Origin of the sequence: Mycolicibacter virginiensis, from assembly GCF_022374935.2 — a bacterium.
In the GTDB taxonomy this organism is placed as follows: Bacteria; Actinomycetota; Actinomycetes; order Mycobacteriales; family Mycobacteriaceae; genus Mycobacterium; species Mycobacterium virginiense.
The window spans coordinates 1-113,247 of the sequence record NZ_CP092430.2; the positions used below are offsets into that span (position 1 = coordinate 1).

The following is a 113,247-nucleotide window of genomic DNA, read 5'->3' on the forward strand; positions in this document are numbered from 1 at the left end:
GTGCCAGGCCAGACGGCGTCGAACCAGGGGGATGGGGCTTTGAGTGAGGACCCCGGCACTGCGTTCCTCAGTCTCTGGGACGAGGTAGTAGCCGAACTCAACGGTGAAGCCCCGCCAACCAACGGTGCGGCACCGACATTGACTCCCCAGCAGAAGGCCTGGCTCAAGCTGGTCCACCCGCTTGCCATTGTCGAGGGTTTTGCTCTGCTGGCGGTTCCGAGCAGCTTCGTCCAAAACGAAATAGAACGGCATCTGCGGACCCAGATCACCGACGCACTCAGCCGACGCCTCGGTCACGCCATCGAGCTCGGGGTTCGGATCGCGCCGCAACCCGTAGAGGACCAACCCAGCGCATCCAGCACCGACAGCGGTGTAGAGGTACGCGCCGACGACGAAGACGACGACACCACCGACGTCGAGTACGACTGGCCCAACTACTTCACCGAACGGCCCAGTGAGGACTCGCCTACCGCCGACGGCGCGAGCCTCAACCGGCGCTATACCTTCGACACCTTCGTCATCGGCACGTCCAACCGGTTCGCCCACGCCGCCGCGCTGGCCATCGCCGAAGCACCGGCACGCGCCTACAACCCCCTGTTCATCTGGGGTGAATCCGGTCTGGGTAAGACTCACCTGCTGCACGCGGCCGGCAACTACACCCAGCGGCTGTTTCCCGGGATGCGCGTCAAGTACGTCTCCACCGAAGAGTTCACCAACGACTTCATCAACTCACTTCGCGACGACCGCAAGGTGGCGTTTAAGCGCAGCTACCGCGACATCGATGTCCTGCTGGTCGATGACATCCAGTTCATCGAGGGCAAAGAAGGTATCCAGGAAGAGTTCTTCCATACCTTCAACACGCTGCACAACGCCAACAAGCAGATCGTGATCACTTCCGACCGCGCACCGAAACAGCTTGCCACCCTTGAGGATCGGCTTCGCACCCGTTTCGAGTGGGGATTGATCACCGACGTCCAGCCGCCGGATCTGGAGACCCGGATCGCCATTTTGCGTAAGAAGGCGCAGATGGATCGTCTGGACGTGCCCGGCGACGTGCTCGAACTCATCGCCACCAGCATCGAACGCAACATCCGCGAACTCGAGGGTGCGCTGATCCGCGTCACCGCATTCGCCTCGCTCAACAAGACCCCGATCGACCGGGCGTTGGCCGAGATTGTGTTGCGTGACCTGATCGCCGACGCCAGCACCATGCAGATCAGCGCCGCGATCATCATGGCTGTCATCGCCGAATACTTCGACACCAGCGTCGAGGAGTTGCGCGGCCCGGGCAAGACCCGCCCGCTGGCCCAGTCCCGCCAGATCGCCATGTATCTGTGCCGCGAACTCACGGATCTGTCACTACCCAAGATCGGGCAGGCCTTCGGGCGTGATCACACCACGGTGATGTACGCCGAACGCAAGATCCGCGGGGAGATGGCCGAGCGACGCGAGGTCTTCGATCAAGTCAAAGAGCTCACTACCCGGATCCGGCAGCGCGCCAAGCGCTGATTCGCGGCTTTGTAGTCCGTCCTTCTTACAAAAAACTTTGGACCCACTCGTACCACCCGTCACGGTCAACGCCTGTGGATACCGCTGCGGAGAACCTGTCCACGATCCGATAACGAACCGTCAGTCGATCCACACCGGCTCAGTCATACACAGCCGTGTCGGCCGACCCGGGCGTGTCATTCACTGGTGCTCCCCAGCCCGGTGCCCCCGCTCAGCAGCGACGATGCCACGCTGTGCCCAGCATCCACAGGACTTACTACTAATACTGGGAGTTATCCCTCGATTCTTTTTAAAAACAGGTCGTTGGGGATTCGGGTCAACCCGGGCTGTTCACAACCGGCCAAGCTCGTCGGTGGCCAAGGCCATGCTGAGCCGCTCGGTGTCGAGGTTTAACTTTCAAGAAGGCCGTCCAGGCTCTACGGTTGGTGACCTACCGCTCTTACACTTCGGCGTGGGGCGTTGCACGGCCGCGGGTGGGGGTGTTCACCAGTCGCCGCAGGGTAGAGCTCGATATCGGGGTGACGAGAGGACGTTATGGACGCGGCGACCACGAACGCGGGTCTGACCGACTTGAAGTTCCGCCTGGACCGGGATGACTTCGCTGACGCGGTGGCGTGGGTGGCGAAGTCTCTGCCGGCCCGGCCCACGGTGCCACTGTTGGCCGGGGTACTGCTGACCGGTTCCGACAACGGTCTGACCGTGTCCGGATTCGATTACGAAGTCTCCGCCGAAGTTCAGCTTGCTGCTGAGATCGCTTCTCCTGGAAGCGTTTTGGTATCAGGACGACTGCTCTCGGATATCACCAGGGCGCTGCCGGCCAAGCCGGTCGAAGTCCAGGTCGAGTCCACTCGGGTCTCCTTGACCTGTGGGAATGCACGATTCTCGCTGCCCACCATGACGGTCGAGGACTACCCCACGTTGCCGACGTTGCCCGACGAAACGGGTGTGCTGTCCTCCGATGTGTTCGCCGAGGCGATCAGCCAGGTAGCCGTGGCCGCCGGCCGCGATGACACGCTGCCCATGTTGACCGGTATACGTGTCGAAATCTCCGGCAACACAGTGGTTTTGGCTGCCACCGACCGTTTCCGCCTGGCCGTTCGCGAGTTGAGTTGGACTGCCGCACCCGGTACCGAAGCGGCGGTCTTGGTCCCGGCGAAGACCCTCGCCGAAGCGGCCAAGGCCAGCAGCGACGGTAACGAGGTGCATCTGGCTTTGGGCGCTGGTGCTTCGGTCGGCAATGAGGGCCTGCTGGGTATCACCAGCGCTGGAAAGCGCAGCACGACTCGACTGTTAGATGCCGAATTCCCGAAATTCCGGCAGCTGCTGCCCAGCGAGCACCTTGCTGTCGCCACCATCGGTGTCGCTGAGCTCACCGAGGCGATCAAGCGTGTGGCTTTGGTGGCCGACCGGGGCGCCCAGGTGCGCATGGAGCTGTCCGACGGAACTCTGCGACTGTCGGCCGGCGCGGAAGACGTCGGTCGTGCCGAGGAAGATCTGCCGATCGACTTCGTCGGCGAGCCGTTGACGATCGCATTCAACCCGACCTACCTCACCGACGGGTTGGGATCGCTGCACAGCGAGAAAGTGTCGATGGGTTTCACGGATCCGAAGAAGCCGGCGGTGCTGCGCCCAGCCAGTGCCGAGGATCCTGCGCTGATCGGTGAGGGTCCGTTCCCGGCGGTGCCGTCGGATTACGTCTACCTGTTGATGCCGGTTCGCCTGCCTGGCTAATCGCCGCGGCAGCGACGACGGGAGGGGTTGGTTTCTCGGTGTATGTCCGCCACGTGGGCCTGCGGGATTTCCGGTCCTGGGCGCACGTTGATCTGGAACTGGAACCGGGCGCGACGGTGCTGGTCGGACCGAATGGCTTTGGGAAGACCAATCTCGTTGAAGCACTGTGGTATTCGTCCACTTTAGGATCCCACCGGGTGGCCACGGACGCGCCACTGATTCGATCGGGCGCCACCCGCGCAGTGGTGTCCACCATCGTGGTGAACGAGGGGCGCGAACTCGCTGTCGATTTGGAGATCGCCGCAGGTCGGGCCAACAAGGTGCGGCTCAACCGTGCGCCGGTGCGCCACGCCCGCGAAGTCGTGGGGGTGCTGCGTGCGGTGTTGTTCGCCCCCGAAGATTTGGCGCTGGTGCGCGGGGATCCCGGTGAGCGCCGCCGCTACCTGGACGAACTGGCCAGCGTGCGCCGTCCGCGGATCGCCGGGGTACGCGCCGACTACGACAAGGTGCTACGACAGCGCACCGCGCTGCTCAAAAGTGCCCCGGGCGCACTGCACCGCGGTGATCGAGCGGTGCTCGACACCCTTGACGTCTGGGACTCCCAATTGGCGTTGCACGGCGCTGAGCTGATGGCCGCCCGCATTGATCTGGTCAACCAGTTGGCGCCGGAAGTCGAGAAGGCCTATCAACTCCTGGCGCCCGGCACCAGAACCGCCGCCGTGGCCTATCGGCCGAAACTCGAGCTCCCCGTCGGTGCCGAGAACCCGAGCGCGGTCGAACTGCAAGAAGCCCTGCTCGCGGAGCTGGCGCGTCGCCGCAGTGCGGAATTGGAACGCGGCGTGTGCCTGGTCGGCCCGCACCGCGACGAGCTGGAGTTGCGGCTCGGCGACCGACCGGTGAAAGGTTTTGCCAGCCATGGTGAGTCATGGTCAATGGCTCTGGCGCTGCGACTGGCTTCCTATGAATTACTCCGCAGCGAAGGCGCCGAGCCCGTGCTGTTGCTCGACGATGTCTTCGCCGAACTAGACGCCGCGCGGCGCCGGGCGCTGGCCGGCGTCGCTGCGTCGGCAGAGCAGGTCTTGATCACCGCCGCCGTCCCCGACGATGTCCCCGCCGACTGGCACGCCCGCCGTATTCGTATCGCGGTCACTGAAGGCGACGAGGGCAGGGTGTCGGGATTGATGGACGAAGCTTCGTGACCGACTTCGACGAATCTCACGACGAACCGGCTCTGCAGCCACCGGCGCACCTGGCCGGCCTGACCGGCATGGATCTTGTCCGCCGGACGCTGGCCGAAGCACGCGAAGCGGCCCGCAGCCAGGGCAAAGACGTCGGGCAAGGCCGCCGGGCTCCGCTGCGCCGCCGTACCCCGGGCACCGGCGGTGGCCGCCGCAGTTGGTCGGGGCCGGGACCGGATCGCCGGGATCCCCAGAGCCTGGGCGCCGCCACCCGAGATTTGGCGCAATCCCGGGGCTGGTCTGCTCAGGTGGCCGAAGGCACGGTGCTGGGTCAATGGCGCTCCGTGGTCGGTGACGACATCGCTTCGCACGCAACTCCCACCCGGCTCTCCGACGGGGTGCTCAGCGTCGCGGCCGAATCGACGGCCTGGGCCACCCAGTTACGCCTGGTCCAGGCCCAATTGCTGGCCAAGATCGCCGCGGCCGTCGGCGACGGCGTGGTGAAGACGCTCAAGATCACCGGCCCGACGGCTCCTTCCTGGCGCAAAGGGCCGCTCCACGTCTCGGGTCGGGGCCCACGCGACACCTACGGCTGAGCTACCTCTGGAATCTGGCGCCTGTGTGGCGCTACGAGCAAAAAAATCGCTCCGGCCACCGGCGGGACACGAGGCAAACCGCGATATCGACGCCACGGCGCAATCAGGTAGGTAGAAACAGCCGAAGAAAATGCTCGCCGTCGGGGCCCCAAGGTAGACTGGCTCAGTATCCCGCGCATGCACCCGAGTGATGCGTCGAATGCTGACTTGCGAACCTGAGGAGAGCTCCCCGACCGTGGCTGCCCAAAACAAATATGGTGCCGATTCGATCAAGGTTCTCGAAGGCCTCGAAGCAGTCCGTAAAAGACCCGGTATGTACATCGGCTCCACCGGTGAACGCGGTCTCCACCACCTGATCTGGGAGGTTGTCGACAACGCCGTCGACGAGGCCATGGCCGGCTACGCCTCGAAGGTGACCGTCCGCATCCTCGAAGACGGTGGCGTCGAGGTCACCGATGACGGTCGAGGCATCCCGGTGGCCATGCACGCCACCGGCGTACCCACCGTGGACGTCGTCATGACCGTGCTGCACGCCGGCGGAAAGTTCGAAGAAGGCGCCTACAGCGTCTCCGGTGGTCTGCACGGCGTCGGTGTCTCGGTGGTCAACGCCCTGTCGACGCGCCTGGAAGCCGACATCTTCCGAGACGGCTACGAGTGGTTCCAGACCTACGACAAGTCGGTTCCGGGAACCCTGCGCAAGGGTGAGAAGAGCAAGAAGAGCGGCACCACGATCCGGTTCTGGGCGGATCCGGACATCTTCGAGACCACTACTTATGACTTCGAGACCGTCGCACGTCGGTTGCAGGAGATGGCGTTCCTCAACAAGGGCCTGACCATCGACCTGACCGACGAGCGGGTGCGCGTCGAAGAGGTCGTTGACGAAGTGGTCAGCGATACCGCCGAAGCACCGAAGACCGCCGAGGAACAGGCCGCCGAGGCAGTCGCCCCGCACAAGGTCAAGCACCGGGTCTTCCATTACCCGGGCGGGCTGCGCGATTTCGTTCAACACATCAACCGCAGCAAGACCGCGATCCACCCGACCATCGTCGACTTCGACGGCAAGGGAACCGGACACGAAGTCGAGATCGCTTTGCAGTGGAACGGTGGTTACTCGGAGTCGGTGCACACCTTCGCCAACACCATCAACACCGCCGAAGGCGGCACCCACGAGGAGGGCTTCCGGTCGGCGTTGACCAGCGTGGTCAACAAGTACGCCAAAGACAAGAAGCTGCTCAAAGACAAGGATCCCAACCTCACCGGTGACGACATCCGCGAGGGCTTGGCCGCGGTCATCTCGGTGAAGGTGTCCCAGCCGCAGTTCGAGGGGCAGACCAAGACCAAACTGGGCAACACCGAGGTCAAGTCGTTCGTGCAGAAGGTCTGCAATGAGCAGCTCGGCCACTGGTTCGAGGCCAACCCCGCCGAAGCCAAGACCATCATCAACAAAGCGGTCTCTTCGGCGCAGGCTCGGATGGCCGCCCGCAAAGCCCGAGAATTGGTGCGGCGCAAGAGCGCAACGGATCTCGGCGGTCTGCCCGGAAAGCTGGCCGACTGCCGCTCTAATGACCCGAGTAAGTCCGAACTGTATGTGGTGGAGGGTGATTCAGCCGGCGGCTCGGCCAAGAGTGGCCGCGACTCGATGTTCCAGGCGATCCTGCCGCTGCGCGGCAAGATCATCAACGTCGAGAAGGCGCGTATCGACCGTGTGCTGAAGAACAACGAGGTTCAGGCGATTATCACCGCTCTGGGCACCGGTATTCACGACGAGTTCGACATCTCCAAGCTGCGCTATCACAAGATCGTGCTGATGGCCGACGCCGACGTCGACGGCCAGCACATCTCCACGCTGCTGCTCACCCTGCTGTTCCGTTTCATGCGGCCGCTGGTGGAGCACGGCCACGTGTTCTTGGCGCAGCCGCCGCTGTACAAGCTCAAGTGGCAGCGCGGCAACGACGCCGAATTCGCCTACTCCGACCGCGAACGCGACGGTCTGCTCGAAGCCGGCAAAGCCGCCGGCAAGAAGATCAACATGGATGACGGCATTCAGCGCTACAAGGGTCTCGGTGAGATGGACGCCAAGGAGTTGTGGGAGACCACGATGGACCCGAGCGTGCGGGTGCTGCGTCAGATCACCCTCGACGACGCTGCTGCCGCGGACGAGCTGTTCTCGATCCTGATGGGCGAGGACGTTGAGGCCCGCCGCAGCTTCATCACGCGGAACGCGAAAGACGTTCGCTTCTTGGACGTTTAGAGATGGACCGCGATGTCGGGCGACGCCGAGCGACGTTGACGAGATATCGCGACATCTGACCTGACTGACTTCTTCACAGAACGAGGAATAGATGACAGACACCACGCTGCCACCCGGAGACGACTCGGTAGACCGGATCGAACCGGTCGACATCCAGCAGGAGATGCAGCGCAGCTACATCGACTACGCCATGAGCGTGATCGTGGGCCGTGCACTGCCCGAGGTGCGTGACGGTCTCAAGCCGGTGCACCGCCGCGTGCTCTACGCGATGTATGACTCCGGATTCCGTCCCGACCGCAGCCACGCGAAATCCGCACGGTCGGTTGCCGAGACGATGGGTAACTACCACCCGCACGGCGACGCCTCGATCTACGACACCCTGGTCCGGATGGCCCAGCCGTGGTCGCTGCGTTACCCGCTGGTCGACGGCCAGGGCAACTTCGGTTCGCCGGGCAATGACCCCGCGGCCGCCATGCGTTACACCGAGGCCCGGCTGACCCCGCTGGCCATGGAGATGCTGCGCGAAATCGACGAGGAAACGGTCGATTTCGTCCCGAACTACGACGGCCGGGTGCAAGAGCCGACGGTGTTGCCGAGCCGGTTCCCGAACCTGCTGGCCAACGGTTCCGGCGGTATCGCAGTCGGTATGGCAACCAACATCCCGCCGCACAACCTGCGCGAACTCGCCGAAGCGGTGTTCTGGTGCCTGGACAACCACGAGGCCGACGAAGAGACCACCCTGGAAGCGGTGATGGAGCGGGTCAAGGGCCCCGACTTCCCCACCTCCGGCCTGATCGTCGGTTCGCAGGGCATCAATGACGCCTACCGAACCGGGCGCGGCTCCATCCGGATGCGCGGCGTCGTTGAGATCGAGGAGGACTCGCGTGGGCGGGCCCTGCTGGTCATCACCGAGCTGCCGTACCAGGTCAACCACGACAACTTCATCACGTCGATCGCCGAGCAGGTGCGCGACGGAAAGTTGGTGGGAATCGCCAACATTGAAGACCAGAGCAGTGACCGCGTGGGCCTGCGCATCGTCGTCGAGATCAAGCGCGACGCGGTGGCCAAGGTGGTGCTGAACAACCTCTACAAGCACACCCAGTTGCAGACCAGCTTCGGCGCCAACATGCTCTCGATCGTCGACGGGGTGCCGCGCACCCTGCGGCTGGATCAGATGATCCGCTACTACGTGGCGCATCAGCTGGATGTCATCGTTCGGCGTACCCGCTACCGGCTCCGTAAAGCCGAAGAGCGCGCCCACATCCTGCGCGGTCTGGTCAAGGCTCTCGATGCGCTCGACGAGGTGATCGCCCTCATCCGGGCATCGCAGACCGTCGACATCGCTCGCCAGGGCCTGATCGAGCTGCTCGACATCGATGACATTCAGGCACAAGCGATCCTGGACATGCAGCTGCGCCGGCTGGCGGCGCTGGAACGCCAGAAGATCATCGATGAATTGGCCAAGATCGAGGCCGAGATCGCCGATCTCAAGGACATCCTGGACAAGCCGGAACGACAGCGCGCGATCGTGCACGACGAGTTGGCGGAGCTCGTCGAGAAGCACGGCGACGACCGGCGCACCCGGATCATCGCCGCCGACGGGGACGTCGCCGACGAAGATCTGATCGCCCGTGAGGACGTGGTGGTCACCATCACCGAGACCGGCTACGCCAAGCGCACCAAGACCGATCTGTACCGCAGCCAGAAGCGCGGCGGTAAGGGTGTACAGGGCGCCGGCCTCAAGCAGGACGACATCGTCGCGCACTTCTTCGTCTGCTCCACGCACGACTGGATCCTGTTTTTCACCACGCAGGGCCGGGTGTACCGAGCCAAGGCCTACGACTTGCCGGAGGCGTTGCGCACCGCACGCGGCCAGCACGTCGCCAACCTGCTGGCCTTCCAGCCCGAAGAGCGCATCGCTCAGGTCATCCAGATCAAGAGCTACGAAGACGCGCCGTATCTGGTGTTGGCCACCCGCAACGGTCTGGTCAAGAAGTCCAAGCTGACCGACTTCGACTCCAACCGGTCCGGTGGCATTGTCGCGATCAACCTGCGCGACGGGGACGAACTGGTGGGCGCGGTGCTGTGCTCCGCCGAGGAGGACCTGCTGCTGGTGTCGGCGAACGGTCAGTCCATCCGGTTCTCGGCGACCGACGACGCGCTGCGGCCGATGGGGCGCGCCACCTCCGGTGTGCAGGGCATGCGGTTCAACGCCGATGACCGGCTGCTGTCGCTCAACGTGGTCCGCGAGGACACTTATCTGCTGGTGGCCACGGCGGGCGGGTACGCCAAGCGCACGGCGATCGAGGAGTACACCGCGCAGGGTCGCGGCGGCAAGGGCATCCTGACCATTCAGTATGACCCGAAGCGCGGTTCGCTGGTTGGGGCCCTGATCGTCGACGACGAGAGCGAGCTCTACGCGATCACCTCCGGTGGCGGCGTGATTCGCACCGCGGCACGGCAGGTTCGCAAGGCCGGACGGCAGACTAAGGGCGTTCGGTTGATGAACTTGGGTGAGGGCGACACACTGATAGCGATTGCGCGGAACGCTGACGAAGAGGCGGCCGACGAGGACTCGGGTAGCTAAACCCGACGTCAGACCCGGCCGCGGCGCGGTGGGGATACGCAGGTAAGGAGTCGTGGGTGAGCGCACCGAACGAGCCGGGGCACCCGGGCAATGGGGGCAAGGCGGAGTCGGCCGGAAACGGTCCGGCCGAGCCAGGTCAACGGCCCCCGGGCCGTCCCGGCCGGATCACCGAGACCGGGGAAGCCCCGCCGTGGCAGCGCGGCGGCCAGGCCCGCCCGCCCGCACCGGCTCGACCCGGCGACGGCGGGGCGCACTCCGCCGGCGTTGACGAGCGGATCCGCCGGTTCGTGTCCGGTACGGCTGCCCCGACGGCGCCTCCCGCCCCCGGCGCACCGCAGCAGGCTGCGGCCAAGCCGCCGGCCCAGCCCGCCAAGCCGCCGGCTCCACCGGCCAAGCCGGCCGCCAAGGCCGCGCCACCGGTGAAGCCCGCCCAGCCCGACGACGCCTACGCCAGCGAGTTGCCGGATCTGTCCGAACCGGCGCAGCGGCGGTCTCCGGCCCGCCGCCCGCAGGTATCGGCGGGCACGCGCGGGCCGCTGCGCGCCAGCATGCAGATCCGCCGAATCGACCCCTGGAGCGCGCTCAAGGTGTCGTTGCTGCTGTCGACGGCGCTGTTCTTCGTCTGGATGATCGCGGTGGCAGTGCTGTACGTCGCTTTGGGCGCCATGGGCGTCTGGAGCAAGCTGAACAGCAATGTGGGCGACCTGTTGACCAACAACAGTGCCGCCGAACTGGTTTCCGCCGGTTCGATTTTCGGCGGCGCCGCGCTGATCGGGCTGGTGAATGTCGTGGTGCTGACCGCGATGGCCACCCTCGGCGTGGTGATCTACAACCTCAGTACCGACGTGGTCGGCGGTGTGGAGGTAACCCTGGCCGACCGGGACTGACCGCCCGCCTGCGCTGGCCTTTTAGTCGCATTTTGGTCGGCGGGCGTTTGGTGCGGTAATCTCGCTCGGTCGTTAGACGACTACGGGCCTATAGCTCAGGCGGTTAGAGCGCTTCGCTGATAACGAAGAGGTCGGAGGTTCGAGTCCTCCTAGGCCCACGAGTCCCACCAGGGGCCTTAGCTCAGTTGGTAGAGCGCTGCCTTTGCAAGGCAGATGTCAGGAGTTCGAATCTCCTAGGCTCCACAATGCGACCGCGAAAGCGTCGCCCTGCGTACTAAATCTTGTGCTGTGCGTCCACGCTCGGTGGGCGCGGCGACGACTCCTGAGGCCGGTTCGAGCGGCGGATCAACACCGCCACCACCCCGCCCGCCAGCAGTGCCGCGCCGGCGGCCGCCACGATCACCCAGGATCGGCGAACATGACGGCGAGGGGGACGTCCCTCCAGCAGCTCCGGGAAGCCGGCAACGGCCTCTTGGGCGGCGGCCAATTCCCGGGCCGCGGCTTCGGCGGCCTCGGCGACGCGGTCGGACAGTTGGCTCTCCCGATAGCGCCGGCGTAGTTCCACCGCCCCGCGCCGCACAGCGGCGCCACTGAGACCCGCGGCGCCAAGCGCCACATCCACCGGCCCGGCAGCGGTATGGGCGAGCCCCCGTGTCAGGCGCTCTCGGTGGGTCAGCGGGGTCTCGGTCGCCAGGCGCATGGCACAACGCTACCCGTGACGCAGCCCACCACGCCGCGAATGGCAGACTGTGATCCCATGACCTCCAGCTCCATTGCCACCGCAACTGCCACGCTGCACACCAACCGCGGCGACATCAAGATCGCGCTGTTCGGCAACCACGCCCCCAAGACCGTGGCCAACTTCGTCGGCCTGGCCCAGGGCACCAAGGAGTACTCGACCACCAACGCCTCCGGCGGCTCGTCGGGTCCGTTCTACGACGGCGCGGTGTTCCACCGGGTGATCGGCGGATTCATGATCCAGGGCGGCGACCCGACCGGTACCGGCCGCGGCGGCCCCGGTTACAAGTTCGAGGACGAGTTCCACCCCGAGCTGGTGTTCGACAAGCCCTACCTGCTGGCGATGGCCAACGCCGGACCGGGCACCAACGGCTCGCAGTTCTTCATCACCGTGGGCCAGACCCCGCACTTGAACCGCAAGCACACCATTTTCGGTGAGGTCGTGGACGCGGACTCACAGGCCGTCGTGGACGCCATCGCCACCACCGCGACCGACCGTGCCGACCGGCCTACGGAGCCTGTCGTCATCGAGTCGATCACCGTCGCCTAACAGCGACGCGCAGCTTGTTGTCAGCGGCCGGTGTAGCCGGCCGCTGACAGTGTTTCGAACACATCGCGTGGGTCGGTTCCTAAATCCCACCGCGACAAGATCAGCAACTCGTCATCGAGAGTCTCGATCTCCAGTAGCCGATGCTTGCGCCCGATGCGCTGATACTCCGTGACCCGAAGCCGAGTGAGGCTGTCCGGGGTGAGCACTCGGGTGCGCCACCAACCGCGCAGCTCGAGGCCGTCGAAAGTCAGCGCCAGCTTGGGCCGGGCCCGCCACGACAGCCCGGCAAACACCATCAGACCCACTCCGGCAACGCTGGCCAAAACGCGTCCCGGCGTATCGGTGGCGACCGTCGCAGCGCCGATGGCTAGTACCGCCCCGACCAGCGCGCAACCGGCGATTCCACCCGCCGGTGGCGACCACTCCGTCTGCTCATGCCCGTCCTGAGTCATCTCGACCTGCGGGTTTCAAAGTTATCTACAGGAGTTGTCCACAGTGGGGATAAATCACATCGATGTGATTGGGCAGGTGGTTGGTTGCCCAGCTGGCATCGGCGGCGGCCCGACATAACCGAAATACCGCGTCTGCGCAGCTCAGTGCCAGCGCATGGTGAGCAACAGCCCGGTGATCATGAAGGCAAACGCGATGGCATAGTTCCACGGGCCCAGCTCAGCCATCCAGTTGAGCGCCGCGGGGGCGTCCAGCCCGGTGGCCCCCAGCTGATACACCATCAGCCACACCAGTCCGAGGAGCATCAGCCCCAAGAACAGTGCGACGAACCATGTGCTCGATGGGCCGCCTTTGACCTTGACCGGGGTACGGCTCACCGACGAGGGGGCGAAACTGGTGGTCTTCTTGCGAACCTTGGACTTGGGCATCGGTACCTCGGGAAAGTGCGGCGTGAAGCTGCGAGTATGGGTCGGTACGAGATTAGCCCAGCAGGATAACCCAGCCGAGAACGGGAGAGCCGATGGAGCGCAACGGGCTGCCGTCTTCCGGCCGCCGCTCCCCGTGGCGGCTCGGAGTCCCGCTGGTCTGCCTACTGGCCGGCCTGCTGTTGGCGGCCACGCACGGGGTCTCCGGCGGCAAAGAGATCCGGCGCGGCGACGCCCCCCGGCTGGTTGACCTGGTCCGCGCAACCCAGGCCACGGTGGAAGAACTCACCGCGCAACGTGACACGTTGGCAGCCGGCGTGGGGTCCGTGCACGGCCGAGGCTCCGGGGTTGCCCTGTCTGCGATGCGCAAACGCAGCGAGCAGCTCGCCGAGGCCGCCGGCCTGGAGGCGATGCACGGCCCGGGCCTGGTGGTGACCCTGACCGACGCCCAGCGCGACGCCAACGGCCGGTTTCCCCGGGACGCCTCCCCCGACGACCTGGTGGTGCACCAACAGGACATCTCCGCCGTGCTCAACGCGTTGTGGAGCGCCGGCGCCGAAGCGGTGCAGATGCAGGACCAGCGGATCACCGCGGCGTCGGCGCCGCGGTGCGTGGGCAACACCCTGCTCTTGGACGGCCGAACCTACAGCCCCCCGTACGTGGTGACCGCAATCGGTGACCCGGCCGCGATGCAGGCCGCCTTGGCCGCCGATCCCCTGATCACGCTGTACAAGCAGTACGTGATCCGGTTCGGCCTGGGCTACAGCGAACAGGTGGGGACGGATCTCGCGGTTGCCGAGACGCCGGCCGTCGCCCGGATGCGCTATGCCGTGCCGGCCGGGCCGGTGGACTATTGATTGGTGCGCCGCCGCCCGCCATCAACACGGCGGTAGCCTGTTGGTCGTGCGGATCCTCGTCGTCGACAATTACGACAGCTTTGTGTTCAACCTGGTCCAGTATCTGGGCCAGTTGGGTGTAGAGGCTGCCGTCTGGCGTAACGACGACGCCCGCCTCGCCGACCCTGCCACTGCGGTGGCCGACTTCGACGGGGTGCTGCTCAGCCCCGGACCGGGCACGCCCGAACGGGCCGGCGCCTCGATCGCCCTGGTCGGTGCGTGCGCAGCCGCGGGGATCCCCGTGCTGGGAGTTTGTCTGGGGCACCAAGCGATCGGCGTGGCCTTCGGTGGCACCGTGGGCCGGGCGCCGGAGCTGCTGCACGGCAAGACCAGCACGGTCTTTCACTCCGATGCCGGGGTCCTCAAGGGTCTGCCGGACCCATTCACGGCCACCCGCTACCACTCGTTGACGATCCTGCCCGAGACGCTGCCCCCCGTTCTGGAGGCGACGGCGCGCACCCGCGGCGGCGTGATCATGGCGGTCCGGCACACCGAGCTGCCCATCCACGGGGTGCAGTTCCACCCGGAGTCCATCCTCACCGAGGGCGGTCACCGGATGCTGGCCAACTGGCTGGGTTACTGCGGGTATGCCTGCGACGACGCTTTGGTGCGTCGGCTCGAGGACGAGATCGCCGCGACTGTGCAGACCGCTCGCCCGCCCGCCCCTGTTCCGTAGCCGATCGCTGACGACGAACTACTGGCCGAAGCGCAGTGTGATGTTGCCGTCGGTGTTCACACCCTGTCCGGCCGCGGGGCTCTGGTAGAGCACCCGGTTGTGCCCGGACCCCCCGGCGTCGACGTCGGCGCCCTTGACCAGCATGCCGGTCCAGCCCAGTGCCCGTAGCTGCGGCTCGGCGTCGGTCCAGAACATGCCGGCCAGATCCGGCATCACAAACTGGTTGCCCCGCGACACCCGCAGCTCGATCACCGCGTCCACCGGAACCGTCTCACCACTGGGCGGGCTGGTGGCGATCACCTCGCCGGCCGGCCGCGGACTGTCCACCGTCACCTCGGTGATCTTGGTGAAGCCGTAGACGGTCAGGTTCTTCTGCGCCAGATCCAGCGTCTGGCCGGTGACGTCGGGAACGGGTTTGGTGGCCGGGCCGCTGCCGATCACGATGATGATCTCGTTGGTGACCGCCGTGGTCTGATTCGCCGGCGGGTTGGTGCCGACCACCTTGTCCTTGAGTTCCGGGGTCGACGGCGAGTTGACCTGCTTGAACTTGCCGAACCCGGCGGCGGTCAGCTTCTTGACCGCGTCGGCGTAGCTCAACGTCGCCACATCGGGAAGCTGGCGCTGCTCCGGCCCGTAGGACACGTCGACGGTGATCTTGTCGCCCTTGTTCGCCGGGGCGCCGGCGGGCGGGTCGGTGCCGATCACATGGTCGGGCGGGACGGTCGAGTCGGCGCGCTGCTCGGTGCGGGTCTTGAAGCCCTTGTTCTGTAGTTCGGCGATCGCGTCGACCGACGCACGGCCGCTGACGTCGGGAACCTGAATCTGGTGGGTGCGGCCGCCGAACGTGTTGATCGACACCGTGACGATGACGGTCAGCACGGCGAGCACGATCGCGGCGATCAGCCAGCGGCCCACCGAGCCCGGCCGCTCGTGGCCGAAGTCGAGCTCCTGGCGGGGCAGCGGGTCGGTCTGCGCGCCGATACCGTCGCCGGCGCGCGGCGTCATGATCGAGGCACGGTCAGCCGCGGTGAGCACCCGGGGGGCTTCGGGCGTCTCCCCGTTGTGGACCCGCACCAGATCGGCGCGCATCTCAGCGGCGGTCTGGTAGCGATTGTCTGGATTCTTCGCCAGTGCCTTGAGCACCACGGCGTCCAGATCGGCGGGCAGGCTCGGGAGCCGCTGCGACGGTGGCACCGGGTCTTCGCGGACGTGCTGGTAGGCCACCGCCACCGGTGAATCGCCGACGAAAGGTGGGTCACCGGTGAGGATTTCGTACAACACGCAGCCCAGCGAGTACACGTCGGAGCGGGCGTCGACGGTGTCGCCGCGAGCCTGTTCTGGCGAGAGATACTGGGCGGTGCCGATCACGGCGGCGGTCTGGGTGACGCTGTTGCCGGCGTCGGCGACGGCCCGGGCGATGCCGAAGTCCATCACCTTCACCGCGTTGTGCATGTCGATCATGATGTTGGCCGGCTTGACGTCGCGGTGGATGATGCCGTGCTGGTGGCTGAAGTTCAGCGCTTGGCAGGCGTCCGCGATCACCTCGATGGCGCGGATCGGCGGCATTGGCCCGTCGCTGTGCACGATGTCTCGCAGGGTGACGCCCTCGACGAGCTCCATCACGATGTAGGGCAGCGGACCGGCCGGGGTCTCGGCTTCACCGGTGTCGTAGACGGCGACGATCGCCGGGTGGTTCAAGGCAGCGGCGTTCTGCGCCTCCCGCCGGAAGCGCAGGTAGAAACTGGGGTCGCGGGCCAGGTCGGCGCGCAGCACCTTCACGGCGACCTCGCGGTGCAGGCGGGTGTCGACGGCGCGGTGCACCTCCGACATCCCGCCGAATCCAAGGATCTCGCCGAGCTCGTAGCGGTCCGACAGCCGCTGCGGCGTGGTCATCGCGACGTCCCGTGCCAGGTCCAACCCGACGAGTGCGCGGGCGGTGACGCCGAGGACGATTCAGAGCTCGACGAGCTGGTCAGCGGCGCCCCGGTGTCGGTGACGGTGGCCGGCGCCAGGGAACCGCCCGGGCTCTTCGCGTTGACCACGATCAGCACCGCGATGATGATCGCCAGCGTGCCGAGCACCCCGGCCGCCCACAGCAGCGCGCGCTGCCCGGCGGTGAACGTGCGTCGCGGCGGGGGCGTGCGATGGGTCCCGGTGCTGGGCCGGGCCCGGCGCGCCGCGGTGGCCCGGGCCGACACCGGTGGAGCGGCCCGGGTGACGACACCCGATGGGATGGCCGACGGGGCGGCACGCCCGGCCGGCAGTGCCTGACTGGGTCGGGTGGGACGGCGCCCGGACCGCACCGCGGCCACCGCGTCGGCGAACGGGCCGCCGCTGCGGTAGCGCATCCCCGGGTTCTTGGCCAGCGTGATCTCGATCAGTTCGCGCACGTTGGGCGGCAACTCGGCCGGCAGCGGCGGCGGCGGCTCCTTGATGTGCTTCATCGCGACGGTCAGCGCACCGTCGCCGGTGAACGGTCGACGGCCCGAGAGCACCTCGTAGCCGACCACACCCAGCGAATACACGTCACTGGCGGCGGTGGCGTCCTGGCCCAGCGCCTGCTCCGGGGCGATGTACTGGGCAGTGCCCATCACCATGCCGGTCTGGGTAACCGGGGCGGCGTCGACGGCCTTGGCGATGCCGAAGTCGGTGATCTTCACCTGGCCGGTGGGCGTGATCATGATGTTGCCGGGCTTGACGTCGCGGTGCACCAGCCCGGTGCTGTGCGCCACCTGCAGTGCGCGCCCGGTCTGCTCCAGCATGTCCAGGGCGTGCCGAAGCGACAATCGCCCGGTCCGCTTGAGCACCGAGTTCAGCGGCTCACCGTTGACCAATTCCATCACCAGGAACGCGGTGCGGCCTTCGCCGTCCAGCTCGGTCTCGCCGTAGTCGTGCACGCTGGCGATACCCGGGTGGTTGAGCATCGCGGTGTTGCGGGCCTCGGCGCGGAACCGCTCGATGAACTCCGGGTCCGAGGAGAACTCCGGCTTGAGCACCTTGACCGCGACGCGCCGGCCCAGCCGGTTGTCGACGGCCTCCCACACCTGGCCCATTCCGCCGGTGGCGATGAGCCGCTGCAACCGATAGCGCCCGGCCAGTGCCGCGCCGACCTGCGGACTCATGAGCGCCCCTGCAGCGCGGCCTGGATCACGGCGCGGCCGATCGGGGCGGCCAAGGCACCGCCGGTGGCGGCCAAGCGGTCGCCACCGTCTTCAACCAGGACGGCAACGGCCACTTTCGGGGCGCTGGCCGGGGCAAAGGCGATGTACCACGCGTGCGGCGGGGTGTTCCGCGGATCGGCACCGTGTTCGGCGGTGCCGGTCTTCGACGCGATCTGTACGCCCGGGATGGCCCCCTCCTGCTGGGTCATTCTTTCGGCGTCGATCATTAGTTCAGTTAGCTTAGCCGCGACCTGCGAGGACACTGCACGGCGCTGCTCGCGCGGTTGGGTGGTGGCGATGCCCGCGAGGTCCGGACCCTCGAGGCCGTCGACCAGATACGGCTGCATGGTCAGCCCGCCGTTGGCGATGGTTGCCGCGATGACCGCGTTCTTCAGCGGGGTGATGGCGACATCCTTCTGTCCGATGCTGGTCATGCCGAGAGCGGCGGCGTCGCCGATTCGGCCGACGGTGGACTCCGCGACCTGCAGCGGCATCGGTTCGGGGGTGATATCCAGCCCGAACCCCTGGGCAGTGCTGCGCAGAGCGTCCACGCCGGTACGAATACCCAACTGGACGAAGGCGGTGTTGCAGGAACGTGCGAACGCCATCCGCAGCGGAACGGTCTGCTCGTTGCCGCCCTCGCAGGTGGTACCGCCGTAGTTCTCCAGCGCGACCGTGCTGTCGGGTAGCGCGATGCGCGCCGCGTTGGTCAGCGGCTCGTTCTCACTGACGCCGGCCTGCAGCGCCGCTGCGGTCGTGATCACCTTGAACGTCGAACCCGGCGGGTAGGTCTCGCTGATGGCGCGGTTGGTCAGCGGCGAGGCGGGGTCGTCGCGCAGCTGTTGCCAGGCCTGACCCTGCTTGGCCGAATCGTGCGAGGACAGCAGGTTGGGGTCATATGACGGCGCGGACACCATCGCCAGGACCTTGCCGGTGGACGGCTCCAGGGCCACCACCGCACCGCGACAGCCGCCGGTGCAACCCTTCTGCATCGCCTCCCAGCCGGCTTGCTGCACCCGGGGCCGGATGGTGGTCTCCACGGTGCCGCCGCGCGGGCTGCGGCCGGTGAAGAAGTCGGCTAACCGCAGCCCGAACAGGCGCGGGTCCGACCCGTTGAGCACGGTGTCCTCGGCGCGCTCGAGGCCGCTGCTGGAGTACCGCAGCGAGTAGAACCCGGTGACCGGCGCGTACACCGCCGGTTCGGGGTAGATGCGCTGGTATTTGATCCGGCCGTCGGTGGCGACCGAGTAGGCCAGCAGTTGGCCGGCGGCGGTGATCTGGCCGCGTTGCCGGGAGTATTCGTCGAGCAGCACCCGCTGGTTTCGCGGGTCGGCGCGCAGCCCATCGGCGGCGAAGACCTGGGTCAGGGTGGCGTTGCCCAACAGCAGCACGATCAGCGCCATCAGGGTCATCGTGACGCGGCGCAGGGAGGTATTCATACGCGCTCGATCACCGCCGTGCCGGTGTCGCCGATCGGAGTCGGACGCACGGGATGGGTGCTCAGCGGCCGGCGGGCGGCGTGCGAGACGCGCAGCACGATCGCCAGCAGCACATAGTTGGCCAGTAACGATGATCCGCCATAGGACAGCCACGGGGTGGTGAGCCCGGTCAGCGGAATCAGTTTCGTCACCCCGCCGACCACGATGAACAGCTGAATGCCCAAGGTGGCGGCCAAGCCGGCGGCCAACAGCTTGCCGAAGCTGTCACGCACCGCGATCGCTGTCCGCATCCCGCGCACGATCACGATGGTGTAGAGGATCAGCACGCCCGCGAGCCCGACCAGGCCCAGCTCCTCGCCGAATGCGGCGATGATGAAGTCGGTCGACGCCGCGGGCACATAACCGGGCTGTCCGTTGCCCAATCCGGTGCCGAAGATGCCGCCGGTGGCGAAGCTGAACAGCGACTGCACCATCTGATAGCCGACGCCTTCCGGGTCGGCGAAGGGGTCCAGCCAAGTCTGCACCCGCACCCGGACGTGGCTGAACAGGAAGTAGGCGGCCACGCTGCCGGCGGCGAACAGCAGCATGCCGATCACCATCCAGCTGAACCGGCGGGTGGCCAGGTACACCACCACCAAAAACGATGCGTACAGCAGCAGCGACGTACCGAGGTCCTTCTCGAACGCCATGACTCCGACCGAGATCACCCAGGCAGCCAGCAGCGGCGCCAAGTCGCGGGGCCGGGGCAGGTTCATGCCCAGCACGTGCTTGCCGGCGCTGGTGAACAGCCGGCGCTTGGACACCAGCACCGCGGCAAAGAAGATCAGCAATAAGATCTTGGAGAACTCGGCGGGCTGAATTGTGAAGCCCGGCAACCGAATCCAGATCTTGGCACCCTGGCGCTCGGACAGCGAGGCCGGCAGCAGGGCGGGAATCACCAGCAGCACCAGGCCGGCCAGGCCGCAGACGTAGCCGCTGCCGGAGAGTTGGCGATGGTCTTTGAGGGCCACCAGCACCAGGGCGAAGACGCCTACGCCGACCAGTGTCCACAGCATCTGCGCGCTGGCGCCGGGCCGCGCGTCGGCGCCGTCGATCCCGACGCCGAGATCGATGCGGTGGATCATCACCAGCCCAAGGCCGTTGAGCAGCGCCACCACTGGCAGCAGCAGCGGGTCGGCATAACGCGCCGACCGCCGGATCACCAGGTGCGCGAAGCCGAAAAGCACCAGAAACGCCACCCCGTACCCGACCAGGTCGGGGCGCAGGCCCTGCTCGTGACCGGCCTCGACGATCAGCATCGCCACCGCGATGATGATGGTGGCGAAGCACAGCAGCAGCAGTTCGGCGTTACGTCGATCCGGCAGCGCCGGGGTCAGCGTCACCGGCGGCTGCGGCGCCGTGCTCACTTCCTCATCGCTCCGCACTGCGTCGTCGCCGGCGGTGTTCAAGGCGCGCCGCTTCTCCGCATCGCTCCGCACGCTCCGCTCTGCGTCGTCGCCGGCGCGGGTCATGAGGCCGCCCGGCAGTCGGTCCCCGGTTCTGGAGGTGCCGGCGGCAGGTTGGTCAGGGTGGGCAGACGCGACTTTCCGGACGGGGGCGGTGGGCCGGGCCGCGGACCGGTCGGGACCAGACCAGGGGCCGGCGTGCGCGACGGCGTCGAGTTGCTGCCGGTGGTGGTGCCGTGCGGGCACGGCGGCAGCAGGGAATCGCGGGCCAGATTGCGCAGTTGGGTGATCGCGTCGTCGAGGGTGCCGGCGGGCAGCCCGTTGCTGACCTGTTGGCGGGCCGGCGGGCGGAGGTCCTGCAGCGTCATCAGTCGGCAGGCCAATTTGTCGCCGGACTGCTTGAAGCTGATCTGCACCAACTCGCCCTTGCTGTCCAGACAGCCGAGCAAGTAGGGCTCCTGCAGCGGCACGCCCAGGATGGATCCCTGCACACCGCGCATGATCGCCACCGTGCCGCCATAGGCGGTGACGTAGTAGTTGGTGCGCACCACCGCGCGCCCGACCAGCAGCCCGGCACCCAGCAGTGCCAGCAGCAGCGCTGCGACGATGAACTTGCGCCGCCGGGAGCGAGGTGGGCGGTCGGGCGTTTCGATACGCGGCAGCACGCGCTTGGCGACCGTTTTGCGCGGGGAGATCGCCGACGCCCGCCCGGCGGCGGTGTTGAGGGCGATCACATGGTCGTCGTCGCTGTCGGAGACCGCCCCGGCCAGGATCGGCTGGGTCTGGCCGTAGTCGACGTCGACGACGTCGGCCACCACCACCGTGACGTTGTCCGGCCCGCCGCCGCGCAGCGCCAACTCGATGAGCCGCAGCGCGCAGTCGTTGACGTCGGGGATCTCCAGCGCCTCGTGGATGGTCTCGGTGCTCACCGGGTCCGACAGACCGTCGGAGCACAGCAGATAGCGATCGCCGGCCTGCGCTTCGCGCATGATCAGCGTCGGCTCCACCTCATGGCCGGTCAGGGCGCGCATGATCAGCGAGCGCTGCGGATGGCTGTGTGCCTCCTCCAAGGTGATGCGGCCTTCGTCGACCAGGGTCTGTACGAAGGTGTCGTCCTTGGTGATCTGGGTGAGCTCGCCGTCGCGCAGCAGGTAGCCGCGGGAGTCGCCGATGTGGGCCAGCCCCAGCCGGGGGCCGGCGAACAGGATCGTGGTCAGCGTGGTGCCCATGCCTTCGAGCTCGGGGTGCTCTTCGACATAGGCCGCGATGGCCGCGTTGCCCTCTTGCACGGCGTTTTCCAGCTTCGCCAGCAGATCGCCGCCGGGCTCGTCATCGTCGAGGTGCGCCAGTGCGGCGATCACCAGTTGCGACGCGACTTCACCGGCCGCGTGCCCGCCCATGCCGTCGGCCAACGCCAACAGCCGGGCACCGGCGTAGACGGAGTCCTCGTTGTTGGAGCGCACCAGACCGCGGTCGCTACGGGCGGCGTACCGCAGAACCAGGCTCACCGGCGGAGCTCGATCGCGGTCTTGCCGATTCGTATCGGCGTGCCGACTGGAACCCGTACCGCAGTGGTCACCTTCACCCTGTCAAGGTAGGTCCCGTTGGTCGAACCCAGATCTTCGACATACCATTCCGTGCCCCGCTGAGACAGCCGCGCGTGCCGGGTGGAGGCGTAATCGTCGGTGAGTACCAGCGTGGAGTCGTCGGCGCGGCCCACCAGAACCGGCTGGTCGCTGAGCGCGATGCGCGCCCCGGTCAGCGGTCCTTCGGTCACCACCAGATGCCGTGCGGTGGTGCGTTGCTGGCGCGGCGGGAGCAGCACGCCACGGATCGACAGCCCACGGCGGACCATCACCGCGCCGGTGGGTGCGTAGATGTCGGTCCGCAATATCCGCAGCACGGACCAGATGAACAGCCACAACAACGTCAAAAAACCGGCTCGCGTCAGCTGCAGCACCAGTCCCTGCATCCGGCGTCCTCTCCGTTGTCGCGCAGCCCATGGCGTGCTCCTGACGGCGGAGCACTTCGGCAAAGTCACGATACTTGGGCGCGGGGGGCCGTAGGGCAAAGCGGCAGCGCTTTGCTGGATGGGATTGTCGCCTCGAGTGGACGCTGCCGCCGCGCCTAGTGGACCCGGACGATGATCTCGGAGTGACCCAGCCGGATGACGTCGCCGTCGGCCAGCTGCCACTCCTGGACGGGGGCGTTGTTCACCGTGGTGCCGTTGGTCGAGTTCAGATCCGACAGCAGGGCCACCCGGCCGTCCCAGCGGATCTCAAGGTGACGGCGCGACACCCCGGTGTCGGGCAACCGGAACTGGGCGTCCTGGCCGCGGCCGACCACGTTGGCGCCTTCGTGCAGCTGGTAGGTCCGGCCGCTGCCGTCGTCGAGCTGCAGGGTGACCGAGGCGGGTGCGGAGTAGGCGCGCTGGCCGTAGCCGCCTCCTGGAGCCTCCCCGTAACCGCCCTGAGCCTGCTGACCGTAGTCGTAGCCGCCCTGGGTGCCTTGACCCTCGCCGTAGCCGCCGGGTGCGGGCTGGCCGTAGTCGTAACCGGCGGGAGCCGGAGCTGCCTCGCCGTAGCCGTACCCGGGCTGGCCGTAGTCCTGGCGGCCGTAGGACTGGCCTCCCTGGTCATACCCACCCTGGTCGGGGTAGGCGGGGCGCTGCTCGTACTGGCCCTCGGGGTAGGAGTAGTCGTCCTGGCGGGCCGGAGGGGCTTCGCCGTAGCCGTAGCCGGGCTGGCCGCCGGCCGGGTAGGCCGGTGCCGGAGGTTGGTGCTGGGGGTAGCCCTGCTCGTAGCCGGCGGGAGCGCCGTAGCCGCTGGGCGGACGCTGCTCGTAGGGCTGGGCCGGCGGGGCGGGAGGGGCGGGAGGGGCGTAGCCGCCGCCTTGGCCGGGGTAGCCACCCTGCTCCGGGTAGCCGCCTTGCTCGGGGTAGCCGCCCTGCTCGGGCCGACGCGGCGGAGCGTAGCCGCCGCCCTGGCCCTGATCGGGGTAGCCGCCGCGCTGCTCCTGCTGGTAGTGGTCGGGTTCGGGAGCGTAGGGGCCACGGGGGTCCTGACCGCCGCGAGCATCGTCGCCGGGCCGCCCGTAGCGGGGGTCGTAGTACTCGTCGCCGGGACGATCCTGCCCGTGGGCGCCGCGGTAGCTCGGGTTATCGGTCATCGGTGGCACTCCTGATTCTGCGGTAAACGCATGAACTGATTGTGGCGGGCGGGATTCGTTGAGCGTCTCGTGGGGGCTGGCGTCAGGGTTGACGCCGCCGCGTGCGCGGACCTGGCCGGTTCGCAGGCTCGGCGAATGCTGGAACCGGACAACCACATCACCATACGTTTGCCACCCCTGTTCGCCGATGTAGCCGGCCAGATGGCGGGCGAATGCCGTCGACGTCAGATCCCGGTCGGCGCCCACCTTCTCGTAGTCGTCCCTACCGAGGGTAATGACGTATTCGTTGGGCGCCAAAAGTTGATTTCCGGCCAGGGAGCGCACCCCGGCGGCGGCCTCGCGGCGCAGCGCAGCCTCGACTTCCTCGGGGAGGACTTCCCCTCCGAAGACCCGGGCCATCGCATCCTCCACAGCGGATTCGAGTTTGCGCTCGATGCGATGAACCAGCCCGCGCTGGCTGTCCAAGCTGCTACCCGCCTTACTCTCCGCCGTCACTAGCCCTATCGGGAACGCTGCTGCGGCGTGTCGCTCAGCTGCATCCGCCCTGGACATGGTATCGACCCGGGGTGCCAGGGCGGCACCCTTCTACGGCGGAGAATCGGATAAGACCAGGTCACGAAGGGGTCACGGCGGCTCGGGTGGAGGCCAGGCGGTCGGCGCTGCAGGTCCGGAGCCGATTTTTAAGGGGGCGGGGGGCCCGTGATACGCTCCCCCGGTTGCTCGGGCGAGTGGCGGAATGGCAGACGCGCTGGCTTCAGGTGCCAGTGTCCTTCGGGACGTGGGGGTTCAAGTCCCCCTTCGCCCACAGTGTGATGAGTCGGGTCATGGGTTACACATGAGTCGCGTCATTGGTTACAGATTGCCCCGGCTTTTGCCGGGGTTTTTCTGTTTGTTGGGCCAGTAGTTGTGGTCGGGGTCGATGTGGTGGCTGGCGATGACGTGGTGGCCGGTTTTGCTGATGACGGTGACGGTGGTGGCGGCGATCAGGATCAGCACGGGGGTGCCGGCGTGGGCGCGCCCGATGCCGAGGTGATGTAGGCGGCTGCCGTGGCGCAGGGTGAGTTTGCCGAACTGGTCGACGACGTCGGCGCGCAGCCGGACGGCGGCGCTGGGTTGGTTGCCGGGGGTGGCTTTGGGACGGGCGAGGTAGGCCTGTTCGGGGGTGAGGTGCTGTGGGTGGGCACGGTGGCCGCGTTCGGTGTTGTAGATGACCCGGAAGACATCGAGGAGTTTTTGGAGTTCGGCCAGGGTGGCGGGGCGGGGGCGTGCGCCCAGCCAGCGTTTGAGGGTTTGGTGGAAGCGCTCGATTTTTCCCTGGGTCTGGGGGTGGCCGGGGTGCCCGTTCTTTTGGGTGATGCCTAGGGCGGCCAGGAGTCGTTCGAAGTCGTTGTGGCCGCCGGTGAATCGAGAGGTATAAACACTGCCGTTGTCGGTCAGTGTGGCTGCGGGCAACCCGAATTCGAGGCTGGTGGCGGTGAAGCTGGCGACGACGTCGGGGCCGCTGACGCGGCGGTGGGCGGTGCACGCCAGTAGGTAGCGGGAGTGGTCGTCGAGCCAGTTGAGGATTTCGGTGTCGGTGCCATCAGCGAGGCTCCAGTGGGTGAAGTCCGATTGCCAGCATTGGTTGGGTTGGTCGGCGGCGAAGCGGTGGTAGGAGCTGCGGGGGCGTTTGCGGGGTTGGGGGGTGATCAGGCCGTGGTGGTGCAGGATGCGCCGGATCGTGGAGGTCGACGGCACTGGCAGGCCTTGGCGGGCCAAGTGGTTTTGCAGGGTGAGGGGGCCGGCGTCGAGGCCTTCGGCGGTGAGTTCTTCGCGGCGTAGCACGATGGCGGCGATGACCTCATCGGAGATCCTGCGGGGTTTGCTAGCGGGGCGCCGAGAGCGGGGTTCGAGCGCATCGAGGCCACCGGTTCGGTAGCGGGTCAGCAGGCGGTAGAGGTGTTGGCGGGATAGCCCGTAGATGCGGGCTGCAGCAGTCACCGACAGGTTTCCGCTGAGGACTTCTAGGACGGCCACGCGCGCTTTGGACATGACCCATGACTGTCACCTATGACGCGACTCAGCAGCCATCACTGCAGGTGTCACCCATGTCACGACTCATCTGTCACCTATGTCGTGAATCCACACACCCCTTCGCCCACAGTGTGAGGAAAACCCCGGCCGCTATGGCCGGGGTTTTCTGTTTCGTTGAGCCGAATGGCGGCGGCGATGAGGAGCCCTCTCTTGTCGCTGCCCGTCAGCATTCCCTCCGCATCACCAGAGCGGATCGCGGCCGTTCCAGGCGATGAGCCGGTCAATGGCGGGGGCGTCGTCGGGAACGGGGACAGCTTCGGCGAACGGCATGGCCACCTCTTCCAGGCCCATCGCGGCCGAGATCTGCGCGTAGAGCGCCCGTCGGTTCTCGGCCGGCAGGATCCGGTGCGCCGAGTGCAACGCGGCGGCGACCACTGTGTCGTCCCAGTCGGGCTGCTGGCCGGTCGCCGCTGCGAGGTCCCAGGTGTGGACCGTGATCTCGGAGAGATAGGACGCCAAGACGTCGGCGCCGCTGCCCTGGATCCACGGCAGCGCCATGGGTTGGTGGAGGACGGCGTCATCGCTCCAGGCGTCGGCGGCGCGTCTGCCGGACTCCTGCCACGCGTCGGCCCAACGGTCGTCGGACACCTGTGGTTCGGCGACGGCGAAGGGGTCCTCGCCGTTGCCGAGCGCGGCAATGCGGTCAAGAACGGCGACCAGGTGAGCCAGCATGGTCTGCACGTCCATCTCGGTGCAGGGCGTCAGGTGAGCGAACTGGTCAGAGCGGACGCCGGCGATAACGGCGCCAGCGGTGGCAACGGCGCGGTCGAGAAGGGGCCGGGGGTCGGTGGGAGGGGCTGCGGGGGAACTGGTCGGTGTGGTCATGGCGCCATTGTTGTGGCCATAACCGGACACCTAGTGGCCGGTTTGTGTGCCAGTCTGCTGGGGTGCGAGCTGATCGGCTGGTGGCCACCCTCCTGCTGCTGCAACAACGCAAGCAGGTCACCGCGCTGGAGGTCGCCCGGGAACTGGAGGTGTCCGAGCGCACCGCCCGCCGCGACCTCGAAGCGCTCAGCGTCGCCGGGGTCCCGGTCTACTCCATGCAGGGGCGAGGGGGCGGGTGGCGCCTGCTGGGCGGCGCCCGAACTGACCTCTCAGGGCTGACTGCGAGCGAGGCCCGCGCCCTGTTTCTCGTCGCCGGACCCGCGTCGACGGCAACCCCGGAAGTCAAGGCCGCCCTGCGCAAGCTCGTCCGCGCGCTGCCCGAGCCCTTCCGGGAGCAAGCCGAGGCCGCCGCGACATCACTGGTGGTGGATCCACGGCACTGGGGGGCCAGTGAGGTGGTGCCGAGGCCGCCGCAGTTTCTCGACGACCTACAAGAGGCGGTGATCCGCGGCGTCCAGATACGGCTCGGCTACGTCGACCGCCAAGGCTCCGAGACCGAGCGAACCGTTCACCCCTTGGGCATCGTCGCCAAGGGCCCGACCTGGTATCTGGTCTCCCACACGGAGGCCGGTCGACGGACCTTCCGGATCGACCGGGTCTCGTCGGTCCAGTTCACCGACGACCCCGTGCAGCGGCCCCAGGGATTCGACCTTGCGCAGAGCTGGCGCGAGATCGCCGACGAGGTCGACCGCAAGCGCACGCCGATCGAAATCCAGGCCCTGTGCGTTTCCGACGGGCTCGGCCTGCTCCGGATGATGCTCGGGGGCCGCCTTGAGGTGGGCGGTTCCACGCCCGATGGCCGGATCGAGGTCGTGATTCGCGGCCACAATGAATACGCCCTCGCCGGTCAACTCGCCGGGCTCGTCGAATGGCTCGAGGTGACCGGCCCGCAGGGCGTGCGTGATCATTTGGCCGCCATCGGTACCGCGCTGGCGGCGCGGTACCGATGAGCGCCCGCCTCAGTACGTCGACACGACGTTCTCCTTGGCCCAGCGCTTCTCGGCATCCGATCCGCCCGGCGGTGGAACGAGCCCGTTGATCATCCACAGTTCCTCGCTGGTCTCGTCGACGTGGAATTCCGAGTGCACGCCCGGGTGCCGCTCGAGCGTGGGAGTAAGGATCTGATTGATCCATTCAGCAATCCGCCGCCGGCCTTCGGTGTCGTGGGCGTGCCGGGCGATGTGGTCGATGACCACGCGAATGCCCACTGGCGTCGGCTCACCCCCGACGTAGAAGTCCTCCGGCGCGGTCTCCTGGAAGAGGGTGACCACATAGAAGCGCGGCAGCCCGGCACTCTCGTAGTGCTCGGTGATGCGGGCGGCCAGCGCGCGCTTGGTCTCGGCGTTGAAGATGCCCGGGGTGTGGTGAATTGTCCACAGCGGCATGGCGGTACTCCTTGGTTGATTGAGTGCGCTCAGTGCGTCAGGTCGCCCGACAGGTTCTCGACCGGACCGGACAGCGCGGCCTTGACGCTCCCGCTGATGTCGTCGGCCAGCACCTCGACGGCACCGGACTCGACGCCATCGAGGATGCGCCGCGCCACCTCGCCCGGCGTCACCTTGGGGGCGTCCAGAGCGGAGACCATGTCGGTGTCGATCAAGCCGGCGTGGATGCCGACCACCTGCGTGTGCTGCGCCGCCAGTTCGATGCGCAGGGAGTTGGTCACCGACCAGGCGGCGGCTTTGGACGCACCGTAGGCGCCGTAGCCGGCCATCCAGGACAGCACCGAGTGCATGTTGACCAGCGCCCCTCCCCCGTTGGCCGCCAGGATCGGCGCGAACGCCCGCGCCAGGCGCAGCGGCCCGAAGACGTTGACGTCAAAGGTTTCGGTGATCCGCTCGAAGGAGCCGGTCAGCAGTGGGTCCGGCAGCAGCACGCCCGCGTTGTTGAACACCAGCTCCGCATCGCCGGCCGTCTCGGCCAGGGCCGCAACCGACTCGGGGGACCCGACCTCCAGTGCCAGTGGCACCACCTTCGGCCGCTCATCGGTGAATGCGGTGCGTGCGGTCGAGTAGACCTTGCGGGCTCCGCGCGCCAAGAGTTCGTCGACCAGGGCTGCGCCCAGTCCGCGCCGTCCGCCGGTGACCACCGCGACCTTTCCCTGTACTGCAACCATTTCCGGATCCTCTCTTGCTGACTAACGCCCTCGTTAGTAAGAGCAAAGCACGCCGCGCTGGATAACGCAAGTGTTAGTCACGTAGGCTGGCTGACATGGAGTTCGAGCCTCGGTTGCGCGACCGCACACGGTGGTCGGCCGGCGATGCGTGTTCGGTGGCCCGGCTGCTCGATGTGCTGAGCACCAAGACGGCGTTCCTGGTGGTGCGCGAATGTTTCTACGGAACCAGTCGCTTCGAGGACTTCACCGCGCGTTTGGGCGCCTCGGCGCCGGCGGTGTCGCGCGCACTCAAGCAGCTCGAGGCCGCCGGGATCATCCGCCGGGTGCCCTACCAGGAATCCGGGCAGCGGGTCCGCGACGAGTATCGGCTGACGCCCGCCGGCGAAGATCTGTTGCCGGTCTTCCTGTCGCTGATGCAGTGGGGTGACAAGTATCTCCAGGACGGGACGCCGCCACTGAGCTTCGTCGACGCGAACACCAAGAGGCGGGTGGGCGTTCGCGTCACCGACGATCTGGAGGGGCCGGTAACCGACGCCGGCGACATCGAGATCCGCTGGAACGCACCGCGCCGATCACGCTGACGAACTCAGTGACTCGCCCGGATCACCGTCTCGGCGAACTCGGCGATCGACTCTGGTGGCGCGAAATCAGCGAACCACACGTAGAACCGTTGTGCCCCTTGGCTTTCAAGCTTCCGGAAGTGGTCGATCAGCGTCGCCGCGTCACCGCACACCAGACCCGAGCCCAGCCGGCCGAACCGCCGCTGCGCCGTCTCCGACACCGCCGCCACGTCCTGGCCGCGTCGGGCGAAACCGACCATCTGTTGGACCGAGGCGCGGGCAGAGCCGATCAAGGGCAGCAGCTCGGGCAACTTGTGCACATGCGTCGCCGGCAGGTTCCACCAGTCGGCGTACCGACGGGTCAGCTCGAGCATCCGCGGGCCAACACCCCCGAGCACCAGCGGGATCGGCTGGGTCGGCGCGGGAGTCTGCGCCCGCTCCCCCGCGGTGTTCCAGTACTGACCCAACAGCGCAAGCGTCTCCCCCAGCGCATCGACGCGTTGCCGGGGGCCGGCGGTGGTGATGCCGTACTTGACCAGCTCGTCGGGCATCGAGCCGGAACCCAGCCCCAGTTCGAACCGTCCGCCGGTGGCCTCGGCCAAGGTGGTCGCCTGTTTGGCCAGCACCGCCGGGTGCCGGAACCCGTCGCACAACACCACGTGGCCGACCTTGATCCGTTCGGTGTGGGCGGCCACCCAGGTGGCCACTGTCATCGCCTCCCATAGCGGCGAAGCGGGGTCCATCGGGGTGTCCAGGTGATCGAGGAACGCGACACCGTCGAAGCCGGACGCCTCCGCCGCCTGGGCCCGCGACACCAGGTCGGCGAGGCCGATTCTGGTTTGCGGCAGGTACAAGAACCATTCCGTCATCGCTGTCCCTTCGGTGTTGCAGCCGTCGGCGCCTGACGCAGCGCCGGCAGCACATAGCGGCGTAGATGCTGCCGCACGGCCGCCGGATCGTCGGGGTCCATGTGGTTTCCCGGGACACTGCCGAAACTGATCATCACCCGAGCGATCCATTCACTGGCCTCGGGCAGATCGGTGTCGGGGTGAATGTCGCCGCTCGCGGCCGCGGCCGCCAGGAACGGAAGCCAGAACCCCGCGAGATCGGGAACTAAACCGCGAACCCCGGTTCCGGCACACGCGGTGAACTCCTCCGGTTCGGCGGTGCGCAGCCGCATCAGCAGCGTGCCGGGATCGTCGTAGGCGCGGCGGCCGATCTGGACGCCGGCCACCAGCTGGTCCTCGAAGTCGGTGAGTGTCGACAGCTCGGCGCGGGTCTGCGCCCAGCTGGTCTCGATGAGCCGAATGATCGCCGCGCCGACCAGTGTCGGCTTATCCGGAAAATTCCGGTACAGCCAGGCCCGGGACACCCCCGCTGCCTGGGCGACATCGATCATCGTCGTCGCCCGAATCCCCTTGTCGGCCAGGAGTTTCTCGGTCGCATCGAGAAGCCGATCCGTTGTCGACGGGGACGCGGGCGACGCTGACGTTGCGTTCACGGCCACCTCCTGGTCGGTAATCCTAACAACGGGGTAGACACATCTGAAGATCTGTGTACTATAGCGACGCGTCACGTAGACACTTCTGCAAACCTGTCTACCTCGGATCTCGGAAGGTTCCCCATGCCCTCACCCCGCACCGCGATCATCGGTGCCGGCATCAGCGGCCTGACCGCAGGAAAGATGCTGAGCGACTACGCGATTGACTACATCTGCTTCGAATCCTCCGACCGAATCGGTGGCAACTGGGCCTTCGGCAACCCGAACGGACATTCCAGCGCCTACCGGTCGCTGCACATCGACACCTCCAAGCACCAGCTGTCGTTCCGCGACTTCCCCATGCCGGATCACTACCCCGACTTTCTGCACCACACGCTGGTCAAGGAGTACCTCGAGTCCTACGCCGCGGCGTTCGAGCTCAAACGCAACATCGAGTTCGAAACCGAGGTCACCCACGCCCAGCGGCTGCCCGGCGGTGGCTGGGAGCTGCAACTGGCCGGCGGCGGGCGCCGTCGCTTCGACCTGTTGGTCGTCGCCAACGGGCACCACTGGGATCCGCGCCTGCCGGACTTTCCCGGCGAATTCAGCGGGGAGACGTTGCACGCGCACCACTACATCGACCCCAAGACGCCGCTGGACTTCAGCGGAAAGCGGATCCTCGTGGTCGGCCTGGGTAACAGTGCCGCCGACATCGCCGTCGAACTGTCGTCGAAGGCGCTGGACAACGAGCTGACCTTGTCTACTCGCTCGGGCGCCTGGATCGTGCCGAAGTATCTGGCCGGCAAGCCCGCCGACAAGTACTTCCGGACCAGCCCGTATCTACCGTTCTCCTGGCAGCGCAAAGTCGCTCAATGGGCACAGCCGATCATCGCCGGGCGCCCCGAGGACCTCGGGCTGCCCACCCCCAACCACAAGTTCTTCGAAGCGCATCCCACCCAATCGGTGGAACTGCCGCTGCGTCTGGGGTCTGGCGACGTCATCCCCAAACCCAACATCAGCCGGCTCGACGGCGATACCGTCCACTTCACCGACGGCACCAGCGGCCAATTCGACGTCATCATCTACGCCACCGGCTACAACATCACCTTCCCGTTCTTCGACCCGGAGTTCATCAGCGCACCAGGCAATCGAATCGACCTGTACAAGCGGATGTTCTATCCGGGCATCGACGACTTGGTGTTCGCCGGATTCGCCCAAGCCACCCCGACGCTGTTCCCGTTCGTCGAATCCCAGGCCCGCCTCATCGGCGCCTACGCGGCCGGTCGCTATCGGCTGCCGTCGGTCGCCGAAATGCGCCGGGTGATCGAGGCGGACCGGCGCAAGTACACCGGCCACATGCTCGACACCCCGCGCCACACCCAGCAACTCGACTACTTCCTTTACGAACACGACATGCGCACCGCGGAGATCCCGCGCGGCACCCGACGCGCCGCCGAACTCGGCGTGCCCGGCTGGGCCGGCGTGCGGGAGATGGAGGCATCCGCATGAGCGCGACCATCCGATTCGGCAGTGGCGGCGCCACGTGTGTCGGGCAGTTCTTCCCGGCCGCGCAATACGACGGCGACGGCGCCCCGGTCGTGGTGCTCGGCCACGGGTTGGGCGGCACCGTCGACTCCGGTCTGATCCCGTTCGCCGAACGACTCAGCGAAGCCGGTTTCGCCGCCTTTGCTTTCGACTACCGATATTTCGGTGCCTCCGAAGCGCAACCGCGCCAACGGATCTCCATGCAAGAGCAGGTCGACGACTTCCGCTCGGCATGCTCGGCCGCGGCTGAGCAGCCCGGCGTCGATCCTCGCCGGATCGTGGTGTGGGGAGTGTCGCTGGGCGGCGGGCATGTTTTCGAGGTGGCCGCCACCACGCCCGGTGTCGCCGCCGCCATCGCGCTGACACCACTGGTCAGCGGGCCGGCCGCCGCGGTGGCGGCCCTGCCCCACCATCGCCCGGCAGCGATGCTGCGCTCAACGGCAACGGGCTGGCGCAGTGCGCTGGCCCAACGGTTCGGCGGCCCGCCGGCGACCATCCCCCTGGTGGGCCTCCCCGGGGAGCTGGCCACCCTGACCGCCGACGGCTACCACGCGGCCTACACCGCGATGGCCGGCCCGACCTGGCGTAACGAGATCGATGCCCAGGTCGGCGTGCAGCTCGGCGGCTACCGTCCGGCGGCCAAGCACGCCGAGGCCATCGCCTGCCCGCTCCTGGTGCAGATAGCCGATTTCGACCGGGGCGCTCCCCCGCAGGCAGCCGCCAAGGCGGCGTTCGCCGCCCGCGCCGAAGTGCGGCATTACCCCTGCGATCACTTCGACGTCTTCGCGGGTGGCGACTGGTTCGATCACGTCGTCGAGCACCAGATCGCGTTTCTGGCCCGGCACCTGGCCGGCGCGACCGCTACGGTCACGGGTTAGGAGGTCTGATGGCGGAAACCATGCAGCAGCTGCTTGCCGAACGCATCGGTGACACCGGTCTGGCGGTGCTTTACAACGACGCCGAAGGCGAGCAGATCCGCTGGTCCTGGCGGGAATACCTCGTCCGCGCGGCCCGCCACGGGGCCGCGGTGCTCGCCCGCGCCGACGCCGACCGGCCGATGCACGTCGGCGCCCTGCTGGGCAACACCCCCGCGATGCTCACCGCGCTCGCCGCCGCCGGGCTGGGCGGCTACGTCCTGTGCGGGGTCAACGACACCCGCCGCGGCTCGGCACTCGCCGGGGATCTGCGCACCGCCGATGTACAGCTCCTGCTCGTCGATGCCGAACATCGCGCGTTGCTGCAGGGACTCGAGCTGCCCGGCGTTACGGTCATCGACGTCGACGACCCGGCCTGGGCCAGCGAGTGCGCGGATGCCGGGGTACTGCAGCCGCATCGGCAGGTCGGGCCGCTGGACCCATTCATGCTGATCTTCACCTCGGGCACCAGTGGGGACCCGAAAGCCGTTCTGGTCAGCCACTTCATGGTGCTGGTCGCCGGGCAGAGCCTCACCGAGCGATTCGAGTTGGGCGCCGACGACGTCGTCTACCTGTCCATGCCGTTGTTCCATTCGAATGCGATCGCGGCCGGCTTCGGTCCGGCGGTGGCCGCCGGTGCGGCGATGGCGCCGGCGAAATTCTCGGCTTCGCGGTTCTTGGCCGACATCCGCGCCTACGGTGGCACGTATATGAACTACGTCGGTAAACCGTTCGCCTACCTACTGGCGCATCCCGAGCGGCCCGATGACGCCGAGAATCCGCTTCGGGTCGCCTTCGGTAATGAGGCCTCCGAACGTGACATCGGCGAGTTCTCCCGCCGGTTCGGTGTCCACGTGGTCGACGCCTTCGGCTCCACCGAGAACGCCGTCACCATCACCCGTGACGAAGGCACCCCGCCCGGTTCGGTGGGACGCGGATTCCCCGGCGTCGCCATCTACAAGAGCGATCCCGTCAGCGAGTGCCCCCCCGCGGTCTTCGACGAGCACGGTGCGTTGATCAACGCCGACGAGGCGATCGGCGAACTGGTCAACACCGCCGGGTCGGGCTTCTTCTCGGGCTACTACAACAACGAACAGGCCACCGCGGACCGTATGCGCGACGGCATGTACTGGTCAGGCGACCTCGCCTACGCCGACGCCGACGGCTGGATCTACCTGGCCGGGCGCACCGCCGACTGGATGCGGGTCGACGGCGAGAACCTGGCGGCGGCGCCGATCGAGCGGATCCTGATGCGCCACCCCGATATCAACCAGGCCGCGGTGTACGCCGTGCCGGACGGTAACGTCGGCGATCAGGTGATGGCCGCCCTGGTGTTGCGCGACGGCGCCCGGCTGACCGAGGGCGAGTTCGCCGATTTCCTTGTCTCTCAAGAGGACCTCTCCCCCAAGGCCTGGCCACGTTATGTCCGGCTGACCGAGGAACTGCCCTCGACGGCAACCAACAAGATCCTCAAACGTGTGTTGGTCGCCGACGGTACCGACGTCGGTGCAGACAACCTGTGGGAGCGTCCCGAACGAGAGCGCACCTACCGAACCACCACGACGACGGGAGCGCGACGATGACGGCTCAAAGGCCCGTGGCCCTGATCGTGGGCGGCGCTTCCGGGATCGGGTTGGCCACCGCGCACGCCCTGGTCGCCCGCGGCGACCATGTGGTGATCGCCGACATCAACGAGGAAGCCGCCCGTGCCCGCGCCGCCGAGCTCGCCGGTATGGCCACCGCCGTCGTCGCGGATGTGACCGACGAGGCCAGTGTCGCAGCGGCTTTCGCGGTCGCCCGCGAGGCCGGACCGCTCCGCACGGTGGTCAGTTGCGCCGGCCTGTCGATCATCGGCCCGATCGCCGACATCGAGCTGTCCGGTTGGCAGACCACCATCGATGTCTGCCTCACCGGCACCATGCTGGTGATCAAACATGCGGCCCGCAATCTCGAAGACGGCGGCAGCGTGGTCGCGATCTCCTCGCTGAACGGGCGTCAGCCCGGCACCACGATGGCCGCGTACTGCAGCGCCAAGGCCGGAGTGCTGATGCTGGTCCAAGTGGCCGCCCTGGAGCTGGGCCCGCGCGGCATCCGGGTCAACGCGGTCTCTCCCGGCCTGGTGGACACTCCCCTGGTCGCCGGCCTGGCGATGGTGCCCGGGCTCACCGACGAGTACATCGAAAACACCCCGCTCGGGCGCTCCGGCATCCCCGACGACATCGCCCAGACCGTGGAGTTCTTGACCTCGGAACGCGCCGGCTGGATCACCGGGTCGGCCTTCGACGTCAACGGCGGCGCACATCTGAAGCGCTACCCCGACGTGCTCGGCAAAGTACAAGCGTTAGCAACAGGATTAGAAGGATGAAGCGATGCGCAGTGTCGTAATCGATGGGCCCGGATCGATCCGAGTCGACACCCGCCCCGACCCCGAGCTGCCCGGAGCCGACGGCGCCGTCGTCGAGGTGACCGCCACCGCGATCTGCGGTTCCGATCTGCACTTCTACGAAGGCGACTACCCGATCGCCGACCCGGTTCCGTTGGGCCACGAGGCGATCGGCACCGTCGTCGAGGTCGGCTCGCAGGTGAACTCCGTACGGGTCGGTGACCGGGTCATGGTCTCCTCGGTCGCGGGCTGCGGGCACTGCGCCGGGTGCGGCACCCTCGACCCCATCCGGTGTCATTCGGGCCCGCAGATCTTCGGATCGGGTCTGCTGGGCGGTGCTCAGTCGGAGCTGCTTGCCGTGCCGGGCGCCGACTTTCAGTTGGCCCGGATTCCCGAGGGGATTCTTGACGCCGAAGCCCTGTTGCTCACCGACAACCTCGCCACCGGTTGGGCGGCCGCGCTGCGCGCCGACATCCCGGTCGGCGGCACGGTAGCGGTGATCGGGTTGGGTGCGGTCGGTCTGTGTGCGGCACGTAGTGCGCTGTTCCTGGGCGCAGCAACGGTTCTCGGCATCGATCCGGTACGTGAGCGCCGGGAACGGGCTGCCCTGATGGGTGTGACTCCGGCGGAGCCGCCGGCCACGGCCGCGGCCATGGAGCTCAGCGGTGGACGCGGTGTGGACGCGGTGATCGACGCCGTCGGCTCGGACACCACGATGTCCGACGCCCTGAACGCGATACGACCCGGCGGGACGGTATCGGTGGTCGGCGTGCATGACCTGCAGCCCTTCCCGTTCCCGGCGTTGCCGGCTCTGCTGCGCAGTGCAACGCTGCGGATGACCACCGCGCCCGTGCAACAGACGTGGCCCCAGCTGGTGCCGCTGCTGCAATCCGGGCGGCTGTCGGTGGACGGGATCTTCACCACCGAGATGGCCCTGGACGACGCGGCCGACGCCTATCGTGCGGTGGCGGCGCGGTCCGGAGACGTGGTGAAGGTGCTGCTCACGCCGTAGCCTGAAGCGACGCCGGGGGACGAGAGGATGTCAGATGGTCAAGCGGATCGTCGTCTGGGGCACCGGGTTTGTCGGCAAGTTGGTCATCCCCGAGATCGTCAGACACCCGCTGTTCGAGCTGGTCGGTGTCGGCGTCAGTGATCCCGCCAAGGTGGGACGCGACGTCGGTGAGATCTGCGGGATCCCCGAGATCGGCGTCACCGCCACCGATGACGTCGACGCTTTGATCGCCCTGGCGCCCGACGCACTGGTGCACTACGGCCCGACCGCCGCGCACGCGGGCGACAACATCGCGTTGATGTCGCGGTTCCTACGTGCCGGGATCGACGTCTGCTCCACCGCGATGACCCCGTGGGTCTGGCCCGGTCTCAAGCTCAACACGCCGGACCTGCTGACGCCGATCACCCAAGCGTGCGAGGACGGCGGAGCGTCGTGTTTCACAACGGGCATTGACCCCGGCTTCGCCAACGACCTGTTCCCGATGACCCTGATGGGGGTCTGCGCCGAGGTGCGCAAGGTGCGGGCCTCCGAGCTGTTGGATTACACCAACTACACCGGTGACTACGAGAACGAGATGGGGATCGGCCGCGACCCCGACTTCCAGCCCGTGCTCAAGATCCCCGAGGTACTGATCTTCGCCTGGGGTGGCACCGTGCCGATGATCGCGCATGCCGCCGGGATCGAACTGGACGAGATCACCACCACCTGGGACACCTGGGTGACGCCGAACGAACGCACCACCGCTAAAGGCGTGATCGCCCCCGGCCAGGTCGCGGCGGTGCGGTTCACCATCAACGGCATCTACCGCGGCGAGACCCGGATCCAACTCGAACACGTCAACCGGATCGGTCGAGACGCCGCACCCGACTGGCCGGCGGGCACCCAGGACGACGTGTACCGCGTCGATATCGAAGGGACGCCGAGCATTTCGCAGGAGACGGCGTTCCACTTCACCGATGGCTCGGGTCGTGACGCGGCGACGGCCGGCTGCCTGGCCACCGGGATGCGCGCGCTGAATGCGGTGCCCGCGGTCAATGATCTTCCGCCGGGCTGGGTCACGGCCCTGGACCTGCCGCTGATTCCGGGAGCGGGCACCATTCGGTGAGAGCGGGATCGGCTAGCGGCCGCGGGGCCGCCGCGGCCGTAGCCGCAGCGGCGGCATCGGCGGGGCGGGCAGCCGTTGCAGGCGGCCCTGATAGCCGCTGACCCGGCCGAACTGCTCGTCCTCGTCTTGCCAGCGTCGGCGGAACTCAACGATCTCGTCGTGGCTGCGACCGATGAAGTTCCACCACAGCACCAACTCCTCGCGAAACGGCACCCCGCCCAGCACCAGGATTCGGGCGGGGGAGTCGCCGGTGTTGCGCAGCGGCAGCACCGTGCGACCGGGGCCTTGATAGCCGAGCTCACCGAAACCCAGGCCCGTGCCGCCTAGGCTGACCGCGCCCTGGTCGCACAGCACGCCGTGTTCGAATGCGGGGTCGACGTCGAGTGCCAGCTCGGTGCGCGGATCCAGGTCCAGTTGGGCGCCCAGCAGGGGAGTGAAGGTCGCGACGGGGGAGCGGTACCCAACCAGATCGCCGAGGAACACCAGCGCAGATGCGCCGGGTAGCGAAACCGGTTCGGGCGCAAAATGGTTGAAGTCGCGGGCACTGTTGCGAGCTGTGTCGGGCAGGGCGACCCAGAGCTGCACACCCCGCAGGACAGGAGCCGACTCCGGGTCGACTGAGACCTCGGAGTGGCAGATTCCCGCGCCGGCCGTCATCAAGTTCAACTCACCGGGGCGCACCAGCGCGTGCACGCCGCCGCTGTCGCGGTGCTCGACTCGCCCGCTGAACAGCCAGGTCGCCGTCTGTAGTCCGGTGTGTGGGTGCGGGGGTACGTCCATGCCGCCGTCGGCGACGTCGTGAGGTCCGTAATGGTCGACGAAGCACCAGGCGCCGATCAGTGACCGGTTGCGCTGCGGCAAGGTGCGCCGGACTTCAATGGCACGCGCTCCGCCCAGCGGCACCTCACGGGGTTGCAGTACCTCGATATGATCTTCGGGCGTTGCCGCACAGGCGAATTCAGTCGAGGTGGCCTCCAGGTTGCTCAACTGTCCACCTCCGCGCCGTGCGCCATGCCGCTGTGGCGATCCTACCGACCGGTGCCGTGGGCGGTCGTGGTCACGCCGCTGATCGAGGGTCGAGCCGCCCGGCGGGCAGGTGAAAAACCGTCGCTGTCACCGGCAGCTGTTCGCGTTCGTGGTTGGTCAGCAGCGTCTGGTTGTCGGGCAACTCGCGGGTGTTGACTTCGCCGGCGGCGATGGCGCGCAACAGCGCGTGTGCCTGGGCGAGTTCGGCCCGCTTGCGGTACTGGCCGCCGGGTAGCTTCACGCCGGCCCACACGCCGTACTCCTCGCCGCGCTCCACGGCGAGCGCCGCGCACCGGCGTTGCTGTGCGAGTGGGCAGCGTCGCAGGCACTGCAGCCGCGCCTCGGTGGAGGACTGTTCGTAGGCCCGGGCCTTCGCGGCCCCATCGGCACTGTCGGCGTCGGGGTAGCCGAACCACAGTTCGGGATTGGCGGAGCAGGGGGGTGCCATCGGAAGGGCCTCCTCGCGAACAGATCGAATAACGTAGAAGAAAACGTATACGATCGAATACGGCGAGCGCAACAGAAGTTGATAAAAACATATATGTAAGTAGTGAAGGGCCAGGCTGTGTACGATCCGTCCATGGCCGGGGCGCAACAATGAGCCGCGAAGCGGCGGGCGCGGCCATTCGGGCACTGCGGGAGGCGCGCGACTGGTCGTTGGCCGACCTGGCCGCGGCCACCGGGGTCAGCATCATGGGATTGAGCTACCTCGAGCGTGGCGCCCGCAAGCCGCACAAAGGCACAGTTCAGAAGGTTGAAAATGGGCTCGGCCTGCCGCCGGGCACCTATTCTCGGCTCCTGGTCGCCGACGACGCCGACGCTGAACTTGCCCAGTTGATCTCCGCGACCGGGCCGCAGGCACCCGCCGCGCGTCCCGCCGGAGCCATCGTCGTCGACCGGCACAGCGACACCGAAGTGCTGGAGGGATACGCCGAGGCACAGCTCGATGCGCTGCGTTCAGTGATTGCAAGACTGCCATCGGAAGCATCAGACGAATACGAGACATATATTCTTTCCGTGATCACGCAGTGCGTGAAGGCGGAGATGCTCGCGGCCAGTTCGTGGCGGGTGGCGGTGAACGCGGGCGCCGATCACGCTGCCCGACTGATGGCGCACCTGCAGGCCCTGGAGGCGACGCGCACTGATCTGCTGCAACGGATGCCTGGCAGTTTGACCGCTCGCTTCGACCGGGCGTGTGCGCAGTCGTCGCTGCCCGAACCGGTGATCGCGGCGTTGATCGGCGTCGGCCCCGAAGAGATGTGGGACATCCGCAACAGGGGCGTGATCCCGCCCGGCGCGCTGGCCCGAGTCCGTGCCTTCGCGGACGGATCCGTGGACGCGACAGATGGTGGCGACGAAGGGGGATAACAGTGAGCAACGGTGAGTTGGAGCTACTGACACGCGCCAATGAGCTGTTCGCGGGCAAACCACGGCCCGCGTCACTGGAATCCGCGCTGGATCACTACGCCGAGTTGTTGCAGCGCAACGCCAACACCGACACGGGCACCGGGCATGACCGGTACCGGATGGCGGTGCTTGCCCAGCGAGATCGGTTATTGGCCAGCGCGCGCACCGATGCGCTGGCCACCACGGTGCTGGCCGCCGCGGTCGCCGACCACGCCCGGGCACGCCAGCAGACCGACGGTGTCGTCGCCGCCGCCCGCGCCGACTCGGTGCTCACCCCGAACACGCCGTTGGCGCATCGGGAGGCGATGCGCCGGCGGGTGGCCCGGCTACGCGCCCAACACGCCCACGTGGTGTCGGCCCAGCATCGCGCGCGGGCCCACCGCGCAAGGTTGCGGCGGCTGCGATACCGGGGAGCGCGGCGCGGACCCGTGGGCGTGGACCGGTTGCGGCTGCCCAACACTCGGGGCGGGCTGGCGGTCCGCGCCGCACTGTCGCGACTCGGCAGACCCTATGTCTGGGGTGCGACCGGGCCCGACCGATTCGATTGCTCGGGGCTGACTCAGTGGGCGTATCGCCAGGCCGGCGTGCCGCTGTCGCGTACCACCTACACGCAGATCTACGAAGGAATCCCGGTGCCGCGCCCCCAGATTCGACCCGGCGACCTGGTCTTCCCCAGCACCGGGCATGTTCAGCTGGCGATCGGCGGCAACCGGGTGATCGAAGCCCCGCACGCCGGCGCAACCGTGCAGATCAGCCCGCTGGGCGCGCATGTGGCGATCCGACGGCCGGTGCCGTGATCGGAGGCATCCCCACCTGATGCTCGGGTGAATTGTCGGCATCGGTGGGCCTCGGTACAGTCACCGGCCATGAAGCGGTCAGCTCCCGAGCGTCGGCCCACCGCAGCGATGTTGGGCTGAGCAGATGGCAACCCGCGACGACGTGCTCGATGCGATCGACCGCATTGAACGGGCCGGCGGCGCGGGCGAGGCCACCCGCGTGGCCCAGGCGGCCCTGACCCTGCCGTTGCCGCCCTCGGGTTACGACAGGGTTCTAAGCCATCTGGGCTCGACCGGTGACCAACAGCAGGGCCGGGCGGCGCAATCTATCAAGCTGGCCGAAGCGGCTCTGGCGCAGCAACTGTCAGCCGCCGCGGATTTCGACCGGCAGATCATCGAAGCGCTGCGCCACGCGCACAAGACCACGTTGGAAGGCCGGCGCCGCCTCGACGACCTCGAGGTCGAGATTGCCGGCACCGCAGGGTCCTGGGATCTGAGTACCGCCGCGGGCGCACGCGAATTCCAGAGGTTCTTGGTCGACAGACTCGGGCAGATCATCAAGGTGGTCGAAGAGACCAACGACGATGACGCCTCCAAGGAGGCGCTCGCCACCGCGTTGACGGGGCTGTACCGCGGCGCGCCGTCGGATCGTCACCAGCCGCCGCCAGCCGCGGACGACCAGGCGTTCCCGGTGGACCCGGTGGACCCGGACACCGAGCCCTACCCGGACTTATTGGCCGATGACCAGCCAGAGACCGATGACCAGGAGGCGCCGCAACGGCTGCCGCAGTGGGCGCCGCCGATGTTCCCGGGCATGGGTTCCGACGGCTCGGGCTTCGGGGCCATGCCGGCCGCCATGCCGTCCGGATTTCCGATCACCGGGCCGACGCCTGGATGGGGCCGTGACGACTTACCGGCTGAGGATGATGACCTGCCTGAAGAATCGGCTGCGGCCGATCCTCTTGATGGCGCCGACGCCGACGCCGACGACGAAACATCGGAGCAGGAGCCGGGGGAGCGCGGGCCGGTCACGGTGCAGCTCCCCGACGGCGAGACCACGACCGTGGCCAACCCACAACTGGCTGCGGCAATGCAGGCCGTCGCCGACGGACAGTCGGTCGTGGAGGCGTTCCGCAGCCAAGGCATGCACGTCCCGCCGCCCGGAACACCGGTGGTGGCAGCGGTCGACGTGGCCAGCCTGCGTCCCGGAGACATCGCCGTGTTCACCGATCGCCATGCCCTCGCTGTCGGTGCCGGCAAGGCGCTACTCGACGGGCAGGTCCACCTGGTGGAGAACCTGCGTGGTCCAGGATTTCTGGGTTGGCAGCATCCGCCGGCCCTGGCCCAGGAGCCCGCGCCGCCCACTGAGCCGGTCGCGACCAGGCCGGCGAGGGCGCTCGGTGGCCTTATGCGCTTGAAAAACGCGGCTCCAACCGTCATCGTCGATTAGCCAGGAAGGTGCAATATGCCCGAGAAGATCCACGTCAACCAGGACGTTCTGACCAACGCGGCTGGCAACCATCAAGAGGCGTCGGACTACCTGTCCACCGTCACGTCCTCACACGAGGGGATCCAGGCGACCCTGAATTCGCTCGGTCCGATATACGGCGATTTTCGCCAGGCGGCCGGTTCGCTGCTCGACGCACGCAAGGACTGCTACGACGACCAGTCGACGGAACATTCGACTGTCTCGAACAATCTGCACCGCGCGGTGGCGACATGGAACAAGAATGAAGACGATGCCGCCAACGCCTTCGGGCACCTCACCGATGGGCACCGATGACTGAGCCGAATCCGGCTTTCGACGCGATCCACCCCAGTGGTGATGTGCTGTTCCGGTCATGCCGCGGCGGCTATCTGCACAGTGTGGTGCTCACCGAGGCGGTGATGGACACCGATGTGAACCGCCTTGCGGAGGCGATCGTGCTGGCCGCGGACGTCTCGTTTCTCAAGGCGGCGTTGGAGATCCGGGGAGAGATCGTCATGACCGGGCACGTGCCCTCGGCCGCGGTCCCCACCACTGACGATCTGCGGGTGGCTACCGAGCGGCTGCTGGCTCACAAATTGCACCCGGGCACGGACTCCCGCGGCTAAAGCACCCATCTTCCGGCAGCATCTGCATTGGGCGCGATGTCGGCCGGGGGATCAACCACCATGTCGCCGAACAGCTTTCGGGCCCGCTCCAGCAACGCGAGAACTTCGCTCAACTGCGCTGCACAACCCGTGCCCGGGGACCCGACATCAGCCACGATTTGCACGCTACCGACCGCCCCAGGGGCTGACAATTCACCGCGCGCAGTGGCTGTGGAAGATTGCCCGAATGCCTTCGGCGACGCAGCCCGCTGAGAACGAATTCGGACAAGAGTGCCGGGACGGCAACGGTACGCTTGCGCGGTGGCACTCTTCGGTCGACGGTCGGCGCGCCAGCGCCTCCGGAACGCGGCCCGGGAATCACTGACGATCCCGGCCTTCAGCGCTCCTGTCGACTGTAGTTCCTGGGTACTCGGCGGCCTGTGGCCCGCCGAGCTGGCGACACTCACCCCGGAGACCGCCCCGCTGGCCGACTACCTCAATGCCGATCTGCAGCGCATCGCGCAATCGGCCAACGAGAAGCTCCACGCCATCAGTCGCTCCGATCTGGCCGGCCCGGCACGCCAGGCCGCGGAAACCCGGGTTATCAACGTCGCCAGAGCTTTCGCCGTCCTGCGGGTTGAGTCGACGGTGCGCCAACTCCACAAGGAAGCTCTGGACTTCGGCGGGGAGTACGTCAGCCTCAACGCGGCCCCGGCCCCGGCTCCGGTGGTGCGCCCCGCCGAGGCCCCGGTCGAGCCCGTGGCAGCGCCTCGCTCGCCCGAACCGCCCGAACCGCCTTCGGAGAAACCTGCCCAGCGAGCCCGGCATCGGCTGCCGAAGTCCGACGCCGCCGTCGTTCCTGAGGTAGCACCACTCGATCCGCCCCCGGTGACTGTGCCGCCGGCTGCGGTGACGTCTGAGCCCTCCGAGACGCCACCGCAGGCACCGGAGATCGTCGAAGTGCCCGCGACGCCGGAGGTATTGGAACCGGAACGCTTCTCGGAGCCATACGCCCCGCCGACGGCCGTGATCGACAGCGCCCAGGACCAGCAGCCGCCGACGGCCGCATTCCCGACCGAAGCCATCGACGTCTCGCCGGTCGAGCCGGTCGAGCCGGTCGTTGCCCCACCGGTCGAGCCGATTGTTGTCCCGCCGGTCGAGCCGGCTCCCACCGCCCCGCATCCACCCGCGGCGGCCCAACCCGAACCCGAACCCGTCGCGCCGACGGTCGCGGAGTCCGGCGAACAACGACTCCAGCGCCTACTGGCCTTCGTCGCCCGTCAGGAACCCGGACTGCGCTGGGCCATCGGAGCCTTTGCCGACGGCACCACCCGCCTGGTCACCGACATCGCCTACGGATGGGTCCCGTCCGGGATCGAGCTGCCCGATGGGGTGCAACTGCTCGAACCCGGCCGCCGCAATGGCACCGCCACCGAGATGCTGGGCAACCCGACGGAGTCGGCCAGCTACAGTCCCGGCGACCGTCTCGGTTGGGCCAGTGATTTCGCCGTCACCGAGACCTCGGTAGCGCCCCGCAAGCTGGAGCCCATCGACGATCTCGGCTGGCGACTCAGCGAGGCCACGCACTGGCGCGAAGGACTGCCGCGGATGGCCAATACCCTGGTGAAGGCAGGCGCCGCCGGTACCGGGGTGGTCGACGCCGAAATCGACTTGCTACGTGTGCATCTGGACACCATGCGTTACCAGCTGTTGGCGCAGTATCCCGACTCCGACTCCGCCTTGGTGCTGAATTGCATGCTGTTGGCCGCCTCCGAAGGCATGGCGACCGGAGACACCGTTTCGGCCAACTACCACTACAGCTGGTTTCAGACGCTCACGGCCCCGCCCACGGGCCCGTGGGATTCACAGATTTAACGGGCATCGATGAATTGACGCTGTTCATGCCGGCTGGACATACTTAGCCAATGTCGGGGGCGGAGAGCCGCGCGGAACTCAGCGACAAGGACCTCGTGGAGTCCGTGTTGCGGGATCTGCGTGAGGCCGCCGAGAAATGGGAAGCGCTGGTCGCCGAGGCCGAGAACACAACCTACAGTGTTGATCTCGGCGACGTCCGTGCTGTGGCCAACGCCGACGGCCGGCTGCTCGAGCTGACGCTGCACCCGTGTGTGGTCAGCGATTACACCCACAGCGAGTTGGCGGATCGGCTCAATCACGTCTTCACCGCACTGCGTGAGGAAGCCCAGTCCGACTTCGAGACCCGCTACGGCACCAGCCCGGTCTGAGCGGCCCGCAGTCCTACCAGTTCAGCGCGGCCATCTCGCGTTTGGTGTCGCACACGGCGCGCACCGCGGAGTCGATGTCGACGGCGGTGATGGTCTTGAGGTCGTCGATCGTCACCGGCTGCCCGGCACGTTTCTGGGCGGCCACCCGAGTGTCGCGGGCCAGTTCCGCTTCCTCGATCACGTTGCGGGCGAACCGGCCGTTGTGCATGACGTTGATGCCGTGCTCGCCGCGTGGGCTGACGTAGCCGCGGATCGTGGTGACCATCGCCAGGAAGCGTTGGCGTGCTTCGGGATTGAGCACGGTGGCCCGACTGGAACCGTAGCGCTCACCGATCTCGACGATCTCTTCGGGGGTGTAGGACTCGAACCGGATCTTGCGGTTGAACCGGCTGGCCAGACCCGGGTTGACGGTCAGGAATTCATCGACCTGGTCTTCGTAGCCGGCGGCGAGGAAGCAGAAGTCGAAGCGGTGCTTCTCCAGCGCGATCAGCAGCTGGTTGACGGCCTCCATGCCGATCATGTCCGGAGTCCCGTCCTGGTGACGTTCCACCAGCGAATAGAACTCATCCATGAAAAGGATTCCGCCCAACGCCTTTTCGATCAGCTCATTGGTCTTGGGCCCGGACGATCCGATGTGCTCGCCGCAGAAGTCCGAACGGCGGACTTCGGTGATCTCGGGGTTGCGCACGATACCCATGCCGGCGTAGATCTTGCCCAACGCCTCGGCGGTGGTGGTTTTGCCGGTGCCGGGCGGGCCGACCAGCAGCATGTGGTTGGTCTGGCCTTCCACGGGCAGGCCGTGCTCGAGTCGCATGGCACGGATTTCGAGCTGGTCCTCCAACGCCTTGACCGCACGCTTGACCTCGGCCAGACCGACCTGCTTCTCCAGCTCGGCACGGCCCTGCTCCAAGAGCTCAGCGCGGCGGTCCAGCGCGTTGTGTTCGTCGAGTTCCGCGCGGCTCTTCGCCGAACCCGCATCCCAGCGGTCGGTGCGACTGTCGATGATCTGTTCTTCGGTGACCACCAGGCGCAGATTCGGTTCGGCCAGCGCGGCCTTGGCCGGCTCGGTCAGCACACCGTTGATGGCGGCCTTGGACAGCCAGACCTGCGCCTTGTCCTCCTCGCCGAGCTGGCGGTGCACCATGCCGCGCAGATAGGCGAGATCTGCGGCCAGCAACGGGATCTCGCTGGGGTTGAGCGACGCGGTGAGCACACCTGCCGGGAATCGTTCCGAGGAACGCGTCTGCCCGGTGATGTCGACGCGGTCCAGCCAATCCAGTGCCACCCGGCCCTGGCCCAGGTGCGCGGCCGCATAGCCGGCCAGTGCGCACACCGATGCGGTGACCGCGGGCATGACGATCGCCCGGTCGGGGAGTTCTTCGGCGGCGACGGTCAGCAGATCCGGCCAGCGCTGGGTGACGAACATCAGGTAGGCGCGGCCGAGCTGATGCCACTGGTGGTTGATCCAACTGTCGAGCAGGGCTTTGTCGGCCAGCAGGGCGTCGGCACCTTCGTATTCACCGGCCACGGTCAGCGCCGATGCCAGGGCTAGACCCACGTGCGAGGCGTCGGTCACCGTGATCGACAGATACGGTCCCAGCGGGATCTGGGCGGCCAGGTGCCGGCCCAGCCGGGTGGTCTCCTTGTGCAGCCAGTCGCTGTTGGCGTAGAGACGCTTGAGCGTGTCCAGCTCGGTGTCGCCGCAGGCGATACGGCCCAGCCAGGCGTCGGCCATGGAGGGGTCGGCCTCGGTTGCGGCGACGAAGTCGGCTAACGCGTCGGGGGTGCCGTAGCGCCCGTCCATGCTCACCATGGCCCGATCGAAGTGTCGACGGGCCGCCAGCAAGTCACTCAATGTCTGTCGTCCTCTGTCGCGCGTCCAGGGTCTCCGGCTGACAACCGATGCGATGCGGTGTCATCGCGACGACATCGGGGCCAGCGCCTCCGGGCTGCAGTACCGGTTTTCCGCCCGGAACAACTCCACCGTAGCCAGCCACGATTTCCCGGCGGCCGCAACCCGTACCGCGTTCCGGTCGATCTGCTCGATACTCACCTCGACCGCGTCCGGTGGCGGCGGCGGTGTCCCGGGGGGTGCCACGGTGATCACGGTGGCCGGCCGCGGCGACGGCGCTATCGGCCCGTCCACCACGCTGACGGTGGTGCGCGGCGTGGGCCGGGATTCGCCGACCACAGCCACTTCGGGCATTCGGACGCTGGCCCAGCGGGCCTTGTCCCGGGTGTGCACGCAGACCCGTTCGCCGGCGCCCGCGGCCCGGATGACGATGCGCTTGGCGATCAGGTCCTCGGCGGCGATGAAGACGCGGCTCAACTCGCCGGAGTCGGTCAGCGGCACCATCAGCCGGTCGCCGTTGGCCAGCTTGCCGATCAGGACGCCCGACGGACCGATCTCGATGGGCAGGCTGGCCGGTAAGCGGCCGGGCCGCAGACCGCGCAGCTGTGGGCGAGGGGCGCACATGTTGGCCTCCAGCGCAGCGGCCTGCTCCCCGTTGAGCCGGTGCAGCACCACTGACGGGGGAGTCGGGGCCGGCTGCGGTGTCTGCAGGGTCACGGTGGCCGTACACGTCCCGTCCGGGAACACCGTGACGTTCTGGATCACCTCATCGACCGGCAGGGTCCACGCCTGCGCCAGCAGCTGGGCACTGATGTCGCGGGCCGGATAGGCATAGGTCGTCACCCAGCCGCCCTCGGTGCGCAGCGTCTTCCAGCGCTCGGCGCCGGCCAGCAGCGAACCACCGCCGAGGCGCCGATCCAGTTCGACCAGGTCGCTGGCGGTGGCCACCCGGGTGCGCAGGCCCTCGCAACGCAGCAGGCCGGCAATCCGTTGCGCGACGGCGACCGCGGTGGCACCTAGCGTCGTGCGCCACCGCAGCGCCGCGGTGTTGTCGATGACCCGCAGTCTCAGCAGCAGCCAGGTCTCCCGCTGACCGGCGTAGGGCGGGGTGCCGATCTCGGTGTCGTAGACCCGGGGGTAGTCGCCGGTGGTGGCCCGGCGGGCTCCGATGCTGATCACGCTCATGGACTCCAGGACCAACCCGAGGGCGTGCCGCAGCATCGGCAGCAGCTCGGCGACGTCCACGACGTTGTCGGTCTCCACGTTCACCGATCCGGTGGCCACGGTGGCCGCATGCGCCCGGCCCAGCAGGTGGACTGCCACCACCGCCACACCGTCCTGGATACGGACCCCGCCGCCGGCGCGGTTGTTGGCCACCGTGATCGGCTCGCTCCAGGCCGCCTTTGCGGGGCGTCGCAACCACAGCAGTGCCCACGACCACGCCGGCTGCCCCCACCAGGGCACCAGCACCACCAGCACCGCCAGCACGACCGCCACGGCGACACCGATCAGCCCGCCCAGCGCCCAGCCCGCCAGACCGCACAGGGCGATCGTCGTCGCGCAGAGCAGCCGCCGGTTGCTCGACGGCGGGAACCCGGTCAGCCCGACCCGGTTCTGACTCACTTGGTGGCCCTCCGGATCCGCGCGGTGATCGCGGCCGCCAGAACGGTCGCGGCGATCACGCCGAGAAATGCCAGGGCAACGGTGCGGGCCCGATGGTCCGGCGGCGGTGGCGGCGGGGCCGGGGTGATCACCCGCTGCTGCGAGCCTGGTGCCAGCGGGTCACCCGCCGGCACGTTGAAGGTCAGCGCCGCGACCGGGTCGACCAGCCCGTAGCCGACCCGGTTGTCGACGCCGGCGGGCGGATTGTGTGCGGTCTGCATGATCCGGTTGATGACCTGATGTGCGGTGAGCTGCGGGTATTTCGCCCGCACCAGGGCGGCGACGCCGCTGATGTACGCGGCCGAGAAGCTGGTGCCCCAGAACGGCATGTTCTTCTCGCCCACCCGGATCGGTGGGTAGGCGTTGACCGGGACACCGCCCTGCGGGGATAGGCCCATCACGTGGGTGGCCGGGGCGGCCACCCCCACCCAGGGGCCGGCCATGCTCTTGTCGATCGGCGCCCCGGTGGCGTCCACGCCGCCCACGGACAAGACGTAGTCGGAGAACCACGACGGGCTCGAGATCACCTTGACCTGGTTCCAGTCCCGGGGGTCGCTCGGGTTCAGCGGGTCGAACATCGGGTTGTCGGCGCAGCCGGCTTCGCCGACATTGCCGGCGGCCGCGACGATCACCGCGTCCTTGACCGTCGCCGCATACCAGAGGGCTGCGCCCAGCACCTGCTGGTCGAGCCCGGCCGCCACCTGAACGCAGGACGTCACCGAGATGTTGATGACCTTGGCGCCCATGTCGGCCGCGTGGACGACGGCCTTGGCCAGCGTGGCCAGCGTGCCCGCCTTGACCCGCTCGTCGTCGTAGCTGAACCGCTGCGGGTTGACCGGCTCAAAAGCCCGCGACGACTGGCGAATCGAGATGACGGTGGCGTGCGGGGCCACCCCGACCACACCGTCGGGAGCGCCGGGCGGCGGCGGCGGGACCGCCGGCTCGTCCTCGGTCTGGGGATCGGCCGGCCCCGATGCCGGTGCCACGGCACCCTCCGGCGGTGGGGGCGGCGGCGGTGGGGGTGGCGGTGCCACCTGGGTGATGGTCACCGGAGCTGGGAGCGGCGGCGGGGCCGGTGGGCCGGGCACATCAGCCGGCGGCAGGGGTTCGCCGATACTTGGCGGAGGACCGGCCGGCGGGGGGAACGCCGGTACTTCCGGCATCGGGCGGGGCATCGGCAGCACGCCGAGCGGGGCCGCGGCGATGATCGACGCGGCGATGGTGCCGTGCGCATCGCAGTCCTGCAGACCGCCCAGGCCCTCAGGGCCGCCCATGATGTAGTCGCCGCCGGCAATCGCCGGCAGCCGAGGGTTCGGTGTGACGCCGGTGTCGATGACGGCCACCGGCACGCCGTTGCCGGTGGAGTACTGCCACGCCGCGGCGATCCCCAGCATGTCGAAGCCCGGTGCCAGCTGGGCCACATCGGGATTGCTGACGGTGATCGGCACACTGCACGAGTTCGAGCGGCGCATCGGCTGGTCCGGCCCGGGCACCCCGTCCGCCGGCACCAGGGCCGGATCGACGGACGGCGGCTCGATGGCCTGCGCCAGTGGGGGGCTGCTCGACAGGCTCACCAACAGCATCACCGCGGCGACCGCTGCCCCGCGGGCGCGCACGGGGTTCAGTTGCGCACCCACACGAACAGTCCTCCCAGCCAAGCGCCAAGCACCCCCACCACGATGAACGCCAGTACTTCGAGCCATTCGACGGCCAGCCGGATCCAGGGCACGAACTTGGTCTCGGGGACCAGCAGGCCGGCGGCCACCCCGAGCCCGGTGAAGGCCGCGATGGCGGCGGCCGGCCACAAGAACCCCCCGGCGGTGTCGCCCGGGTTCGCCAGCGCGTACTTGACGATTCCGGTGAGTACGGCCGCGCACGCCCCGCCCACCAGGGCGATCGCTTGGACGCGGCCGGCGAAACCGCGGCCCTGGGTGATGAACAGGCCCGCCACCAGACCGCACAGCGCCAGCGCACCACGCGGCCGGGCCCCGCCCGGTTCCAACACCATCCAGACCGCGATCGGCAGCGCCGCGGCGATCGCGACACACATCCCGACCTGCACCGCGTTGATCAACCGTGCCGAGGCCGCGATCGCGGCGCCGCGTGCCGAGATGTCGACCAGATCGTCCTCGTCGTCCTCACCGTCCTCCGGACTGACCGGGGAGACCGTGTCGATCGGCATGTTGGCGCGCCGGGCGAACAGATCCCGCCCGGTGATCGAACCGAAGTACGGCGGCCGCACCCGGGCAACCCACAGCGCGATCGTCGGCGACATGCGCAACAGGATCAGCAGGCCCAACAGCATGCAGATACCGATCACCTGCGGCGATACCGGATGCCACATCCGCGCTGCCGCCACCGCCCCGCCGACCCCCGCCGCGGTGACGATCGCGGTGGCCACCGCGGTCTGCGAACGCAACAGCACGCTCAGCCCGATCGCGCCCAACGCCAGGACCGTCACCCCGATCAACAGGTGAGGCGCACCCAGGGCACCGGGTGCCGCGCACAATGCGGCGCAGGACAGCGCGAGCACGGCCAGCCAGCCGAATCCACTGAACAAGTCGTCGCGTGCCGGCCAGTTCCGCCGGATCACCGTGGCACCCAGTGCCAACAGTGCGCCGAGGCCGGCCAGGACCGCCGCCGGCGGCCAACTGTCGCTGAACATCCGGGCCCGAACCGCCAGCGTCGACAGCACGACCACCGCCATGGCCATCAGCCCGATCGCGGTGTGTGCGGCGGTCAACGCGGTGACCGGGGCGAACATCCGATCGACCTTGACGTTGAGCAGCCGCGTCACGGTCTGCTCGTCGGCTTTGTGCCCACACTCCTGGCACTTGATCTCGGGTTGCGCGCCCAATCGGCGGGCCGTCGCGGCCAGCGCGCTCGACAGCGACTCGTACTGCGGCTCGAACGAGTCGCCACCCACCGCGGGGACCAGAACCAGGGTGTCGCCGTCCTGTACGCCCAGGTCGTCGAGGCTGCGAGTGATGTCCAGCCGGACCCCGTTGACCTTGTGCAGTTCGTAACTGCCCGGGGGGAGAGCCACCCCGTCGAAACCGTGGTGCCGCAGATCCTCGTCGAGCAGCTCGACCATTCCCTCGAAGAATTCCTCCACCGGAATACCGGCCGGGAAGACCTGGGACACGAGGTGTTTGTCGTAGGCGAGACTTACCGCACAGCGTGCCGGAAACGCGACTTTAGCTGGTGTCGGAGAAGTCACCGTGCTTACCTTTCGGTGTCGGGCACGAACTTGTCGGCCAGACCGGCGGTTATTTCAAATAACCGCAGCCGGGTCTTCTTCTTCACCTCGTTGTGGACGTCGATGATTCCGCCCTTTGCCAGATGGGCGTCATGCGGCATGACCTCCACGGTGGCTCCGGTTTTGCTGAACCGTTCGGTCAGATAGGCCACCGCGGCGCTGTCCTCACCCGGCGCGGAGTGGTTCAGAATCACCGTGGACCGTGACACCAGCTCGTGGTAGCCCTGCGAAGCCAGGTAGTCCACCGCCCGCAGCACCGGGCGGGACTGGTCCGCGGTGATCCCGGAGACGAAGACCAGCGTGTCGGTGTTCTCCAACACCGGCTTCATGACCGGGTGCTCCAGGTCTGACGAGGTGTCGACCAGGATCACGTTGTGGGTTCGCCGCAGCCGCGACAACACCCCGCTGAACATGGCCGGGACGAGCGGGCGCAGCTGATCAGATGTGCGGTTGCCGGCCAGGACATCCAGGCCGACGGCGTTTTGCCCCAGGTGTTCGCGGATATCGGAATATCCCTGCACGTCGGTGTCGCTCAAAACGGCCGAGTAGTCGCCGGGCGGGTGCTCGTCGATGCGATCGGACAGGGTCCCGAAGCCCGGAACAGCGTCAATCGCGATCACATTTTCCGGTCGGCATTCCCGGAACACGCTGCCGATAGCGGCGGTCATCGTCGTCACACCGGTGCCGCCTTTTCCGGACACCAACGTGATCACGTACTGACGCCGGATGTGCCGACGAATTCTATTGCGCAAATCACGGTAATGACGTTCGCGCGGAGATTCGCCGGGATTAATAACTTTCGCCGATGCGACATAGATCAGTTTGCGCCAGCCAGAGCCGGGCGGAATCTTGCGCGGTGTCGCCAGGTCGGAAATGCGCATGGAGTCCGATACCGAATCCCGGTAGCGGTGGCTGGATGCCGGATCCCATCGCCCGGATGAGCCTTCGTCAGGCATATTCTGGCTATTCCATGGGCTCGTCACGTGCGTGATGTTAACACGGCTGCTGATTCCGTGTTTGCAACGTTTCTGACGGAGGACGGTAATGCACGGTAATGGTGAAGATGTGAATTCACTGTCATACAACGCGCCGATGTGAATGCCAGTCGGCACCGGCTGGGAGTCGAGCGATGAGCCGCAGGATGGCGTTGGCGACGTCGGCACGCGTCCCGGGGGAGACGATCTGGTAGCGACGGCCGCCGTTGTCGATGTTCTCCACGCAGACGCGGCCCGACGGGGTGTCCGAGATCAGCACCGCCGTGTCCGCGATAGCCATCCGCGCCAGTTCCTCGGGACCGGCACCCGGCTGGATCGCGACGATGTTGGCCTGCCCGGACACCTCCGGGTCGGCGGCCAGCGCCACGATCTGCTGCTGGTCGATCTCGAGCCGTTGTGCGGCCAGGTATCGACGCAGACTGTCCTGGTCGCGGACCCGCTCGAGCAGCTCCTTGGTGTCCAGGGTGACCGGCCGCAGCTTGGCGGCCTCGGTGACGCCGCACAACCGCTCGATCTGGCCGACCAGCAGATCGCCCGCGGCCGCCTGGTCGGTGGCGCTGCCGGCGGGATAGAGCCGCACCTCTTGGTCATGGCGTTCGAGCACCACCCACCAGGAGGCGAACCGGCTGATCGAGATGCGGGTCATGTGTTGCGGATCGCCGGTGGGACGCCCGGGGAAATGCAGGTTCAGCATCAGCGCGATGTCGCGCCGCATGATCACCGTCAGCCATTCCCGGACCATCGGGTCCACTTCGCCCTGGTCATCGAGCACGCCGATCGCGGTGAGTTCCTCGGCGATCGGGTGCCGCAGTGCCCGCTCGGCGGTGTCCAGGCGGGGCAGCAGGGGACGCAGTCCCAGTTCTGGACAGAGCGTCTCGATCCCGGTGACGGCCTGCAGCACCCACAGCCCGTCGAGCGTCGTAGTCAGCACGTCACCCTCGTCTCACCTGTGGTTGCGGTAGTCGGCCTGACACACGAAATGGGGCATCTGCGCCGGTCGCGCAGACACCCCACCTCGGCGACGATCGGACCGATCAGAAAAGCGACTGGATCGTCTGGTCGGTCGAAATGGCCCCTTCCAGCACGGAGCCGATGGTGGAACCGTGCTGACCGATGGTCTCGATCAGGCCCTGCAGGCCGGACAGCATCTGGGCCTGGGCTTCGAAGAAGCCGGTGGCACCGTGGCCGGCGAAGTACTCGGTCAGCATCTGGGTGAGCTGGTGGGAGTCCTGGTGGATCTGGTCCAGGGTGCCGGCGCTGCTGATCACGCCGTGAGCGTGATCGCCTACGGCGCCGGGGTGGTAAGTAATGCCGTCACTTGCAGCCATGGGAATCGGTGTCCTTTCAAGTACGGGGGTCGAGGGCTAGGCGGACTGTCCGCCGAACAGCGAGTGGAAGGCGTGCTCAGAGTGGGATTCGTGCGATTCCATCAGGGCGGCGGCCTGGTTGAGGCCCTCGGTCAGACGGGTGCCACCGATGAGGACTTTCTGCATGTCCTCGTGGATCTGCGCGGCGGTGGCGTACGAGGCCTTGGCGCCGCCGCCGTCCCAGGTTGCTGCGCCCAGGATGTTCTCGTGGTCGGCCAGGTACTGGTTGGCAATCGCCTGCGCGTGTTCGATGTGCTGCGACAACTTCGACGCGGTGTTCCGCATCAGTTCGGGCGTGACGACAATGGCTGCCATCGGTTCCTCCTCGGTTGTAGAACAACCCCCCCGGGTTCGGCGGGATGTAGCTGGCGGTAGTGTATTGGCTCCTCTCGGATGTGTCGATTCACCCTGTATTCAGCAAACGCCCAGGTCACACCCGGTCGTCGACAACTCGCACGGTGTTGGTCCGGTCGGAGGACCGGTCGCCCTGACCTTTTCCGCCCGCCCCGGCGCCGTGAGCCATGGGCATGCCACCCATGCCTCCGGCGCTGGTGGTCGTCACCCGTTGAGACTCGACGGAGCCCAGCGCGCCACTGGGCCGCAACCCCACCGGGCGCCCGCCGCCGGACTCGAATGCGCTCACGGGCCGGGTGAACGCTGATACCGGCGCGCCCGCACCGCCGCCCCCGAAGCCACCCGCGCCGGGCGCGGAGGTCGCATTGGCCAGCATGGCCGTGGCCGGCATGCCGCCGGCTCCCGCCGGATTGAGAGCGCCGCCCAGCATGCTCGGGTTCATGAACATGCCCATCAGGGACTGCATCGGGCTCATCATCGACTGGGGCATCTGCATGAGCGACTGCGGCGCTTGCATGAGTGTCGAGCCGATCTGCTGGACCGGTCCCAGCATCGAACTCATCTGCGAGCCCATGCCCTGGGCGGCGTTAGCGCCCTGGCCGGCGGCGTTGCTTGCCGTGGACGTACCGGTGTACGCGGCGCGCATGGCACCACCGGCCGCGGCCTGCGATGCCGCTTGGCCGACGGCGCTGGCCGCAGCCGCAGGAGCCGCGGGTGAAGCGCCCATCCCGGCCACTGGAGCGGGAACCGTCAGGCTGGAGATGAGCGCGGTCAGTACCGCGCCGTAGGACGCACCCACGGCGGCGTTGTTGGGCCAGAACAGCCCGAAGTACTCGAACTCGAGCGACGTGATGCGTGGCGTCAGCGCCCCGAGCACCGACGGGTTGATCCCGTAGTCGGTGGCGGTCTCGATCCGGTTCTCCTCGCACTCCTGCGTGGTACGCATGCTGCCGTAGGCCAGCTGGTAGGCCTCGACTGCCGCCGCGACGATCGGCGCCTTGACATCCACCCAGCCCGCCAGCCCGTGCAGGGCCACGTTCAGCAGGGTCGCGTTGAGAACCGATCCCTCCGATCCGGCGCCGATCCAACCGATCGAGGTCAAGGCCGTGTTGACCGCCGAGGCGATTCCCGACGCGTGGTGGGCCACACCCAACGACGTCCATGCCGCCCCGTTGGTCAGCATGGTCGCAACGCCCGCGCCGGATTTGAGCAACATGTCGTTGGTCTCCGGTGTGCGGGCGGCCCACCCCGGGTCGGCCACTGATTAGCCGCCGAGTGCGACGGTGGCGGCTCGCAGCGCCTCGGTGGCTCCGTACACACCCGAGGCGGTGGCCTGCGCACCGGAGAACAGGCCGCGCTGCGCCGAATGTTCGGCGACGATGCCCAGGTACTCGCTTCCGGATGCCAGTAGGGCGGCCTGGAACGCGATGGAATCGGGGTCGTTGCCCATCGGGAGAACGCCCAGCAGGGCCGGGCTGGCCGCTGAGGCGGCTGCCTCCGTTTCCGCGGTGATTCCCGCCTCGACGCCCGATGACGCCAGGACTGCTTCCGGTTCTACAGAGAACATAATTTCCTCCCCTTTGCCTCATCAGCCTCATCGCTGATATGCCGACGTTGGCAGGTCGGAGTCGATCGTAAACCGATATCGGGCCGCCGTCACTTCACGATGTAAATACCGGTTATTGCTGCTCGAAATCGTGGATCATCGACGAGGGCACTCCGACCAGCACACCTTCCACTTCGGAATCGTTGACCAGTAATCCCCGGCCCGCGGGCAACGCTTGGGCCCGCACCATCCGATTGACCTTGTTCTGCGGGTCGTTGTCCATGAACAAAGTGGGCACCTTGGCGGCGCGTTGCGTCTTGACCCAGGGGTCCATCTCCAGCTGGCCGAAGTTGGACGAGTTCCTGGTGGTGAACACGTGCAGCCCGATCTGGCGGCCCCGCTCCATCAGCTTCCACAACGCCGCGCCCACTGGGGGCTTGGCCGGATGGATCTGCGCCGGACGCAGATCCTGCACGTCGTCGATCAACACGAAATGGCGGGGCCCCTCCCAGGGCTTGAGCGCGCGCAGCTCCTCCTGGCTCAGGCCCTTGGCGGGCAGCCGGGGCAGCAGAACCTGCTGGGCCAGCGTGGTCAGCACCTCGTCGATCTCGTCCTGGTCATAGGCGTAGGCATTGACGTAACCGGCGCCCTGCAGGTCACGCAGCGGTCCGGTCTTGGGGTCGACGATGGTGATCTGGGCTTCCTGCGGGCTGAACCGCGCCATCACCGCTTCGCCGATTGCGGCCAGGGTGGCGCTCTTGCCGCATAGGGCCCGCCCCAGAATCATCAGCCCGGGATGTTCGGACAGCATCAGCGGCACCGGCAACAGATCGTGCTGCTCGCCGATCATGAACGCGATCGACGGGGCGGTCTGGGCAGGCGGACGCTGTGCCACGTCGTAGGCCAGGATCTCCGACAGCGCCACCGCGGGCGGCAGCCGCTTGAGCGTGGCGTGCTTGGTCACGCCCGCGACCTCGGCCACCCGCGTCCCCAGTTCTCGGGTTCCGATCCGGGCGCCATCGTCGGTGGCCAGCTCTGGCACCCCGATGAGCATCTCGTGCAGCGACTCGGTCAGACCGAAGCCGGGCCGGTTCACGGTCCGCTTGGCGGCATCGCGGGCGTCCAGAGACGCCGTGCCCATCTCGTTCTCACCCGGGTTCTGCAGCCGCAGCTGGATGCGCACGTCGGAGTTCTGCAGCAGCGTCTGGCGCTGGCCGTGGATCCAGCCGGAAGCACTGGTCATCAGGTGCACTCCGTACTCGGGACCGACACCACTGAGCGCGATGATCCGGTCGCCGAGCATGGTGTCGGCGGCGTAGAGGTCGGAGAAGTCGTCGATGACCAGGAACACGTCGCCGTACGGGTCGTTGGGATCGGTGCCCGCGAGGCTTTCGCCGCCGGAACCGAAGCGCCGGTCCCGGAACTCGTTGATGTCGATCTTGTCCCGGCGGAAGGTGTCCTGCCGGGCACTGATCAGCGCGGCCATGGTCGCAACGGTGCGCTCCACGCCCTCGCGGTCGGCCGGGGAGACGATGTCGGCCACATGCGGCAGTGTCTCGGCGTAGCCCAGCGTGGCGCCGCCGACACAGAAGAACGTCAACCGCGCCGGGGAGTACATCAGCGCCGCCGAACACATCAGCGTCATCAGCGTCGTCGTCTTGCCGCGGCTCTTGGCGCCGACCACCATCACGTTGCTGCGCAACACGTCGACGCAGTGAACCAGTTGCTGGGCGTCCTCGGGGATGTCTTTGACGGCCAGCGGCCACACCAGTCCGGGGTTGCGGCCGTAGTCGACGTCCCACGGCTTGCCCCGGTAGCGGGCCACCAGCTCATCGACCGACTCGGAGATCTCCAACGGCGGCAGCCACGGCAGGTGCGGTGCCTTGCGGTCGGCGGCGATCAGGGACTCGCGCAGCACGTCGACGATCTTCTTCTTCTTGAAGCCGTCGGCGTGCAGAAGGAACTCGTCTGGCTCGGCGTCGGTGGCCGACATGTCCTGCAGCGCTTGGGCGTCCGCCTCGTCCAGCGGCTGGTACTGCCAGGTGTAGAGCCGCGGCTTGGTCAAGGTCATGTCGAGGGTTTTGCCCGTCGACGACTTGCGCTTGGGGACGACGAACGGCGCCGACAGGTAGAAGCAGCGGAACGGGTCCAGGTCGCGCGGGCCGACCTTCAAAAGGCCGAAGCCGTTCTCTTTCGAGGGCAGGTGATAGGCGGCGTCCGAGCCGATCACCTCGCGGCTGTCGTCGCCGGACTCGGCGCGCAGGGCCACCCGGAAGGCGATGTTGGACTTGACTTTCTGCAGCGACGACAGGTCCAGGCGCTGCCCGCCGAGCATGAAGAAGACGTTGGCGCCGCGGCCTTCCTGACCGATGTGGATGATCAGGTCGATCCACTTGGGATGGTTCTGGAACAGCTCCAGGTACTCGTCGATCACCACCAGCAGGATCGGCACCGGCTCCAGGTCCCGGCCGGCCAGCCGGATCTCCTCGTAGTCGTTGGCGTCGCGCGCGCCGACGGAGTTGAACAGGCGGTAGCGCCGGGCGATCTCACCGTCGATGGCGCGGCGCATCCGTTCGGCGAGGTGCCGCTCGTCCTTACCGAGGTTGGACAGGGCCGCCGACACGTGCGGGATGCCGAGGATGTCCTGGGCCGCGGACTCGAACTTCATGTCGACGAAGATCACGTTGAAGGTCTCCGGCGAGTGCGTCAGCGCGATGCCGTACACCAGGGACAGGAAGAACTCCGATTTGCCCGAGCCGCTGGTGCCGATCACCACGGAGTGGAAACCGAAGCCGCCGAAGTCTTTTGCGCGCAGCACGACGTTCTGCAATTCACCGTTGGGCTTGGCGCCGACCGGGATCTCAGCCCAGCGCTCGTCGCCGCGACTGCGCCGCTCGGCCCACAGCCGGTCGACGTTGAGCTCGCGCGCGTCGTCGATTCCCAGCGCCCGCAACAGTTCCAGGGCGCCACTGCCCGCGTCGGCGACGTCGACGCTGGCCGTCGGCGACCAGCGCGCCATCGCCCGCGCGTAGCGGTAGGCACGCGGCACCGACAGTTGATCCGCGTGGGCGAAGAACTTGCCGCCGGCGCGCAGCATGGGCCGTGCAGGATTGCCGGTCACCTCGAAGATCTCGTCGCGGGCGAATCCGACACCGTTGCCGAGCCGGGACGCGACCCGCAGCACCGTGATGCCTTCCTTGCCGACGCGCCCGACGACGCTTTCCCAGGCCTCGGGGCTGCCGGTGTTGTCGTCGACGATCACCCAATGCGGCCCCAGATCGTGCCCGTCAGCGCCGGTCTCCAATGCCGAGCCCATGGTGGTGGGACTCGGCGCTGACGGTGGCCGCCAGGCGCCGCGTTTGCCCTTCATGTGCAGGTCGGCGCCGAGCGTCGCCTCGAGTTCGGTGGGGCTGGTGAACACCAGGCGCCGCCACCCGCAGGCGTCGAACAGCTCGTCGTGCTGGTTGTGCGGGAGCCAGACCATCCACGACCACAGCTCGGGGTGCCGGGTCACCACCATCAACTTGACGTCCAGTGGATTGTGAAACACCGCCAGCCCACTCAGCACCGAACGCAGCAACGAGCGGACCCCGTCGAGGTCCTCGCCGACGAAGCTGAAGCCCGGGCGGGCGCGCAGGTTGACCACTTTCGCGATGTCGCGGATCTTGCGTTGTTCGAGGATGAAGTCACGCAACGCCTGGCCGGTGACCGGCTCCAGCTCCTCGTCGATCGGGATCTCCGGCCACTGCACCGACAACACCGAGTCGGGGGCGTGCTGCACGCCGACGCCCACCCGCACATCGAGGAAGTCCGGGTCGGAGCGGCGACGTTCCCACATCTGCGGTCCGCCGATGACCGCGCCCAGGTCTTGCGGGTTGGAGTGCACCAACTCCTGGGAATTGCGCTGGGCGCAGACCGCTTTCTGGATCTCGTCGCGCTCGCCGTCGAGGGAACGCAGATAGCTGCGGCGGTTCTTCTCCTGCTCACCCCAGCTGATCTTGCGGGCCCGGCCGAATCGCCCGGAGAACATCAGCATGCCCAGGCCTGCCATGCCCACCATCGGGAACATGCCCGAACCCAAGCTGCGCACCCCGGACACGTAGAGCATGACGATGGTGCCGATCAGCGCGACGATCAGCGCGGGCATGCCGATCATCACCCACAGGTTGCGTGGCTCGCGTTCGGGAAGGGCGTCCGGCGCGCGCGGCGCGACCCGCACCGGCTTGGGCTCGGGCACCTGAAGACGGACCGGAACGAATGCGCGCTTTGACATCGCCTCAGTGCCCTCCCGGGACGCCCTGCTGATTGTTGGGGACCACCGGCTGCACCGCACCGGCTGAGGTCACGGTGTCGCGGGCCAGCAGGGCGGCATGCCGCGACAGTTCCGGACCGGTCGCGAAGGTGCGCAGCAGCGGCCACGGAGCCTGCTGTGCCGACCCGGGATCCAGGCCGAGGCCCCGCAGGGTCTCGCTCTCGCCAGCGATGCCGAACCGGACACCGTTGGGCGACACCCAGAACAGGGTTTCGCGGGAATCGGAGTCGAGCAGTTCGCTGGTCGAGGTGACGAAGTTCGTTGCGCCCGGCAACACCAAGACCTGGTTGGCCACCACCGAGGTGGGGCTGCGGTCATCACGTACCAACCGGACGATCCGGTTGTCCATCGCCGGCGACACCGGCAGCCCGCGCCCGCTGTAGAGGGTGATCCGCGCCTGTCGGTCTCCGGAAGCCTTCTCCCAGCCCACGCACGTGGTCGGATCGGCGGCGGTGTCGACGAACTTGAGCCTGCTGCCGGGGTAGTACTCGACGGGCAGCGTGCCCACTTCCGGGATGTTGACCAGCTTGTCGGGGCTGACCACCAGAGGCGCCACGGACCCGAACGAGTTCGCGCTGCGGATCAGGTCGGCCACGAAGCTGGTGATCTTCTGGACCCCGTCGGGCACCAGCACGTAGAACTGGGAGCCGCCGCCGGCCGTCCGGGTCTCCAGCACCGCCCCGACCTGGGACCCGGGCACCCACTGCGACGGCGTTCCTGCCAGGGGGATCACCGGGACGCGCAGCGGCTCGGTGCTGGGCAGGGCGTCGAACAGTGCCCGTGACATCTCCACCGGAACGGTGATGCCCGGGTCGATGCCGAGGCTCAGCGTGATCGCCCGATCGGCGGGATCCACCTGGGACCGTTTGCCGCCCCAGATGACGTAGGTGGCGCCCTGGAAGCGGGTCAGCACGGCCGCGCCCGGGGCCAGTGGCGCGGCGCGGCCGGCCGTGCTCAGCGGGCCCGCAATCGAGGTCACCACGGGGGGTTCGGCACGGCGCGGGGAGCCCGCGGTGTCGCAGACGGCCCAGGCGGAGGGGGCGCCGGTGTTGGCGACCAATGACGCCGGGGCACCGGGGATTCCGATCGTGGGGCCGGTCGGGTATTTGGCGATCTCCGCGGGTTTGACCCAGGTGGGCACCTCGGCGTGGCCGACCGCCAGCCGCGCCGAGGTGATGTTCAGCGCCGGGTACAGCCGCCCGTCGATGCGCGCATAGATCGCACCGGAGTCGCGGTCGCCGACGATCGATGATGTGCGCACGATCCCGGCCGGACGCAGCACGTTCAGCAGCAGCATCCAGCCCATGCCGATGAAGATCAGGACGATAGAGAGCACGATCGCGGCGGTCTGTTTGCGGTCGTCGTGCTTCATGCGCACCGAGAATTTGGTGGTGGCGGCGCGCAGTCGTCGGTTGTAGAACAGGTGACCGGAGTTCTGGTCCCGGTTCGACAGACTCAGCGGCATGCTCTGCTACCCCTAACGACGCACGCTCGGCGGCGCCGCCCCCTGCGGCGACAAAGCGCACCGCGACGACATTACTGGCCTTGGCCAGCGGGAACCAGTCACTTGCGCACACGCGATGAGGCCGACGCGCGTACCTTTTGCGCTATGCCGGACAAGTCGGGTGCTTTTGCGGAGGCAGCCCGGGCACGCGAAGAGCAGTTGGCGCAGCGGTTGGCGACGTCGGTCGAGCTCGACCGCTCCTTCGAGGGGATCCTGCGCGGCGCCCACCAGAACAACCTGCAGGCGCGGGCGCGTCTGGACGCGCTGGAAGCCGAGATTCGCCAGAGTGCCGCGAGTTGGCCCGGTCTGGACACCCCGGCCGGTGCCCGTCAGTTCCAGGCGTATCTGACGGGCAAGACCCGGGAGATCCACCGGATCGTGGCCGACGCATCAGCTGATAGTCGGCAGCGCGCCGCTCAGGTGCTGGCGTTGACCGGGCGGTATCCGGGCGGCCGGAAGACCAGTCCGCCCCGCACCACGAGTCCCACGCCCGAGCCACCGGCGTACGACCCGGGAAATGGCGCGGATGATTAAGTCTCGAGCAGCAGTCGATATCGCAGTCGTCTTAGGCGCCACCATTTTCGCGTTAGGAGCGGTTGGTTGCGGTTCAGTGAAGCGTCGAGGCAGCCGGGTTGCTGTCAGCTGATGGCTTCGGCCGCAGGCCAAGCACGCGCCAGCCGCTGGTCCGTGGTGAGCAGCACCAGATCTGCCGTGTCCGAAAGTTCCACGTAGAGGGCGTCGGTGAGGCGCAGAATCTCGCGCCGCGCCCACGCTCCAGCAAGCAACGGGGAGAGTTCGTGCCGAGTTACCGGTGCCCGTCGTAGCTGATCCAGTGCCGCCCCGACCTGAGCAACGGTCAGCACGCCGGCGCGTTGCATGCGCCCCAGCGCCGATAGCACCTCGGCATCAAAGTGCGCCGGCGCGTGCATCACTGTGCCGGCCAGCCGCGCACGTACCGATGTGAACCGATCCTGGGTGCGAGCAAGTAGGTCCACCATGGCACTGGCGTCCACGACCACCTGCTCTGCCGGCGAACCGGAGAGCGGTTTCACGCTCCGAGCTCATCGCGGGCGGCGTCGAGCGCAGTCAGCACGTCATCGTGTCGAGCGCTTGTGCTCCAGGCCTCTAGCCCGTCAAGCCAGCTGTCGGTCGCGGAATTCTCCAACTCAGCGCTGATCGCGGCCTGAGTCAGCGCCGAGATGTTCAGTCCCCGCGCCCTGGCTCGCTCCGCCAAATCGTCGGGAACATACACGTTCAGCCGAGCCATGCGCACCAATATACACACATGGTGTTCGCGGCGGATGATCCGACCAGGGGACGCGGAAGCGGCCGCCCGCGCATTCGCCCTCAACGGCTTCGCCGACCGACGCCGCAGCAGTGGCGTGTCCCCCGCCGGAGTCCAGCGTGCCGTCGACGCCGTCAAGAACGGGACCTCACCAAGGGAGTTCTTCAGCCAACTCGCGAACGCCTCTGATGCCGTCGGTGGCGGCGTGGAGAAATACGGGGAAAGTCTGCCAACGGGGCGGCACTGGCTCGACGCTGACGCATTTTCCAAGGCCGACGCCGAGGCGCTGAGGAAGTTCGGCAGGGGCCTGGGGGGTACGGCTACCGGATTGGATGGTCTACTGACCTTAATGGACGTAAGGGACGGCAAAATCTCGGCCGGTCAGGGCGTGACGGAATTTGGTGGCCGCTGGGCAGGAGGCGCAGCGGGTGCATGGGGCGCTGGAGTTGTGATGTCATTTATAGCCGCCCCCGAGATAGCCGTTCCCTTCGCTGTGGCAGGCGGGATCGTCGGAGGTTCAAAAGTAGGCCAAGGGATCGTGGATGCCGCCCTGGGGTACTGATATGAGTAACGCCTTCATTATTGCTGCAGGTCTGTGCATCGTAGCCGGTGCGTTCTTGGATTACCTCAAGGTACCGCTGGAGTCGAAACGCCGCATCTATTGGTGTTTGGCAGCCCTGACAATGCTCTTTGCTGTTCTTGCCGCCTACCCCGATCCGGCAACGATTCTGGCCGCGATCGGCGTGATGTTGATTGCAACAGTTGGCTGGGCATATGCCCACACTCCATACATTCGAATCCGCGGCACAGTCTACGCGTTTCAACCGCTCCACAAGAATGCCGAGTCCGAAGGCGATTCGGCGAAACTCCAGCGCCACGAACAGATTGCCACCCCGCCGAAGATCTGGTGGATCATCGCGGGATTCGGGCTCGCATTTGATGTTGCGGTGTGCAGTTCCTTTCTGCCCGGGCGCGAAGGGTTCAGTTTTCACAACGATCGTGAACTGATCCTGTACATGCTCGGCTTCTGCCTACTGTTTGCAGTCGGCATGGGCTACGGCGAGGCGAAGTTCCGCTATCCGATCGCGCAGGGACAACGCCTCCAGTTCTTCATCGCGTCGGTCTCATCGGCCGGTTTGTTCGCCGTGGTCTACCTGTCGGTCTACCATCTAACGTCCAAGGCAACGAGACACCGCGACAACTAACTAAGTCGCCGGCGGGCTCACTTCGACGAATCGTCTTTGTCCACAATGCGTTTCAGCGGAGTGATGCCGGGATGACCGGCGTCCTTCGCGACCGACTTGGTCACCGGCACATTGGGCGGGGCCGTCGTGCGGCCCTTGACGGGCTGGCCGTTGGGCACGCCGGGGGCGGCGATCCGCTTCGCGTCGGTCTTGTCGTCTTTGCCGCCCTTGCCGCCGGCACCGGCCCCGCCGGGCATCATCGGCATCATCCCGCCGCCGCTCCCACCCGCGGTGGGTGCGCCGCCTGCCGGGCCGGCCGCACCGGCATTGGCCAGAGAGCTGGCAGGCGTAGTCGGCGTCGAAGTCCCCGGAACCGGGGGCGGGCCGAGGTTACTGGCCGGCGTGGTGCCCACGCCCAGCCCGCCCCCGCCGCTTCCGCCGGAGCCGAAATCCCCACCGCCCAGGCCGGAGTCGGGACTGATGCTCGAGGCCAGCGTGGTGCCGCCGAGCCCCGCCTTGCCCAGCGACGACGCGGCGCTCATCAGCGGCGACAACGCACCCTGGCCGGCCTGCATCAACCCCTGGGGCAGCTTGCTCACCGCGCCGAGGGCCCCGCTGAGTGCGCTGGTGATGCCCTGCATCGCGCCGTTGACACCCTGCATGGCCCCGCCCATGGCTTCCTGCGGTGATTGCTGTGCCATCAGCGCGTCACCCTGGGATGCGACGTTCTGGAACTTCGATGCCGCGTCGGCCTCGTGCTCGCCGAACTTGCGTACGGCATCAGCTGCGTGGCCGGTGCGGTCTCGGTGATCGTTGGCGAGTTCGGTGTTCTCCTCGACCAGGTTCAGGTTGGTTGCGGCGCCGAAGGCGGCCATCGTGGCGTCGACCGGGGACGATCCACCGTCATGGACCGGTCCCGGGGGGATCGCCGCCGGGGGCTGAGAGAGCGCAATGTGCAAGAAGTCCGCACCGTAATGCCTTACGAAGTCGTCTGTCACGGCGTAACACCTCCATGCCGTACTGCCACTGCCAGATACCACGCCAGGTGGTAGCGGGCGAGCTCTTCGCTTCCGTCGATCAGGGCGTCGATGGCCGCCAACAGCATCCAGTCGGCGACGTCCCGCGGGGCATGCTGCGGATAGGCCGACAGTACTCGCGCCTGCGTGTCGGCGACTACCTGCCGGAACAACGCGATCTCGTTGTCGGCGACCCCGGATCTGCGGGCCACGGCGCGGGCCACAGTCTGCACGATCCGCGGTAGGCGGTCATTGGTGCCGGTGATGTCGATGAGCGTGGGACCGAGTTCGTCGACGTGCTGCCCATAGCGGGCGCGCTCCCCGCTGCCGGGAATCGGATCGTTCGGGCCGGCCTCGGTGACGTAGGTGTTCGGTTGATGGGCGGCGGCGGCGATCACCGCACCCAGCAGATCGACCGCGCTGGTATCGCGGCGACGGTGGGCCGGATCCAGCAAAGTGAGCCCGGGCGGGAGTTTGACGGTGGGCGGAATCCAGCCGCCGGCCAAGTCGGTGGCCAGCACGGTGGTGGTCTCGTCGTCGCGAAGACCGGCCGCCCAGGCCAGCTCCGGCGCCTGGCGGGCCACGGCGTCGACTTTGCGCTGCAGATCCTGATGTTCGGCCAGGCGCCGGGCGGCCGTACCGGCTCCGGCTCCGGCCGTGCCCCCGGCGCCCATGCTTCCGGCCACCGATGCGCCGGACTGACTGGCTGCGCCGGGCGTTGGCTTGCCCGGTGCCGGACGATCGGTGGCGGAGGTGACCGTTGGTCCCCCCGACGTTGGCGTGGTGGCGCCGCCAGACGGGGGTGGGGGAGTCGGGCCCGCAGGTCCGGCAGGCGCCGTGGGCGCGGCCGGGACGGCTCCAGCCGCTGGGCGCAGGTCTGCTCCGTAGCCGGGCAAGGGGCCCGACGGGGCCGCCGGGCCGGCGCTGATCGGCCCCGACGATACGGAGGCCGGGCTCGCTGTCACGGGCGCCGCCGTCGGTGCTGCCGGTGTCGCGCCGGCGGTGGGGGCCGACGGGGCGATCTCGGTGTTGGGGCTCGCCAATTGGGCCATGTTGCCCAGCGCACCACCCGCCATCGGCGTCACCGACGGTGAGGGCGGAATCTGCGATGGCTGCCCGAACCCCCCGGAGCCGGCTCCGCCCGGCGCCAATGGCGATGGCGGCCCGCCCGCTCCCGCAGGGCCGCCGCCCGGCATGCCGGACGCGAACGCCTGGGCCGGCCCGCCGCCCGGGAGGCCGGGTGGCATGCCGCCACCGCCGGGGCTGCCCAGGCCTGACATGCCGGAGGTCATGGGTGAGGGGACGCCGCCGCCGCCCAGCGCCGGTCCGCCGGGTATGCCGCCGCCAGTTCCTCCTGCGGGTCCCAATCCGGTGCTGCCTGTGGGGCCGGGGCCTCCTCCGGAGCCGGGGCCTAACCCGGTGCTGCCTGTGGGGCCGGGACCTCCTCCGGCACCGGGGCCTAACCCGGTGCTGCCTGTGGGGCCGGGGCCTCCTCCGGCACCGGGGCCAAGCCCTCCGCCGCTCCCCGGGCCGCCGGCTGGGTTGAAACTGACCTGCGCCGCGCCCGATGTGGCACCGCCGCCAGGTTCGTGACCAGCGCTTGACGCGTCGGGTGAGCCGACTAAGCCGGGCGAGCCGACGCCCGCTGGGTGGACCGTAGATTGCCCGCCTGAACTCGGTTCGCTAGTGGGCGCCGGTCCGGCCGAACCTGCTTGGCCAACTGGGTCGTTGCCGCCTGCGCCGCTGTTGGCGCGGCCTTCCGGCAGAAGGAGGTCGTCCACGCTCCTGGGAATTGGGCGATCATCCGCGTACCCCGCGCCAGGCGGGAATGGAAGCTGGTCGGTGCCGGCGGCCTTTCTGCTCAGTTCTTCGCTGGTGGGCGGTTGCGGCGGTGGCGTGCCGAATTTCGCGCCGTTATTTTGCAGCCAGTTCTGGGCGTCGCCTTCGATGCCCAGATCATTGAACATCTGCTGGGTTGCCGCAATGATCTGGCCGTTGGTCTCTGAACTGTGTTCGGCGGCTTTACCGTTGGCTTCGACGATTAGTCCGATGGCTTCGGTCATTGCCTCCGGTGTATTTTTCGCTACCAGGTCGTCGATTCTTGGGTTGTACTGATTGGCGATATTCGTCAAGTTTTGGCGGAGGTCATTAACGGCCTTGACGACGCTGTCGCTAGCTGTTTTTTTGCTCCGACAGTGCTCGGCGGCGTTCGTCAGACGGTTGTAGCCGATACGTAGCCGTATCAGCTCGTCCTCCGTGGTTCGTCCACTGTTCCTTGCGCTTAGGCCGTTTGTGAAATCCCGGAGTTCGATGGCTTCGTGCTCTTTGGCGTCGGATTGACTAGACCAGTGCTGGATCCCCTGCTCGGGTCGGGTCGGGGGTCCGGGCCACCACACACCTACCAAGTAAGACGACCATTTACCTGGCGGTAGATCAGCTGGTGAATCAGTCACCGCACAAATCTTTCAGTACGCGTTCTTTGGCGTTGGCGGTGTTCACGACATTATCGAATTGAGGATCGCCGGCCTTGCCGCTGGAAGATTCAATAACTAGATCCTGGTAGGCTGACTCAACGGCTTGGGCTGCGTCGCGATATGTGGGATCCAAGGCTGGATTCGCAGTAGCGCTCTCTAGGACCAGCGCGCCGTTAATCAAAGCGATACGTCCGAGACCCGCGTCGGGCCCGTTGGTCTCGATGTGTATCGCGTTCATAGCAGGTTTGAACTGACCACATAAGTCGGTCTTGGCGGCCGTCTTTTGGGCCGTCGAATAGGTCGGGCTGGCCGGGGCTCGAGTGAGGGCCACGATTGCCAGGATCATCGAGGCAATACCCAACAGCGCACCAAGTGTCGCGAATACTAGGGCTAAACGAGGGCGTGGCTGAGCCAGGGAAGGTGCCGACCAGGAGGGCGATGGCATGGTCACATTGCGGATGGTAGCCCTCAACGCGATTTCGCGTTTACATCCTGATCGAGACTGCGTTCGGTCGGCAGGCGGGCGTCCCTGGGCCGCTTGAACGTAACGGCAGGGGGAGCGCGTTATCTGGCGCCTGGGGACGGTCTACTTGACGCTTCAGTGGGTACGGTCTCGGTGTTCGAATCGGACATGCGCGTCGCGCGAGTGAGTTGTGTAGGAGCCGACATCGCCGCATCGGCGTACCTTCGAACGGTGTCGGCGTCCCAGCGAGATGACTAATTGCCGCAAAGCTCGGTCATCACGCGGGTCTTTAGCGTTTGCGTCCGTAACCACTGCTTCGAGTTCCGGGTCTCCGCCTTCTTACCTGTAGCGACTGCCACGAGCGTTTGTTAGGTGAGCGCGAGGGCGCGGACTGCATCGCGATACTTAGGGTCGAGGGCGGGGTCCGCTGCGGCCGTCTCAAGGATCAGGGCACCGTTGGTTGGGGATAGCCGCCCGAGCGCAACGTTATTAGGCGTGTTCGTTTCAATGTGTTCCGCGTGAGCGGCAAGGTTGTAACTGTCGCAGAGACGCTTTTTGGCGTCGGCTTACTGCGAGGCCGTGTAATGCGGGGCTGACGCGTCGGCTGCGCGGTTTAGCGAAATGATCGCGACGGTCAACGCAGCGACTGATAGCAACGCAGCAAGCGTCGCGAATACCGCAGTGGATCGCCGGGGTGACGGGGCGGGAGACGGTATGGGCCAAGGAGGTGGTGTCATGGTCACATTCCGGACGGTAGACCTCGGCGCGATATCACGATTACAACCTGATTGCTGAACTGCATTCGTTCAGTCGAGGGAGCAACTGAGAACATGTCGCGTGCTGATCGGCCACGGATCACTAGTACACCGGCGCAGGAGAGGGCTCACTACAGAGGAACAAGGACGAGCTGTCGCGGCGCGGACTTAAGTTCCTGATAGGCGCAGTCCTAATTGGTTATGCGGCGCACAGCTCCTGCATCGCGTAGGTTTTGGTAGTTGTGTCGGCAATCGCAACGTTATATTGATCAATCGTCGCTGTATTGCCCATAGCAGCTTGCGTCTGGTACGCCATAGCCAAAGCCTGCGCACCGGCGCGGTACTTGGAATCGATTGCTGGGTTTGCGGCGGCCGACTCCAGAATCAACGCACCGTTGGTTAGCGAATTGCGGGCCACTCCTGGATCGACGTCGGGGATGTTCGTTGCAATGCGGACTGCCAGCGCTGCGAGCTTGTACCTTTCGCACAGATACGCCTGCCCGGAAGCTTGTTCAGCGGCAGTGAAAGTGGGAGTGGGTGGCGCTGTTGGCCGAGACAGCGCAACGGCCAGGGCGGCGATTGACAGCATCGTGTTGGCTATCAGCCCGGCGGCCAGGAGTGTCGGCGGCCAACGCCGGGGACGATCCGAAAGTTGCCCCGGCCAGGGTTGTGTCGTCGTCACGGTTCATATCGTAACGTCGACGGAGACCCTCTAGTTGAGATGCGAGTTGGGTAGCCGAACAGACGAGCGACGCTTAAGGATGCACAGTCAGGTGGCAGCGCATCGAGTCTCCATCGCGGACGTCTTGCCCGCAGTGTCAGCCAGCGCCTCGGCATATTGATCGGGAGTTGACGTCAGCCCCATCGCTGCCTGCGTCAGGTATGCGGTGGCTAACGCTTGGGCCGCCTCCCGAAACCCGGAATCTAGAGCGGGGCTGGCCGCAGCTAGTTCAAGCATGGCCGCTCCATTCGTTAGGGCATCGCGAGCAACCCCGACGTTTCCATCCGGGTTGTTCGTTGCGGTGTGCACTGCCCGTGCGGCGAGATCGAACCTCTCGCACATGTGACTCTGCGCAGCAGACTGCTGGCCCGATGTGTACGCGGGTTCCGGGCTAGGTCGCGTCAGCAACATGATCAGGACCCCGGCCGAAACGACAGCGTTGATTAGCAACAAGAGCAGGAGAGGTATCCGCGCCCGCGGAGTAATTGGACCTACCGTCGATACAGGCGAGGGAGGGAGCACATCATTCAGCCTATCCCTGTGTGCCACTGGAGGCAGCAATTGCCGGCCGTCCGCTTGGATTTAGGCTGGGCAGAAAGAGATTCTGGTGCGCCGGCTTGAGAAGTAGCTTTGCTTAGCGCTGATTGGTTTGTTGACCAAGAGTCGAGGTTCCACGAAAGCAGGACGCGAGCGACCGTATCGTCGGTGAGATCTACACGGACGGAACGCGCTGCCCTGGCTAGTTCTTGTGCGATTGCTACTGCGCGGTGTCAGATTGACCAGCTGGTGACAGATGGACTGAAATGGATTCCCCGCGTGCAGCCCGTCACTCACTGCACAGCGCCGTCATTACGCGGTCCTTGGCATTCATGTCGTCAACCGAGGCGAGGTACTGGTCCCGCGTTGCCATGCCGGCTGTACCCAGGGCTGCTGTCGTTTGGTAACTGCTAGCCAGTGCGCGAGCGGCGTCACGATCGTTGGCTTCCAATGCCGGATCCTGGGAGGCGGCGTACAACATCAAGGCACCGTTCGAAAGTGCGACTCGTGCTAATGCGGCCTGGCCATCAGGGTCGCTGGTTTCGATATGCATCGCATGGCCAGCCAGCTTGTACCGTTCGCACAACTGCGTCTTCGCTTCGGCCTTCTCTTCCGCGGAGTAAGTCACCACAGAATGCGTCGGCCTGGATAGGGCAATGACAACGCCAGCGATGGCCACCGCGGCCGTTGCAATAAGACCGACCGTGAGCGCGACGAACTGCCATCGATGGGGGCGAAGAGGGGGCGGAACAGGCGAATGCGGGGTCATCGCGCCCTCTACCGCCCCAACGGCTTATAGAACACCAGCCCATTGCCCTTGTTGTCGTAGACCACCGCCCGGCGCTCGTGGGCATCGTCGTAGGGGCCCTTGACGATTCCGCCACCACTGGCCTCGATGGCTTTCGCCGCACCGTCGACGTCGTCGGTCTTGATGCCGACCACCACCTGCCCGTGGATGGGGTGGTCCACCGCGGTCGCCAATGCCAGCGTCACCGACCCGCCGTCGAGCGCGGCGAAGTGCGCGCCGTCGCGAAACTTCAGCGGCATGCCCAGGGTCTCGCTGTAGAACTTGATCGACTCGTCCAGGTCGTCGGTGGACAAGACGATCATCCGAATGTCGTGGTCGCTCACTGCTACCTCCTGTGGATTCGGTCTCGATCCAGGCTAGGCCCGGGATAGCGTCAGCGGGTGGGTAAACGCCTTGCCGCTTTGGTCATAACGCTCGTTCTCGTCGCACTGCTGGTCAACGCCATGGTCACCGACCGCATCGCGCGGGCTGCCGAGCCGTTCGCGCAGGGGCGGGTGCTGGAGCTGCCCGGACCGGATCTCAACGTCCGCGAGTACGGCCCGGGTGGGGACCGCGCCATCGTGCTGCTGCACGGCTATTCGGCGTCGATCCAGTGGTGGGAGGCGGTGGCGCCCGCGCTGGCAAACACATCGCGGGTGGTCGCGATCGACCTGGTCGGCCACGGCGGCTCCGAGGCCCCGAGCGACGCCGCCCCCTACCGCGCCGAGTGTCAGGCGACCGCCGTACACCAAGCGCTCGATGCCCTGGGGGTGCGGCACGCCGTGCTGGTCGGGCATTCGATGGGTGGGACGGTGGCCACCGCCTTGGCCGAAAGCGCACCGGAGCTGGTGGACCGCGTGGTCGTCTCCGACACTCCCGCGGCGCTGGGGATGACTGCCATGCCCGCGCTGGGCAACGCGGTGTGCTGGCCGGTGCTCGGCGCCGCGGTCGACAAGTTGCGCAGCGTCGATGCCGTCGACAAGAGCTCGCTGCAGACCGGCTTCGCCGCCGACTTCCCGGTTCCCGCGTTGGCCTACCGTTCGTTGAAACGAATGACCCACAACGCATTGTGTGACGCCAAGACCGCGAGCCGTATCAACGAACAGCAAGCGGTGGCCGACCGGCTGGCGGGGCTGGGCAAGCCGGTGCTGGTGGTGTGGGGTGACAGTGATGTGCTGACCCCGACCGTCCAGAACGTCGACCGCTATCGGCAGGCCGGCCTGCAGCCGGTCGTCATCGCCGGATCGGGGCACAGCCCCCTAGTCGAGAAACCCAGTGAATTCGTCAGCACGATAAACGAATTCGCCCGCGGGGCCAAGAAAACCTAGGTCCGCCAGGTCTCGCGTGCCACCCGGTGGAAGTTGCCGCCGAGCACGGCATTGATGTCGGCATCGGCCCAGCCGCGTACCGAAAGGTGGTCACCCAGGCCCAGCCAGGTCTCCGGGGGCATCCACTGGATCGGGCCCCAGCGGGTGTAGCTCTCGTCGAACAACTGCGGATTAGCGAGCAGCTCGGCATTGAAGTCGGCGTGGTCGAAGGAGTAGTCGGTGCTGACGCCGACATGTTCGATGCCCACCAGTTCTACCGCGTACTCCAGGTGGTGCGCTACGGCGTCGAGGGTTGGGGTGTTGGGGCCCAGGAAGATTCCCACCGCGGTGATGCCGACGACGCCGCCGGTAGCCGCGCACGCCAGGGCCTGATCGTCGGTGATGTTGCGCGGGTGATCCCACAGGGCCCGCATACACGAATGGCTGTAGACGACGGGGCCGGTCGAAACCGCACACATGTCCAGGCCGGTGCGGGCGCTGCAATGTGAGCCGTCGGGAACCATGCCCACGGCGTTCATCTCGGCCACGATCGCGCGGCCCCACGCGGTCAGTCCGGAGTCCACGGCGTCCAGACAGCCGCTGCCGGCACGGTTGGCGTGGTTGTAGGTGGGCAATAGCGTGCGGACCCCCTGCTCGGCCAACACGGCAAGGTTGGACAGATCGTCGTCGAGCGGGTTGGAATCCTCCAGGTCGAACACCACCGCGATCCCGCCGGCGCCGGTGATCGCGTCGACGTCATCCAGTCCGGCCGCGACCGTCAGGCCCGGGTGAGCCTCGATGGCGCGACGAAAGTGCCGCAGCAGGGCCAAGGTGTCGGCCAAGCGCTGCGGTACGTAGCCCACGTTCACCGACAGCAATGCGCCGCCGGAATGCTGGTAGCGGGTCAGCGGGGCCACCTCGGCACTGTCCTGCAACGGCAGGCAAGTGTGCTGGTCCCACAGCAGCGTGCTCATAGCCGCTGATCTTGCTCTGCGCGCCGCCCGAATGCGACGCATTAACCTAGCCCCATGGCAATCGACTCGCGGCCCGCGTTGAAATCGGACATCCCCTCGCTGGCGCAGGCGTTGGGACGCGCGTTCTACGACGACCCGGTATCGATGTGGCTGCTTCCCGACGACGCGGCCCGCACCGAGCAGTTGACGACGTTCTTCGGCACCTCCACGCGGGTTCATCACCTGGCGGGCGGTGGCGTCGAGGTGGCCGACGACGGCGCAGTCGTCGGGGCGGCTGCGCTGTGGGACCCGCCCAACCGCTGGAAACAGTCGATCTGGTCGCAGCTGCGCATGGTGCCGTCGTTGTTCCGGTCCTTCGGCTTCCGGCTTACCCAAGGCCGCGCACTGACAGACCTGTTGGACGCCAACCACCCCGAAGAGCCGCACTGGTATCTGGCGGTGATCGGCAGTGACCCGGCTGTGCGGGGACGCGGCTTCGGGCAGGCCGTCATGCAGCCGCGGCTCGATCGCTGCGATGCCGAACTCTGCCCGGCCTATCTTGAGTCCAGCAAGCACGAGAACGTGCCGTACTACGAGCGTTTCGGCTTCCGGGTGATCGGCGAGATCAACGTCCCCCACGGCGGACCGACACTGTGGAAGATGTGGCGGGAGCCGCAGGCTCCGTAGCGGTCAGTCGCTGACCGAGCCGCCGAGTCGTTCGGCGGCGGCGAGGTAGTCCTCGACGAACTCGAACACGACGTCGCGCGCGGGCTTCACCTTGTTCATCAGCCCGACGCCCTGGCCGACGAAATAAGTGGACAGGGCTTGGGCCCCGGGGTGTCCGGTGGCGGCCAGCTTGTCGATGCGACGCAGTGTGGGTTCGGCGATCATCGACTGCAGCGGTAGCGGCAGGGTCGGGTGGCCCTTGTCGTTGGGTCGCCACGCATCAGTCCAATCGGAGATCAGTTGGCGTGCGGGCTTGCCGGTGCGTCCGGTGGAGCGAATGGTGTCGCGCGACGTGGCCGCGAGCATCTTCTGCACGGTGTGCGGAGCCGTTTCGGCCTCCTCGGTGGTGAGCCACACCGAACCCGTCCACGCGCCGGCGGCGCCCAGCGCCACGCAGGCCGCCATCTGTCGACCGGTGACGATCCCGCCGGCGGCAAGCACCGGCACGGCGTTGTCTATGGCTTCGATGACTTCGGGAACGACCACCAGCGTGGAGACTTCGCCACAGTGGCCGCCCGCCTCGGTTCCTTGAGCGACGATCAGATCGACCCCTTGTGCCACCTGCTTGAGAGCATGCTCCTTGGCGCCTACTAGGGCCGCGACGGGGATGTCGTTGTCCTTGCCGGACTTGATCATGTAATCCGGCGGCACGCCGAGCGCGTTGGCCATCATGCGGATGGGATGGGCGACCGCGACTTCGAGCAGTTGCTCGCCGTTGCTGCCGGAGAGCATGGCAGATCCCAACCGGGGCTTCTCGTCGGGCTCAATGTCGTGCTGCGCCAACAGTTCTGCGATGAACGCCTTGTACTCGTCGGGGATCCGGTCGGATAGTTGGTGGCCGGAAAGGTTCTCGCCCTTGCCTTCGAATTTGGCGGGCACGATGATGTCGATGCCGTAGGGCTTTCCCTTGACCTGCTCGTCAATCCAGGAAAGCTCCTGATCCAACTGCTCCGGGGTGTAGGCGGCGCCGCCGAGCACGCCGAACCCGCCGGCGTTGGTCACCGCGGCCACCACGTCGCGGCAGTGGCTGAAGGCGAAAAGCGGGAAGTCGATGCCGTACTGCTCGCAGATGGGGGTCTTCACGGCCGCTCCTTTGTTCAACTGGGATCGAGAACGGGTCCGGGTCCCGCGGTGTGAGGTAGCTACCGCGACGTTAGCGCAGCGGCTTCCGGCCGAAACACCGATGCCGCCAGGTCAAAGACCTGGCGGCATCGGTGTGCGAGGAGCTGTCAGCCCACCAGCGCGTCGAGCAGCCCGGACAGGTCGGAGCCCCCGAGGTCGGGCGTGTACTCGGCGCTTCCCGGCGGGGGCAGCGGTGCGTCGGTCGGCTCGATGGTCCCGGATCCCGTCAGGTAGCCGACACCGTGTGCCATCCATTGGAGCGTGTCCACCGACAGACCACCGAAGAAGCCGTTGATCTCCTGGGCGAATTGGGCCAGTCCGCTGATCAGGAAGATGTCCTGGTCGACGATCCCCTGCAGGAACTTGTCGATGTCGGTGACAACGCCGTTGAGCAGGTACGGGATGGTGGCGACGACGGTACGGAGGCCCAGGGCCAGGTCGTTGCCGATGTTCGGGTAGCCGTACATCGCGATCGCGTCGGTGAGCGCCTGCTTGAGGTCGACGGGGGTGACGAGGCTGTTCAGGACGTCCGGGTCGAACGCCATAGAGACACCGTCGAAGTCCGACCGCATCGGGATGCCGAACAGCGACAAGATGGTCGGCGTGATGTCGGCGATCGAGTAGTTCAGGTTCTGGCTGCCGTCGGACGCATCATTGCCGGCTTGGTCGAAGATCACGAATTGCGTTGTCTCGTTGGGCGACTGGAAGCCGTGCCCAAAGCCCAGCGACTGCTGGTGGCCGTGGTCGGTGGTGATGATGATTGACCAGTCGTCGCCGGTGATCGCCTTGACGGCGGCTACTGCGGCCAAGATCTCTTGGATGTTACCTGCGACATTCACAAGGCCTTGGGCGTATTCGGGTGACCCGCCGCCGAATTCGTGTCCCATCTCGTCGACCTGTCCCTGGTAGGAGAACAGGAAGCTCGAGATGTCGCCCGGGTTGTTCTGCGTGGCCATGATCTGGGCGATGGTCTCCGCGGTGACGGCCGCGTCGGCGTTAGCCCAGGTGGTCTCCATCGGAATGTAGGTGTTGCTGTCGGCCTGGTAGCCGCCCGCTGCGGCGAGTTGGTTGAGGTAGTCCCAGTCGGAGATTATCGAGGTGTTGATCTCCGGCTTGTGGTACTCGATCAGGTTGAACACCGTCGGCCACAGGTTGTACGGCTCGGACTCGAACAGGTTGTTGATCACACCGTGCTTGTCGTCCCACACACCGGTGAGGATCGTCGACCACGACGGGCCGGAGATCGTGGTGTGGTTGACCTCGGTCGCGGCGCCGGTGATGCCTTGGTCCATCGCGGTCTTGAAACCGCTGTCCTCGTTGTAGGCGTACTCCAGGATCTTGGAGAGGTTGACTCCGTCGACGCCGATCAACAGCACGTGCTCGGCGGCGAGCAGCCAGTCGGCCGTCGTTGCGGACAGCCCCACCGGTGACCCGACGGCGGCACCCGTTCCGGCAACCAGGCCGGCGACGGCCACCCCACTGAGGAACTTCTTGATTGTTGTCACGATCGGATTCCCTCGTCGAGTAGTGCAGGCCAATGGGCGCAAGACTAACAGTTACCCAGCTAAAACTCAGCTTTCTGCCCGAAATCACTCATTTGAGCAGGGTGTTACTGAGGAGGCCTGTGGGTTATTTCACCAGGCGAGACAGGCGTAAGCGCAGCTGTATCAGCTCAGCAGTGCGTCCACATCGAGGAAGGCGTCCAGGTCGGGGGTGCTAACGGCATGGTCAGCCAGCAAGGCCTCCAGCGATCCGGTGAACTCGGCGGCGCCCGGCAGTGGCAGGGGTGCGTCGTTCGGCGGGATGACGCCGGCCCCGGTGAAGTACGCGACCACCCGGCCGATATCGGTGAGTACGTCGGCGGTGGCGGCGCCGACGGTCTTGAGCGCCCACTGCGTGCCCTCGGCCAGCCCGCTGATCAGGAAGATGTCCTGGTCGACGATCGACTGCAGGAAGTTGAGGATGGGCGGGAGAGCGTAGTTTTCGAGGAAGTAGCCGGCCCCACCCGCCAGCGCCCGGATGCTGAGCATGATGTCGGTGCCGATGTCGGGGTAGCCGTAGCTGTTGATCGCGTCGGTGAGGGCCTGTTTGAGATCGGCTGGGAAGACGATGCCGTTCAGGATGTCCGGGTCGGTCTGCATGGGGACCCCGTCGAAGTCCGAACGCATCGGGATGCCGAATGCCTGCAGGATCGTGGGTGTGATGTCGATGGTCTGGTAACTCAGGCTCTGACCGCCGGCCTGCGCTTCATTTCCGGCCAGCGACAACATCACGAAACTCGATGTCTCGTTGGGCGACTGGAAGCCGTGGCCGAGGCTGAATCCGAACAAGTCCGGGTTCTGCTGGTGGCCGTGGTCGGTGACCGCGATGATCGTCCACTTGTCACCGGTGGCCGCTTCGGCCTGGGCTACCGCCTCCAGGATCTCCTTCCAATTGGCTCCGACGTTGATGACGGCGTCGCGGTACTCGTCTGACCCGCCGCCGTACGAGTGCCCGGCATGGTCGACCTGCGACTGGTAGGAAAACATGAAGGTGTCGATATTCGGGTTGTTGGTGGTCGCCAGGATCCGGGAGATGGTCTCCTGGGTGACCAGCGCGTCCATCTCCGCCGAGGTGGAGCCACCGGTGATGCCGATGATGTTGTCGGCCGGGTAGCCGCCGGTCGACGCAATCTCGGTGAACAGGCCCCGGCCGGAGATGACCGTGGTCTCGATCTCCGGCTTGTTGTACTCGAGCAGGTTGAACACCGACGGCCAGGTCGTGTACGGCTCGGGCCGGTAGACGTTGCTGACCACGCCGTGCTTGTCGTCCCAGACACCGGTGAGGATCGTCGACCACGAAGGTGTGGACATCGTCATATGGCCTGCGATGGTGGTGGCCGCGGTGATGCCCCGGTCCATCAGCATCTTGAAGCCGCTGTCGTCGTTGTAGGCGTACTCCAGGATCTTGTCCAGGTTGGTGCCGTCGGTGCCGAGCAGCAGCACGTGTTCGGCGGCGAGCATCCACTCGGCGGTCACGGCAGACAGACCCAGCTGCGTCCCTACTGCCGCGGCTCCCGTTCCAGCAACCAAGCTGGCGACGGCCGTACCGCACAGAAACTGCTTCACCTTCGTCACGGTCGGGTCTCCTCGTTGAAGTGATTTGGTGTGGCGCCGTCGGCTTCGACGGATCAGCCCAGCAGAGCCTCGACGTCGAGCAGCTGCGACAGGTCGGTGAACTCGGCGCTGCCCGGCAGCGGCAGTGGCGCATCCTCGGGCGCGATTCCGCCCGACCCGAGCACATGCGTGATTCCCATTGCCAGGGTGTTGGTCACGTCGACCGTCAGACCGCCGAAGAAACCGTTGATCTGCTGGGCGACCTCGGCCAGCCCGCTGATCAAGAAGATGTCCTGGTCGGCGATCGATTGCAGGAATGCGTCGATCTGGGTCACAAACTTGTCGAGGAAGTACGGCACGGACCCGGCCAGAGTCCGGATGGCCAGCGTTATGTCGTTGCCGATGTTCGGGTAGCCGTACATCGCGATGGCGTCGGTGAGCGCCTGCTTGAGATCGACGGGGGTGACGAGGCTGTCCAGGACGGTCGGGTCGAATGCCATTGAGACACCGTCGAAGTCCGAGCGCAACGGGATGCCGAACAGCGACAAGATGGTCGGCGTGATGTCGGCGATCGAGTAGTTCAGGTTCTGGCTGCCGTCGGACGCATCATTGCCGGCTTGATCGAAGATGACGAACGACGTCGTCTCATTGGGCGACTGGAAGCCGTGGCCGATGCTGAGACCGGGCAGGGTCACCGTCTGTTGGTGGCCGTGGTCGGTGGTGACGATGATCGACCAGTCGTCGCCGGTGATCGCCTGTACCTGAGCGATCGCGGCCAGGATCTGTTGGATATTGGCCCCGAGATTGATGATGGCCTGCATATATTCTTCGGACCCGCCGGCGAACGAGTGCCCGGCGTGATCGCCCTGCGACTGGTAGGAGAACAGGAAACTCGAGATGTCATCGGGGTTGTCCGCGGTGCCGAGGATCTGGGCGATGGTCAACGCGGTGACCAGCTCGTCGCTGTCGGCGGGGCTGTCCCCGGCCGGGACGAAGATGTTGTTGTCGACCGGGTAATTGCCGGCGTCGGCCAATTGGTTGAGGTACTCCCAGTTGCTGATGATCGTGGTGTCGATCTCCGGCTTGTTGTACTCGATCAGGTTGAACACCGACGGCCACGCGTTGTACGGCTCGGGCCGGAACAGATTGTTGTAGACCCCGTGCTTGTCGTCCCACACGCCGGTGAGGATCGTCGACCACGACGGCCCGGAGAGGGTGGTGTGGTTGGTCAGACTTGCGGTGCCGGTGATGCCCTGGTCCATCGCCGTTTTGAAGCCGCTGTCGTCGTTGTAGGCGTATTCCAGAACCTTGGCGAGGTTGACACCGTCGAGGCCGATCAGCAACACGTGCTCAGCGGTAAGCATCCAATCGGCGGTCACCGCCGACAGGCCCACCTGCGTGCCTACTGCCGCTCCCGTTCCGGCAACCATGCCGGCGACGGCCACACCGCACAGAAACTGCTTCACCTTCGTCACGATCGATATCCCTCGCCAGAGTTACGCGGACCACTGGGCGGCAAGCCTAGCAGCTGACCCCCAGGAAAAACTCAGCTTTATGCCCAATTTTGCTCATTTACCCAGAAAGTTACTGAGGAATCTGGATTAACCGTCCAGATGTGACGCCGTAGAACGACTCCGGCTAGAGAACTTTCGCCCCACTGAGGAACGTGGCGCGAAACTGCATCACCCGGTATGGCCAACCTTGCGCGGTGTTCCACTGCGACACCATCAGGCCCACCCCGCCGGTGCGATCCACCCGGGAACCGGGCAGCACATAGCCGCCGTAGAGCTGCGCGACCCGGCCGCGTGCGTGATCTTCGTCGTCCCAACCGCTCCCAACCAGCGGGCGCTGCAGCGGTGACCCGGTCAGTTCGGCGGTGGGGGACTCCAGCACTCGGTAACCCAGCGCGTAGCGCGACGATACGAACCCGCCCAGTACCCAGGTTCCGGGCGCCAGCCGTCGCAGCGACAGCTCGCCCCACGTCTCGCCAGGCGGGGTGATGGGCATCGGGGCTTGGCCCCAGGCCCGGCGCTCGCCGCGGTAGCCCCAGCCCGAGTACTTGCTCGGATCTCCAAGGTGGGCGGGACGCACCCTCCGCAGGATGACGCCTTTGTCGCGCTGGAAACCGGTCGAGACCACATACACCCAACCGTCCTCGGGGTCGTAGTCCCAGGACCAGCATTGGGCGTACCCGCCATGCAGTCGCGCGGGGAACCGCGCCCCCATGCTGTGCCAGGTGATTCCGTTGTCGGCCGATTGCCAGATCTCGGTCCACGCCACCTTGCCGAACCCGCGATTGACGATCGCGTGCAGGTAGAGCGTCTGCTCCACCCGGAGCAGATCCGACGGGATCACGGTGCTGATGGCGTTGCGGTCCAGCCGTGAGGCCGGTTGGCGGTGTCGGTAGTGCCACAGCTGGCGGGCGTAGTGCGCATCAGGTCCGCCGGCTCGCTGGTAGCGCACCCGGTGGGTGGCGTCACCGGTACCGATCAGGATCACCGGGGATCGCCAATCGCCCTGGCCGACCCGCTCGCCGGCAAAGGTGTCACCGAACACCGACACCAGGGTGCCGTCAGGTGCCAGTACCGAGGCGCCCAGGTCCGCACACGTCACGCCCCACCGATCGGTGATGCCTGGACCGGTGATGTCGGCCAGCTTCCCGGGGGTGTTCCGTGCGGCGGGGCCCACCGCTCAGGGCTTGCTGCGCCAGCCGCCTGCGGCGACCGCGATCATCCGGAGTTGTTTGACGGCAACGTGTTTGATCTCGGCGAGGGTCTCGGCATCGGGGGCGTCCTCAATGGCCTCCGCGGTGACGATCATCGCGTTGACGAACAATCCCGCCAGGACGTTGAGATCCTCGGCGCTCCAAGCATTGAACCCGGGGAAACGCGCCAGATCCGTGGCCAGCTCGGAAGTGATCAGCCGGATCTCGGTGCGGATCGCATAGCGCAGCACGGTCATCCCGCTGAAGCGTTCCCGATTGATGAATCGCCAGTACTCGTGGCGGGAGGCGACGCTGTCGACCAGGACTTCGACCGAGGACTCGATGACTCGACTGGGGTCCACCCCACCGGTCCGGGCGTCGCGCAGCGTCTCGCGCAGTGCCCGGAACGATTCGTCGATCAGCACCAGGCCCAGGGCGTCCATCGACTCGAAATGCCGGTAGAAGGCGGCCGGCACGATGTGGGCGGCGCGCGTCACCTCGCGCAGGCTCAGTGCGCTGAAACTGCGTTCGTCCAGGAGCGTGAGCGCCGCGTTGATGATCGCGCGACGGGTGGCTTCCTTGCGTTCCTCGCGCGAAACGCGCTCCGGCCGTTCTGGGCGGGGCGTGCGTTCGGGACGGGTGACACGGGGAGGCCGTTCCGGCCGAGCTGGCCGCGCGCGCCCCGACCGTGAATTCGGCGTACGACTGTTCACTGTTGTGAAGCGTAACACAGCGGGCAAATAGCCCTTGACTCGTCGTGAACAAGTGTTCACTGTGTACATATGTTCACTCAAACTTTGACGCGGCGGGTTCTGGGCTCCAGCCTGGTCGATCTGCTCACCGGTCCGCACGGGGTCGACCGCTACACCGAGCTGGTGTCGCCGACGTGGACCCAGAACGACGCCCGTGCCCGGGTCGTCGCAGTCCGGCGCTCCACCCCGCGCAGCGTGACCCTGCTGCTGGAACCCAACGACGCGTTTCCCGGCTTCAAGTCGGGACAACACGTCAACCTGTCCGTCGACATCGACGGGCGCCGGCGCACCCGGTGCTACTCGCCGGCAAGCGCAGAAGGCCAACGGCTTCTCGAGCTCACCATCGGCCGCCACGAAGGGGGCCTGGTCTCCGAGCACCTGTACCGCAACGCCCGGCCCGGCATGGTCGTCGGACTGGAGAAGGTCGGCGGCGATTTCGTGCTCCCCGCCATCCGGCCGCGCCGCATTCTGCTGATCTCCGGTGGCAGCGGTATCACCCCGGTGATGTCGATGCTGCGCACCCTGCAAGCCGAGCAATATGCGGGCCGGGTGAGCTTCATCCACTACGCCCGCAGCCGCGAAGAGGCCTGCTACCACGACGAGCTCGCCGCCATGCCCCGAGTTCGGGTGCTGCACGGCTACACCCGCACTCCCAACGACGGCGACCTGCAGGGCTACTTCGATGCCGAGCATCTTCAGGCCGCGATGCCGAACCCCGACGCGGTGTACGTGTGCGGGCCGCCGGCCCTGGTGGCGGCGGTGCGCGAGCAGTGCCCCGACACGATCTCAGAAAGCTTCGTGCCGCCGGTCTTCACAGTTCCGGCCAACCCGTCCGGTGGGCAGGTCAGCTTCCTCGGCAGCACCGTCTCGGTGGTCGACGACGGCCGGACCCTGCTGGAGCAAGCCGAAGCCGCTGGCCTGCAACCGACCAGCGGATGCCGAATGGGCATCTGCCACAGCTGCACGTGCCGCAAAACCGGTGGTGCGGTGCGCAACCTGATCACCGGCGCGATCTCCACCGCCGAGAGCGAAGACATCCAGATCTGCGTGTCAGTGCCCGTCGGCGACGTCGAAATCGATCTGTAGAAAACGAAAGGAGCCAACCATGACGCAGTCAGTCCTCGAGCAGCCGCAGACCGAGCAGCCGCAGGCGCTCGAACAAACCCAGGCGCTCAAGCGATCGGACCTGCCGGCAAACCTCGACGCCTTCGGTGCCGAGCTCGATGCCCTCCGTCAGCGCGTCCTGGACGACCTCGGCGAGCGCGACGCCGACTACATCCATCGAATCATCAAGGCGCAACGCACCTTGGAGGTCGGCGGTCGCGCCCTGCTCTTCTTCAGCATCATCCCGCCGGCCTGGCTGGCAGGGACGGTGATGCTGGGACTGTCGAAGATCCTCGACAACATGGAGATCGGCCACAACGTCATGCACGGTCAGTACGACTGGATGGGCGAACCGGCGTTGTACGGCAAGAATTTCGAGTGGGACAACGCCTGCCCGGGCGACCAGTGGCGGCACTCGCACAACTACATGCACCACACTCACACCAACATCGTCGGTATGGACCGGGATGTGGGCTACGGCATCCTGCGGATGAGCGACAAGCAGCCCTGGGAGCCCTACTTCTTGGGTAACCCGCTCTACGCCTTCCTGCTGATGGTGCTGTTCCAGTACGGCGTGGCGGTGCACGAGCTGGAGACCGAACGCATCCGGGCCGGCGAGATCGGTTTCGCCGACAAGAAGGAGATGCTGCTTGAGACCTGGCAGAAGGTACGTCGCCAGACCCTCAAGGACTATGTCGCGTTCCCGCTGCTGGCCGGGCCGTTCGCGCCGCTGGTGTTCGCCGGCAACCTAACCGCCAACCTGATGCGCAACGTGTGGTCCTACACGATCATCTTCTGTGGGCATTTCCCGGACGGCACACAGGAATTCACCATCGAGGAGACCGAGAACGAGTCTCGCGGCATGTGGTATTACCGCCAGATCCTCGGTTCGGCGAACCTGACCGGCGGCAAGTGGTTCCACATCTTCAGCGGCAACCTGTCGTTCCAGGTGGAGCACCACCTGTTCCCCGATCTGCCGGCGCACCGCTACGCCGAAATCGCGCCGCAGGTGCGGGAAATCTGCGAGCGCTACGGCGTGCCGTACAACACCGGCCCGCTGCTCAAGCAGTTCGGCAGCGTGGTCCGCAAGATCTGCAAACTGGCGCTGCCCTGGAACTGAGGGGGCTAGTCCACCCCGACGGTGACTTCCGTCGACTTGATGAACACCGTCGCGGGCTGGCCGACCTTGAGGGCGAGGTCGAGGGCGGCCTCGCGGGTGACCGACGAGGTGATCACCTGCTCGCCGCCGTCGAGCCGGATCTTGACCACGGCCATGACGGCGCCCACTTCGAGATCGGTGATGGTTCCGGTGAGTTGATTGCGCATGGAGAGCTGCATGGCGGTCCTCTTCGATTCTCGGTGCCCCGACAGATCAACGGTAGATCAGGCCCGCGGGCCCAGCAGCGCAATCGACGCGTCGATGGCCGGCTCGGTGATGACGCCGATGTCTTTGCCGTCTTCGACGGCCAGTGCGGTCAGCTCGCGCAGGCCGCCCAGCAGAATCACCGCCAGCGCCGGACTCAGCGCCGGCAGATTCGCGCGGCGAAACCCGGGGCTGCCGCTGAGTTCGATCAGCAGGTTCGACATCAGCTCCAGGCCGCGACGCTGGGCCGGCCGGGCCACCTCGCCCAGTGACGGCATGTCGCGAATCCAGCTCAGCGTGATGGCCGGGCGAGCCCGAATCTGGGCGACGTAGGCCTGTACCGCCTGGCGGATCTGGACCTGCCAATCGGCCTCGGGGTCCACCTCGGCCCGGATCCGCAGCGCCAACTCCTCGTTGTCCACCCGCAGCAGTTCCAGGAGGCACTCTTCCTTGCTGGCGAAGTGGTCATAGAAGGTCCGTTTAGAGGTGCGGGCCGCGCGGACAATCTCAGCGACGGTGCTGGCCCGGTAGCCGCGCTCGGCGATCGAATCGGCCAGCCCGTCGAGCAATCGGTGCCGGTAGGGGTCGGCAGCGTTGGCCGCCGGGGTATCGACTGTAGGCATCGTCATCGCCGCACCTCCCTGCGCGTGAGCCTTGCCACTTGTTGGTACTTAAGAGTACCGTGTCACGCAAGCGTTGGTACGCATCGGTACCAGATCTCACGTCGGGAGGCGTCGCATGACCCACACGATGGCCGGCACGGCCGCGGACACCGTCGAAACCCCGGAATCACCGGCGATCAACCTGCCGCCCAGCGCGCGCGGGTTCAAGCTGATAGCGGGAGTGCTGTTCATCCTGTCCCGGCGCCGAGTGCTGCAACGCCTGACCGCCAGATACGGCGCCGCCTTTACCGTCGAGGTCCCGTTGTTCGGGCCGACCGTCATCGTCACCGAGCCCGACCTGGTCCGGCAGGTGATGCTGACCAATCCCGAAGATCTGGGCAACATCCAGCCCAACCTGTCGCGGGTACTCGGCTCGGGTTCGGTGTTCGCGCTCGACGGCGCGGCGCATCGGCGCCGGCGCAACTTGCTGAGCCCACCGTTCCATGGCAAGAGCGTGCGCGCCTACGAGCAGATCATCGTCGAGGAGACCCTGCGCGAGATCGCCGAATGGCCCACCGGAAAGCCCTTCGAGACCTTCGGTCCGATGAACCGGATCACCCTGAACGTCATCCTGCGGACCATCTTTGGAGCCCAAGGCGCTGAACTGGATCAGCTGCGGGCGCTCCTGCCCAAGTGGGTGACGCTGGGCTCTCGGCTGGCGGCCTTGCCGATTCCGATTCGCCGGTACGGTCGGTTCACCCCATGGGGCCGGCTGGAGGCATGGCGTGCTCACTACGACGTCATCCTGGACAAGCTGATCGCCGATGTCCGAGCCGACCCTGATTTCGAGAACCGATCCGACGTGCTGACGCTGCTGTTGCGTAGCAACCACGAAGACGGTACGACCATGACCCGCCAGGAGATCGGCGACGAGCTGCTGACCCTGCTTGCTGCCGGCCATGAGACCACGGCATCCACCATGGCCTGGGTCTTCGAGCGGCTGAGCCGCTACCCGGAATTGCTCGACGAACTGACTGCCGAAGCGGACGCTGGTGGAAACACGCTGCGGCGCGCCACGATTCGGGAAGTGCAGCGGGTGCGCACCGTGATCGACTTCTCCGGACGGCATGTCTACGCGCCCAGCATCCAGATTGGCGAGTGGGTGATTCCGCGCGGCTACTCGGTGATCGTCGCCATCAACCAGGTCCACCAGAACGCCGCCGCGTTCGATGATTCGCAGCGGTTCGACCCCAAGCGCTACATCAACGGCAGCCCGTCAGCGTTCGAGTGGATGCCGTATGGCGGCGGCACCCGGCGCTGCCCCGGCTCGACCTTCGCGAACCTGGAGATGGACGTGGTGTTGCGGACGGTGTTGGAGCGCTTGACCATCGAGACCACCACAGCGCCCGGCGAGAAGTACCACTCTCGCGGCGTGGCCTTCACGCCCAAGAATGGCGGACGGATCACGGTGCGCCGCCGGGACTGACCCCGGTTAGCGCTGCGGCTGCAGCTGCCAGTTCGGCCGGATGTAGTGGCAGGTGTAGCCTCCCGGGAACCGCTCCAGGTAATCCTGATGCTCGGGTTCGGCCTCCCAGAAATCCCCCGCGGGACTGACCTCGGTCACCACCTTGCCCGGCCAGCGTCCGGAGGCCTCCACGTCGGCGATGGTGTCCAGCGCGATCTGGCGCTGCTCGTCGTCGAGGTAGAAGATCGCCGAGCGGTAACTGGTGCCGACGTCATTGCCCTGCCGGTTAGGCGTGGTCGGGTCATGGATGGCGAAGAAGAACTCCAGCAGGTTGCGGTAGTCGGTAGCCGTGGGGTCGTAGGTGATCTCGATGGCCTCGGCATGGGTGCCGTGATTGCGGTAGGTGGCATTCGGAACATTGGGGTCGCCGGTGTAGCCGACTCGGGTGCTCACCACGCCGGGCTGCTTGCGGATCAGATCCTGCATGCCCCAGAAGCAGCCGCCGGCCAGGATCGCTCTCTGGAAATTGGTCATGCCCCGATTATCCGCAGCTATCGGTGACCCGCCAGCGGATAGGAACGATAGCTGGTCAGCACGGCGCTCGGCTCGCGGTGCGGTGGCGCCTGCGCCGTCAACTCGGGGAACCGGTCGAACAGGGCGAGCAGGCCCAACCGGATCTGCATGCGGGCCAACGGCGCGCCCAGGCAGACATGCGGGCCGAACCCGAATCCCAGGTGGCCGGTCTGCGACCGGGCCAGGTCCAGGCGGTCGGGGTCGGAGAACACCGCCGGGTCCCGGTTGGCGGCCGCCAACCCGAGCAGGATCGGGGCACCGGTCTCGATCACAGTGTTCTTCCCGTCACCGACTTCGATCGGGGCGCTGGCCACCCGGGAGATCATCAGGGCAGGGCTGATCATCCGGACCAGTTCGTCAACGGCGTGCGGGGAGTCGGCCAGCAGGCCGCGTTGCCCCTTCTCCTGGATCAGCAGTTCGGCCGCCCCGGTCAGCACGGCCGTGGTGGTGTCGTGCCCGGCCGACAGCAAGAAGATGGCGTTGTGCAGCAGCTCGTCGTCGGACACCGGCAGCCCGCTGGTGGCCACCACCGACAGCAGGTCATGGCCGGGAGCGGCACGACGCAGCACCAGCAGATCGGCGAGCAGAGCCTTCATTCCCGCGGCGGCGTCGTCCGCGGCAGCGAACGCGGTCCGAGATGCCGCCGGCTCCAAAGCCCCGATCAGCGCCATCGACCAGGTCGCCAGGTTGTCCAATTCGCTGTCGGGAACCCCCAACAGCGTGGCGATCGCCCCGAGCGGCAATGGCTTGGCGAACTCGGCCACCAGGTCAAAGCCTCCTGGGTCCAGCCCCGCCGCCAAAGACTGGGCCCGGGAAGCGACTTCGGCCTCGAAGGAGGCCAGCGCGCGCGGCGTGAACGCCCGCGACAGCGGCGCCCGCAGCCGGCGGTGATCGTCACCGGACCGGTAGAACAGGTTGTGTTCCACGTGGGTCAGGTACGGGCGGCCCGGATCGAGCTTGTTGCGGTACAGGTTTCGCCGGTCGGTGCTGACCCGCTCGTCGCGCAGCATCGCCAGCACGTCGGCGTAGCGGGTCAGCACCCACAGCCCCTGGCTGTTGCGGTGCACCGGCTCGGCTTCGGCGAACCGCCGCTGATACGTCAACGGATCGACGTGCAGCTCCGGGTCGCGGAAGTCGAAGTCGAGCGTGGCCATCAGGTGCGTTCAGCGATCCAGGACGCCACCAGATCCGCGCAGATCGTGCGGCTGTCCGTCGGCTGCTCCAGGTAGTGGTCGCCGGGGATGAAATGGAGCTGCTTGTCGGTACTGGCCAGCGAGTCGTGGATGTGGTGCGCATCGCTGGGGAAGACACCGGTGTCCGCGGTGCCCTGGATCACCAACGAGGGCAACGTGATCCGTCCCAGGTGCGGTGCGCCCTGACAGAACGACGTCTGCAGGCTCCACATCGACAACCAGGTCCGCAGCGTGCAGTGCGCGGCGATGTTGTACGGCGCGCGGTTGGCGCGCCGCGGGTCACCCAGGTAGCACGAGTTCAGCGGACGGTCCGACGGGTCGAGCGAGGCGTCGAGGTAACGCGGGTCGGCCCACACCCGGTGCACCGAGAAGGAGCGGTCGTAGGTGCCGCCGGCCTTGAGCCGCTTGAGTTCTGCCTGCGCCCACGCGGTGATCCGGTCATTGCGGTCGCGCTGGGCCTGGCGGTAGCGGGCGATGAATTCCGGGGTGTAGGGCGGCGAGTTCTGCTCGGCGTACATGTCCAGAGTCGGGTCACACGACAGCGGGTCGGTCTCGTCGGTCACCGACGGGTCGATCCACGCGGTCAACACCTCCGGGCGCCCGGCGTGGGCCTGGGTGGACACATAGAGGTCGCCGGGCGGTAGCGCATTGACCGCATCCGGCACTGGGCCGCCGCCGACTCCTGTGATGTGCGGGTCTACGGACTGCGACTGGTAGGCGGCCATCAAGGATCCACCGCCGGAGTTGCCGAGCAAGACGATCGTCTCGACGCCGGCTTGTTCGCGCAGCCACTGCACGCCGGCGGCGATGTCGAGCAGTGCGTGCTCAAGCAGGAACAACGACTCGCCGCTGCGATACCGGGTGTTCCAACCCAAGAAGCCGTAGCCGCGTTCGGCAATGAGCGGCGCCAGGTAGTGCTCGGCGAAGTCCACGTTGTAGTGGCTGGCGATCACCGCCACCTTCGGCTTAACGCCGGCCGGAGTCCAGTACAGCCCCTGGGCCGGGTGATAGCCGGCGGGGTTCACGCCCGCCGATGCCGAAGTGAGCGAAACGAATTCGCGGGTTACTGCCACTGCGTTACTCCTTTGATCATGAATCCTGACCCCGCCAGCTCACTGAGCGATACCAGGTGTCAGTGAGCGTCTTGATTGCTGCTTCTTCGTCGAGTTCGCGGCCGGCGACATCGCCGCCTGCCACCAGCCAGACATAGGTGAAGTGGTTGAGCATGGCGACGATGGCCGACCCGACCAGTTCCGGGTCGGCGTCGGTCGCATAGCCCTTGCGCTGCGCCATTCGCACCGTCTGTGCCACCCAGTCGATGGCGTCGGCGCACATCTCTCGCCAGCGCTGGGCGAACGCGTCGTCAATCATCGCCAGCTGGAACACCCCGACCATGACCCCGAGGTGTTCGCGGTAGGTGTCCCAGTGCGCGCGCACCGATTCTTGGATGATCGCGTGCAGATCCTGGCCCGGGTGCAAGGCCTGCACCGCACGGCTGCGGGCCATGGCCCGAAAGTCCTCGGCCAGCGACGCCAGCAATTCTTCCTTGGACCCGAAGTAGTGGTAGAACGACGCCGGCGAGCGTTTGGCGGCAGAGGTGATGTCGGTGATCGTCGTCTTGAAAAAACCCTTGCGGGCGATCACCTCCCGGGCCGCCCGTTCCAGGCGAGCCTGGGTGTCGCGGCCCCGGATGGTGGGGCGGGCGGCCGACCCGTCCGCGGCCTCGCCGTCCATGGGTGTCACACCGGTTCCGTCTGCTCTAGGTCGGCGACCAGCTCGGCCAGTCGGCGTTCGCCATCGGGCGTCTGGCCGCCCGCGGCTAGGAAGCGTTGCATCTTCGGCAGCGCCGCACCGCGGGCCAGCATCCGGGCGAACGCGGAGCGCTCCACGGCCAGCCCCGTGGCGAAGTCCGGGGCGGCCAGGGTGGCCTTGACGTCGGCGATGTCGGCCAGGGGTACCGAGGCGATGCGCTGCACCAGTCGGTCCAGGAAGGGACCGACGGCGTCCGCGTCCAGGGCCCGGTTGATCAGCCCGTAGCGCTCGGCGAGATCGGCGTCGAGGTCGTCATGGCCCAGGATGACTTCCAGTGCCCGGCCCCGTCCCAGCAGACCGAGCAGGTGCTGCGGACCCGAACCGGCCGGGATCACACCGACGCCGGTCTCGATCTGGTTGAACAGCGCGCGGCCGGTGACCCCGAACCGCAGATCGAGGTTGACCAGCAGTTCCATCCCGCCGCCGGCCACCCGCCCGGCGACCACGCCGATGGTGACCGGGTCGAGAGCCCGGAATGCGCCGACCAGATCCTGGAAGGAACCGCAGGCGGCCTCGGTGTTCTCGGCCGAGGCAGCCAGCAGCGCGAGATCGACATGGGCGATGAAGAAGTCGGGGTTGGCGCTTTCCAGAACCACCACCCGCACGTCACGGCCGGCGGGCGAGCGCAGCCAGTTCACCAGTCGCCACAGGTCACCCATCATGGTGGCGTCCATCAGATTGATCTCGCCGTGGCTGATGCGGACCCGAGCCACCCGTCCGTCGTGGCTGACCTTCAGCGACGCCAGGGAATCGACGCCCACGATTGCCCGATTCAGCCGAGCTGGGTGGTGGTCGTCTTGGACGTGACCACCTTGGGGTCAGCGGCGCGTTCGGTGCTGTTCAGCAGCTTGTGCGCCTGCTCCGGGTCGGGTTCGAACCCGGGGGTGTCGCGGCAGAGCTCGATCATGATGCCGTTGGGGTCCAGGTAGTACAGCGAGTGGCACCAGCCGTGGTCGACGTCCATCAGCGCCTTGATGCCGGCGGCATCCATGCGTGCCCGGACTTCGTTCTGCTTCTCTTCGGTGGCCCGGAACGCGAAATGGTTCACCCAGACCGGCAGTCCGTTCGGGCGGGACAACGAGCTGGACCAGTCGGGCTTCTCCCCGACGCCGTGCAGGTCGAAGAATGCGATGCACGAACCGTCGCCGAGGTCGTAGAAGACATGTCGGAAGAAGCCTTCCTGCAGGTGCTCGACTTCGGTATGCACCAGCGGCAATCCCAGCAGGTCTTCGTAGAAGTGGTTCGTGGCCTCCAGGTCGGCGCAGGCGTAGGCGGCGTGGTGCAGACCGACGGCGGGCTTGGGGGACGTCACTGGCTGCCGAACCTCCTCACGGCCCGCGGTGGGCCGACGGCGTCACCGTAGCACTGTTCTCGAATATAAACCCAGATTCGATTCTGGGCGCGGACTCTCGACAACCTGGTTAGAACGTGTTCTAGTTCTTGACATGACGAAACCGCAGTTCAGCCGCGCAGAACTCGCTGCCGCATTTGATGTGTTCGAGCAGACCGTCGCTCGCGCCGCCGAGACTCAGGACTGGGATGCGTGGGTGGCGCACTACACCCCCGACGTCGAATACGTCGAGCACGCGATGGGCACCATGCACGGCCGCGACGAGGTGCGCAGCTGGATCCGCAAGACCATGTCGACCTTCCCGGGCAGCTACATGACCGAGTTCCCGGCACTGTGGACCGTCATCGACGAGGATGGCGGGCGCATCATCTGCGAACTGGACAACCCCATGCGCGACCCCGGCGACGGCACCATCATCAGCGCCACCAACATCTCGATCGTCACCTATGCCGGCGACGGCCTGTGGTCCCGCCAGGAGGACATCTACAACCCGCTGCGCTTCGTCGCCGCGAGCATGAAATGGTGCCGCAAAGCCCAGGAGCTCGGCACCCTCGACGACGAAGCGGCCGCCTGGATGAAGCAGTTCGGAGGAAACGCATGAGCCGCAAGCCCAAGCTCGTCATCGGAGCCAACGGATTCCTGGGATCGCACGTCACCCGCCAGCTCGTCGACGCCGGAGAAGACGTACGGGTGATGGTGCGCCCAAGCGCCAACACCATCGCCATCGACCACCTCGACGTAACACGGTTCCACGGCGACATCTTCGACTCGGCCACCCTGGCCGAGGCGATGGCCGGCTGCGACGACGTCTACTACTGCGTCGTGGACACCCGCGCCTGGCTGCGCGACCCGAGCCCGCTGTTCCGCACCAACGTCGAGGGCACCCGCAATGTCTTGGAAGTTGCAAAAGACGCCGACCTGCGCCGATTCGTGTTCACCAGCAGCTACGCCACGGTGGGTCGGCGTCGCGGTCACGTCGCCAACGAGGAAGACATCATCAACCCGCGCGGGCTGACGCCCTATGTCCAGTCCCGGGTGCAGGCCGAAGAGCTGGTGCTGCGCAGCGCCGAAGCCGGCCTGCCCGCGGTCGCGATGTGCGTGTCGACCACCTACGGCGACGGCGACTGGGGTCGGACCCCGCACGGCGCGTTCATCGCGGGAGCGGCGTTCGGCAAGTTGCCGTTCCTGATGAAAGGGATCGAGCTGGAAGTGGTCGGGGTCGACGACGCCGCCCGCGCGATGATCCTGGCCGCCGAGCGTGGACGCAATGGCCAGCGTTACCTGATCTCCGAACGGTTGATCGCGCTGCAGGACGTGGTCAAGATCGCGGCCGACGAAGCGGGAATGCCGGCGCCGTCGCGTTCGATCTCGGTGCCGGCGCTGTATGCGCTGGGTGCACTCGGCAGCCTGCGTGCGAGCCTGACCGGTAAGGATGCCGAGCTGAGCTTGAAGTCGGTGCGGATGATGCGCGCCGAAGCCCCAGTCGATCACAGTAAGGCGGTGCGTGAGCTCGGCTGGCAGCCACGACCGGTTGAGGAATCGATTCGGGAGGCGGCGCGTTTCTGGGTGAAACTGCGCAACGCCAAGAAGCGAGGTTCGCCGGCATGACACACGGACATTCAGGCAGACGACCGATACACATCCCGACTGACGAGTACCCGATCACCGTGACCCCGACCGGGCGGCAGGTCACGGTACGGATCGGCGACGAGATCATCGCCGACAGTGCCAACGCGCTCACCCTGCAGGAATCGAATCACCCTGCGGTGCAGTACATTCCGATGTCCGATGTGCGCCGCGACCTGCTCAGTCGAAGCGCGACCACCAGCTACTGTCCGTTCAAGGGGGATGCAGCCTACTTTCATGTCACCACCCCGGCCGGCCAGACGATCGCCGACGCGATCTGGACCTACGAGCAGCCGTTTGCGGCGGTTGCGCCGATCGCCGGGCACGTCGCGTTCTACCCCAACAAAGCCGACATCAGCGTCGCTGAAGTCTGAGGCGCAAGAGCTTCCCTAGAGCCCCAACAATTGCCCGGCGAACCGGGTGTCGGTGTATTCGCGAACCGAGACGATCCGTCCGTCTTGGGTGTCGACGATGTACGCCAGCGGGCTGTCATAGTGCGAACCGTCGGCGGCATGACAGTCACCCAGCGCCTCGATCACCACGGTCTCGTGTTCGTTGATGCACCGGACCAGCTCCAGGTTGATCCGCAAGCCGAGGCGGCGCTGTTCGACTTCCAGCCGCAGCTCATCCTTGTCGACGGCCTGGCGGGTCAGGATGCTCCACCAGGTGAAGTCGTCGCTGACCAGCGCAAAAATGTCGTCCAGGTCGTCGTCGCCGGAGATGCCCTGTAAGAACATCCACGCCAATTCCGCCTGCGGATCATCGAACGGGGTGGCCATTTCTCCATCGTGACCGGGCGGCGGGGAGCGGTCAACGAGGACAGGCGATCCTTATGATCGCGTCATCAGTAATTCGCTTTCTCGTACCGTCGCTTTTCCCGGCCCGGCCAGCCCGGCGCTGACGCTGGCCCCACTGCGCCGCGGGCCGGGTGACCCCTGCCTACAGGTGGTGGACGAGGCCATCTGGCGAACCAGCCTGATGCCCAGCGGCCCGGTGACGGCGCGCATCGTCCAGGTGGCGCCCGATGCGGTGGATTGTGCGGCCTGGGGTGCCGGCGCCACGGAGTTTCTTGACGGGGCACCGGGCTTGTTGGGCGTCCACGACGACGCGACCGACTTCGCGCCGACCGATCCGACGGTGATCGCTGCCTATCGGCGCGTGCCGCACCTGCGCCTAGGCCGCACCGGCCGGGTGCTCGAGGCGCTCATCCCGGCTGTGCTCGAGCAGCGGGTGCCGGGTGCTGACGCATTTCGGGCCTGGCGCCTGCTGGTCACCGAGTTCGGCTCGCCGGCTCCCGGTCCGGCGCCGGCGCGAATGCGGGTGCCGCCGTCGGCGCAGACCTGGCGGACCGTCCCGTCCTGGAAGTTCCATCGTGCCAACGTCGATGGCGGGCGGGCGCGCACCATCGTCGGTTGCGCGGGGCGAGCCGATGCCCTGGAACGGCTGGCTACCCGCCCGGCAGCGGAGGCGCGGGCGGCGCTGATGTCGTTGCCCGGCGTCGGCGAGTGGACCGCGGCCGAAACCGCGCAGCGAGCGTTCGGTGATGCCGACGCTTTATCGGTCGGGGACTATCACCTAGCGACGATGATCGGCCGCACCCTGCTTGGCCTGCCGCTCGACGAGGCATTCACCGACGAAGCCATGGTCGAACTGATGGAGCCGATGCGGCCGCACCGGCACCGCGTCGTTCGGTTGCTGATCGACAGCGGGCTCGCCGTCAGCAAACGACGGGGGCCGCGTCTGGCCCTGCAGCGGATCAGCTCGCTGTAAACGACGTGCCGGGCGGGTCGTCGGACGCTGTGGCAAACCTCCCGCAGTCGAGCGCGTCGAGCAATTGGGCGGCGATCCACTCGAACGTGGAGGCTTCGCGCGGCAGCAGCGCCTGCTCGTAGCCGATCAGCAGGTAGATCGCCCAGTTTGCGAACAGCTGCGCCTGACGTTTGTCGCGGAGGACTTCCTGCGCCGATTCGAAGAGGATGTCGAAGCGTTGCTGATCCACTTCGGCCTGCACCGCGTGAACCCGGGCGTCCGCCGAGCTCCAGGAGCGGATGGCCGCTTCGGCCCCGTGCGGCAGGGTCAGGCCGATCTGAATCAGGCTGTCGAGGCGCTGCCGCGGGTCGGGTATCGCGCGTACGAACTCCACGTGCTGGAGGGTGCGCTCATCCAGCCAGTGTTGGACCAGGTCACGGGTGTAAACCGGCCAGCTGGTGAAGTAGTGATAGAACGAGCCCGTCGTCACGCCGAGCCGGTTGCAGACTTCGGCGAGCTTGAGGCCGCCGTAGCCTAATTCGGACAGCACTTCGAAACCGGTCTCGAAGTACGCCTGTCGAGAGAGAACCGCGCCCATAAGTCGACTTTAGTTCGCTGGGCGCAGTTGGCATACAGCACAGCTGAGTCTTAAGTGAATATTCGTAATTTCGATTTTTCTGGGGTTGCGCGCTATGCCGTGCCACACTTGTGCAGTGCGGGATGCGGTTTTTCGCAGGGTGGGGCGCCCCCGCGGGGCGCGATCTGGCGTGACCAGAGAGCGCATCGTGACCGCCGCCAGCGGCGTCTTCGGCGAATTCGGCTACCACGCAACGACGTTCCAGGCGATAGCGGAGCGGGCACAGCTGACCCGCCCGGCGATCAACCACTATTTTCCAAGCAAGAACCTGCTCTATCAGGCGGTTCTGACGCAGGCTGAGACCTTGTTCGCGCACGCCGTCGATCAGGCGCGCACCGAGCCCACCCTGGTCGGACAATTGTCTTCGGTCATCGTGAGCTTCACCCAACTCGGCGAAGATGACCGAACCGTGGCGGCGTTTGCCGTCACCGCGGTGGTGGACGCTCAGCGAGACCCGGTGTTGAAGTCGTTGGTCGGCGACATTCAGGGCCCCCCGCGGGCGTTTCTGGCCGAGGCGCTCACCGAAGCCATCAACCGGGGAGAGTTGGTCTCGACCTCGAGTATGGGTGAGCTGACCGAGATGCTGTTGGCTGTGTTGTGGGGCATCGCCTTCTATGTGTCACTGGTCGGCAATCAGGCGGCAGCGGCCGGGGTGGTCGCCACACTGCAGGCGCTGTTGACCCAGGAACTCTGGCAGTTGCGTCAGCCAGCCGACGGATAAAGTTAATAGCCCGGCTAACTTTCATCGGTAGTATCGCGTGCGACAGCGGCCGCGACCAAGCGAGGTAAACCGATGAGCGCACTCCGTACCCACGACGACACCTGGGATATCGCCACCAGTGTCGGCTCGACGGCGGTGATGGTGGCCGCCGCCCGCGCATCGGAGACGGCCAGCGCCGATCCGCTGATCAACGACCCGTACGCCAAACTCCTGGTCGCCGGTGCCGGTACCGGGATCTGGGAGATGCTGCTCGACGACACGTTGGTCGACAAGGTGGAGGCCATCGACGCCGAGGTCGCTGCGGTCTATCACCACATGCGCAACTACCAGGCGGTCCGCACCCATTTCTTCGATGCCTTCTTCGCCGACGCGGTCGCCGCCGGCATCCGCCAGGTGGTGATCCTGGCGTCCGGGCTGGACTCGCGCGCCTACCGGCTGGACTGGCCGGCCGGCACCACCGTCTATGAGATCGACCAGCCGAAGGTTCTGGCCTACAAAGAGCAGACTCTGACGGCCAATGACGTGACGCCGGCGGCCGAGCGTCGCACCGTGCCCATCGATCTGCGGCAGGATTGGCCCGCCGCATTGACTGCCGCTGGCTTCGACCCCGCGGCCCCGACTGCATGGCTGGCCGAAGGACTGTTGATGTACCTGCCCGCTGAGGGGCAGGACCGGCTGTTCGAGCAAATCACCGAGCTCAGCGCGTCAGGGAGCCGGATCGCGGCGGAGACCGCTGGCAACCACCGCTCCGACGAGCGGCGCCAGCAGATGGCGGAGCGCTTCAAGAAGATCGCCGAGACGGTAGGCCTGACGCAGAGCCTCGACATCCAGGATCTGATTTACCAGGACGAGGACCGCGCGTCGGTGCGGGGATGGCTCGACGAGCACGGCTGGCGGGCCGCCTCACAGCCGTCGACCGCGGAGATGCGCCGGTTGAACCGCTGGGTGGACGTGTCGGTGACGGACGACGCCGACGCGTTCTCGGAGTTCGTGACCGCAGTGCGCGGCTGACTCGGCATACCCGACCCGACATAGCGGACTCGATTCATCCCCCGTATACAGAGAAGGCCTGGAAGTTTGGCGCTAGGCCTTTTCTAGGTCTGTTCTAGCGTGGCGATCGAATCGAGGAAGGAAACTGATGTCCGGAGTGCAGGATCGTGTTGTCGTCGTCACCGGAGCCGGTGGTGGGTTGGGCCGCGAATATGCCCTGACCTTGGCCCGCGAAGGGGCCTGTGTGGTGGTCAACGATCTCGGTGGTGCTCGCGACGGCACCGGTGCCGGGCACAACATGGCCGACCAGGTAGTCGCTGAGATCAAAGAGGCCGGCGGCCGGGCCGTCGCCAACTACGACAGCGTTGCCGACGCCGAGGGCGCGGCCAACATCATCAAGACTGCGATCGACGAATTCGGGAAGGTTGACGGCGTGGTCAGCAACGCCGGCATCCTGCGCGACGGCACCTTCCACAAGATGACGTCGGAGAACTGGGACGCCGTGCTGCAGGTGCACCTCTACGGCGGATACAACGTGGTCCGCGCCGCGTGGCCGCACTTCCGCGAGCAGAGCTACGGCCGCGTGGTCGTCGCCACCTCGACCAGCGGACTGTTCGGAAACTTCGGGCAGGCCAACTACGGTGCGGCCAAGCTCGGCCTGGTCGGCATGATCAACACGCTGGCCATCGAGGGCGCCAAGTACAACATCAAGGCCAACGCGATCGCCCCCATCGCGGCGACCCGGATGACCGAAGACATCCTGCCGCCGGAGGTGCTGGCCAAGCTCAAGCCCGAATACGTCGCACCGGTGGTGGCCTACCTGTGCACCGAAGAGGTTGCCGAGACCGGCTCGGTGTTCATCGCCGGCGGCGGCAAGGTGCAGCGGACCGCGCTGTTCGAGAACGCCGGCGCCACCTTCGAGAACCCGCCGTCGGTCGACGAGATCGCGGCACAGTGGTCGACGATCGCCGACCTTTCGGCGGCCAAGGCGGCCAGCTTCTCGCTGTAACCTCTGGTCAGGTTCGGGACGTGGCGCGCTGCTTTAACCGAGCAGCGCGCCACGCAGCCTGTCGACGTCGGTGGTGGTGACCTCGGCGGCCCGCAGGAACCCGTCGAGCGAGCCGAAGTTCTCCTCGATCGAGCGTTCGGCGGCAGCCAGATAGTCAGCGCGCACACCGAGCACCTCGTCGGACAGACGCGCTTCGGTGAAGGTCAGCACCTCCGGGGTGATCTCGGCCTCGGGCCGTGACCGAATCATCTCCATGATGCGGTCACGCAGCACCGACACGGCGGTGTTGCTGCGCAGGTAGTCCTCGATGACGGCGTCGCGGTCCACCCCGGCCGCGCGTAACACCACCGCGACGACGAATCCGGTGCGGTCCTTACCGGCGAAGCAGTGCGCCAGGACCGGCCGGCCTTCTGCCAGCAGTGACACCACCCGCTGCACCGCCCGGCGGGACCCGGCGAGGGTGGGGAAGCGCTCGTACTCCTCCAGCATGTAGCGGGCGGCGACGTCGGCGGCGGAATCCTCGTCGGGCTTCTCGGCCATCATGTTGCGGAACGCGTCCTCGTGCGGAGCCGAGCTGTCCGGTGATTGGTCGCCGGCCAGATCCGGGAAGGGCAGCAGGTGGATGCCGACACCGGCGGGCACCAGGCCCGGTCCGCGGCGCGTCACTTCGCGCGGTGACCGCAGATCGGCTACGTCGGACACCCCGAGTCGCAGCAGTTCTTCGCGGCCCCGATCTTCGAGGCGACTCAGTTCACTAGACCGGAACAGGCGGCCGGGGCGCAACGCACCGGTGGTCTCGGCGACGTCGCGAAAATTCCACGCCCCGGGCAGATTCGGCTGGGAGGTCACCCGGCCACGATAGGACACCATGCTGGTGGCTTGGCCGATCAGACGTGAAACGGCCCCCGATCCGGGTGGATCAGGGGCCGTCAATCAGGTTCGTTGTGGCCGTTTAGACCGGCGGGTAGTTCTGCGGGGGGTAGCCGCCACCGCTTTCGACGCCGCGAATGCCCCAAGTCAGGTACTTGAAGAAGAACTCGGCCTCGTCGCTCAGCTCGTAATCCGGATTCGGATCGTAACCGTAACCAGGACCCATGTCGTCAACCCCTTAGCTTGGATTTCCACTAGTTTAGTCGGCCCGTCAACGCTGCAACAGCGGACTGCCTAGAATCCTTCCAACCAGTTGATTGACACGCCGATGACACCGGCCTGGCCGAAGAGTGAGTGGACATGGCAAACGGCAAGGCTACGCCGGGGGGATCTTCCCAGGCCCCATCTCGTCGCGAGGAGCTGCTCGCGGTCGCTACCAAGTTGTTCGCGGCCCGCGGCTACCACGGCACCCGGATGGACGACGTCGCTGACGTGGTGGGGTTGAACAAGGCGACGGTCTACCACTACTACGCCAGCAAGTCGTTGATCCTCTATGACATTTACCAGCAGGCCGCGGAACGAACGCTGGCGGCCGTCCACGACGACCCGTCGTGGACCGCGCGTGAGGCGTTGTATCAGTACACCGTGCGTCTCCTCGACCAGATCGCGGTCAATCCCGAGGGCGCGGCGGTCTACTTCCAGGAGCAGCCCTACATCACCGAGTGGTTCACCGAGGAGCAGGTGGCCGAGATCCGGGAGAAGGAAGCCCAGGTCTACGAGCACGTGCATGGCCTGATCGACCGCGGTATCGCCAGCGGCGAGTTCTACCCGTGCGACTCGCACGTGCTGGCGCTGGGCTACATCGGTATGACGCTGGGGGCTTACCGCTGGTTGCGGCCCAGCGGCCGGCGCAGCGCCAAGGAGATCGCCGCGGAGTTCAGTACGGCGCTGCTGCGGGGGCTGATCCGCGACGAGACGATCCGGGTCGAGTCCCCGTTGGGTGTGTAGAACCGCGAGGTCGTACTAAGGCGGAGGTCTATCGCGCTGGGCGAGGTTGTAGGCGCGTTCGGCCGCGATGCATCGGAGCCGATCTTGGCTGCGGGTGCTCTTGCGCCTGGGCATCATGACGTTGCGATCCGCCGATGACGCGGGAGCGCTGGCCGGTGGCGCGGTGGTCGGCAGACACAGGCTGGGAAACAACAGGCGGCTACCGGGTTGCGTGGTGTAGGTGTGGCCGGTGGGGCTGGTCCATTCGATGGTGCCGTTTGGGTGCTGACGGTCGCTCCAGCCCCCGCGGCCGGTCCAAAAGGTCTTGAGCAAGTGGTGTTTTCGGCATAGGCATCGCAGATTGGCTGGGTGGGTGGCGCCACGCGGGTGGGCCACGGCGTGGTCGATGTCGCAGTAACAGGCGGGCTGGTCGCAGCCAGGGAATCGGCAGGTGAGGTCGCGGGCCCGAACGAAAGCGGCCAGCGCTGTCGAGGGCCGGTAGTGCGGTTCGGCCGGTAGGTCGGCCGGGTCGCGCAGCGGTTTGACGGTGGCGCCGTTGTTGACGAGCTGGGCCAGGAGCGGTGCGGGTACCGTACCGCCGCCGATGATCTGCCCGGAGCGCACTGGGGGTTTGCCAGCCGGGACGGTTGACGGCTCTTGGCCGTTGCCGAATCGCGGATCGGCCGCGGTGTTCAGTGCGGTCTGGTCGGCGAGAACGTAGACGGTGACGTTGGCGGCCCGGGCGTCGGTGCCGGCAGCCGGGCAGTCGCTGTTGCCGCAGGCGCAGGCCAGGGTGTCGCCACCGTTGGCCAGGGCGCCGAGGGCGTCGGCGCGGCGTTGGGCCAGGGTGCGGGGATCGTCGTCGCAGACGGTATGGGCCAATTGGGTCAGGCGCCGTTCGAGTGCGGTGGCATCGGTGGCAAACAACCTGCCCCACAGCCCGGTGGTGCCGTTTTCGCTGTTGCGGGTGTCGACGACAATTTCGCGGCCGCGGGCGTCGCGCTCTTGGCGCCGAACGGCGTCGGGGTCGTACCGGTCGATCAGGGCGTCGATGGCCGCAGCGGTCTTCGCCGCCGACAGGGGCCCCAGGCCGGTGGCGATCGCGGCGAGCTCGGTGTCGACGGCGTTCAGCAGGTACGGGTTGGTGATCAACGTGGTGCGCCAGACGATCGTGGCCACCAGCCGGCTGTTGATCACCCCCTCGAGAAACAGTGCGGCCACCTTCGGCAGCCGTTCCCGCAGCGCCGTGGCCAGATACATCTGCGACGACGCCATCCCGTGGCTGATCTGCTCGGCAGCGCCGACCTCGGAGGCTGCGGCATCCCAGTAGTCGCATGACCAGCGCGACCGGTTCACCGCGTCCGTTCCGCGGGTGCGTCGAGCGACTAATTCGCCGATGGCGGCCAGGCGCCGCGCCGAGGCGGCGGCCTCCACCCGAGCCCACCCCGAGATGGCCGCCGCCAGGTCTTTGTCGTCGGCATCGGCCAGGGACTCCGGCTCCGGCAGATGTTCTTCGAACACATGTTCGATCGTACCCGAACCGGGCGACAGGCGGCGCCGCATCGGTCTGGCTCAGGCCCCCACGGACTTGAGGTTGCGGTCTAAGAACTCGAGCTGATCCGCGACAACCCGCTCGAAGGCGTCGCCGACGTAGATGTCGAAGTGGCCTTCGGGATATCTCTTGACGGTGCCGCGGGGCGCCTTCGCGGCATAGCGCAGGGTCGGCTCCGGCGGGGCGACCGAGTCGGTGTCGCAGACGCAGAACAGAATCGGGCACGACACTTTGGCGGCCAGCCGGCCCGGCCGGTAGGCGAGGATCTTCACCCCGATCCGCGCGGCAACCTCGTTGCGCAGGTTCTGCCCCTGCGGCACCAGCTTCAGGTAACCCGGGTAGGAGTCCGGTGTGCTCATCAGCGCAACCTCTCCGGGACGACCGGCGGTCGCCACCATCACCGGGCGATTGCCGAGCCGGGCCGCAGCCAGATCCCGCAACGCCAGCAGGCTGATCCGCGCGATGGTCAACGGCGGAATCGTGCGCGCAGAGGCGATCCCATCTGTGAACGGGCATTGCGCCACCACCGCCGCCACCCGTAGTCGCGCCGCGGTGGCGATCACGTGGCCGCCACCGAACGACGTGCCCCATAGGCCGATCCGGTTGCGGTCGATACCGGCGAGGGTGTGCGCGAAGTCCACCGCGGCGGACCAGTCCGCCAGCTGCCTGCCCACATCGAGCACCTGGCGGGGAGCGCCGTCGCTGTCGCCGAAGTTGCGGTAGTCGAACACCAGGCAGGCGTAGCCGGCCGCGGCGAACCGCTCGGCATAGGCGTCGAGCCGCATGGTGCGTACCGCGCCCAGGCCGTGCGCCATGACCAGCAACGGCGCGCCGCTAGAGCCGGGGTCGGCGGGGCGGTACAACCAGGCGCTGATGCGGTCCGCGCCCGACCGAAACGAGACGTCTTCGCGGGTAGCCATGCTTAAAGGTAGCCCCGGGTGTGGTAAACCGGCTTCGTGACCGGGGCGGTGACTCAAAGCCAGTTTCGGAGCCTTTTGCAGAGCGTGGCGGAAGTGGTGGGCCCCGCCTATGTCACCGACGATCCCGACGTGCTGGCCGGCCGGAGCGTTGACTACACCGGTCGTTACCGGGGCCGGGCGAGTGCGTTGGTGCGTCCCGGATCGCCCGAGGAAGTCGCCGCGGTGCTGCGGCTCTGCCGTGACGCCGGCGCACACGTCACCGTTCAGGGCGGGCGCACGTCACTGGTGGCCGGCACCGTCCCCGAGCACGACGACGTGCTGCTGTCCACCGAGCGGCTGAACACCGTCGGTGAGGTCGACGTCGTAGAACGACGGGTGAGTGTGGGGGCCGGCGCCACGCTCGCGGCGGTGCAGCGGGCGGCGACCGATGCCGGGCTGATCTTCGGTGTAGACCTCACCGCCCGGGATACCGCCACAGTCGGCGGCATGGCCTCCACCAATGCCGGCGGGCTGTATACCGTGCACTACGGCAACATGGGCGAGCAGGTACTCGGCCTGCAGGTGGCACTGCCCGATGGCGCACTGCTACACCGACACAGCGCGGTGCGCTCGGACAACACCGGCTACGACCTGCCGGCATTGTTCGTCGGCGCCGAAGGAACCTTGGGCGTCATCACCGGGCTGGATCTGAGACTGCATCCCCTCCCGGTCCACCGGGTCACGGCAGTCTGCGGCTTCGCGGAGCTGCAGGATCTGGTCGATGCGGCGCGAATCTTTCGCGACCTCGACGGCATCGCGACCCTGGAGTTGATCGACGCCCGGGTCGCCGCACTGACCGGCGAGCGACTCGGGATTGTCGCCCCGGTGCGCGGTGACTGGCTGCTGCTGGTGGAACTGACCGGCGACACCGGCCAGACCGACCGCCTCGCCGACCTGCTGGCGCAGGTGCGGTTCTGCGACGAGCCGGCGGTGGGTGTTGACCTTGCGACCCAACAGCGGCTGTGGCGGGCTCGCGAGGCGATCGCCGACGTTTTGGGTGCCTTCGGGCCGCCGTTGAAGTTCGACGTGTCGCTGCCCTTGGCGGCGGTTGCCGGATTCGCCGCGGCGGCGAGCACGGTGGTGCGAGAGCATGCACCGGAGGCGATCCCGGTGCTGTTCGGCCACATCGGTGAGGGCAACCTGCACTTCAATGTGCTGCGTTGCTCGGCATCGGCCGAGGCGGGCCTTTACGCGGCGATGATGACGCTCATCGCCGACTGCGGCGGCAACGTCAGCTCCGAACACGGGGTGGGCAGCCGCAAGCGGGCCTATCTGGCGATGTCGCGCGGGCCGGACGACATCGCCGCGATGCGGACGATCAAGGCCGCGTTCGATCCGACCGGCTACCTCAATGCCGCGGTGCTCTTCGACTGAGCCGATGGCGACGACCCGCCGCGCCCGGCTCCGCAGGCTCCGCCGAGCTTGCGATCGCCGCTAGCGGTGCTTGATGCCGACGGCCTGACGCAGCTGGGCGAGGAACTGCTCGGAGTCGTCGCTGCGAATGATGTAGTGCGAGATGGCGATCCGGATCGCGGCGGCCGCTTTCACCGGGGCGTCCGGACCGGTCAGCATCCGCTGCAGGCCCTCGCGCATCGGCACGATGATGCGGGAGAAGTCGGCGAGTACGTGCTTGGGCTCGATGTCGATCATTCGTACACCCGTGTACGAGTGCTGGTAGTCAACGATGAAACGCAGTGCGGCGTCGAGCTTTTCGGTCCCCTTTAGTCCTTCGGTGGCGCGGGCGATGCCGCTGTCGAAGATGTGCCGCTCGTAGCGGGAGAATGCTGAGATCAGCTCTTCCTTCGACGGGAACCATCGATACAGTGTCGGACGGGAGACCCCGGCCTGGGAGGCCACCTCGGACAGGCTGAGCTTCGTCATCCCATTGCGCCCGAGCACCTCGGCGGTGGCCGCGAGGATCCGCTGCCGGGTCGAGCTGTCGGGGCCGTCCACCGTGCTGCGGGTCATAGCGGAGACTTTACAAAAAATAGCGATAGTGTCACGCTGGTTCGGTGCCTGGACATCGTTCCTCACCGTCGCGGGCCTCCCGGATCGGGCCGTAGGGCAATTATTGTGATCGAAGCGCCGCAAGTCACGTGCGAGGAACGCACGCATCCGCCGCGAGCCGTGATGATCGTCATCGAAGCAGCCGGGATTGCCCAGGTGGCCGCGGCTCAGTTGGCCGCTCAAGGACACCTGGTGCTGCTCGGCGGTCGGCGAATCGAGGAGTTCGAACGGTTCGCGGCGCAGCTTCGAGACCGCGGCGGCAGCGCGTTCGCCGCCTACCTCGATCTCGCAGAGCCGCGTTCGATCAACCAATTCCTCGCCGCCGCGCACTACCTCATCGGCACCGCGGACGTGCTCATCACCGATGTCGGTCTCGCCGGACGGGCGGGCGAGGGCCCGGACAGCGCCGGAGTGGGGGCGCAAATTCTTGCCACCCGGGTGATTCCGGCCATGATCGCCCGAGGCAGCGGGGACGTCGTGCTGGTCGGCCCCGAGTTGGCCGGGGTGAGCTGCGCCGCCGCCCAGCGCAAGGTTGACGCTTGGCTGGCGGCCTTGGACGCGGAGTTCGTCGGCACCGGGGTACGGGCATCGGTGGTCCGGTCGGCCCAGGCGGGTGCCTTCGCGCGTACCGCTGAGGCCGGCCGCCTGCTCGCTGGGATGGCCACCGAGTCGCGGCTGCGTCTCGTCGAAATGCTGCCCGGCGCGGGAGCGGCCCGCTAACGGGGGCGCACCAGGACGGACTGTTGAATGCCCGCCACCGCGCCCTGCTGATCGAACAGGGTGCCGATAGTCGTCCCTATGCCGTCGGGGCCGTAGTTGGTCTCGGCCCGGATGCCGATCCACTCGCCGTCGGGAATCCGGTGCACGTGCACCACCAGGTCGGTGTTGAGGAACGTCCACTTCCTGATGTCGAGCTTGGTGCCGACCCCGTTGGCGTCGTCGGCCACAGCGAACAGCCGTTGCAGCGGGGTCATGGATTCCCCCTTGACCAGGTCCACGATCGGTGAGATCCAGGATTCGCCGGCGCCCGGGGCCAACGGCGTGGTCAACCACCGCCAGTCCAGACTGTGCACGTAGTTGCGGTCCCAGTTCTGCTGCATGTTGTTGCTTTGTGCCTCACTGACCGGCCGCAGCGGCGGGGCCGAGGCGTGCTGCAGGTCGCCGGTGTCCAAGGTCTGCAACCGCCAGCCGGACGCACGGGCGACGGGTCGCGGCAGCTGGTCGGGGCCGGGCGCCAGCATCTCGGCGCTGACCAATTCGATCTGCTTGCCAGCCCGGTCGACCTGGCCGCGCACCCACAGCGCGCCTTCGGCCGGCACCGGCCCCAACAAGTCGATGCTGACCCGGCTGAGTCGGGTATCGTCGCGCGGCGCCACGCGCTCCAGTGCCCGCACCAGCAGGGCCGAAACCGGTGCGGCGTGCTGGATCTGGGCCGACCACGTGCCGCGCACCAGATCGGTGGCTCCGAACTTCTCTCCCCGCGGATCGGCGGCATCCAGCAACTCGTAGTAGGCGTCGGTCATCGAATCCCTTTCAGGGCAGTCCGGCGCCGGGAATCTCCACAGTCACCGTGTCCAGGCGCGAGTTGCGGGTGCCGATCAGGTGCTTCGGGTAGGCGGTGGAACTGGACAGCAGGAACAGCGTGCGGCGCTTCGGCCCGCCCAGCGCGCATGCGATCGCGGCCCGCTCGCCGGTTGCGATCCGGTCTGTCACCACACCGCCCTGGGTGATGCGCTCGAACTGATTGGCCAGGGTCATCGCCGTCCAGACCCCGCCGGCGGCGTCCAGCGCAATACCGTCCGGTGGTCCGTCCAGCCCGTCGGCGAACACCCGGCGGTCACGCAGTCCGCCGTCGGCGTCGATGGTGAACTGGGTGAGCCGGCGGCCCATCGACTCGGCGACGATCAGCGTGCCGCCGTCCGGGGTGATCGCCATTCCGTTGGGAAAGTCGAGATCCTCGGCCACGAGGTGGACTTTGCCTTTTGGGGCGTCCGGATCGACGCGCACCACCACGCCGCCGGAGTAGGCCTGCGACCCGATGTAGGCGCGGCCGGCCGCGTCCACCACCATGTCGCCGAGGTCGGCGGGCACCTGGTCGCTCAGGTCGACCAGCGTGGTCACAGTGTCACCGTCGTAGCAGAGCACCTGGCGGTCGGAGGCCGAGGCGATCAGCAGCGATCCGTCCGGCCGAAACCCCAGCCCGCTGGGGGTGTGTCCCGGCAGTGGCACGGTGGTCATCGAGCCGCGCAGGTTCACGGTGTGGATCGCCTCGCCGAGCATGTCCGAGAACCACAGCAGCCCCTCGAACCAGCGCGGGCCCTCCCCGAAGCAGAAGCCGCCGGCCAGCGGTGCGGGGGGCGACGTGGAGCCCGGGTTGTCCTGCTGTGAACTCGTTTCGGCGATGCCCAACACTGTCGCCCTCCTGTCCGGCGGCCGCGGGTGCGGCCAGAGCCTACTTTACAAAATCCGGCTCAAGTGTCACGCTCGCGGAATGTCTGAAGCAACCGGGACCACCGAGACTTCCCCCGCGACGAAATGGTCGGTGAGCGGCCTGCTGGACCTATTCGAGGTGACGGAGGACGGCCCGGACCGGTTCACCGGTGCGACCGGCCTGGCCGGCGACGACGAGCGCCAAGTCGTGGAAGGCACCCAGCTGCTGGCGCAGGCCATCGTCGCGGCGGCGAAACGCTTCGGCGACAAGTCCGTCCGATCGGTGCACGCGGTATTCGCCCGGGCTCTGCTGGTGGGACCGGCGGCGGAATACGTGATCGACGTGGTCAACGAGGGTCGTTCAACGGCCACCGCAGTGATCTCGGTGCTGCAGAACCAGAAGCGCTGCGCGACCATCACCGTGCTGGCCGATGTCCCGTCGGCCGACGTGATCACCCACCACCTGCCGCGGCCCGATGTAGCCGGCCCCGCGCAGGCCAACCCCTGTGTCATGCCGATGACCGGACGTGAAGTGCGCCTCGTCGACGTCGTCGACGTCAACAGCCCCGACGAGGTGGGCCCGCCGGAACTCTATGCCTGGCTGCACTATGAGCCCATTCCCGCCCGCGACGACCTCGCCAAAGCGCTGATCGCTTACTTCACCGGACATTTGGGCATCTCGACAACGATGCGCGCACACGCCGGGATCGGCACCAGTCAGTCGCACCTGACGGTGTCCACCGCTCCCATGACGGTCACGGTGAGCTTCCATGAACCGGTGCGCTGGGACGGCTGGATCCTCTACAGCCATGAAAGCACCCAGGTGGGTTCGGGCATGTCCTACGTTCGCGGCACCGTGCACACCGAGGACGGTGCTCTACTCGCCTCGTTTACCCAGGACGGCCTGATCCGGCCGCTACGCACCAGCGACAACAAGATCGCCGAGCACTCTCGGTTATAGGCGTGGGCGCCCGGCCGCGGAGGGTAGTTCAGCGAAACCGCCGACGAGCGACAGATCAAAGCTGAATAGACCTGCGATGGGCGCACTCTCGGGCGGCGGGTCCGGGTAACTCCAGGCCACGTCTGGTACGACGGTGTCTCCGACGACCGCGGACCAGTAGCGGGCGTAGCCCTTGTAGTTGCAGTAGCTCGACGTCGTCGACGCCTGCAACAGATCCGTGCGGACGTGGTCGGAGGCGACGTACAGCCGCGGAACTAGGGCCGTCTCGAACAGGATCACGGTGTCATCGGTGTCCACCAGGGGCACTCCGTCAACGTCGACCCGCAATGCGCGCCGGGTGGGTCGGCAATCGACCCGGTGATAGGGGTTCGGCGGGTAGTGCACCAGCCGCCGGCCCTCCTCGAACCAGGCGTCCACGGCGTCCCACGGCACCTGCACGAAGCCCGCTGCCTCGGGCAGCGCCCGATGCGGAAGATCGCCGACGGCATCCGCGGGGAAGGCGTAGCCCAGCGGCTCGCCCTGGCGATGCACCAGCAGCGCGCTTTCGGTGTCGATCACGGTGCGCTCACCGCGGATCGCCCGCACGCGGCGCGGATGCGGTTCGACATACACCAGAGCGCCGGTGATCTCCGGGGCGAACCAACCGGCGCGCTCGGTACTCAACGGGCCGTGTCCGGCAACCAGACTCATTTCACTCCTACCCGTGTTCGCCTCATTCGGCTTTACAAATTTAGCTTCAACTGTAATATCTCGGAGAAGTTGTGCTGCGCGGCCGGACAGTTCGCCCGGCCGGCGGCACCGTCTGAGATTCTCACGACGAGCTGGGATGATGCGATGACGAGTACCGCTGCGGCGCTGGATTCCTTGGCGCAGGACCACTACCTCCGCTACCGCCTCGATGTCATCGCCCCCGATGTCGCCGGCCTGGTGCGCGCGGCCGGCGGGTGGCTGTATCACCGTGCGTCGACCGGCTGGGACGTGCGGGTGCTGGTGCCACCGCACCAGGATCTCCGGCCGTTGCAGATCCTGGGCCTCAATACGGCGGACCTCGAGACGGAGCTGTCTGCCTCCGGCAGCGATACACCCGGGCACAGCCTGGCGGTGGTCGCCGACTCGCTCACCGCCGATCCCCGAATCAGCGCGCGGATACACCACGCGCTGCGGAGCAGCCTGACCGAGGTCGTGTTGTGGGGCGAGCGCTGGCCGCTGGAGGTCAGCCATCGGCTCAGCACCGTGCAGCACCTGCCCACCGTGGCGGGCCAGGCGTTCAAGCGGCAGGCGTTGGCTGCCGCCGATGTCGGGCACGCGGACCCGTTCGACGGTCCGGAGATATTCCGTAGCGACCAGAAGCATTGCCTGCCGGTCAATTCCGACCTGATCCCGGTCGGCTGATGCGCAAGCACTACGACCACACCCTGCTCTACCTGCACGAGACGATCGATCTGGGCCGCGGCGTCAGCGACGACTTCACCCGCAACTTCACCGAGATCTACCAGCCGATGATGACCGAGCTGGGTGCCCGCCTGTTCGCGTTGTGGGAGTCCACCGCCTACAACGGGCACTGGCCGCAGGTCACGATCATCTGGGAGATCGACGCGTTCGCCGACTACGCCCGAATCGGGCGGGCGCAGAACCGCGGTGGCAGCCACGCCCAGCGCGCGGCCGAGTGGTCGGCCTACCTCGCCGGCATCGGAGCATCGGGGGAGGGCCGCATCATGTACCCCGGCCCGCACAACAAGACCCTGTCTGCGCTGTGCGCGGCCGACTTCGACGCCACCGTGGTCATTCAGGAAATCATGCAGACCAAGCCCGGTCGACAGGACGACTACATCCGGGAACTGGAGCGGCTGTACGTGCCGTGGTCGGAGAGCACCGGAAAGCGCTGGCTCGGTTCGTTCACCACCACGTTCCGCTACAACGAGGTCATCCATTACTGGGCACTGGACGGCGGCTGGGACTGCTTCGCCGAGCATTACCCGTCGTGGAAGGACCATCCGCCGGCGGAGATCGTGACGTGGATGAGCGTGGCGCCCGCATTACGCGACGGCTGGGAGGACTCGATCCTGCAGGCCCTGCCCCCCTCGCCGCTGCAGCGAGACGCGTCGTGACAAGCGTTGCCGCGCCGGAGTTCTCCTACGATCCATTCGACCCGGCGGTGATGGCCGACCCCCTCCCGTACTACCGGGTGCTGCGCGATCAGCACCCGATGTACTACGTCCCACAGTGGGATCTGTACGCCCTGTCCCGCTTCGAGGACATCTGGGATGTGCTGGCGCTCAGTGACGGCACCTTCGTGGCCTCGGAGGGAACACTGCCGGCGGCCACCGTGCTGGCGCACCACAACGATGGACCGGTTCCGGACCCGCCGCTGCACCCGCTGCCGTTCCACGCCGTATTCGACAAGCCGATCTATGACGACATCCGTCGGTTGCAGGCCCCGGCGTTTCGGCCCCGGTCGGTGGCCGACTGGGAAGACCGCATCCGTACCTTGGCCAATCAGCGCCTTGATGAGCTGCTTGGCCAGGGCCAGTTCGACTTGACCTGTGACTACGGCGGAGTCGTGGTCGCTCAGGTGGTCTGCGAGCTGTTGGGCATTCCGATCGATTGCGCCGCAGAGGTATTGGCAGCGGTGAACGCCGGAAGCCTCGCGCAGGCGGGCAGCGGGGTGGACACGGCTGCGGCGCGGCCCAACTACTTGCAGTACCTCATCCCGGCCGTACAGCGCCGGCGCGCCGAGCAGGGCCCCGGCGACCTGCCGATCGTCGACGGGATGCTGGCCTACCGGCTACCGGACGGCACCGACCTCGATGACATCGAAGCTGCGACGCAACTGCTGTGCATCTTTATCGGCGGTACCGAGACCGTGCCCAAGATCGTCGCGCACGGGTTGTGGGAACTGGCCCGGCGCCCGGACCAACTGGCCGCGGTACGGGCCAATCCGGATGACACGGTGCAGCTGGCACGCGAAGAGATGATCCGCTATTGCGCACCGGCGCAATGGTTCGCGCGCACCGCCCGCAAACCGTTCACGCTGCACGGGGCGACCGTTGAGCCGGGCCAACGCATCATCACCCTGCTGGCGTCGGCAAACCGCGACGAGCGCCAATACCCTGACCCCGACGAATTCCAGTGGGACCGACCGATTAAAAGATCACTGGCGTTCGGACGCGGACAGCACTTCTGCATCGGCTACCACCTGGCCCGACTGGAAGTGACCGTCCTAGTGCAGGAATGGCTGCGTCGAGTTCCGAACTATCGGATTCTCGACGACGGCGCGACCCGGCTGCCGTCCAGCTTCCAATGGGGCTGGAACACCATCCCGGTGGAGGTCTAAAGCATGTGGGCATACCGGTTGATCGCGCCCTATCAATTCGAGAAGATCGAGGCCCCCGATCCACGCGAGCAGCAGCTAGGCGCGGGGCAGGTGCTGCTGCAGTTTGTCGCCGCCGGGGTATGCGGCAGCGACCTGCCGGCCTTCCGCGGCGCGCAGGGCAGGTTGGCCGGTGACGACGGCGCCCGGGCCGCGGAGAAGCTCGGCTTCCCGATCCACGAGATCGTCGGTGACGTCATCGCCAGCCGGCATCCGCTGCACCAACCCGGTGACCGGGTCGTCGGTTGGGCGTCGGGCTTCGACGGACTGATGGAACAGGTGATCAGTGACGGCGACGGACTGGTGGCCTACGACCTGGCGTTGGCGCCCGCCCAAGCCGTGGGCCTGCAGCCGTTGGCGTGTGTGCTCTACGCCGTCGAACAACTGCCCGACCTGGCCGGGCGCCATGTCGCGGTGATCGGTCAGGGGTCGATCGGTCTGCTGTTCAGCGCTGTCGCCAAAGCCGCGGGTGCGCGGCGCGTCACCGGTGTGGATCCGGTCGATCGCCGAGAGGTGGCGTCCGCCTTCGGGATTGACACCGTGGTCCAGGCGACAAGTGACCGCTGGGTGCACCACCTGGACGCAGCAGACCGCCCGGAGATCGTGATCGAGGCGGTCGGCCACCAGGTTGCCACCTTGGGTCACGCCATCGAGGCGGTCGCTCCCGGCGGCACGGTGTTCTACTTCGGTGTCCCCGACGACGACAGCTATCCGATCAGCATGCGCACCATGCTGCGCAACAATCTGACGTTGATGTCCGGAATCACCCAGGATAGGCGGCGGATGCTGGAGGTCGCAGGTCGATTCGCCGCGGAGCATCCAGAACTGTTGGGCGACTACGTCACTCACATCTTCGGCTGCCATGAAGCCCAGGCCGCGTTCGAGTTGGCGAGTCGACCGGTGCCGGGCCGCGTCAAGATCGCGATGGTCGCATGACGTCGGCGCTGCATGCCGCCCTGGCGGACCGGGCCCCGCTCTGGGGCGGCTGGGTCACCGGGCCCACGGTGCTGGGCCCGGAGGAATTCGCCCGCGCCGGCTACGACTACGTAGGATTCGACGCCCAACACAGTTACCTCGATGACGCCGACATCGCCGCCATGCTGCGGCACACCGAACACCTGCCGATCGCCACCGCGGTCCGACTGCCCAACGCCGATGCCGCCCCTATCGGACGGGTGCTCGATGCCGGCGCCGACGCGGTCATCATCGCGCTGATCGAGACCGCCGAGCAGGCGGCCGCCGCGGTGGCCGCTACCCGCTATCCCCCGACGGGGACCCGCAGCTTCGGGCCGCTGCGCCCCGGCCTGGGCCGCGATCTTGCCGGTCTGGAATCGCGAGCGGACGTCTTCGCGATGATCGAGACCGCCGCGGCCCTGGGGGACGTGGAACGGATCTGTGCGGTGCCCGGCCTGGCCGGCATCTACGTCGGACCCGTCGACCTGGCGATCTCGATGGGTGTCGACGTCTCCGAATCCACCACGCACCCCGACCTGCTCGCGGCGATGACACGCATCCGGGGCGCGGCGGCGGAAGCGGGCGTGATCGCGGCGGTCCACGGCGGATCGGGCGCGGCGGGGGCGGTGCTGGCCGGGCTGGGCTTCCAGATGATCACGCTGGCCGCCGAGTCCCAGGCACTGCGCCGGGGAGCCCTCGAACATCTCGACGAAGCGAGGGGCCGATGAGCTCGGCACGGGTCGCGTTGGTCACCGGCGCCGCCCGCGGCCAGGGTTGGGCGATCGCCGAACGACTGCGCGCCGACGGATTCGCCGTAGTGGCCGGCGACATCAACGAGGCCGAGCTGAATGCCGCCATTACTGCGCGGGCTGACGACGCACTGATCGGCGTCCACCTCGACGTGACCTGCCCCGAACAATGGCACGCCGCGGTGGCAACCACCGT

The 113,247-nt window shown here is 67.0% G+C and carries 114 protein-coding genes and 3 tRNA genes (1 of these 117 only partly in view); 53 read left to right on the top strand and 64 right to left on the bottom strand.

The window, feature by feature from the left end; all coding sequences use genetic code 11:
- Positions 1-39 precede the first annotated feature (39 nt).
- The 9 genes from dnaA to MJO54_RS00045 all read left to right on the top strand — a co-directional run bounded on the left by dnaA (position 40) and on the right by MJO54_RS00045 (position 10,982).
- On the top strand, positions 40-1,509 hold the full coding sequence (dnaA, locus tag MJO54_RS00005) for a chromosomal replication initiator protein DnaA (RefSeq protein ID WP_046283927.1): 1,470 nt from the start codon (positions 40-42) through the stop codon (positions 1,507-1,509).
- A 534-nt stretch (positions 1,510-2,043) separates the two neighbouring features.
- Positions 2,044-3,240: a DNA polymerase III subunit beta gene (dnaN, locus tag MJO54_RS00010; protein ID WP_105295351.1), complete on the top strand. Its 1,197-nt coding sequence runs from the start codon at positions 2,044-2,046 to the stop codon at positions 3,238-3,240.
- 38 nt (positions 3,241-3,278) lie between these two features.
- Positions 3,279-4,439, top strand: a complete 1,161-nt coding sequence (recF, locus tag MJO54_RS00015; protein ID WP_046283929.1) for a DNA replication/repair protein RecF — start codon at positions 3,279-3,281, stop codon at positions 4,437-4,439.
- A complete protein-coding gene (locus MJO54_RS00020; RefSeq protein ID WP_046283930.1) occupies positions 4,436-5,014 on the top strand; it encodes a DUF721 family protein in 579 nt (192 codons plus the stop codon). Before recF ends, MJO54_RS00020 begins: the two co-directional genes overlap by 4 nt.
- Before the next feature lie 199 nt (positions 5,015-5,213).
- Positions 5,214-7,265, top strand: coding sequence for a DNA topoisomerase (ATP-hydrolyzing) subunit B (gene gyrB / locus MJO54_RS00025; protein WP_105295350.1), 2,052 nt, complete (start codon positions 5,214-5,216; stop codon positions 7,263-7,265).
- 91 nt (positions 7,266-7,356) lie between these two features.
- Positions 7,357-9,852, top strand: a complete 2,496-nt coding sequence (gyrA, locus tag MJO54_RS00030; RefSeq protein ID WP_046283932.1) for a DNA gyrase subunit A — start codon at positions 7,357-7,359, stop codon at positions 9,850-9,852.
- A gap of 56 nt (positions 9,853-9,908) precedes the next feature.
- Positions 9,909-10,739 (top strand): DUF3566 domain-containing protein, encoded by an 831-nt coding sequence (locus MJO54_RS00035; RefSeq protein WP_064888361.1) that lies wholly within the window; start codon positions 9,909-9,911, stop codon positions 10,737-10,739.
- Between the two features lie 84 nt (positions 10,740-10,823).
- A tRNA-Ile gene (locus MJO54_RS00040) sits at positions 10,824-10,897 on the top strand.
- A gap of 12 nt (positions 10,898-10,909) precedes the next feature.
- A tRNA-Ala gene (locus MJO54_RS00045) sits at positions 10,910-10,982 on the top strand.
- Positions 10,983-11,013: 31 nt separating this feature from the next.
- On the opposite strand, the gene cwsA is transcribed toward MJO54_RS00045, so the two are convergent.
- The gene (gene cwsA, locus MJO54_RS00050; RefSeq protein ID WP_065152013.1) at positions 11,014-11,439 is read right to left on the bottom strand and encodes a cell wall synthesis protein CwsA; all 426 of its coding nucleotides are present in this window, start codon (positions 11,437-11,439) and stop codon (positions 11,014-11,016) included.
- 39 nt (positions 11,440-11,478) lie between these two features.
- Here cwsA and MJO54_RS00055 point away from each other — a divergent pair, with 39 nt between their 5' ends.
- On the top strand, positions 11,479-12,027 hold the full coding sequence (locus MJO54_RS00055) for a peptidylprolyl isomerase (protein WP_078058862.1): 549 nt from the start codon (positions 11,479-11,481) through the stop codon (positions 12,025-12,027).
- A gap of 20 nt (positions 12,028-12,047) precedes the next feature.
- Here the strand turns inward: MJO54_RS00055 and MJO54_RS00060 are convergent, their stop codons facing one another.
- Complete coding sequence (locus MJO54_RS00060; protein WP_105294869.1) at positions 12,048-12,479, bottom strand: PH domain-containing protein; 432 nt, start codon at positions 12,477-12,479, stop codon at positions 12,048-12,050.
- A gap of 141 nt (positions 12,480-12,620) precedes the next feature.
- Positions 12,621-12,905, bottom strand: coding sequence for a cell division protein CrgA (gene crgA, locus MJO54_RS00065; RefSeq protein WP_046283937.1), 285 nt, complete (start codon positions 12,903-12,905; stop codon positions 12,621-12,623).
- Positions 12,906-12,997: 92 nt separating this feature from the next.
- Between crgA and MJO54_RS00070 the strand changes: the two genes are divergently transcribed.
- Together MJO54_RS00070 and MJO54_RS00075 are read left to right on the top strand one after the other, a co-directional pair.
- Entirely contained in the window at positions 12,998-13,759 is a 762-nt protein-coding gene (locus tag MJO54_RS00070; RefSeq protein ID WP_105294870.1) for a DUF881 domain-containing protein, read from the top strand.
- A 46-nt stretch (positions 13,760-13,805) separates the two neighbouring features.
- Complete coding sequence (locus MJO54_RS00075) at positions 13,806-14,474, top strand: aminodeoxychorismate/anthranilate synthase component II (protein ID WP_105294871.1); 669 nt, start codon at positions 13,806-13,808, stop codon at positions 14,472-14,474.
- Between the two features lie 18 nt (positions 14,475-14,492).
- On the opposite strand, the gene pknB is transcribed toward MJO54_RS00075, so the two are convergent.
- From pknB to MJO54_RS00110, 7 genes are all read right to left on the bottom strand, one after another.
- Complete coding sequence (pknB, locus tag MJO54_RS00080) at positions 14,493-16,367, bottom strand: Stk1 family PASTA domain-containing Ser/Thr kinase (RefSeq protein WP_065152033.1); 1,875 nt, start codon at positions 16,365-16,367, stop codon at positions 14,493-14,495.
- Positions 16,364-17,596: a protein kinase domain-containing protein gene (locus tag MJO54_RS00085; protein ID WP_046283940.1), complete on the bottom strand. Its 1,233-nt coding sequence runs from the start codon at positions 17,594-17,596 to the stop codon at positions 16,364-16,366. Before MJO54_RS00085 ends, pknB begins: the two co-directional genes overlap by 4 nt.
- On the bottom strand, positions 17,593-19,074 hold the full coding sequence (pbpA, locus tag MJO54_RS00090) for a D,D-transpeptidase PbpA (protein WP_046283941.1): 1,482 nt from the start codon (positions 19,072-19,074) through the stop codon (positions 17,593-17,595). The genes MJO54_RS00085 and pbpA overlap by 4 nt, the downstream gene beginning before the upstream one ends.
- Positions 19,071-20,480, bottom strand: coding sequence for a peptidoglycan glycosyltransferase RodA (locus MJO54_RS00095; protein ID WP_046283946.1), 1,410 nt, complete (start codon positions 20,478-20,480; stop codon positions 19,071-19,073). Before MJO54_RS00095 ends, pbpA begins: the two co-directional genes overlap by 4 nt.
- 101 nt (positions 20,481-20,581) lie before the next feature.
- Positions 20,582-22,027 (bottom strand): PP2C family protein-serine/threonine phosphatase, encoded by a 1,446-nt coding sequence (locus tag MJO54_RS00100; protein WP_065152011.1) that lies wholly within the window; start codon positions 22,025-22,027, stop codon positions 20,582-20,584.
- On the bottom strand, positions 22,024-22,491 hold the full coding sequence (locus tag MJO54_RS00105; RefSeq protein WP_024442112.1) for an FHA domain-containing protein FhaB/FipA: 468 nt from the start codon (positions 22,489-22,491) through the stop codon (positions 22,024-22,026). The genes MJO54_RS00100 and MJO54_RS00105 overlap by 4 nt, the downstream gene beginning before the upstream one ends.
- Before the next feature lie 155 nt (positions 22,492-22,646).
- Positions 22,647-24,152 carry an FhaA domain-containing protein gene (locus MJO54_RS00110; RefSeq protein WP_105295446.1) on the bottom strand — a complete coding sequence of 502 codons (1,506 nt, stop codon included), beginning with the start codon at positions 24,150-24,152 and terminating at the stop codon, positions 22,647-22,649.
- A 257-nt stretch (positions 24,153-24,409) separates the two neighbouring features.
- Here MJO54_RS00110 and MJO54_RS00115 point away from each other — a divergent pair.
- A tRNA-Leu gene (locus MJO54_RS00115) sits at positions 24,410-24,492 on the top strand.
- Between the two features lie 47 nt (positions 24,493-24,539).
- Here MJO54_RS00115 and MJO54_RS00120 read toward each other — a convergent pair.
- Positions 24,540-25,718, bottom strand: coding sequence for an IS481 family transposase (locus MJO54_RS00120; RefSeq protein WP_105295447.1), 1,179 nt, complete (start codon positions 25,716-25,718; stop codon positions 24,540-24,542).
- A gap of 222 nt (positions 25,719-25,940) precedes the next feature.
- Positions 25,941-26,585 (bottom strand): TIGR03086 family metal-binding protein, encoded by a 645-nt coding sequence (locus MJO54_RS00125; protein ID WP_065153618.1) that lies wholly within the window; start codon positions 26,583-26,585, stop codon positions 25,941-25,943.
- A gap of 62 nt (positions 26,586-26,647) precedes the next feature.
- On the opposite strand from MJO54_RS00125, the gene MJO54_RS00130 reads away from it, so the two are divergent.
- A complete protein-coding gene (locus tag MJO54_RS00130; RefSeq protein ID WP_064890072.1) occupies positions 26,648-27,595 on the top strand; it encodes a helix-turn-helix transcriptional regulator in 948 nt (315 codons plus the stop codon).
- Between the two features lie 9 nt (positions 27,596-27,604).
- On the opposite strand, the gene MJO54_RS00135 is transcribed toward MJO54_RS00130, so the two are convergent.
- Positions 27,605-28,030: a tautomerase family protein gene (locus tag MJO54_RS00135; RefSeq protein ID WP_064890073.1), complete on the bottom strand. Its 426-nt coding sequence runs from the start codon at positions 28,028-28,030 to the stop codon at positions 27,605-27,607.
- A gap of 29 nt (positions 28,031-28,059) precedes the next feature.
- Positions 28,060-28,761 (bottom strand): SDR family oxidoreductase, encoded by a 702-nt coding sequence (locus MJO54_RS00140; RefSeq protein WP_046286618.1) that lies wholly within the window; start codon positions 28,759-28,761, stop codon positions 28,060-28,062.
- Positions 28,762-28,856: 95 nt separating this feature from the next.
- Here MJO54_RS00140 and MJO54_RS00145 point away from each other — a divergent pair, with 95 nt between their 5' ends.
- Positions 28,857-29,342, top strand: coding sequence for a winged helix-turn-helix transcriptional regulator (locus MJO54_RS00145; protein ID WP_046286617.1), 486 nt, complete (start codon positions 28,857-28,859; stop codon positions 29,340-29,342).
- A gap of 5 nt (positions 29,343-29,347) precedes the next feature.
- On the opposite strand, the gene MJO54_RS00150 is transcribed toward MJO54_RS00145, so the two are convergent.
- On the bottom strand, positions 29,348-30,190 hold the full coding sequence (locus tag MJO54_RS00150; protein ID WP_065153611.1) for an LLM class flavin-dependent oxidoreductase: 843 nt from the start codon (positions 30,188-30,190) through the stop codon (positions 29,348-29,350).
- Entirely contained in the window at positions 30,187-30,828 is a 642-nt protein-coding gene (locus MJO54_RS00155) for a TetR/AcrR family transcriptional regulator (RefSeq protein WP_046286615.1), read from the bottom strand. Before MJO54_RS00155 ends, MJO54_RS00150 begins: the two co-directional genes overlap by 4 nt.
- 117 nt (positions 30,829-30,945) lie before the next feature.
- On the opposite strand from MJO54_RS00155, the gene MJO54_RS00160 reads away from it, so the two are divergent.
- Genes MJO54_RS00160 through MJO54_RS00185 form a run of 6 tightly spaced genes read left to right on the top strand, consistent with a single transcriptional unit; the run spans position 30,946 to position 37,760 of the window.
- Positions 30,946-32,310, top strand: a complete 1,365-nt coding sequence (locus tag MJO54_RS00160) for a flavin-containing monooxygenase (RefSeq protein ID WP_065153610.1) — start codon at positions 30,946-30,948, stop codon at positions 32,308-32,310.
- Positions 32,307-33,224 (top strand): alpha/beta hydrolase, encoded by a 918-nt coding sequence (locus MJO54_RS00165; protein ID WP_052741355.1) that lies wholly within the window; start codon positions 32,307-32,309, stop codon positions 33,222-33,224. The genes MJO54_RS00160 and MJO54_RS00165 overlap by 4 nt, the downstream gene beginning before the upstream one ends.
- A gap of 8 nt (positions 33,225-33,232) precedes the next feature.
- Positions 33,233-34,843 (top strand): fatty-acid--CoA ligase FadD1, encoded by a 1,611-nt coding sequence (gene fadD1, locus MJO54_RS00170; protein WP_065153609.1) that lies wholly within the window; start codon positions 33,233-33,235, stop codon positions 34,841-34,843.
- Positions 34,840-35,625, top strand: a complete 786-nt coding sequence (locus MJO54_RS00175; protein WP_174549806.1) for an SDR family NAD(P)-dependent oxidoreductase — start codon at positions 34,840-34,842, stop codon at positions 35,623-35,625. Before fadD1 ends, MJO54_RS00175 begins: the two co-directional genes overlap by 4 nt.
- Before the next feature lie 4 nt (positions 35,626-35,629).
- Entirely contained in the window at positions 35,630-36,655 is a 1,026-nt protein-coding gene (locus tag MJO54_RS00180; protein WP_065153608.1) for an alcohol dehydrogenase catalytic domain-containing protein, read from the top strand.
- A 34-nt stretch (positions 36,656-36,689) separates the two neighbouring features.
- Positions 36,690-37,760: an NAD(P)H-dependent amine dehydrogenase family protein gene (locus MJO54_RS00185; RefSeq protein ID WP_105295448.1), complete on the top strand. Its 1,071-nt coding sequence runs from the start codon at positions 36,690-36,692 to the stop codon at positions 37,758-37,760.
- Between the two features lie 12 nt (positions 37,761-37,772).
- Here the strand turns inward: MJO54_RS00185 and MJO54_RS00190 are convergent, their stop codons facing one another.
- Both MJO54_RS00190 and MJO54_RS00195 read right to left on the bottom strand, forming a co-directional pair.
- Entirely contained in the window at positions 37,773-38,747 is a 975-nt protein-coding gene (locus MJO54_RS00190) for a pirin family protein (protein ID WP_046286360.1), read from the bottom strand.
- 70 nt (positions 38,748-38,817) lie between these two features.
- Positions 38,818-39,234: a WhiB family transcriptional regulator gene (locus MJO54_RS00195; RefSeq protein WP_046286361.1), complete on the bottom strand. Its 417-nt coding sequence runs from the start codon at positions 39,232-39,234 to the stop codon at positions 38,818-38,820.
- 149 nt (positions 39,235-39,383) lie between these two features.
- On the opposite strand from MJO54_RS00195, the gene MJO54_RS00200 reads away from it, so the two are divergent.
- The 5 genes from MJO54_RS00200 to MJO54_RS00220 all read left to right on the top strand — a co-directional run bounded on the left by MJO54_RS00200 (position 39,384) and on the right by MJO54_RS00220 (position 43,063).
- Positions 39,384-40,154 carry a helix-turn-helix domain-containing protein gene (locus tag MJO54_RS00200; protein WP_065153606.1) on the top strand — a complete coding sequence of 257 codons (771 nt, stop codon included), beginning with the start codon at positions 39,384-39,386 and terminating at the stop codon, positions 40,152-40,154.
- A gap of 2 nt (positions 40,155-40,156) precedes the next feature.
- Positions 40,157-40,990 (top strand): C40 family peptidase, encoded by an 834-nt coding sequence (locus MJO54_RS00205; RefSeq protein ID WP_065153605.1) that lies wholly within the window; start codon positions 40,157-40,159, stop codon positions 40,988-40,990.
- A gap of 124 nt (positions 40,991-41,114) precedes the next feature.
- Positions 41,115-42,419 (top strand): DUF4226 domain-containing protein, encoded by a 1,305-nt coding sequence (locus tag MJO54_RS00210; RefSeq protein ID WP_065153604.1) that lies wholly within the window; start codon positions 41,115-41,117, stop codon positions 42,417-42,419.
- Positions 42,420-42,434: 15 nt separating this feature from the next.
- Positions 42,435-42,752, top strand: coding sequence for a type VII secretion target (locus MJO54_RS00215; protein WP_065153603.1), 318 nt, complete (start codon positions 42,435-42,437; stop codon positions 42,750-42,752).
- Positions 42,749-43,063, top strand: coding sequence for a DUF2694 family protein (locus MJO54_RS00220; protein ID WP_065153602.1), 315 nt, complete (start codon positions 42,749-42,751; stop codon positions 43,061-43,063). Before MJO54_RS00215 ends, MJO54_RS00220 begins: the two co-directional genes overlap by 4 nt.
- Here MJO54_RS00220 and MJO54_RS00225 read toward each other — a convergent pair.
- Entirely contained in the window at positions 43,060-43,218 is a 159-nt protein-coding gene (locus MJO54_RS00225) for a hypothetical protein (protein ID WP_165604603.1), read from the bottom strand. The genes MJO54_RS00220 and MJO54_RS00225 overlap by 4 nt on opposite strands.
- 145 nt (positions 43,219-43,363) lie before the next feature.
- On the opposite strand from MJO54_RS00225, the gene MJO54_RS00230 reads away from it, so the two are divergent.
- Together MJO54_RS00230 and MJO54_RS00235 are read left to right on the top strand one after the other, a co-directional pair.
- Positions 43,364-44,917: a DUF5631 domain-containing protein gene (locus MJO54_RS00230; RefSeq protein ID WP_065153601.1), complete on the top strand. Its 1,554-nt coding sequence runs from the start codon at positions 43,364-43,366 to the stop codon at positions 44,915-44,917.
- Positions 44,918-44,967: 50 nt separating this feature from the next.
- A complete protein-coding gene (locus MJO54_RS00235; RefSeq protein WP_046286367.1) occupies positions 44,968-45,285 on the top strand; it encodes a DUF2710 family protein in 318 nt (105 codons plus the stop codon).
- Between the two features lie 13 nt (positions 45,286-45,298).
- On the opposite strand, the gene eccA is transcribed toward MJO54_RS00235, so the two are convergent.
- The 12 genes from eccA to eccB form a co-directional block, all read right to left on the bottom strand.
- Positions 45,299-47,098 (bottom strand): type VII secretion AAA-ATPase EccA, encoded by a 1,800-nt coding sequence (gene eccA / locus MJO54_RS00240; RefSeq protein WP_233428796.1) that lies wholly within the window; start codon positions 47,096-47,098, stop codon positions 45,299-45,301.
- 102 nt (positions 47,099-47,200) lie between these two features.
- Positions 47,201-48,760 (bottom strand): type VII secretion protein EccE, encoded by a 1,560-nt coding sequence (gene eccE / locus MJO54_RS00245; protein ID WP_082977694.1) that lies wholly within the window; start codon positions 48,758-48,760, stop codon positions 47,201-47,203.
- Positions 48,757-50,436, bottom strand: a complete 1,680-nt coding sequence (mycP, locus tag MJO54_RS00250) for a type VII secretion-associated serine protease mycosin (RefSeq protein ID WP_396879385.1) — start codon at positions 50,434-50,436, stop codon at positions 48,757-48,759. The genes eccE and mycP overlap by 4 nt, the downstream gene beginning before the upstream one ends.
- Positions 50,421-52,019, bottom strand: coding sequence for a type VII secretion integral membrane protein EccD (gene eccD / locus MJO54_RS00255; RefSeq protein ID WP_082977692.1), 1,599 nt, complete (start codon positions 52,017-52,019; stop codon positions 50,421-50,423). Before eccD ends, mycP begins: the two co-directional genes overlap by 16 nt.
- A 5-nt stretch (positions 52,020-52,024) precedes the next feature.
- Positions 52,025-53,041, bottom strand: a complete 1,017-nt coding sequence (locus MJO54_RS00260; protein ID WP_105295449.1) for a MinD/ParA family ATP-binding protein — start codon at positions 53,039-53,041, stop codon at positions 52,025-52,027.
- A gap of 94 nt (positions 53,042-53,135) precedes the next feature.
- On the bottom strand, positions 53,136-53,984 hold the full coding sequence (locus tag MJO54_RS00265) for an ESX secretion-associated protein EspG (protein WP_065153599.1): 849 nt from the start codon (positions 53,982-53,984) through the stop codon (positions 53,136-53,138).
- A gap of 103 nt (positions 53,985-54,087) precedes the next feature.
- The gene (locus MJO54_RS00270) at positions 54,088-54,381 is read right to left on the bottom strand and encodes a WXG100 family type VII secretion target (protein WP_046284910.1); all 294 of its coding nucleotides are present in this window, start codon (positions 54,379-54,381) and stop codon (positions 54,088-54,090) included.
- Positions 54,382-54,417: 36 nt separating this feature from the next.
- The gene (locus MJO54_RS00275; RefSeq protein WP_046284909.1) at positions 54,418-54,735 is read right to left on the bottom strand and encodes a WXG100 family type VII secretion target; all 318 of its coding nucleotides are present in this window, start codon (positions 54,733-54,735) and stop codon (positions 54,418-54,420) included.
- Positions 54,736-54,850: 115 nt separating this feature from the next.
- Positions 54,851-56,035, bottom strand: a complete 1,185-nt coding sequence (locus MJO54_RS00280; protein ID WP_046284908.1) for a PPE family protein — start codon at positions 56,033-56,035, stop codon at positions 54,851-54,853.
- Between the two features lie 3 nt (positions 56,036-56,038).
- The gene (locus tag MJO54_RS00285) at positions 56,039-56,344 is read right to left on the bottom strand and encodes a PE domain-containing protein (RefSeq protein WP_046284907.1); all 306 of its coding nucleotides are present in this window, start codon (positions 56,342-56,344) and stop codon (positions 56,039-56,041) included.
- Between the two features lie 109 nt (positions 56,345-56,453).
- A complete protein-coding gene (locus MJO54_RS00290; RefSeq protein ID WP_046284906.1) occupies positions 56,454-60,593 on the bottom strand; it encodes a type VII secretion protein EccC in 4,140 nt (1,379 codons plus the stop codon).
- 4 nt (positions 60,594-60,597) lie between these two features.
- Entirely contained in the window at positions 60,598-62,097 is a 1,500-nt protein-coding gene (eccB, locus tag MJO54_RS00295; protein WP_065153598.1) for a type VII secretion protein EccB, read from the bottom strand.
- A 144-nt stretch (positions 62,098-62,241) separates the two neighbouring features.
- On the opposite strand from eccB, the gene MJO54_RS00300 reads away from it, so the two are divergent.
- On the top strand, positions 62,242-62,670 hold the full coding sequence (locus MJO54_RS00300; protein ID WP_233428794.1) for a DUF4226 domain-containing protein: 429 nt from the start codon (positions 62,242-62,244) through the stop codon (positions 62,668-62,670).
- Positions 62,671-62,774: 104 nt separating this feature from the next.
- Here the strand turns inward: MJO54_RS00300 and MJO54_RS00305 are convergent, their stop codons facing one another.
- Both MJO54_RS00305 and MJO54_RS00310 read right to left on the bottom strand, forming a co-directional pair.
- Entirely contained in the window at positions 62,775-63,188 is a 414-nt protein-coding gene (locus tag MJO54_RS00305) for a type II toxin-antitoxin system VapC family toxin (RefSeq protein WP_259602755.1), read from the bottom strand.
- Positions 63,185-63,403 (bottom strand): type II toxin-antitoxin system CcdA family antitoxin, encoded by a 219-nt coding sequence (locus MJO54_RS00310; RefSeq protein WP_046284904.1) that lies wholly within the window; start codon positions 63,401-63,403, stop codon positions 63,185-63,187. The genes MJO54_RS00305 and MJO54_RS00310 overlap by 4 nt, the downstream gene beginning before the upstream one ends.
- A 581-nt stretch (positions 63,404-63,984) precedes the next feature.
- On the opposite strand from MJO54_RS00310, the gene MJO54_RS00315 reads away from it, so the two are divergent.
- Positions 63,985-64,626, top strand: a complete 642-nt coding sequence (locus MJO54_RS00315; protein ID WP_065153596.1) for a hypothetical protein — start codon at positions 63,985-63,987, stop codon at positions 64,624-64,626.
- A gap of 17 nt (positions 64,627-64,643) precedes the next feature.
- Here MJO54_RS00315 and MJO54_RS23565 read toward each other — a convergent pair whose 3' ends face one another.
- Both MJO54_RS23565 and MJO54_RS00330 read right to left on the bottom strand, forming a co-directional pair.
- Complete coding sequence (locus tag MJO54_RS23565) at positions 64,644-65,603, bottom strand: hypothetical protein (RefSeq protein ID WP_065153595.1); 960 nt, start codon at positions 65,601-65,603, stop codon at positions 64,644-64,646.
- Positions 65,600-66,913, bottom strand: a complete 1,314-nt coding sequence (locus MJO54_RS00330) for a DUF5631 domain-containing protein (RefSeq protein WP_240176025.1) — start codon at positions 66,911-66,913, stop codon at positions 65,600-65,602. The genes MJO54_RS23565 and MJO54_RS00330 overlap by 4 nt, the downstream gene beginning before the upstream one ends.
- Positions 66,914-67,333: 420 nt before the next feature.
- On the opposite strand from MJO54_RS00330, the gene MJO54_RS00335 reads away from it, so the two are divergent.
- A complete protein-coding gene (locus MJO54_RS00335) occupies positions 67,334-67,627 on the top strand; it encodes a hypothetical protein (RefSeq protein ID WP_065153593.1) in 294 nt (97 codons plus the stop codon).
- Between the two features lie 439 nt (positions 67,628-68,066).
- Here the strand turns inward: MJO54_RS00335 and MJO54_RS00340 are convergent, their stop codons facing one another.
- The 4 genes from MJO54_RS00340 to MJO54_RS00355 form a co-directional block, all read right to left on the bottom strand.
- Complete coding sequence (locus MJO54_RS00340) at positions 68,067-68,546, bottom strand: hypothetical protein (protein WP_217266636.1); 480 nt, start codon at positions 68,544-68,546, stop codon at positions 68,067-68,069.
- Positions 68,547-69,512: 966 nt separating this feature from the next.
- Positions 69,513-69,995, bottom strand: coding sequence for a hypothetical protein (locus tag MJO54_RS00345; protein ID WP_065153591.1), 483 nt, complete (start codon positions 69,993-69,995; stop codon positions 69,513-69,515).
- 865 nt (positions 69,996-70,860) lie between these two features.
- A complete protein-coding gene (locus MJO54_RS00350; RefSeq protein WP_065153590.1) occupies positions 70,861-71,340 on the bottom strand; it encodes a hypothetical protein in 480 nt (159 codons plus the stop codon).
- A gap of 8 nt (positions 71,341-71,348) precedes the next feature.
- Entirely contained in the window at positions 71,349-71,681 is a 333-nt protein-coding gene (locus tag MJO54_RS00355; RefSeq protein ID WP_373693206.1) for a VOC family protein, read from the bottom strand.
- A 78-nt stretch (positions 71,682-71,759) separates the two neighbouring features.
- Between MJO54_RS00355 and MJO54_RS00360 the strand changes: the two genes are divergently transcribed.
- Positions 71,760-72,686 carry an alpha/beta fold hydrolase gene (locus tag MJO54_RS00360; protein WP_065153589.1) on the top strand — a complete coding sequence of 309 codons (927 nt, stop codon included), beginning with the start codon at positions 71,760-71,762 and terminating at the stop codon, positions 72,684-72,686.
- On the opposite strand, the gene MJO54_RS00365 is transcribed toward MJO54_RS00360, so the two are convergent.
- Complete coding sequence (locus MJO54_RS00365; protein ID WP_065153588.1) at positions 72,683-73,639, bottom strand: dipeptidase; 957 nt, start codon at positions 73,637-73,639, stop codon at positions 72,683-72,685. The genes MJO54_RS00360 and MJO54_RS00365 overlap by 4 nt on opposite strands.
- A gap of 54 nt (positions 73,640-73,693) precedes the next feature.
- On the opposite strand from MJO54_RS00365, the gene MJO54_RS00370 reads away from it, so the two are divergent.
- Entirely contained in the window at positions 73,694-74,305 is a 612-nt protein-coding gene (locus MJO54_RS00370; RefSeq protein ID WP_065153587.1) for a GNAT family N-acetyltransferase, read from the top strand.
- Between the two features lie 3 nt (positions 74,306-74,308).
- Here MJO54_RS00370 and MJO54_RS00375 read toward each other — a convergent pair whose 3' ends face one another.
- The 6 genes from MJO54_RS00375 to MJO54_RS00400 all read right to left on the bottom strand — a co-directional run bounded on the left by MJO54_RS00375 (position 74,309) and on the right by MJO54_RS00400 (position 81,978).
- Positions 74,309-75,427: a nitronate monooxygenase gene (locus MJO54_RS00375; RefSeq protein WP_046284897.1), complete on the bottom strand. Its 1,119-nt coding sequence runs from the start codon at positions 75,425-75,427 to the stop codon at positions 74,309-74,311.
- Positions 75,428-75,573: 146 nt separating this feature from the next.
- Complete coding sequence (locus MJO54_RS00380; protein WP_065153586.1) at positions 75,574-76,971, bottom strand: alkaline phosphatase family protein; 1,398 nt, start codon at positions 76,969-76,971, stop codon at positions 75,574-75,576.
- Between the two features lie 162 nt (positions 76,972-77,133).
- Positions 77,134-78,582, bottom strand: coding sequence for an alkaline phosphatase family protein (locus tag MJO54_RS00385; RefSeq protein ID WP_240175484.1), 1,449 nt, complete (start codon positions 78,580-78,582; stop codon positions 77,134-77,136).
- Positions 78,583-78,635: 53 nt separating this feature from the next.
- Complete coding sequence (locus MJO54_RS00390; RefSeq protein ID WP_105295426.1) at positions 78,636-80,036, bottom strand: alkaline phosphatase family protein; 1,401 nt, start codon at positions 80,034-80,036, stop codon at positions 78,636-78,638.
- A gap of 163 nt (positions 80,037-80,199) precedes the next feature.
- Entirely contained in the window at positions 80,200-81,249 is a 1,050-nt protein-coding gene (locus MJO54_RS00395; RefSeq protein ID WP_105295427.1) for a glycoside hydrolase family 183 protein, read from the bottom strand.
- A 3-nt stretch (positions 81,250-81,252) separates the two neighbouring features.
- Positions 81,253-81,978, bottom strand: a complete 726-nt coding sequence (locus MJO54_RS00400) for a TetR family transcriptional regulator (RefSeq protein WP_046285354.1) — start codon at positions 81,976-81,978, stop codon at positions 81,253-81,255.
- A gap of 69 nt (positions 81,979-82,047) precedes the next feature.
- Here MJO54_RS00400 and MJO54_RS00405 point away from each other — a divergent pair, with 69 nt between their 5' ends.
- Complete coding sequence (locus tag MJO54_RS00405; protein WP_105295428.1) at positions 82,048-83,103, top strand: ferredoxin reductase; 1,056 nt, start codon at positions 82,048-82,050, stop codon at positions 83,101-83,103.
- 19 nt (positions 83,104-83,122) lie between these two features.
- The gene (locus tag MJO54_RS00410; protein ID WP_082957322.1) at positions 83,123-84,241 is read left to right on the top strand and encodes a fatty acid desaturase family protein; all 1,119 of its coding nucleotides are present in this window, start codon (positions 83,123-83,125) and stop codon (positions 84,239-84,241) included.
- A 5-nt stretch (positions 84,242-84,246) separates the two neighbouring features.
- Here the strand turns inward: MJO54_RS00410 and MJO54_RS00415 are convergent, their stop codons facing one another.
- Together MJO54_RS00415 and MJO54_RS00420 are read right to left on the bottom strand one after the other, a co-directional pair.
- On the bottom strand, positions 84,247-84,459 hold the full coding sequence (locus tag MJO54_RS00415) for a TOBE domain-containing protein (protein WP_046285356.1): 213 nt from the start codon (positions 84,457-84,459) through the stop codon (positions 84,247-84,249).
- A 45-nt stretch (positions 84,460-84,504) separates the two neighbouring features.
- On the bottom strand, positions 84,505-85,107 hold the full coding sequence (locus tag MJO54_RS00420) for a TetR/AcrR family transcriptional regulator (protein WP_105295433.1): 603 nt from the start codon (positions 85,105-85,107) through the stop codon (positions 84,505-84,507).
- A 115-nt stretch (positions 85,108-85,222) separates the two neighbouring features.
- Between MJO54_RS00420 and MJO54_RS00425 the strand changes: the two genes are divergently transcribed.
- Entirely contained in the window at positions 85,223-86,572 is a 1,350-nt protein-coding gene (locus MJO54_RS00425) for a cytochrome P450 (RefSeq protein WP_234821581.1), read from the top strand.
- 6 nt (positions 86,573-86,578) lie between these two features.
- Here the strand turns inward: MJO54_RS00425 and msrA are convergent, their stop codons facing one another.
- Genes msrA through MJO54_RS00455 form a run of 6 tightly spaced genes read right to left on the bottom strand, consistent with a single transcriptional unit; the run spans position 86,579 to position 91,441 of the window.
- Positions 86,579-87,085 carry a peptide-methionine (S)-S-oxide reductase MsrA gene (gene msrA, locus MJO54_RS00430; protein WP_046285358.1) on the bottom strand — a complete coding sequence of 169 codons (507 nt, stop codon included), beginning with the start codon at positions 87,083-87,085 and terminating at the stop codon, positions 86,579-86,581.
- 17 nt (positions 87,086-87,102) lie between these two features.
- Entirely contained in the window at positions 87,103-88,278 is a 1,176-nt protein-coding gene (locus MJO54_RS00435) for a cytochrome P450 (RefSeq protein WP_052741260.1), read from the bottom strand.
- Entirely contained in the window at positions 88,278-89,390 is a 1,113-nt protein-coding gene (locus tag MJO54_RS00440) for an alpha/beta hydrolase (RefSeq protein WP_046285359.1), read from the bottom strand. The genes MJO54_RS00435 and MJO54_RS00440 overlap by 1 nt, the downstream gene beginning before the upstream one ends.
- Before the next feature lie 16 nt (positions 89,391-89,406).
- Complete coding sequence (locus tag MJO54_RS00445; protein ID WP_046285360.1) at positions 89,407-90,051, bottom strand: TetR/AcrR family transcriptional regulator; 645 nt, start codon at positions 90,049-90,051, stop codon at positions 89,407-89,409.
- 5 nt (positions 90,052-90,056) lie between these two features.
- Complete coding sequence (locus tag MJO54_RS00450) at positions 90,057-90,890, bottom strand: enoyl-CoA hydratase/isomerase family protein (RefSeq protein WP_046285361.1); 834 nt, start codon at positions 90,888-90,890, stop codon at positions 90,057-90,059.
- Between the two features lie 11 nt (positions 90,891-90,901).
- Entirely contained in the window at positions 90,902-91,441 is a 540-nt protein-coding gene (locus MJO54_RS00455; RefSeq protein WP_052741261.1) for a VOC family protein, read from the bottom strand.
- A 133-nt stretch (positions 91,442-91,574) separates the two neighbouring features.
- Here MJO54_RS00455 and MJO54_RS00460 point away from each other — a divergent pair, with 133 nt between their 5' ends.
- The 3 genes from MJO54_RS00460 to MJO54_RS00470 are packed head-to-tail and all read left to right on the top strand — an operon-like array spanning position 91,575 to position 93,480.
- Positions 91,575-92,081, top strand: coding sequence for a nuclear transport factor 2 family protein (locus MJO54_RS00460; protein WP_064888985.1), 507 nt, complete (start codon positions 91,575-91,577; stop codon positions 92,079-92,081).
- On the top strand, positions 92,078-93,088 hold the full coding sequence (locus MJO54_RS00465) for an NAD-dependent epimerase/dehydratase family protein (RefSeq protein ID WP_240175485.1): 1,011 nt from the start codon (positions 92,078-92,080) through the stop codon (positions 93,086-93,088). Before MJO54_RS00460 ends, MJO54_RS00465 begins: the two co-directional genes overlap by 4 nt.
- Positions 93,085-93,480 carry a DUF427 domain-containing protein gene (locus tag MJO54_RS00470; RefSeq protein ID WP_240175486.1) on the top strand — a complete coding sequence of 132 codons (396 nt, stop codon included), beginning with the start codon at positions 93,085-93,087 and terminating at the stop codon, positions 93,478-93,480. The genes MJO54_RS00465 and MJO54_RS00470 overlap by 4 nt, the downstream gene beginning before the upstream one ends.
- 15 nt (positions 93,481-93,495) lie before the next feature.
- Here MJO54_RS00470 and MJO54_RS00475 read toward each other — a convergent pair whose 3' ends face one another.
- Positions 93,496-93,885 carry a nuclear transport factor 2 family protein gene (locus tag MJO54_RS00475; RefSeq protein ID WP_240175487.1) on the bottom strand — a complete coding sequence of 130 codons (390 nt, stop codon included), beginning with the start codon at positions 93,883-93,885 and terminating at the stop codon, positions 93,496-93,498.
- A gap of 64 nt (positions 93,886-93,949) precedes the next feature.
- Between MJO54_RS00475 and MJO54_RS00480 the strand changes: the two genes are divergently transcribed.
- Positions 93,950-94,876, top strand: coding sequence for a DNA-3-methyladenine glycosylase family protein (locus MJO54_RS00480; protein ID WP_350355703.1), 927 nt, complete (start codon positions 93,950-93,952; stop codon positions 94,874-94,876).
- Here the strand turns inward: MJO54_RS00480 and MJO54_RS00485 are convergent.
- Entirely contained in the window at positions 94,863-95,453 is a 591-nt protein-coding gene (locus tag MJO54_RS00485) for a TetR/AcrR family transcriptional regulator (RefSeq protein WP_046285367.1), read from the bottom strand. The genes MJO54_RS00480 and MJO54_RS00485 overlap by 14 nt on opposite strands.
- A gap of 187 nt (positions 95,454-95,640) precedes the next feature.
- On the opposite strand from MJO54_RS00485, the gene MJO54_RS00490 reads away from it, so the two are divergent.
- The 3 genes from MJO54_RS00490 (at position 95,641) to MJO54_RS00500 (ending at position 98,212) form a co-directional block, all read left to right on the top strand.
- Positions 95,641-96,213, top strand: a complete 573-nt coding sequence (locus tag MJO54_RS00490; protein WP_234821582.1) for a TetR/AcrR family transcriptional regulator — start codon at positions 95,641-95,643, stop codon at positions 96,211-96,213.
- Between the two features lie 72 nt (positions 96,214-96,285).
- Complete coding sequence (locus MJO54_RS00495) at positions 96,286-97,224, top strand: class I SAM-dependent methyltransferase (protein WP_046285369.1); 939 nt, start codon at positions 96,286-96,288, stop codon at positions 97,222-97,224.
- A 127-nt stretch (positions 97,225-97,351) separates the two neighbouring features.
- Positions 97,352-98,212, top strand: a complete 861-nt coding sequence (locus tag MJO54_RS00500; RefSeq protein ID WP_046285370.1) for an SDR family oxidoreductase — start codon at positions 97,352-97,354, stop codon at positions 98,210-98,212.
- A gap of 33 nt (positions 98,213-98,245) precedes the next feature.
- On the opposite strand, the gene MJO54_RS00505 is transcribed toward MJO54_RS00500, so the two are convergent.
- Both MJO54_RS00505 and MJO54_RS00510 read right to left on the bottom strand, forming a co-directional pair.
- Complete coding sequence (locus MJO54_RS00505) at positions 98,246-99,082, bottom strand: tyrosine-protein phosphatase (RefSeq protein ID WP_046285371.1); 837 nt, start codon at positions 99,080-99,082, stop codon at positions 98,246-98,248.
- An 82-nt stretch (positions 99,083-99,164) separates the two neighbouring features.
- Positions 99,165-99,308: a hypothetical protein gene (locus tag MJO54_RS00510; RefSeq protein ID WP_105295430.1), complete on the bottom strand. Its 144-nt coding sequence runs from the start codon at positions 99,306-99,308 to the stop codon at positions 99,165-99,167.
- A gap of 134 nt (positions 99,309-99,442) precedes the next feature.
- Here MJO54_RS00510 and MJO54_RS00515 point away from each other — a divergent pair, with 134 nt between their 5' ends.
- On the top strand, positions 99,443-100,090 hold the full coding sequence (locus MJO54_RS00515) for a TetR/AcrR family transcriptional regulator (protein ID WP_046285376.1): 648 nt from the start codon (positions 99,443-99,445) through the stop codon (positions 100,088-100,090).
- Positions 100,091-100,105: 15 nt separating this feature from the next.
- On the opposite strand, the gene MJO54_RS00520 is transcribed toward MJO54_RS00515, so the two are convergent.
- Positions 100,106-101,590: an HNH endonuclease signature motif containing protein gene (locus MJO54_RS00520; protein WP_240175489.1), complete on the bottom strand. Its 1,485-nt coding sequence runs from the start codon at positions 101,588-101,590 to the stop codon at positions 100,106-100,108.
- A gap of 51 nt (positions 101,591-101,641) precedes the next feature.
- Positions 101,642-102,541, bottom strand: a complete 900-nt coding sequence (locus MJO54_RS00525; protein WP_046283327.1) for an alpha/beta hydrolase — start codon at positions 102,539-102,541, stop codon at positions 101,642-101,644.
- A gap of 75 nt (positions 102,542-102,616) precedes the next feature.
- Here MJO54_RS00525 and MJO54_RS00530 point away from each other — a divergent pair, with 75 nt between their 5' ends.
- Positions 102,617-103,954, top strand: a complete 1,338-nt coding sequence (locus MJO54_RS00530; protein ID WP_434006637.1) for an FAD-binding oxidoreductase — start codon at positions 102,617-102,619, stop codon at positions 103,952-103,954.
- A gap of 60 nt (positions 103,955-104,014) precedes the next feature.
- On the opposite strand, the gene MJO54_RS00535 is transcribed toward MJO54_RS00530, so the two are convergent.
- On the bottom strand, positions 104,015-104,548 hold the full coding sequence (locus MJO54_RS00535) for a TetR/AcrR family transcriptional regulator (RefSeq protein WP_046283326.1): 534 nt from the start codon (positions 104,546-104,548) through the stop codon (positions 104,015-104,017).
- Between the two features lie 105 nt (positions 104,549-104,653).
- Here MJO54_RS00535 and MJO54_RS00540 point away from each other — a divergent pair, with 105 nt between their 5' ends.
- A complete protein-coding gene (locus MJO54_RS00540; protein WP_046283325.1) occupies positions 104,654-105,307 on the top strand; it encodes an SDR family NAD(P)-dependent oxidoreductase in 654 nt (217 codons plus the stop codon).
- On the opposite strand, the gene MJO54_RS00545 is transcribed toward MJO54_RS00540, so the two are convergent.
- Complete coding sequence (locus MJO54_RS00545) at positions 105,304-106,110, bottom strand: thioesterase family protein (protein ID WP_046283324.1); 807 nt, start codon at positions 106,108-106,110, stop codon at positions 105,304-105,306. The genes MJO54_RS00540 and MJO54_RS00545 overlap by 4 nt on opposite strands.
- A 10-nt stretch (positions 106,111-106,120) precedes the next feature.
- Entirely contained in the window at positions 106,121-106,996 is an 876-nt protein-coding gene (locus MJO54_RS00550) for an SMP-30/gluconolactonase/LRE family protein (protein WP_396876833.1), read from the bottom strand.
- Between the two features lie 82 nt (positions 106,997-107,078).
- On the opposite strand from MJO54_RS00550, the gene MJO54_RS00555 reads away from it, so the two are divergent.
- Entirely contained in the window at positions 107,079-107,978 is a 900-nt protein-coding gene (locus tag MJO54_RS00555; protein ID WP_046283323.1) for an acyl-CoA thioesterase, read from the top strand.
- Here the strand turns inward: MJO54_RS00555 and MJO54_RS00560 are convergent.
- Complete coding sequence (locus MJO54_RS00560; protein WP_046283322.1) at positions 107,973-108,668, bottom strand: DUF427 domain-containing protein; 696 nt, start codon at positions 108,666-108,668, stop codon at positions 107,973-107,975. The two genes, MJO54_RS00555 and MJO54_RS00560, sit on opposite strands and share 6 nt — an antisense overlap.
- 144 nt (positions 108,669-108,812) lie before the next feature.
- On the opposite strand from MJO54_RS00560, the gene MJO54_RS00565 reads away from it, so the two are divergent.
- The 6 genes in view from MJO54_RS00565 to MJO54_RS00590 are tightly spaced (at most 50 nt apart) and all read left to right on the top strand, a layout consistent with a single transcriptional unit that may run on beyond the window.
- The gene (locus MJO54_RS00565) at positions 108,813-109,370 is read left to right on the top strand and encodes a hypothetical protein (protein WP_046283321.1); all 558 of its coding nucleotides are present in this window, start codon (positions 108,813-108,815) and stop codon (positions 109,368-109,370) included.
- Positions 109,370-110,086, top strand: a complete 717-nt coding sequence (locus MJO54_RS00570) for a hypothetical protein (RefSeq protein ID WP_046283320.1) — start codon at positions 109,370-109,372, stop codon at positions 110,084-110,086. The genes MJO54_RS00565 and MJO54_RS00570 overlap by 1 nt, the downstream gene beginning before the upstream one ends.
- 50 nt (positions 110,087-110,136) lie before the next feature.
- A complete protein-coding gene (locus tag MJO54_RS00575) occupies positions 110,137-111,312 on the top strand; it encodes a cytochrome P450 (protein WP_046283335.1) in 1,176 nt (391 codons plus the stop codon).
- 3 nt (positions 111,313-111,315) lie between these two features.
- A complete protein-coding gene (locus MJO54_RS00580) occupies positions 111,316-112,284 on the top strand; it encodes a zinc-binding dehydrogenase (protein WP_046283319.1) in 969 nt (322 codons plus the stop codon).
- Positions 112,281-113,030 (top strand): HpcH/HpaI aldolase family protein, encoded by a 750-nt coding sequence (locus MJO54_RS00585; RefSeq protein ID WP_046283318.1) that lies wholly within the window; start codon positions 112,281-112,283, stop codon positions 113,028-113,030. The genes MJO54_RS00580 and MJO54_RS00585 overlap by 4 nt, the downstream gene beginning before the upstream one ends.
- Positions 113,027-113,247, top strand: the start of a protein-coding gene (locus MJO54_RS00590; protein WP_240175491.1) for an SDR family NAD(P)-dependent oxidoreductase. It continues 511 nt past the right edge of the window; 221 of the gene's 732 nt are visible here — the first part of the coding sequence; it begins with the start codon at positions 113,027-113,029; its stop codon lies off the right edge, out of view. The genes MJO54_RS00585 and MJO54_RS00590 overlap by 4 nt, the downstream gene beginning before the upstream one ends.

Excerpts from the sequence above, each read along its gene's own strand:
- MJO54_RS00435 (WP_052741260.1), bottom strand. The coding sequence starts at position 88,278 with ATGGCCACGCTCGACTTCGACTTCCGCGACCCGGAGCTGCACGTCGAT.
- MJO54_RS00560 (WP_046283322.1), bottom strand. The coding sequence starts at position 108,668 with ATGAGTCTGGTTGCCGGACACGGCCCGTTGAGTACCGAGCGCGCCGGT.
- cwsA (WP_065152013.1), bottom strand. The coding sequence starts at position 11,439 with ATGCGCCTGGCGACCGAGACCCCGCTGACCCACCGAGAGCGCCTGACA.
- MJO54_RS00485 (WP_046285367.1), bottom strand. The coding sequence starts at position 95,453 with ATGGGCGCGGTTCTCTCTCGACAGGCGTACTTCGAGACCGGTTTCGAA.
- MJO54_RS00365 (WP_065153588.1), bottom strand. The coding sequence starts at position 73,639 with ATGAGCACGCTGCTGTGGGACCAGCACACTTGCCTGCCGTTGCAGGAC.
- MJO54_RS00220 (WP_065153602.1), top strand. The coding sequence starts at position 42,749 with ATGACTGAGCCGAATCCGGCTTTCGACGCGATCCACCCCAGTGGTGAT.
- MJO54_RS00460 (WP_064888985.1), top strand. The coding sequence starts at position 91,575 with ATGACGAAACCGCAGTTCAGCCGCGCAGAACTCGCTGCCGCATTTGAT.
- MJO54_RS00445 (WP_046285360.1), bottom strand. The coding sequence starts at position 90,051 with ATGGACGGCGAGGCCGCGGACGGGTCGGCCGCCCGCCCCACCATCCGG.
- MJO54_RS00140 (WP_046286618.1), bottom strand. The coding sequence starts at position 28,761 with ATGGTTGCAGTACAGGGAAAGGTCGCGGTGGTCACCGGCGGACGGCGC.
- eccA (WP_233428796.1), bottom strand. The coding sequence starts at position 47,098 with ATGGTGAGCATGGACGGGCGCTACGGCACCCCCGACGCGTTAGCCGAC.
- MJO54_RS00070 (WP_105294870.1), top strand. The coding sequence starts at position 12,998 with ATGGAGCGCAACGGGCTGCCGTCTTCCGGCCGCCGCTCCCCGTGGCGG.
- MJO54_RS00575 (WP_046283335.1), top strand. The coding sequence starts at position 110,137 with ATGGCCGACCCCCTCCCGTACTACCGGGTGCTGCGCGATCAGCACCCG.
- MJO54_RS00415 (WP_046285356.1), bottom strand. The coding sequence starts at position 84,459 with ATGCAGCTCTCCATGCGCAATCAACTCACCGGAACCATCACCGATCTC.
- MJO54_RS00135 (WP_064890073.1), bottom strand. The coding sequence starts at position 28,030 with ATGCCGCTGTGGACAATTCACCACACCCCGGGCATCTTCAACGCCGAG.
- MJO54_RS00160 (WP_065153610.1), top strand. The coding sequence starts at position 30,946 with ATGCCCTCACCCCGCACCGCGATCATCGGTGCCGGCATCAGCGGCCTG.
- MJO54_RS00570 (WP_046283320.1), top strand. The coding sequence starts at position 109,370 with ATGCGCAAGCACTACGACCACACCCTGCTCTACCTGCACGAGACGATC.
- pknB (WP_065152033.1), bottom strand. The coding sequence starts at position 16,367 with ATGACCACGCCGCAGCGGCTGTCGGACCGCTACGAGCTCGGCGAGATC.
- MJO54_RS00470 (WP_240175486.1), top strand. The coding sequence starts at position 93,085 with ATGACACACGGACATTCAGGCAGACGACCGATACACATCCCGACTGAC.
- MJO54_RS00125 (WP_065153618.1), bottom strand. The coding sequence starts at position 26,585 with ATGACCACACCGACCAGTTCCCCCGCAGCCCCTCCCACCGACCCCCGG.
- MJO54_RS00200 (WP_065153606.1), top strand. The coding sequence starts at position 39,384 with ATGAGCCGCGAAGCGGCGGGCGCGGCCATTCGGGCACTGCGGGAGGCG.
- MJO54_RS00565 (WP_046283321.1), top strand. The coding sequence starts at position 108,813 with ATGACGAGTACCGCTGCGGCGCTGGATTCCTTGGCGCAGGACCACTAC.
- MJO54_RS00105 (WP_024442112.1), bottom strand. The coding sequence starts at position 22,491 with ATGCAGGGACTGGTGCTGCAGCTGACGCGAGCCGGTTTTTTGACGTTG.
- MJO54_RS00195 (WP_046286361.1), bottom strand. The coding sequence starts at position 39,234 with ATGGCACCCCCCTGCTCCGCCAATCCCGAACTGTGGTTCGGCTACCCC.
- crgA (WP_046283937.1), bottom strand. The coding sequence starts at position 12,905 with ATGCCCAAGTCCAAGGTTCGCAAGAAGACCACCAGTTTCGCCCCCTCG.
- MJO54_RS00235 (WP_046286367.1), top strand. The coding sequence starts at position 44,968 with ATGTCGGGGGCGGAGAGCCGCGCGGAACTCAGCGACAAGGACCTCGTG.
- MJO54_RS00085 (WP_046283940.1), bottom strand. The coding sequence starts at position 17,596 with ATGAGTCCGCAGGTCGGCGCGGCACTGGCCGGGCGCTATCGGTTGCAG.
- MJO54_RS00425 (WP_234821581.1), top strand. The coding sequence starts at position 85,223 with ATGACCCACACGATGGCCGGCACGGCCGCGGACACCGTCGAAACCCCG.
- msrA (WP_046285358.1), bottom strand. The coding sequence starts at position 87,085 with ATGACCAATTTCCAGAGAGCGATCCTGGCCGGCGGCTGCTTCTGGGGC.
- MJO54_RS00585 (WP_046283318.1), top strand. The coding sequence starts at position 112,281 with ATGACGTCGGCGCTGCATGCCGCCCTGGCGGACCGGGCCCCGCTCTGG.
- MJO54_RS00545 (WP_046283324.1), bottom strand. The coding sequence starts at position 106,110 with ATGACCGACGCCTACTACGAGTTGCTGGATGCCGCCGATCCGCGGGGA.
- MJO54_RS00275 (WP_046284909.1), bottom strand. The coding sequence starts at position 54,735 with ATGGCAGCCATTGTCGTCACGCCCGAACTGATGCGGAACACCGCGTCG.
- MJO54_RS00410 (WP_082957322.1), top strand. The coding sequence starts at position 83,123 with ATGACGCAGTCAGTCCTCGAGCAGCCGCAGACCGAGCAGCCGCAGGCG.
- pbpA (WP_046283941.1), bottom strand. The coding sequence starts at position 19,074 with ATGAATACCTCCCTGCGCCGCGTCACGATGACCCTGATGGCGCTGATC.
- MJO54_RS00580 (WP_046283319.1), top strand. The coding sequence starts at position 111,316 with ATGTGGGCATACCGGTTGATCGCGCCCTATCAATTCGAGAAGATCGAG.
- MJO54_RS00300 (WP_233428794.1), top strand. The coding sequence starts at position 62,242 with ATGCCGGACAAGTCGGGTGCTTTTGCGGAGGCAGCCCGGGCACGCGAA.
- MJO54_RS00185 (WP_105295448.1), top strand. The coding sequence starts at position 36,690 with ATGGTCAAGCGGATCGTCGTCTGGGGCACCGGGTTTGTCGGCAAGTTG.
- MJO54_RS00145 (WP_046286617.1), top strand. The coding sequence starts at position 28,857 with ATGGAGTTCGAGCCTCGGTTGCGCGACCGCACACGGTGGTCGGCCGGC.
- MJO54_RS00215 (WP_065153603.1), top strand. The coding sequence starts at position 42,435 with ATGCCCGAGAAGATCCACGTCAACCAGGACGTTCTGACCAACGCGGCT.
- MJO54_RS00355 (WP_373693206.1), bottom strand. The coding sequence starts at position 71,681 with ATGATCGTCTTGTCCACCGACGACCTGGACGAGTCGATCAAGTTCTAC.
- MJO54_RS00495 (WP_046285369.1), top strand. The coding sequence starts at position 96,286 with ATGAGCGCACTCCGTACCCACGACGACACCTGGGATATCGCCACCAGT.
- MJO54_RS00290 (WP_046284906.1), bottom strand. The coding sequence starts at position 60,593 with ATGTCAAAGCGCGCATTCGTTCCGGTCCGTCTTCAGGTGCCCGAGCCC.
- MJO54_RS00505 (WP_046285371.1), bottom strand. The coding sequence starts at position 99,082 with ATGGTGTCCTATCGTGGCCGGGTGACCTCCCAGCCGAATCTGCCCGGG.
- gyrA (WP_046283932.1), top strand. The coding sequence starts at position 7,357 with ATGACAGACACCACGCTGCCACCCGGAGACGACTCGGTAGACCGGATC.
- MJO54_RS00370 (WP_065153587.1), top strand. The coding sequence starts at position 73,694 with ATGGCAATCGACTCGCGGCCCGCGTTGAAATCGGACATCCCCTCGCTG.
- MJO54_RS00055 (WP_078058862.1), top strand. The coding sequence starts at position 11,479 with ATGGCAGACTGTGATCCCATGACCTCCAGCTCCATTGCCACCGCAACT.
- MJO54_RS00475 (WP_240175487.1), bottom strand. The coding sequence starts at position 93,885 with ATGGCCACCCCGTTCGATGATCCGCAGGCGGAATTGGCGTGGATGTTC.
- MJO54_RS00525 (WP_046283327.1), bottom strand. The coding sequence starts at position 102,541 with ATGGCTACCCGCGAAGACGTCTCGTTTCGGTCGGGCGCGGACCGCATC.
- MJO54_RS00465 (WP_240175485.1), top strand. The coding sequence starts at position 92,078 with ATGAGCCGCAAGCCCAAGCTCGTCATCGGAGCCAACGGATTCCTGGGA.
- MJO54_RS00350 (WP_065153590.1), bottom strand. The coding sequence starts at position 71,340 with ATGACCCCGCATTCGCCTGTTCCGCCCCCTCTTCGCCCCCATCGATGG.
- dnaN (WP_105295351.1), top strand. The coding sequence starts at position 2,044 with ATGGACGCGGCGACCACGAACGCGGGTCTGACCGACTTGAAGTTCCGC.
- gyrB (WP_105295350.1), top strand. The coding sequence starts at position 5,214 with ATGCTGACTTGCGAACCTGAGGAGAGCTCCCCGACCGTGGCTGCCCAA.
- MJO54_RS00420 (WP_105295433.1), bottom strand. The coding sequence starts at position 85,107 with ATGCCTACAGTCGATACCCCGGCGGCCAACGCTGCCGACCCCTACCGG.
- MJO54_RS00510 (WP_105295430.1), bottom strand. The coding sequence starts at position 99,308 with ATGGGTCCTGGTTACGGTTACGATCCGAATCCGGATTACGAGCTGAGC.
- MJO54_RS00060 (WP_105294869.1), bottom strand. The coding sequence starts at position 12,479 with ATGACTCAGGACGGGCATGAGCAGACGGAGTGGTCGCCACCGGCGGGT.
- MJO54_RS00500 (WP_046285370.1), top strand. The coding sequence starts at position 97,352 with ATGTCCGGAGTGCAGGATCGTGTTGTCGTCGTCACCGGAGCCGGTGGT.
- MJO54_RS00515 (WP_046285376.1), top strand. The coding sequence starts at position 99,443 with ATGGCAAACGGCAAGGCTACGCCGGGGGGATCTTCCCAGGCCCCATCT.
- MJO54_RS00405 (WP_105295428.1), top strand. The coding sequence starts at position 82,048 with ATGTTCACTCAAACTTTGACGCGGCGGGTTCTGGGCTCCAGCCTGGTC.
- MJO54_RS00535 (WP_046283326.1), bottom strand. The coding sequence starts at position 104,548 with ATGACCCGCAGCACGGTGGACGGCCCCGACAGCTCGACCCGGCAGCGG.
- eccB (WP_065153598.1), bottom strand. The coding sequence starts at position 62,097 with ATGCCGCTGAGTCTGTCGAACCGGGACCAGAACTCCGGTCACCTGTTC.
- MJO54_RS00165 (WP_052741355.1), top strand. The coding sequence starts at position 32,307 with ATGAGCGCGACCATCCGATTCGGCAGTGGCGGCGCCACGTGTGTCGGG.
- MJO54_RS00175 (WP_174549806.1), top strand. The coding sequence starts at position 34,840 with ATGACGGCTCAAAGGCCCGTGGCCCTGATCGTGGGCGGCGCTTCCGGG.
- MJO54_RS00555 (WP_046283323.1), top strand. The coding sequence starts at position 107,079 with ATGTCTGAAGCAACCGGGACCACCGAGACTTCCCCCGCGACGAAATGG.
- MJO54_RS00120 (WP_105295447.1), bottom strand. The coding sequence starts at position 25,718 with ATGTCCAAAGCGCGCGTGGCCGTCCTAGAAGTCCTCAGCGGAAACCTG.
- MJO54_RS00330 (WP_240176025.1), bottom strand. The coding sequence starts at position 66,913 with ATGACCTCCGGCATGTCAGGCCTGGGCAGCCCCGGCGGTGGCGGCATG.
- MJO54_RS00150 (WP_065153611.1), bottom strand. The coding sequence starts at position 30,190 with ATGACGGAATGGTTCTTGTACCTGCCGCAAACCAGAATCGGCCTCGCC.
- fadD1 (WP_065153609.1), top strand. The coding sequence starts at position 33,233 with ATGGCGGAAACCATGCAGCAGCTGCTTGCCGAACGCATCGGTGACACC.
- MJO54_RS00270 (WP_046284910.1), bottom strand. The coding sequence starts at position 54,381 with ATGGCTGCAAGTGACGGCATTACTTACCACCCCGGCGCCGTAGGCGAT.
- MJO54_RS00180 (WP_065153608.1), top strand. The coding sequence starts at position 35,630 with ATGCGCAGTGTCGTAATCGATGGGCCCGGATCGATCCGAGTCGACACC.
- MJO54_RS00315 (WP_065153596.1), top strand. The coding sequence starts at position 63,985 with ATGAGTAACGCCTTCATTATTGCTGCAGGTCTGTGCATCGTAGCCGGT.
- MJO54_RS00310 (WP_046284904.1), bottom strand. The coding sequence starts at position 63,403 with ATGGCTCGGCTGAACGTGTATGTTCCCGACGATTTGGCGGAGCGAGCC.
- MJO54_RS00210 (WP_065153604.1), top strand. The coding sequence starts at position 41,115 with ATGGCAACCCGCGACGACGTGCTCGATGCGATCGACCGCATTGAACGG.